This is a genomic window from Flavobacterium wongokense (assembly GCF_021608265.1).
Classification (GTDB): domain Bacteria; phylum Bacteroidota; class Bacteroidia; order Flavobacteriales; family Flavobacteriaceae; genus Flavobacterium; species Flavobacterium wongokense.
Window position 1 is genome coordinate 1 of record NZ_JAKIHP010000006.1, and the last position, 115,343, is coordinate 115,343.

General features: G+C 40.2%; 83 protein-coding genes (1 of these 83 running past the window's edge). 38 read left to right on the top strand and 45 right to left on the bottom strand.

Features of this window, described 5'->3' with window-relative positions; genetic code table 11:
- The 3 genes from L1S31_RS12835 to L1S31_RS12845 all read left to right on the top strand — a co-directional run.
- Positions 1–2,026 (top strand): T9SS type A sorting domain-containing protein (locus tag L1S31_RS12835; RefSeq protein ID WP_236465140.1); only part of this gene is annotated, 2,026 nt, incomplete at its 5' end.
- A gap of 271 nt (positions 2,027–2,297) precedes the next feature.
- Positions 2,298–10,790, top strand: a complete 8,493-nt coding sequence (locus L1S31_RS12840) for a T9SS type A sorting domain-containing protein (protein WP_236465141.1) — start codon at positions 2,298–2,300, stop codon at positions 10,788–10,790.
- Positions 10,791–11,015: 225 nt separating this feature from the next.
- Positions 11,016–16,451 (top strand): YDG domain-containing protein, encoded by a 5,436-nt coding sequence (locus tag L1S31_RS12845; RefSeq protein ID WP_236465142.1) that lies wholly within the window; start codon positions 11,016–11,018, stop codon positions 16,449–16,451.
- A gap of 66 nt (positions 16,452–16,517) precedes the next feature.
- Here L1S31_RS12845 and L1S31_RS12850 read toward each other — a convergent pair whose 3' ends face one another.
- Positions 16,518–16,898 carry an RNA-binding S4 domain-containing protein gene (locus L1S31_RS12850; RefSeq protein ID WP_236465143.1) on the bottom strand — a complete coding sequence of 127 codons (381 nt, stop codon included), beginning with the start codon at positions 16,896–16,898 and terminating at the stop codon, positions 16,518–16,520.
- Positions 16,899–16,977: 79 nt separating this feature from the next.
- On the opposite strand from L1S31_RS12850, the gene bamM reads away from it, so the two are divergent.
- Positions 16,978–17,994 (top strand): BamM family beta-barrel-assembly machinery protein, encoded by a 1,017-nt coding sequence (gene bamM / locus L1S31_RS12855; RefSeq protein ID WP_236465144.1) that lies wholly within the window; start codon positions 16,978–16,980, stop codon positions 17,992–17,994.
- Between the two features lie 55 nt (positions 17,995–18,049).
- Here the strand turns inward: bamM and L1S31_RS12860 are convergent, their stop codons facing one another.
- Both L1S31_RS12860 and L1S31_RS12865 read right to left on the bottom strand, forming a co-directional pair.
- Positions 18,050–19,003 (bottom strand): transketolase family protein, encoded by a 954-nt coding sequence (locus L1S31_RS12860; protein WP_236465145.1) that lies wholly within the window; start codon positions 19,001–19,003, stop codon positions 18,050–18,052.
- A 5-nt stretch (positions 19,004–19,008) separates the two neighbouring features.
- On the bottom strand, positions 19,009–19,860 hold the full coding sequence (locus L1S31_RS12865; protein ID WP_236465146.1) for a transketolase: 852 nt from the start codon (positions 19,858–19,860) through the stop codon (positions 19,009–19,011).
- 214 nt (positions 19,861–20,074) lie between these two features.
- On the opposite strand from L1S31_RS12865, the gene L1S31_RS12870 reads away from it, so the two are divergent.
- From L1S31_RS12870 to L1S31_RS12915, 10 genes are all read left to right on the top strand, one after another.
- Positions 20,075–20,476: a response regulator gene (locus L1S31_RS12870; RefSeq protein WP_236465147.1), complete on the top strand. Its 402-nt coding sequence runs from the start codon at positions 20,075–20,077 to the stop codon at positions 20,474–20,476.
- Positions 20,477–20,605: 129 nt separating this feature from the next.
- On the top strand, positions 20,606–21,736 hold the full coding sequence (tgt, locus tag L1S31_RS12875) for a tRNA guanosine(34) transglycosylase Tgt (RefSeq protein WP_236465148.1): 1,131 nt from the start codon (positions 20,606–20,608) through the stop codon (positions 21,734–21,736).
- A 3-nt stretch (positions 21,737–21,739) separates the two neighbouring features.
- Positions 21,740–22,825, top strand: a complete 1,086-nt coding sequence (locus L1S31_RS12880; protein ID WP_236465149.1) for an LptF/LptG family permease — start codon at positions 21,740–21,742, stop codon at positions 22,823–22,825.
- On the top strand, positions 22,812–23,693 hold the full coding sequence (locus L1S31_RS12885) for a DMT family transporter (protein ID WP_236465150.1): 882 nt from the start codon (positions 22,812–22,814) through the stop codon (positions 23,691–23,693). The genes L1S31_RS12880 and L1S31_RS12885 overlap by 14 nt, the downstream gene beginning before the upstream one ends.
- Positions 23,694–23,782: 89 nt before the next feature.
- The gene (locus L1S31_RS12890; protein ID WP_236465151.1) at positions 23,783–24,736 is read left to right on the top strand and encodes an acetyl-CoA carboxylase carboxyltransferase subunit alpha; all 954 of its coding nucleotides are present in this window, start codon (positions 23,783–23,785) and stop codon (positions 24,734–24,736) included.
- 140 nt (positions 24,737–24,876) lie between these two features.
- Complete coding sequence (gene dnaB / locus L1S31_RS12895) at positions 24,877–26,424, top strand: replicative DNA helicase (RefSeq protein ID WP_236465152.1); 1,548 nt, start codon at positions 24,877–24,879, stop codon at positions 26,422–26,424.
- Between the two features lie 85 nt (positions 26,425–26,509).
- Entirely contained in the window at positions 26,510–27,769 is a 1,260-nt protein-coding gene (locus L1S31_RS12900; protein ID WP_236465153.1) for an asparagine synthetase B, read from the top strand.
- A 6-nt stretch (positions 27,770–27,775) separates the two neighbouring features.
- A complete protein-coding gene (locus L1S31_RS12905; protein ID WP_236465154.1) occupies positions 27,776–29,782 on the top strand; it encodes a tetratricopeptide repeat-containing sensor histidine kinase in 2,007 nt (668 codons plus the stop codon).
- A 9-nt stretch (positions 29,783–29,791) separates the two neighbouring features.
- Positions 29,792–30,511 carry a LytR/AlgR family response regulator transcription factor gene (locus tag L1S31_RS12910; protein ID WP_236465155.1) on the top strand — a complete coding sequence of 240 codons (720 nt, stop codon included), beginning with the start codon at positions 29,792–29,794 and terminating at the stop codon, positions 30,509–30,511.
- 121 nt (positions 30,512–30,632) lie between these two features.
- Entirely contained in the window at positions 30,633–30,776 is a 144-nt protein-coding gene (locus L1S31_RS12915) for a hypothetical protein (protein ID WP_236465156.1), read from the top strand.
- Between the two features lie 103 nt (positions 30,777–30,879).
- On the opposite strand, the gene L1S31_RS12920 is transcribed toward L1S31_RS12915, so the two are convergent.
- The 10 genes from L1S31_RS12920 to L1S31_RS12965 all read right to left on the bottom strand — a co-directional run bounded on the left by L1S31_RS12920 (position 30,880) and on the right by L1S31_RS12965 (position 41,022).
- The gene (locus L1S31_RS12920) at positions 30,880–31,335 is read right to left on the bottom strand and encodes a DinB family protein (protein WP_236465157.1); all 456 of its coding nucleotides are present in this window, start codon (positions 31,333–31,335) and stop codon (positions 30,880–30,882) included.
- Between the two features lie 72 nt (positions 31,336–31,407).
- Positions 31,408–31,845 carry a hypothetical protein gene (locus L1S31_RS12925; protein ID WP_236465158.1) on the bottom strand — a complete coding sequence of 146 codons (438 nt, stop codon included), beginning with the start codon at positions 31,843–31,845 and terminating at the stop codon, positions 31,408–31,410.
- Between the two features lie 86 nt (positions 31,846–31,931).
- Entirely contained in the window at positions 31,932–32,390 is a 459-nt protein-coding gene (locus L1S31_RS12930) for a DinB family protein (protein ID WP_236465159.1), read from the bottom strand.
- Positions 32,390–33,847, bottom strand: a complete 1,458-nt coding sequence (locus L1S31_RS12935) for a hypothetical protein (RefSeq protein WP_236465160.1) — start codon at positions 33,845–33,847, stop codon at positions 32,390–32,392. The genes L1S31_RS12930 and L1S31_RS12935 overlap by 1 nt, the downstream gene beginning before the upstream one ends.
- Positions 33,848–33,980: 133 nt before the next feature.
- Entirely contained in the window at positions 33,981–36,596 is a 2,616-nt protein-coding gene (cphA, locus tag L1S31_RS12940; RefSeq protein WP_236465161.1) for a cyanophycin synthetase, read from the bottom strand.
- A gap of 266 nt (positions 36,597–36,862) precedes the next feature.
- Complete coding sequence (locus L1S31_RS12945) at positions 36,863–37,729, bottom strand: alpha/beta fold hydrolase (RefSeq protein ID WP_236465162.1); 867 nt, start codon at positions 37,727–37,729, stop codon at positions 36,863–36,865.
- Positions 37,730–37,762: 33 nt separating this feature from the next.
- Positions 37,763–38,542, bottom strand: a complete 780-nt coding sequence (locus L1S31_RS12950) for a zinc ribbon domain-containing protein (protein ID WP_236465163.1) — start codon at positions 38,540–38,542, stop codon at positions 37,763–37,765.
- A gap of 3 nt (positions 38,543–38,545) precedes the next feature.
- The gene (locus L1S31_RS12955) at positions 38,546–39,640 is read right to left on the bottom strand and encodes a Nif3-like dinuclear metal center hexameric protein (RefSeq protein WP_236465164.1); all 1,095 of its coding nucleotides are present in this window, start codon (positions 39,638–39,640) and stop codon (positions 38,546–38,548) included.
- 5 nt (positions 39,641–39,645) lie between these two features.
- Positions 39,646–40,449, bottom strand: a complete 804-nt coding sequence (locus tag L1S31_RS12960) for a hypothetical protein (RefSeq protein ID WP_236465165.1) — start codon at positions 40,447–40,449, stop codon at positions 39,646–39,648.
- A 3-nt stretch (positions 40,450–40,452) separates the two neighbouring features.
- Positions 40,453–41,022: a hypothetical protein gene (locus L1S31_RS12965; protein WP_236465166.1), complete on the bottom strand. Its 570-nt coding sequence runs from the start codon at positions 41,020–41,022 to the stop codon at positions 40,453–40,455.
- A 58-nt stretch (positions 41,023–41,080) separates the two neighbouring features.
- Between L1S31_RS12965 and lpxK the strand changes: the two genes are divergently transcribed.
- The gene (lpxK, locus tag L1S31_RS12970) at positions 41,081–42,097 is read left to right on the top strand and encodes a tetraacyldisaccharide 4'-kinase (protein ID WP_236465167.1); all 1,017 of its coding nucleotides are present in this window, start codon (positions 41,081–41,083) and stop codon (positions 42,095–42,097) included.
- The gene (locus L1S31_RS12975; protein ID WP_236465168.1) at positions 42,069–42,884 is read left to right on the top strand and encodes a purine-nucleoside phosphorylase; all 816 of its coding nucleotides are present in this window, start codon (positions 42,069–42,071) and stop codon (positions 42,882–42,884) included. The genes lpxK and L1S31_RS12975 overlap by 29 nt, the downstream gene beginning before the upstream one ends.
- On the opposite strand, the gene L1S31_RS12980 is transcribed toward L1S31_RS12975, so the two are convergent.
- The 7 genes from L1S31_RS12980 to L1S31_RS13010 form a co-directional block, all read right to left on the bottom strand.
- Positions 42,881–45,049 (bottom strand): tetratricopeptide repeat-containing hybrid sensor histidine kinase/response regulator, encoded by a 2,169-nt coding sequence (locus L1S31_RS12980; RefSeq protein ID WP_236465169.1) that lies wholly within the window; start codon positions 45,047–45,049, stop codon positions 42,881–42,883. The genes L1S31_RS12975 and L1S31_RS12980 overlap by 4 nt on opposite strands.
- A gap of 44 nt (positions 45,050–45,093) precedes the next feature.
- Positions 45,094–46,086 carry a type I glyceraldehyde-3-phosphate dehydrogenase gene (gap, locus tag L1S31_RS12985; RefSeq protein WP_236465170.1) on the bottom strand — a complete coding sequence of 331 codons (993 nt, stop codon included), beginning with the start codon at positions 46,084–46,086 and terminating at the stop codon, positions 45,094–45,096.
- Positions 46,087–46,116: 30 nt separating this feature from the next.
- Positions 46,117–46,986: a lipoyl synthase gene (gene lipA / locus L1S31_RS12990; RefSeq protein WP_236465171.1), complete on the bottom strand. Its 870-nt coding sequence runs from the start codon at positions 46,984–46,986 to the stop codon at positions 46,117–46,119.
- Positions 46,987–47,062: 76 nt separating this feature from the next.
- Entirely contained in the window at positions 47,063–47,908 is an 846-nt protein-coding gene (locus tag L1S31_RS12995; RefSeq protein WP_236465172.1) for a L,D-transpeptidase, read from the bottom strand.
- An 87-nt stretch (positions 47,909–47,995) separates the two neighbouring features.
- On the bottom strand, positions 47,996–50,248 hold the full coding sequence (locus tag L1S31_RS13000) for a CehA/McbA family metallohydrolase (RefSeq protein ID WP_236465173.1): 2,253 nt from the start codon (positions 50,246–50,248) through the stop codon (positions 47,996–47,998).
- Positions 50,249–50,587: 339 nt separating this feature from the next.
- On the bottom strand, positions 50,588–51,832 hold the full coding sequence (locus L1S31_RS13005) for an MFS transporter (protein ID WP_236465176.1): 1,245 nt from the start codon (positions 51,830–51,832) through the stop codon (positions 50,588–50,590).
- Between the two features lie 102 nt (positions 51,833–51,934).
- Entirely contained in the window at positions 51,935–53,083 is a 1,149-nt protein-coding gene (locus L1S31_RS13010; protein ID WP_236465177.1) for a C1 family peptidase, read from the bottom strand.
- 110 nt (positions 53,084–53,193) lie between these two features.
- Between L1S31_RS13010 and L1S31_RS13015 the strand changes: the two genes are divergently transcribed.
- From L1S31_RS13015 to L1S31_RS13030, 4 genes are all read left to right on the top strand, one after another.
- Complete coding sequence (locus L1S31_RS13015; RefSeq protein ID WP_236465179.1) at positions 53,194–54,033, top strand: 1,4-dihydroxy-2-naphthoyl-CoA synthase; 840 nt, start codon at positions 53,194–53,196, stop codon at positions 54,031–54,033.
- An 83-nt stretch (positions 54,034–54,116) separates the two neighbouring features.
- A complete protein-coding gene (gene menA, locus L1S31_RS13020) occupies positions 54,117–55,052 on the top strand; it encodes a 1,4-dihydroxy-2-naphthoate octaprenyltransferase (protein WP_236465180.1) in 936 nt (311 codons plus the stop codon).
- 33 nt (positions 55,053–55,085) lie between these two features.
- Complete coding sequence (locus L1S31_RS13025) at positions 55,086–55,763, top strand: metal-dependent hydrolase (protein WP_236465181.1); 678 nt, start codon at positions 55,086–55,088, stop codon at positions 55,761–55,763.
- 1 nt (position 55,764) lies between these two features.
- The gene (locus tag L1S31_RS13030; RefSeq protein ID WP_236465182.1) at positions 55,765–56,799 is read left to right on the top strand and encodes an o-succinylbenzoate synthase; all 1,035 of its coding nucleotides are present in this window, start codon (positions 55,765–55,767) and stop codon (positions 56,797–56,799) included.
- Positions 56,800–56,833: 34 nt separating this feature from the next.
- On the opposite strand, the gene L1S31_RS13035 is transcribed toward L1S31_RS13030, so the two are convergent.
- From L1S31_RS13035 to L1S31_RS13070, 8 genes are read right to left on the bottom strand one after another with little or no spacing between them, the layout of a single operon-like run.
- Positions 56,834–57,598: an oxygenase MpaB family protein gene (locus L1S31_RS13035; protein ID WP_236465183.1), complete on the bottom strand. Its 765-nt coding sequence runs from the start codon at positions 57,596–57,598 to the stop codon at positions 56,834–56,836.
- A gap of 10 nt (positions 57,599–57,608) precedes the next feature.
- Positions 57,609–57,986, bottom strand: coding sequence for a hypothetical protein (locus L1S31_RS13040; RefSeq protein ID WP_236465184.1), 378 nt, complete (start codon positions 57,984–57,986; stop codon positions 57,609–57,611).
- A gap of 22 nt (positions 57,987–58,008) precedes the next feature.
- Complete coding sequence (creD, locus tag L1S31_RS13045) at positions 58,009–59,364, bottom strand: cell envelope integrity protein CreD (protein ID WP_236465185.1); 1,356 nt, start codon at positions 59,362–59,364, stop codon at positions 58,009–58,011.
- A gap of 4 nt (positions 59,365–59,368) precedes the next feature.
- On the bottom strand, positions 59,369–59,695 hold the full coding sequence (locus L1S31_RS13050; RefSeq protein WP_236465186.1) for a hypothetical protein: 327 nt from the start codon (positions 59,693–59,695) through the stop codon (positions 59,369–59,371).
- Positions 59,692–60,348: a DUF1361 domain-containing protein gene (locus L1S31_RS13055; RefSeq protein WP_236465187.1), complete on the bottom strand. Its 657-nt coding sequence runs from the start codon at positions 60,346–60,348 to the stop codon at positions 59,692–59,694. Before L1S31_RS13055 ends, L1S31_RS13050 begins: the two co-directional genes overlap by 4 nt.
- 54 nt (positions 60,349–60,402) lie before the next feature.
- The gene (locus L1S31_RS13060; RefSeq protein WP_236465188.1) at positions 60,403–60,699 is read right to left on the bottom strand and encodes a winged helix-turn-helix domain-containing protein; all 297 of its coding nucleotides are present in this window, start codon (positions 60,697–60,699) and stop codon (positions 60,403–60,405) included.
- A gap of 1 nt (position 60,700) precedes the next feature.
- Complete coding sequence (locus L1S31_RS13065; protein WP_236465189.1) at positions 60,701–61,354, bottom strand: YiiX family permuted papain-like enzyme; 654 nt, start codon at positions 61,352–61,354, stop codon at positions 60,701–60,703.
- Positions 61,354–61,962 carry a hypothetical protein gene (locus L1S31_RS13070; RefSeq protein WP_236465190.1) on the bottom strand — a complete coding sequence of 203 codons (609 nt, stop codon included), beginning with the start codon at positions 61,960–61,962 and terminating at the stop codon, positions 61,354–61,356. Before L1S31_RS13070 ends, L1S31_RS13065 begins: the two co-directional genes overlap by 1 nt.
- A gap of 85 nt (positions 61,963–62,047) precedes the next feature.
- Between L1S31_RS13070 and L1S31_RS13075 the strand changes: the two genes are divergently transcribed.
- A complete protein-coding gene (locus L1S31_RS13075; RefSeq protein WP_236465191.1) occupies positions 62,048–63,418 on the top strand; it encodes a M20/M25/M40 family metallo-hydrolase in 1,371 nt (456 codons plus the stop codon).
- Between the two features lie 71 nt (positions 63,419–63,489).
- On the opposite strand, the gene L1S31_RS13080 is transcribed toward L1S31_RS13075, so the two are convergent.
- From L1S31_RS13080 to L1S31_RS13095, 4 genes are all read right to left on the bottom strand, one after another.
- Complete coding sequence (locus tag L1S31_RS13080; RefSeq protein WP_236465227.1) at positions 63,490–64,323, bottom strand: hypothetical protein; 834 nt, start codon at positions 64,321–64,323, stop codon at positions 63,490–63,492.
- A 37-nt stretch (positions 64,324–64,360) separates the two neighbouring features.
- Positions 64,361–65,179 (bottom strand): 3-deoxy-8-phosphooctulonate synthase, encoded by an 819-nt coding sequence (gene kdsA / locus L1S31_RS13085; RefSeq protein WP_236465192.1) that lies wholly within the window; start codon positions 65,177–65,179, stop codon positions 64,361–64,363.
- A gap of 67 nt (positions 65,180–65,246) precedes the next feature.
- The gene (locus tag L1S31_RS13090; RefSeq protein ID WP_236465193.1) at positions 65,247–65,705 is read right to left on the bottom strand and encodes a 2-dehydro-3-deoxyphosphooctonate aldolase; all 459 of its coding nucleotides are present in this window, start codon (positions 65,703–65,705) and stop codon (positions 65,247–65,249) included.
- Between the two features lie 40 nt (positions 65,706–65,745).
- Complete coding sequence (locus L1S31_RS13095; protein WP_236465194.1) at positions 65,746–66,228, bottom strand: DUF4199 domain-containing protein; 483 nt, start codon at positions 66,226–66,228, stop codon at positions 65,746–65,748.
- A gap of 120 nt (positions 66,229–66,348) precedes the next feature.
- Here L1S31_RS13095 and L1S31_RS13100 point away from each other — a divergent pair, with 120 nt between their 5' ends.
- Positions 66,349–66,906 (top strand): YeeE/YedE family protein, encoded by a 558-nt coding sequence (locus L1S31_RS13100; RefSeq protein ID WP_236465195.1) that lies wholly within the window; start codon positions 66,349–66,351, stop codon positions 66,904–66,906.
- 3 nt (positions 66,907–66,909) lie between these two features.
- Complete coding sequence (locus tag L1S31_RS13105) at positions 66,910–67,323, top strand: DUF6691 family protein (protein WP_236465197.1); 414 nt, start codon at positions 66,910–66,912, stop codon at positions 67,321–67,323.
- A 77-nt stretch (positions 67,324–67,400) separates the two neighbouring features.
- Here the strand turns inward: L1S31_RS13105 and L1S31_RS13110 are convergent, their stop codons facing one another.
- The 4 genes from L1S31_RS13110 to L1S31_RS13125 are packed head-to-tail and all read right to left on the bottom strand — an operon-like array spanning position 67,401 to position 80,172.
- A complete protein-coding gene (locus tag L1S31_RS13110; protein ID WP_236465198.1) occupies positions 67,401–68,099 on the bottom strand; it encodes a lysoplasmalogenase in 699 nt (232 codons plus the stop codon).
- Complete coding sequence (locus L1S31_RS13115) at positions 68,092–69,363, bottom strand: sterol desaturase family protein (RefSeq protein ID WP_236465229.1); 1,272 nt, start codon at positions 69,361–69,363, stop codon at positions 68,092–68,094. The genes L1S31_RS13110 and L1S31_RS13115 overlap by 8 nt, the downstream gene beginning before the upstream one ends.
- Before the next feature lie 45 nt (positions 69,364–69,408).
- Positions 69,409–79,689, bottom strand: a complete 10,281-nt coding sequence (locus tag L1S31_RS13120) for an FIDD domain-containing protein (RefSeq protein WP_236465199.1) — start codon at positions 79,687–79,689, stop codon at positions 69,409–69,411.
- 3 nt (positions 79,690–79,692) lie between these two features.
- Positions 79,693–80,172 carry a hypothetical protein gene (locus L1S31_RS13125; protein WP_236465200.1) on the bottom strand — a complete coding sequence of 160 codons (480 nt, stop codon included), beginning with the start codon at positions 80,170–80,172 and terminating at the stop codon, positions 79,693–79,695.
- A gap of 319 nt (positions 80,173–80,491) precedes the next feature.
- Here L1S31_RS13125 and L1S31_RS13130 point away from each other — a divergent pair, with 319 nt between their 5' ends.
- Positions 80,492–83,392, top strand: a complete 2,901-nt coding sequence (locus L1S31_RS13130; protein ID WP_236465201.1) for a T9SS type B sorting domain-containing protein — start codon at positions 80,492–80,494, stop codon at positions 83,390–83,392.
- Here the strand turns inward: L1S31_RS13130 and L1S31_RS13135 are convergent.
- Positions 83,364–83,858: a DNA-deoxyinosine glycosylase gene (locus tag L1S31_RS13135; RefSeq protein WP_236465202.1), complete on the bottom strand. Its 495-nt coding sequence runs from the start codon at positions 83,856–83,858 to the stop codon at positions 83,364–83,366. The two genes, L1S31_RS13130 and L1S31_RS13135, sit on opposite strands and share 29 nt — an antisense overlap.
- A 176-nt stretch (positions 83,859–84,034) precedes the next feature.
- Between L1S31_RS13135 and L1S31_RS13140 the strand changes: the two genes are divergently transcribed.
- The 5 genes from L1S31_RS13140 to L1S31_RS13160 all read left to right on the top strand — a co-directional run bounded on the left by L1S31_RS13140 (position 84,035) and on the right by L1S31_RS13160 (position 88,615).
- Positions 84,035–84,454, top strand: coding sequence for a response regulator (locus L1S31_RS13140; RefSeq protein WP_236465203.1), 420 nt, complete (start codon positions 84,035–84,037; stop codon positions 84,452–84,454).
- A 440-nt stretch (positions 84,455–84,894) separates the two neighbouring features.
- On the top strand, positions 84,895–86,574 hold the full coding sequence (locus L1S31_RS13145) for a sensor histidine kinase (RefSeq protein ID WP_236465204.1): 1,680 nt from the start codon (positions 84,895–84,897) through the stop codon (positions 86,572–86,574).
- Between the two features lie 24 nt (positions 86,575–86,598).
- Entirely contained in the window at positions 86,599–87,246 is a 648-nt protein-coding gene (locus L1S31_RS13150; RefSeq protein ID WP_236465205.1) for a response regulator transcription factor, read from the top strand.
- A gap of 270 nt (positions 87,247–87,516) precedes the next feature.
- Positions 87,517–88,227 (top strand): sensor histidine kinase, encoded by a 711-nt coding sequence (locus tag L1S31_RS13155; RefSeq protein ID WP_236465206.1) that lies wholly within the window; start codon positions 87,517–87,519, stop codon positions 88,225–88,227.
- A 22-nt stretch (positions 88,228–88,249) separates the two neighbouring features.
- Complete coding sequence (locus tag L1S31_RS13160; protein WP_236465207.1) at positions 88,250–88,615, top strand: YegP family protein; 366 nt, start codon at positions 88,250–88,252, stop codon at positions 88,613–88,615.
- A gap of 171 nt (positions 88,616–88,786) precedes the next feature.
- On the opposite strand, the gene L1S31_RS13165 is transcribed toward L1S31_RS13160, so the two are convergent.
- The 3 genes from L1S31_RS13165 to L1S31_RS13175 form a co-directional block, all read right to left on the bottom strand.
- Positions 88,787–89,269, bottom strand: coding sequence for a low affinity iron permease family protein (locus L1S31_RS13165; RefSeq protein WP_236465208.1), 483 nt, complete (start codon positions 89,267–89,269; stop codon positions 88,787–88,789).
- An 80-nt stretch (positions 89,270–89,349) separates the two neighbouring features.
- A complete protein-coding gene (locus L1S31_RS13170; RefSeq protein WP_236465209.1) occupies positions 89,350–89,961 on the bottom strand; it encodes an alpha-ketoglutarate-dependent dioxygenase AlkB family protein in 612 nt (203 codons plus the stop codon).
- Positions 89,948–91,345, bottom strand: a complete 1,398-nt coding sequence (locus tag L1S31_RS13175) for an exonuclease domain-containing protein (protein ID WP_236465210.1) — start codon at positions 91,343–91,345, stop codon at positions 89,948–89,950. Before L1S31_RS13175 ends, L1S31_RS13170 begins: the two co-directional genes overlap by 14 nt.
- Before the next feature lie 108 nt (positions 91,346–91,453).
- Here L1S31_RS13175 and L1S31_RS13180 point away from each other — a divergent pair, with 108 nt between their 5' ends.
- Positions 91,454–92,209 carry an XRE family transcriptional regulator gene (locus L1S31_RS13180; RefSeq protein ID WP_236465211.1) on the top strand — a complete coding sequence of 252 codons (756 nt, stop codon included), beginning with the start codon at positions 91,454–91,456 and terminating at the stop codon, positions 92,207–92,209.
- Position 92,210: 1 nt separating this feature from the next.
- Positions 92,211–92,543: a SemiSWEET family sugar transporter gene (locus L1S31_RS13185; RefSeq protein WP_236465212.1), complete on the top strand. Its 333-nt coding sequence runs from the start codon at positions 92,211–92,213 to the stop codon at positions 92,541–92,543.
- 106 nt (positions 92,544–92,649) lie between these two features.
- On the opposite strand, the gene L1S31_RS13190 is transcribed toward L1S31_RS13185, so the two are convergent.
- Positions 92,650–92,892 (bottom strand): hypothetical protein, encoded by a 243-nt coding sequence (locus L1S31_RS13190; protein ID WP_236465213.1) that lies wholly within the window; start codon positions 92,890–92,892, stop codon positions 92,650–92,652.
- Between the two features lie 174 nt (positions 92,893–93,066).
- Between L1S31_RS13190 and ku the strand changes: the two genes are divergently transcribed.
- Positions 93,067–93,840: a non-homologous end joining protein Ku gene (gene ku, locus L1S31_RS13195; RefSeq protein ID WP_236465215.1), complete on the top strand. Its 774-nt coding sequence runs from the start codon at positions 93,067–93,069 to the stop codon at positions 93,838–93,840.
- On the opposite strand, the gene ligD is transcribed toward ku, so the two are convergent.
- The 4 genes from ligD to L1S31_RS13215 all read right to left on the bottom strand — a co-directional run bounded on the left by ligD (position 93,837) and on the right by L1S31_RS13215 (position 104,052).
- Complete coding sequence (gene ligD / locus L1S31_RS13200) at positions 93,837–95,693, bottom strand: DNA ligase D (protein ID WP_236465216.1); 1,857 nt, start codon at positions 95,691–95,693, stop codon at positions 93,837–93,839. The genes ku and ligD overlap by 4 nt on opposite strands.
- A gap of 47 nt (positions 95,694–95,740) precedes the next feature.
- Complete coding sequence (locus L1S31_RS13205) at positions 95,741–96,361, bottom strand: DNA polymerase ligase N-terminal domain-containing protein (protein WP_236465217.1); 621 nt, start codon at positions 96,359–96,361, stop codon at positions 95,741–95,743.
- 81 nt (positions 96,362–96,442) lie between these two features.
- Positions 96,443–97,678 carry a response regulator gene (locus tag L1S31_RS13210; protein WP_236465218.1) on the bottom strand — a complete coding sequence of 412 codons (1,236 nt, stop codon included), beginning with the start codon at positions 97,676–97,678 and terminating at the stop codon, positions 96,443–96,445.
- A gap of 5 nt (positions 97,679–97,683) precedes the next feature.
- Complete coding sequence (locus L1S31_RS13215; RefSeq protein ID WP_236465219.1) at positions 97,684–104,052, bottom strand: HAMP domain-containing protein; 6,369 nt, start codon at positions 104,050–104,052, stop codon at positions 97,684–97,686.
- A 487-nt stretch (positions 104,053–104,539) separates the two neighbouring features.
- On the opposite strand from L1S31_RS13215, the gene L1S31_RS13220 reads away from it, so the two are divergent.
- The 6 genes from L1S31_RS13220 to L1S31_RS13245 form a co-directional block, all read left to right on the top strand.
- The gene (locus L1S31_RS13220) at positions 104,540–107,086 is read left to right on the top strand and encodes a RemA C-terminal-like gliding motility protein (protein WP_236465220.1); all 2,547 of its coding nucleotides are present in this window, start codon (positions 104,540–104,542) and stop codon (positions 107,084–107,086) included.
- Positions 107,087–107,513: 427 nt separating this feature from the next.
- Positions 107,514–108,005, top strand: coding sequence for an OmpH/Skp family outer membrane protein (locus L1S31_RS13225; protein ID WP_236465221.1), 492 nt, complete (start codon positions 107,514–107,516; stop codon positions 108,003–108,005).
- Positions 107,989–108,588 carry a hypothetical protein gene (locus tag L1S31_RS13230; RefSeq protein WP_236465222.1) on the top strand — a complete coding sequence of 200 codons (600 nt, stop codon included), beginning with the start codon at positions 107,989–107,991 and terminating at the stop codon, positions 108,586–108,588. The genes L1S31_RS13225 and L1S31_RS13230 overlap by 17 nt, the downstream gene beginning before the upstream one ends.
- Positions 108,589–108,590: 2 nt before the next feature.
- Positions 108,591–114,593 (top strand): hypothetical protein, encoded by a 6,003-nt coding sequence (locus L1S31_RS13235; RefSeq protein ID WP_236465223.1) that lies wholly within the window; start codon positions 108,591–108,593, stop codon positions 114,591–114,593.
- A 25-nt stretch (positions 114,594–114,618) separates the two neighbouring features.
- Positions 114,619–115,191, top strand: coding sequence for a hypothetical protein (locus tag L1S31_RS13240; protein WP_236465224.1), 573 nt, complete (start codon positions 114,619–114,621; stop codon positions 115,189–115,191).
- Positions 115,184–115,343, top strand: the 5' portion of a protein-coding gene (locus L1S31_RS13245) for a LolA3 family protein (RefSeq protein WP_236465226.1). Its footprint extends 554 nt past the window's final position; the window shows 160 of its 714 coding nt (coding positions 1–160); it begins with the start codon at positions 115,184–115,186; its stop codon lies off the right edge, out of view. The genes L1S31_RS13240 and L1S31_RS13245 overlap by 8 nt, the downstream gene beginning before the upstream one ends.

Genomic DNA, 115,343 nt, shown 5'->3' on the forward strand with positions numbered 1-115,343 from the left:
CGACTGTAACGATAATCAATTGCAATATTTAGATGCCGATGGTGACGGATTTGGTTCGACTACACAGGTTGCCTGTGGAGTATCAAATAATATTGACTGCAATGATAATCAAAATCAATATACCGATGCTGATGGAGACGGATTTGGAACCTTACCTTTAGTAGCTTGTGGAGTTACTAATAATTCAGACTGTAATGATGCAGCAACCTATTACACCGATAACGATGGTGACGGATTTGGAACATTGCCTAAAATAGCTTGTGGTTCTGTTACTAATGGAACTGATTGTAATGATAATGACAATAGCGTTTGGCAAAATGGCCTGTTCTATGCTGATGCTGATGGCGATGGTTATTCGGCAACACCTGGAGCAACTCAAACACTGTGTTATGGAGCGTCAGGATTTGGAGGATTCAGCTTAGCATTGCACCCTGAAACAGATTGTAACGACAGCAATGCAGCGATTTATCCTGGTGCTGCAGAAATCTGCTGGAATGGTATCCTTGAAAATTGTACGGGTACGATGTCACAAGGATGTGCTCCTGTGGTGGTTAACATGACTGCTTCTTACCACAATACCACTTTGACTTCTTTATCTCAGGCCATTCCTGCGGTTGCTTATTCTTATGGTGGATATACGAATATCAAATATCGTTTCTCTATCAAAAACGTAACAACCAATACTACAGCTCCGGATATTATCCAGACTTCACGTTATGTGACGATTCCTGCTGCCATCCATACTCATGGTGCAGCTTACGATATCAAAGTGTCTGCGGTTATCAATGAAGAGATTGTTCCGTTTGCCGGAAATACAATCAGGGTTAATGGACCAACGGTTCAGCTGATTACATTGAACACAGCCAGTTGTGGTGCAACTTTAGCATCTTTGGCTTCAACACTTACAGCAAACCAGGGATTGAATGCTACAGGTTATACTTTCCGTATCCGCCTGAATGACGCTAACCCATCACCAACGTATGCTACATCACAGTCAGCTACACGTTTCGTGGGAGCGAATACATTCACAGGATTCCCATTACAATATGGGACAAGCTATAAAGTTTCAGTTCAGTATACCTTCAATGATCCTGTAACGAGTTTACCGGTTCAATCAGGATATGGAGCAGAGTGTACGGTAAATACACCATCAATTCCGTTGACAACTATGGCTTCGCCAACATGTGGAACACAAGTTTCTACATTGAACGCGAACATTTCAGCGACAGCTGCATCGTATGCTACAGGATACCAATTCCGTATCAGATTGTTTGCAGACAACGGACCAACTCCAGCTTACACTTATAGTGCAGTTAGTGCGAGCCGTTTCTCATCGTTGACAGCCTTTGGAACATTGGCTTACAATACAGCGTATTCAATCTCTGTACAGTACAGCATCCTAAATGGTGCTACAACAGTATGGTCAGGTTATGGACCGGAGTGTAAAGTTACTACACCGTTCTTCCCAACGACTAGTTTGGTTCCATCGCAATGTGGATTGGCTACACCAACATCATTGACACAGCAATTGAACATTACACCTTATCCAGGATTCCCTCACTACAAAGTATTGTTGGAGGAAGTAAGCGGAGAAGATGTTCTTAACTCACAGGAAAGAGAGATCGTTTACTCTTACTTCAAACTGAGTGAGTTCTCAATTGCACAACCAGGTAAAAACTACCAGGTTTCTGTTGCAATCAAACAGAATGGAGTGTTCGGAGATTACTCAACAGCTTGTGACTTATTCACAGCTCCATTAGGCAAAACAATAGCTGCGGTTTCATTTAAGGCTACAGCATATCCAAACCCATTTGCGAACAACTTTATGCTTGATGTGAAATCGTCTAGCGAATCAAACGTAAATATTAAAGTTTACGATATGGTTGGAAGATTGATTGAACAAAGAAATGCAAACGTTTCAGATATGCAGAACTTAACTATTGGAAACGAGTATCCAGCAGGTGTTTACAACGTAGTTGTATCACAAGAGGATAGTGTTGAAACTGTTAGAGTGGTGAAAAGATAATTTTTTAGAAAATAATTAGAATTTTTGTAAGACCCTTGAGCAATCAAGGGTCTTTTTTTGTAAGTATATCACAGGTTTGCAAATAAATGAATTGTTTTTTTTGTAGGAAATAATATCTTAAGTTAAGAAAATGTTAACAGTTCTATGTTTTTCATCGATGAAAGAAAGCAGTTTGACTGATATTGAAGAACTGTTCAAAAAAACTTGGCATATCAATATTTTTATTGGAAACATCTTATCTATTTTTAATGTTCAATTTTAAAGAAAAGATATGTATAAACATTACGCTTCTATGGATGTGGGTAGGGATGCCCAACATGGGAAAGAAAAAACCACTGGGATGTGGTTATTTAGTTTTACGCTTTTATTCAGTATATTTTTTACTGGTGTAATGAAAGCGCAGAGTACGGCAAATTATTTGCCTACACCAACAACGGTGACAACAGGTGTAAATGCTTCGTTGGCTCTTGATATGAATGGGAATGCCGTTGATTTAACAACAGGATCGACTTCAGTTGTTGCAGCCAGTTCAGATGACACTCAGTCATCTTTGGCGAACATCGGGTTTGATTTCTATTTAATGGGAACAAGGTACACTCAGTTTTCAGGATCTGATAATGGTATCATTGGATTGGGTGCCCAACCGGGAACAGGTGTGTATACACTGCCTAACAGTGTAACTGCTACCGTTGCTACAATTGCACCATTTGGTAACGATATGAGAGTCGGAACGAATGGAATTGTGAGAAGCAAGGTGGTAGGAACAGCACCAAATCGTTGCCTTGTCGTGGAATGGAGCAATAACATGATTAGATATATAAGCACGGCTGCTGCTGGTACAGGAACTTTCCAGTTAAGATTATACGAAAGTACAGGAGTTATTGAATTTGTTTATGGAGGAATGACTACCAATGCTGCGGCTCCTACGGTATATTATGTTGGTTTTTCAACCAATTCAACTGCAAATAACATTGTAACTATAAATACTACTGGTAATGCGGCGAGTACTTCTGCAACTCCAACCAGTAATACTTATACAGCAAGTTCTACTATAACTCAGTTAAACTCAGCTTCTAACGGAAACAGAAGATACTATCGTTTTATACCGCCAACAACTTCTTCGCCTACAGGACTGAATTTTACGAGCGTTGCACAAACAACGTATACATTAAATTGGACCAATGCAGGATCAAACAGGTTAGGTACCGCTATTTATTATTCTACAGATAATGTAACCTATACTTATCTTACTACAACTACTGCTGCGGCAACTTCCCAGAATATTAATGGGATGGCACCTGCTACTACTTATTTCTGGAAATTGTATTCCTTAAGTGAAGGATATACAGGTTCAACCCCATTGGCAGGAAGCCAGGCAACCACTGCGTTGGTACCACTTACTGGAACTAAAACCATTGACAATACTCTGCCTACTTCAGGAAGTAATTATGCAAGTTTTACGGCTGCTGTAAATGATTTGAATACGAATGGTGTTGGTGCAGGAGGAGTTACATTTAATGTAACAGCTGGCCAAACATTTAGTGAGACTGTTCCAACGATAACTGCAACAGGTACATTGGCGAACCAAATCATTTTCCAGAAAAATGGAGCTGGGGCAAACCCAATATTAACTTCAACAGGTGCAGCGTCAATTGAGGCAGCTATACTTATCAATGGAGGTGATTATTTTACTTTTGACGGTATTAATATTGCAACTACAGGAACATTGCTTGAATACGGTTATTATCTGCAAAATTCAACCGCTACAAATGGTGCGCAAAATAATACATTCAAGAATTTTACGGTTACATTAAACAGGTCAAATGGAGCTTCTCTTGGAGTTTTGCAAATACAATCTTCCACAACTCCAGCGACTTCTGCTGCGGGTGCAAATTCAAACAACAAATATTATAATTTCACAATCAAAAATGCCAACTCTGGTATCCTACTTACAGGAACAGCCGGATTCCCTGATTTGAATTGCGAAATTGGAACTACTGCTTGTGCAACAAGAAACACGATTGGAGACTCAGCAACTACAGATGATATATTGTACAATGGTGCTGCTGCCGGAAATGGTTTTGGTATCAGGACTACCAACCAGGGTTCGGTAAAAGTCTTTAATAATGATGTAACTAATATTAGTACCAACGTTAATAACTCAACTGTTGATGGTATCTTTATTGATAACTCGGCGGCAACTGTTGCGGTAGGTACTAGTGAGGTTTATAATAACAAAATCAATGCAATTTCGAATACATCAACGGGTGCTAATACGAATAGTGTTGTTCGAGGAATCCGTGTAAACGGAAATGCTTTTGCAGCAACAATAACAAGGGTTTACAATAACTTTATAACGAATCTTCAGAGTGGGAATACCAATACCACTTTAACAATAAGAAGAATTATTGGTATTTCACTGCAACCTGCAGGTAGTGGTTCAGGTTCTGGTATTTATGCTGAATTTAACAGTGTAAGAATCGGAGCGGCAAACCTGACTGTTTCAAATGCATGTTTGGAAATGGGTACAGGTTCAGGACCTGCTTACAGAGTACGTAACAACATCTTGGCTAACGTTACAGCGGCTCAGACAGGTGGTGCGAAGCACTACTGCTGGGTAAGTACACAGACTGCCGGAGTTGGTAATACAGGTTCATTGTCTAATTACAATGACTTATATGTTACTGGTACAAACGGTTTTGTTGGTTTGGGTAACGCAACCGATTATGCAACGTTGACCAACTGGCAATTAGGGGTTTCCCAAGATGGAAATTCAGTTTCTACTGATCCAACTTTTACCTCTGCTACCGATTTGCACGCTTCGTCTGCAGCCTTGAATGGTGCAGCGGATCCGTCATTTGCTACAAATACAGCTTGGGCTTCTCTGGATATTGACTGTGCTTCACGTCCAACTCCTACAGATATTGGAGCCGATGAGTATAATGTGAATAGTAATGATGCTGGTGTAACGGCAATCGTAATACCAACGCTTTGTGCAGGTTCACAAACAGTTCAGGCGACAATTAAAAATTATGGTGCGGTAACTTTGACAAGTGTTAAAGTAGATTGGACTGTTAACGGAAATGCGCAAACTCAGGCTTCGCCAACAGTAAATATTGCTCCTGGAGCATCAGCAACAGTAACTATAGGAACTTTCACTTTTGTTGCGGGTACTACCTATAGTATTGTGGCTACAACTAGTTTACCTAATGGATCTGCAGATGCAAATACAGCTAACGATGGCTTCACGCAAGGAAGTATTGCAACAGGGCTTTCAGGAAGCTATACTGTAGGAGCTGGTGGTTCGTTTACAACGTTAACGGCGGCTGTTGCGGCTTATAATGCCAGAGCGATTTGCGGTCCGGTAACATTCACGCTTACCGATGCTGCTTATGGTTCGGAAACATTTCCAATCACTATCAATGCCAATGCAGGCGCGAATGCAACGAACACTTTGCTTATCAAACCAAGTACAACCGCTTCGATTACAGGATCCAATAATACAGCTATCATCTTGTTGAATGGAGCAGATTATGTAACCATCAATGGATCAACAGGCGCTACTACCAATACAATTTGTCCAGCTTCTGCGGCTTCACGCGATTTGACACTTACAAATAATAGTGCCAATGCAACAAGTGCGGTGGTTTGGTTACAGACTGCTACAGCAGATGGTGCTACCAATAATAACGTGATTAACTGTAACCTTGTGGGTTCAGGTGCGAATCAGACATTTGCCGGTATCGGTTCTGGTTCGTCTACTATGAGTACTGCAACATTGGGAACAGGTAATAACAACAACTCATTCATCAATAATAATATCAGCAAAGCTACTTTCGGTATTGTTTCTATTGGAGCTTCGGCTTCAAATAAAAACACCGGAACTGTCATCAACCAAAACGTTATGACTGCAGCTTCACCTAACCAAATCAGCCGTGGAGGTATCTTAGTTGGTTTTGAAAATGGAGTTGTAATTTCTGGCAATAACATTGCAAATCTTTCAGGTGCTTCATCTAATGATGCGCTTGCAATTTCATTGGGAATCAGTGATATGAACACTACTATTGCCGGTAACGAGGTTACTTCAGCAACAATAACTAAAAATACGATAAGTGCTATCCGTTCAGCGAGTACTTATTCAACAGGAGGAATTGTATTGGCACCGACAGCAAATTCGGGCACCAATACCATCGCGAATAACTTGTTAAATGATGTTATAGGAAATAGTACATTCGGTGATTTTAGCGCCAGCATCCTGATAGGTGGAGGTACAGCAGCTACAAATGTATACCACAATACCATTAATATGACTGCTGCCTTGACTGGTGGATCGTTTGATAATTTCGGTATTGCAATAGGTGGCACAAACCCAACAGTGAATTTAAGAAACAACATCGTTGTAAATACTGCTACCAATGGTACGGGATCTTCTTATGCATTAGGGCTTGCTTATTCAACAGTTACAAATCTGACTTCAAATTATAATGACTTTTACGTAACCGGTACAACCAAAATGGTAAGAACAGTTACACTTTCGAATACTGGAGGTACAGATTACGGAACATTGGCAACTTGGAATACGGCTTCTACAAAAGACGCCAACTCCAAAAATGTCTTACCTGCATTCGCATCTGCATCCGATGTTCGTTTAAATGCATCAAGTTCAAACAATAATGCTTTAAACGCAGCGGCTGTTTCAGGAACAGGAATTACTGATGATATAGACTGTGAGGCAAGGAACGGTTCTACTCCTGATATTGGAGCAGACGAGTTTACACCACCGGTTGTATTTGACCTTTCTGTAACAGCTCTTACGGCTCCGGCAGTTGTTAATTGCTACAGTGCTTCTGAGAATGTTACTTTCCAAATTACCAACTCGGGTAACCAGACTTGGGATTTCAGTACATTGCCAAGAACGATTTCAGCTACGGCAACCAATGGGTTACCGGCAAGCTTCGGACCTGTTGCATTAACCGGAACTTTGGCTCCAGGCGCAACAACAACTGTTACAGTTGGAACTTTTGGCGATATGAGAGTACCACAAACGTATTCATTTACGGGTACCCTTAACAACGCTAACGAATCTGGGGCAGGTTCAGGAACGGCTAACGATTCATTCTCGGCATCAAGAACAAGTTACAACCCGTCAGCGTCATTAAGTTCTAACTCACCAATTTGCTCGGGAACTTCACTTACTTTGACAGCCACCAATTCAGGAGGGTATAACAATACGCCATTTGCGGGTAATAAAACAGAGAGCCCTGCTTTAGCTATTCCGGATAATTCAACTACCGGAGCTTCTTCAACAATCGCGTTAAGCGGTGCTATAGGAAGCAATAATGCAGTTTCGGGTTCTAGTGTAATCAATGTTACCCTAAATATTGCCCACAGCTTCTTGCCAGATTTAGATATTTATCTTGTAGGTCCTGGAAACTGTGGTACATTGGAATTGTCTACAGACAATGGAGCGTCTTCTTCAGCAGCGACCAATTACTCAGGTACCGTTCTGACTACTACTGCAGGAACTAATATCAGCACCATTACAACTTCGCCAATTGGCGCAGGTCCATACACTGTTGAAGGATCACTTACAGGAGCTCCTTCTATCGGAAGTTACATCATTCCGGCAACAGCCCTTAGTGGTTGTCCGATTAACGGAAACTGGACCTTGCGTATATTTGATGATGTTAATGCAGATTCAGGAACATTATCAAGCTGGAGCTTATCTGTTGCGCCAACTGCGGCTGCATCAGGAAACTACTCGAACTCATTCTCGGGAGCTGGTACGATAGGAAGCATTTCATATAGTGGTACCAATAATACTACTGCTACGGTAAGCGTTACGAATCCTACAACTTCAACTTATTCAGTTAGCGTAACTGATGCAAGTGGTTGTTCTTCAGCGCCGGCTACTACATCAGTAACTGTAAATCCACTTCCAACATTAAATGTTAGCGGACCAATTAATCCGATTTGTGGAGCTACTACAGCTGATTTAACCAGTATAGTTACTTCTAACGGTACGGTTACCTATTTCAGTGATAATACCTATACTACTTCGGTTGGAACTCCAACTGCGGTAACTGCAGCTGGTACTTACTATGTAAGAGCTACTTCTGCTGCAGGATGTATTACTGATGGTACAGTCACAGTAAATGCTTTCAAACCGTTCCCAACATTAAATGTTAGTGGTGCTATTGATCCGGCTTGTGGAGCTACTACAGCTGATTTGACAAGTGTGGTTACTTCTAACGGTACCGTTACTTATTTCAGTGATAACACCTACACGACTTCGGTTGGAACACCAACAGCTGTAACTACAGCAGGTACTTATTACGTAAGAGCGACTTCAGCTGCAGGATGTACTACAGATGGTACGATCACAGTAAATGCTTTCAAACCATTCCCAACTTTGAATGTAAGTGGAACTATTGATCCGATTTGTGGAGCTACTACGGCTGATTTAACTAGCGTAGTTACTTCAAATGGTACGGTTACTTATTTCAGTGATAACACTTATACAACTTCAGTTGGAACACCAAGCGCAGTTACTGCTGCTGGTACTTATTATGTAAGAGCCACTTCAGCTGCAGGATGTACTACAGATGGTACAATCACAGTAAATGCTTTCAAACCGTTCCCAACATTAAATGTTAGCGGAGCTATTACTCCGGCTTGTGGAGCTACTACTGCTGATTTGACAAGTGTTGTTACTTCAAATGGAACACTTACTTATTTCAGTGATAATACCTACACGACTTCGGTTGGAACACCAACTGCGGTAACTGCTGCTGGTACTTATTATGTAAGAGCGACTTCAGCTGCAGGATGTACTACAGATGGTACGATTACAGTAAATGCTTTCAGGGCAAATCCAATTGTAACTGCTGCTGACGTAAGTGGATGCTCAGGTACGCCAATTCCTTTGTCTGGTTCGCCGGCTGGAGGTTCATTCAGCGTAACCAATCCTTATGTTGGAACAAGCAGTACTACTTATACCTATACCTATACAGCTCCAAATGGCTGTACAGTTACAAGTGCACCGGCTAATATTACCATTACTCCTCAGCCATTATGGTATTTGGATGCTGATGGTGACCATTATTATACAGGTTCAGGAATTCCTTCCTGTACTTCGCCAGGTGCAAATTATACAATGTCAGTTCTGGGTGGTGGCGATTGCGATGATGCAAGTGCTACAGTTTATCCTGGTGCTCCTGAGATTTGTTACAACAATATCCTTGAGAATTGTTCAAGCACTATGTCAGCAGGATGTGCTCCGGTTGTGGTTAACATGACTCCGTCATACCACAATACAACGTTGACATCCTTGTCTCAGGCTATACCAGCTGTGGCTTATACGTATGCGCCTTATACAAACCTTAAATATCGTTTTTCTATCAAAAACGTGACAACAGGTGTAACGGCTGCTGATATCATCCAAACATCACGTTACGTGACAATTCCGGCTTCAATCCATACTCATGGTGCAGCTTATGATATCAAAGCATCTGCAGTTATCAATGAAGAGATTGTTCCGTTTGCCGGAAATACAATCAGGGTAAATTCGCCAGCGGTTCAATTGATTACTTTGAACACAGCTACATGTGGTGCTACCTTAGCTTCATTGACATCAACGCTTACAGCCAACCAGGGATTGAATGCTACAGGTTATACTTTCCGTATCCGTTTGAATGATGCTAACCCATCACCAACGTATGCTACATCACAGTCAGCTACACGTTTCGTGAGTGCTAATTCATTCACAGGTTTCCCATTACAATATGGAACAAGCTACAAAGTTTCGGTTCAGTATACCTTTACTGATCCTGTAAGCAGCTTACCTGTTCAATCAGGATATGGAGCAGAGTGTACAGTAAATACACCATCAATTCCGTTGACAACTATGGCTTCGCCTACATGTGGTTCTCAAGTGGCTACTTTGAATGCGAATATTTCAGCGACAGCTGCATCTTATGCTACAGGATACCAATTCCGTATCAGATTGTTTGCAGATAACGGACCAACTCCAGCTTACACTTATAGTGCAGTTAGTGCGAGCCGTTTCTCATCGTTGACAGCCTTTGGAACATTGGCATACAATACAGCGTACTCAATCTCTGTACAGTACAGCATCCTAAACGGTGCTACAACAGTATGGTCGGGTTATGGACCGGAGTGTAAAGTTACTACACCGTTCTTCCCAACGACCAGTTTGGTTCCATCACAATGTGGATTGGCTACACCAACATCGTTGACACAACAGTTGAACATTACACCTTACCCAGGATTCCCTCACTACAAAGTATTGTTGGAGGAAGTTAGTGGAGAGGATGTTGTGAACTCACAGGAAAGAGAGATTACCTATTCTTACTTCAAACTGAGTGATTTCTCAATCGCGCAGCCAGGTAAAAATTACAATGTCTCTGTTGCTATCAAACTGAATGGAGTGTTCGGGGATTACTCAACAGCCTGCGACTTGTTCACAGCACCATTGGGCAAAACAATAACTGTAGTTCCATTTAAGGCTACAGCATATCCAAACCCATTTGCGAACAACTTTATGCTTGATGTGAAATCATCTAGTGAATCAAACGTAAATATTAAAGTTTACGATATGATTGGAAGATTGATTGAACAAAGAGACATAAGAGTTTCAGATATGCAGACAACAACAATAGGTAACCAATATCCATCAGGTGTTTACAACGTAGTTGTATCACAAGAGGATAGTGTTGAAACTGTTAGAGTTGTTAAAAGATAAATCTAAATCTTTTTAATAATGAAAAGCCTTCGAGAAATCGAAGGCTTTTTTGTTTTGTAAGAAATAATCTTTAAATCACATCAACTACATCGATTAAGTACGCATAAAAACGATTAAATGCATCTGCAGAATAGGTTAACAATTAGTTAATGTATTTTGAGTTTTTTTACTATTTTTATCTATATTTTTGTGTCTGTCAAATAAACAAATTAAACAATTATTATCATGGTAAAACAGTACGTTAAGCTTCTATCGCCATTATTTTCTACTTCGCGTAAAGAAGCAAAATCAGGTAAAAGATTTCTTCCTGGACTACTAATCCTATTCTTTTTGATGGGGTTGAATGCAAGTTGGGGACAATTACTGACTGATGACTTTTCAGGAACAGTTGGTTCTAACTTAACTGCGAATGGATGGGTTGCCCACAGTGGAGGAGGAACGGGGCCAATGAGTATTGCAAGTCCTGGATTGACTTATTCAGGTTATGCAGGTTCAGGTGTCGGAAATGCTACATCGGCATCAGGAAATAGCGAAGACGTTAACAAAGCATTTACATCAACCAATTCAGGAAGTGTATATTGTGCTTTTATGGTATCTACAGCCACAACGGTCAATACAACAGATTATTGCATTCACTTTTGCCAGAGTTCAGGTGCTGCTGCAGCAGGTTTTTTTGGAAGGTTCTCTATCCAAAAAGATGCGACAAATGCGGTTCGCTTTACTTTGAGTAAAGGTACTGAGACTGCTGTGAATACTCCTTATTCTTACACATTAAATACAACTTACCTAGTTGTTTTGAAATATACATTTAATGCCGGTGCTACGAATGACCAGGTATTCCTTTATGTAAACCCGGTACCTGGAGGAACAGAGCCTGTTACACCGGATCTATCTTCTTTGACTACAGGAACAGATGCTACAGCTTTAGCGGCAATTGCAATCAGACAGTTTGCAGCAACAACTTTGGCTCGTTTTGATGGTTTCCGTGTTGGAACCACATGGGCTTCGGTAACACCATCAGGAATTTCAGTTTCTGGTTCTGGATCACCAGCTTCTTTAACTACAACTTACGGAACTGCATCGACAACTACCAGTTTTAGTGTTTCAGGTACAGGCTTAACGGCTGCTACAGGTATAACAATTACACCACCAGTAGGTTTTGAGGTGGCTACAACCAGTAATTTCTCAACTACTATAGGAACAAATGCTTCTCCTTTAAATGTTGGAGGACCAGGTAATGTTAGCAGTACGACCATTCACTTAAGGTTAGCTGCAAATGCTACAGCTGGGCCACATTCGGGCAGTATAGGAATAACAAGTGCCGGAGCTTCAGCTGCAAGTGTGAATACAAATGCTACAAATACAGTTAATGCTAAAGTATTGACCATTTCAGGATTGACGGTTCAGGATAAGACTTTTGATAATACCACTACGGCAACTCTAGTAGGAACTCCGGTATTGAACGGAATAGAAAGTGTAGGTCCTGCCGTAACTTTAGGAGGAAGCCCTTCAGCTAATTTTGATACTCCTGCAGTTGGTAATAATAAACCGGTTACAGTTTTAGGATATACATTAAACGGTGCTGATTCAGGTAATTATACTTTGACACAGCCATCATTGACAGGAAACATCATATCTTCGGGATTACAGGATCAGATAATTACTTTTGGTCCTTTGACGGCTGTGACTTATGGAGTTGCTCCATTTGCATTGACTGCAACATCGGACTCAGGTTTGACAGTTTCATACTCAAGCAACAATACCGATGTAGCTACTATTTCAGGAAGTACCATTACTATTGTTGGTGCTGGTTCAGTTACGATTACAGCAACACAGGCAGGAAATGGAAGCTTCAATCCTGCAACTCCAGTACAACAGGTTTTGGTTGTAAATCAAAAAGAACTTACGGTTACAGGAGCTGTTGCAAGTGATAAAATATACAATGCAGATCCTACAACAAATATCACAGGAGGTTCTTTAGTTGGAATTATTAATTCTGACTTAGTATCACTTTCCGGAACAGGTAGCTTTGATGATGCTAATGTTGGAGATGATAAGCCTGTTACACCAGCTTTATTTTTGACAGGTGACGATAACGCCAATTACTTTTTGACACAACCAAGTGGTTTGACTGCAGATATTACGCCAAAAGAACTTACGATTACAGGAATTTCTATATCAAACAAAGAGTATGACACTACAACAGCTGCAACAATCCTTGGAACTCCGGTTTTGTTTGGTGTTGAATTCGCCGACTTTTTTAGCGTAACCTTAGGCGGAAGCGGTGTAGCTAATTTCAATGATGCATCAGTTGGTAACGGTAAACCGGTAACGGTTTCAGGATACTCATTTTCGGGTTCTTCAAATTACTACCTGACACAGCCAACAGGGCTTACAGCTAACATTACTTTAAAAACATTAACTATTGTTGGCTTAACAGCTCAAAATAAAGAATACGACAGGACCTTGGCTGCAACAGTTACCGGAACTGCTTCGTTATCGGGGATTATTCCTGGTGATGAGCCAAATGTTAGTTTATCCGGAACTCCATCAGCCAGCTTCCTTACTGCTACTGCAGGAAACGGAAAAACAGTTTCCGTAACAGGATACAGTTTATCAGGTACTGCTTTAGCTAATTATACTTTAGGAGCATTGAATTTAACTGCAAACATCACTAAAAAAGATGTTACTATTTCTGGAGCTTCCGTTGCGGATAAACTTTATGACGGAACTACCACAGCTAGTTTGTCAGGAACATTGAGCGGGCTTATTTCGCCAGATACGGCAACCCTAAATTTAATAGCCAATTTTGCTGACGCTAATGTTGGAAACAACAAACCAGTGACTTCTACAAGTACTATTACAGGAGGACAATCTGCAAATTATAATTTGGTACAACCAACCGGGCTTACAGCTTCGATTACAGCTTCTGCCTGTTCTGCAGGTAATAGCGGATTGGTAACCTGGGATTTTACAACTGCGTCTCCATCAAGTAATGCAACAACAGGACTTACGATTTCTGCTTTAGCAAGTGCCAACAATTTGGGTACTGCTACATTGATCAGCAATACCAGCGTTTCAAACAATGCAGGTGCTTCTGGAGGAAACAATGCAGGAGCGGCAGCAGTAGGAGCAGCGTTTAATTCAGGAACATCAACCTATTTTGAATTTACAATAACACCTCTTAATGGTAACAACGTAAGTTTAACAGCTATAAGCTTCGGTTCAAGAAGTACGGGAACAGGACCACAAGGATATGCGTTGAGATCGAGTTTAGATAATTATGGAAGCAATATCAATACTGCTGCCGGTACTTTTAGTGCCAACAGTACATGGGTAGGACACACTCCGGCTATAACAGCTACAACAAGTTCATCAGCGCCGGTTACTTTCAGATTGTATGGATTTGGCGGAACTGCTACTGTTCCTAACACAGTTACATGGAGAATTGATGATTTAAAATTGACTTTGGCAGTAGCACTTAACCCTGCTTTAAGCAGCCCAACTACAGCATCTGCTTGTTCTGGAGTTAACTTTGCATATACTCCTACTACCAATTATACAGGATCTACCATCACATGGACCAGAGCCGCTGTTGCAGGTATCAGCAATGCTGCTGTAACAACACCTCAGACAGGAAGTGTAAGTGAATCTTTGGTAAACACTACTAATGCACCAGTTGCGGTAGTGTATTCATTTAAAGTTACCGGAACTACATGTTATGTTACTCAGGATGTTACTGTAACTGTAAATCCTGCGCCAATTGTTACAGCTTCAGATGTTAGTGGTTGTTCAGGAACGCCAATTGCATTGTCGGGTTCTCCGGCTGGAGGTTCATTCAGCGTAACAAACCCATATGTTGGAACCAGCAGCACTACTTATACGTACACTTATACTGATGGAAACGGATGCCCTGGAACAAGTGCACCGGCAAATATTACGATTACTCCACAACCAGTATGGTATTTAGATGCTGATGGAGATCATTACTATACAGGTTCAGGAACATCTTCATGTACTTCACCAGGCGCAAATTATACTACTTCAGTATTGGGCGGTGGCGATTGCGACGATTCAAACAATACTATTTATCCTGGTGCACCAGAAATCTGCTGGAATGGTATCCTTGAGAATTGTACGGGTACTATGTCACAAGGATGTGCTCCTGTGGTGGTTAACATGACTCCGTCATACCACAATACAACTTTAGCATCTTTATCCCAGGCTATTCCTGCGGTTGCTTATTCTTATGGTGGATTCACGAATATCAAATATCGTTTCTCTATCAAAAACGTAACAACCAATACTACAGCTCCGGATATTATCCAGACTTCACGTTATGTGACGATTCCTGCTGCCATCCATACTCATGGTGCAGCTTACGATATCAAAGTGTCTGCGGTTATCAATGAAGAAATTGTTCCGTTTGCCGGAAATACAATCAGGGTAAATTCGCCTACAGTTCAATTGATTACATTAAACACATCGACCTGTGGAGCGACTTTGGCTTCTTTATCTTCGACACTTACAGCCAACCAGGCATTGAATGCTACAGGTTATACTTTCCGTATCCGTTTGAATGATGCTAACCCATCACCAACGTATGCTACATCACAGTCAGCTACACGTTTTGTGGGAGCCAATACATTCACAGGATTCCCATTACAATACGGAACAAGCTACAAAGTTTCAGTTCAGTATACATTTAACGACCCTGTAACCAGTTTGCCTGTAGATTCAGGATATGGAGCAGAGTGTACGGTAAATACACCATCAATTCCGTTGACAACTATGGCTTCGCCAACATGTGGTTCTCAAGTGGCTACATTGAATGCGAACATTGCAGCAGCTGCGGCATCTTATGCTACAGGATATCAATTCCGTATCAGATTGTTTGCAGACAACGGACCAACTCCAGCTTACACTTATAGTGCAGTTAGTGCGAGCCGTTTCTCATCGTTGACAGCCTTTGGAACATTGGCTTACAATACAGCGTATTCAATCTCTGTACAGTACAGCATCCTAAATGGTTCAACAACAGTATGGTCAGGTTATGGACCGGAGTGTAAAGTTACTACGCCGTTCTTCCCAACGACTAGTTTGGTTCCATCGCAATGTGGATTATCGACAGCAACATCGTTGACGCAACAGTTGAACATTACACCTTACCCAGGATTCCCTAACTACAAAGTATTGTTGGAGGAAGTTAGTGGAGAGGATGTAGTTACTTCACAGGAAATCATCGTTACTTATGCTCACTTTACGCTGAGCCAGTTCTCAATAGCCCAGAATAATAAAAACTATCAGGTTTCTGTTGCCATCAAACTGAATGGTGTGTTTGGTGATTACTCAACAGCTTGTGATATTAATACTCAGGGCAATGGAGAAGGAGGAGGTATTGTAAAAACAATGTTGCCATTTAAAGCTACAGCGTATCCAAACCCATTTGCGAACAACTTTATGCTTGATGTAAAATCTTCAAGCCAGTCTAACGTAACTATTAAAGTTTACGATATGGTTGGAAGATTGATTGAGCAGAGAAATGCAAGTGTTTCAGACATGCAGAATGTAACTATTGGAAACGAATATCCTACAGGAGTTTACAACGTAATCGTGTCACAGGATGACAGCGTTGAAACCGTTAGGGTTATCAAAAGATAATTTCAATCTTTAGTCAATAAACAAAAAAGCCCTCGAATACTCGAGGGCTTTTTATTTGGTTAAAAATTATTCGTCAGAACCTGTTTCCCATTCGATGTCATCCAAATCCCTTCTGTCTTTTTTGGTAGGCCTTCCGGTTCCTGTTTTGCGATAATGTTCTTTAGACAGTTTGATTAATTCCAAATGGGCAAAAGTTTCAGGAGGTGTATCGTCTTTTCGGTAAATATCAACTAATTTGGCACCAACACGATTTTCCGGAATATCCAAAACAGTAATCTGATAAGTAATCTGATCTTTTCTGAAAGTAACTTTATCCAATGGAAAAACCTCTTTTGATGGTTTTGCAATTTGACCATTAACGGTGATATGATTCTTTTTACAGGCTTCGGTTACCATGTTTCGGGTTTTGTAATAACGAACACACCATAAATATTTATCTACTCTCATTTTTTTTCCAAAATCAACGTTAAATAGTTCACAAAAATAAATCAATATTGTATCTTGCGCGCTTAAAATTCAAACAAAAATGAATAACTTTTTCAAATTTATATTGCTTTTTTCAATAGGCCTAACAATTGTTTCCTGTTCAAAAAGTGATAGTCAGACACCTTTGCGCGATTACACCGAACAGTATACAAAAGACATTACCAATATTGAAACCTTTTTGAATACCCATTATCTTGTAGTAGAGCATCATCCGGGTGAAACAGAGGATCTGGATGTTTCCTATCCTTTGATAGATGCTGGGCAGACTTCTATAATGAACCAATTGGATTATCCTATCCAAACCAGATTGGTAACTGTAAAGCAAAATGATGTTGACATCACCTATAAAATATATTATTTGAAACTAAGGGAAGGTTCTGGCCCTGATAGTAAATCACCTTGTAATGTAGACAGAGTATTGACTTCCTATAGAGGAGAATATATTTACAGCAGTACTGAAACTGTTGGCGGTACTTCTGTGACTACCATAAAATCAACGCAGTTTGAAGAATTAATCAATCCGCAAAGTTATTTCAACTTAACGGGAGTAATCAGAGGCTGGAGTGAAATATTCCCACAATTCAAAACAGGAACCTATGTTGGAAACCCTGACGGAACAGTGACTTTCGACAATTTTGGAGCAGGGGTGATGTTCATTCCTTCTGGATTAGCTTATTTTGGTGGTTCAACAGCAGGAGTTCCTGCTTATTCACCATTAATCTTCAGTATCAAATTGTATGAAGTTCAAAGAGTAGACCATGATTCAGATGGAATTGATTCCTATTTGGAAGATATTAGCAGTCCGGATAATCCGGGTGTGGCTGATGGATATGTATATTCAATGGAAGAAGGTGTTGTAAATCCTGATGATACTGATGGTGATGAAAAGCCGGATTTCCTGGATACTGATGACGACGGGGATTTCTTTACGACTGCCAGCGAAATCAAAAATCCTATCACCGGACAAGCTTATCCTTTTGCGAATATTCCAACCTGTGGAGGAACAGGGAATGGTAAGAAGAATTATTTAGATCCTAGCTGCCACGGTGCTAATTAAAACTAAAAAAAATCCCGTTCACTGAACGGGATTTTTTTTGGATAAAATAAGGAGATTATTTTCTCTTGATTACTTTTTCTACAGCTTCAACAATCGCCTGGTTGTTTAACTTGTATTTCTCCATCAATTGTTCCGGAGTTCCGCTTTCGCCAAAACTATCCTGCACCGCAACAAATTCCTGTGGTTTTGGATTGTTAAGTGCTAAAACCCTTGAAACGCTTTCGCCTAAACCTCCAAGGAAATTATGCTCTTCTGCAGTAACCACACAGCCTGTTTTTGCCACAGATTTCAAAATAGCCTCTTCGTCTAATGGCTTAATCGTATGGATGTTGATTACTTCTGCCGATATTCCTTTTGCTTCTAATTTTTCAGCAGCTATCAAAGCTTCCCAAACTAAATGGCCTGTCGCAATGATTGTAACATCTGTCCCTTCGTTCAGCATAATTGCTTTTCCAATTACAAATGGCTGGTCAGCCGGAGTAAAGTTAGGCACAACCGGACGTCCAAATCGTAAATAAGCAGGGCCATGGTGTTCTGCCAAAGCAATGGTTGCAGCTTTGGTCTGGTTGTAATCGCAGGTATTGATTACCGTCATTCCCGGAAGCATTTTCATCAAACCGATGTCTTCCAAAATTTGGTGTGTTGCTCCATCTTCTCCCAAAGTCAAGCCGGCATGCGAAGCGCAAATTTTCACATTCTTATCTGAGTAGGCAACTGACTGACGGATTTGGTCATAAACCCTTCCGGTCGAAAAGTTAGCGAAAGTTCCGGTAAACGGAATCTTTCCGCCAATGGTCAAACCGGCTGCAATTCCAATCATGTTTGCTTCTGCAATTCCAATTTGGAAAAAACGTTCCGGATGGTTCTTTTTAAAATCGTCAAATTTCAATGAACCAATCAAGTCTGCACAAAGCGCAACTACATTTTCATTTTTTTGTCCCAATTCGGTCATTCCTGCTCCGAATCCTGAACGCGTATCTTTACTTCCTGTGTTTTCGTATTTTTTCATTTTTCTTAGTAGTCAGTTTCTCCTCCAGTGTTATAGTTTTGTGCCAATCCAATTGCCAGCTGATCATCATTTGGCGCTTTTCCGTGCCAAGCGTGCGTGTGCATCATGAAATCAACGCCATGTCCCATTACCGTATGCAGCAATACACAAACCGGTTTTCCTTTTCCGGTTCTGGTTTTAGCTTCTTCCATACCTTTAATAATGGCATCAATGTCATTCCCTTCCTTGATTTCCATAACATCCCAATCAAAGGCTTCAAACTTGGCTTTTAAATTACCCATATTCAGAACTTCATCCGTTGGACCGTCAATCTGCTGCCCATTTAAGTCGATGGTAGCAATCAGGTTGTCGATTTTTTTGGCAGAAGCATACATGATGGCTTCCCAGTTTTGACCTTCCTGTAACTCTCCGTCACCGTGAAGCGAATAAATCAAATGATTGTCGTTGTTTAGTTTTTTAGCCTGAGCCGCACCAATGGCAACAGACATTCCCTGTCCCAAAGAACCCGAAGCCATTCGAACTCCAGGCAAACCTTCATGAGTAGTTGGATGTCCCTGCAAACGCGAATTCAGTTTTCTAAACGTAGCCAATTCTGAAATCGGGAAATAACCGCTTCTTGCCAAAACACTGTAGAAAACCGGAGAAATATGCCCGTTTGACAAGAAGAATAAATCTTCGCCAATTCCGTCCATATTGAAACCTGGCTTTCTATCCATCAAATGTTGGTAAAGCACTGTAAAAAATTCCGTACAGCCAAGCGAACCTCCGGGATGTCCCGAATTAACAGCATGTACCATACGAAGAATGTCTCTTCGGACTTGTGTAGAAAAATCTTGTAAATGTTGTGTGTTAGACATTTTTTGTAGTTAAAAATTAGATGTGGTCAAAAGTAATTCTAATTTTTACCAATGGCAAAAGTTTTATAAATTAGTTATTAAGTGGTTGTTAAGAAAATAAATCAGCCATGTCAGTTGTCGATATTAACACGAAATTATATAAGTATTTTGCAATATTTTGTAATTTGACCTAAAAATTATTCGTTTAACTTGACCTCATCAAAAATCTACCACCATGAAAAAGAAAAAAACAATCTACTATTTAGATGATGACCATGAAGATTTAGATTTCTTTAAGGAGATCACCGAAGAGTTGGGACATACTGTAAAAGTGTTCTCAGATGGACGAAAGATGCTGCTGGTTTTGGAAATCCAGGCTCAAAAACCGGATGTTGTTTTCCTCGACATTCACATGCCGGTATTGAATGGTGAAGAGATTTTGGAAATCATTAAAAAATCAGATGATATGAAGGACATTCCGGTAGTTATGGTGTCTGGTGCCTATCCTAAAAAGCTGCTTCAGTATTGTGCCGATTTGGGGGTTTCATGCCTGGTTAAAAGACATAATTTCCAGGAATTCAAACAAAATATCCATGAAGTACTGACCACTTTGGATGCAGCCAAAAAAGCCGGCTGATTTTAACTCCTTGTTTTTTGTCTTTCTAAACTCACATTTGTTGAGCGGATTCCTTATGTTAAATAAATCAATAACACTTAAGCCGTAACTCATAATTCTTTTATCTTTGCCGACTATTAAAAGAAGAAAATGCAATTTGATTTATTAGCTAAAGATCCTAACTCAAAAGCGCGTGCCGGTAGTATTACGATGGACCACGGCGTAATTGAGACTCCTATATTTATGCCTGTTGGTACCGTTGCTTCTGTAAAAGGAGTGCATCAGCGTGAACTTAAGGAAGAGATTAACCCGGATATCATTCTTGGAAATACCTATCATTTATACCTGCGTCCCCAAACTGAAATCCTTGAAAAGGCCGGAGGTTTGCATAAATTCATGAATTGGGATCGGAATATTTTGACCGATAGTGGAGGTTATCAGGTGTATTCACTTTCATCAAACAGGAAAATCAAGGAGGAAGGTGTAAAATTCAAATCGCATATTGATGGTTCGTTTCACTTTTTCACTCCCGAAAATGTGATGGAAATCCAGCGTACGATTGGTGCCGATATTATCATGGCTTTTGATGAATGTACTCCGTATCCGTGTGATTACAGATATGCACAACGTTCGATGCACATGACACACCGTTGGTTGGACCGATGCATCAATCATTTGGAAAAACTACCTTTTAAATATGGTTACGAACAAACACTTTTCCCGATAGTTCAGGGAAGTACCTATAAGGATTTGCGCCAGCAGTCGGCAGAATATATTGCCAATACGAACCAGCTTGGAAATGCTATTGGCGGACTTTCCGTTGGTGAGCCTGCTGAAGAAATGTACGCAATGACTGAAGTGGTTTGTGAAATCCTTCCCGAAGATAAGCCAAGATACTTAATGGGCGTAGGAACACCAATCAACATTTTAGAGAACATTGCTTTAGGGATTGATATGTTTGATTGTGTAATGCCAACCCGAAATGCCCGAAACGGAATGTTGTTTACGGCAAACGGTACCATTAACATCAAAAATAAAAAGTGGGAAGATGATTTTTCTCCAATTGATGAAATGGGTTATACTTTTGTTGACACCGAATATACCAAAGCCTATTTACGACACTTGTTTGCAGCCAATGAATATTTAGGGAAACAAATTGCAACAATTCACAATTTGGGCTTCTATATGTGGTTGGTTCGTGAAGCAAGAAAACATATCTTAGCAGGAGATTTCAGAACCTGGAAAGACATGATGGTAAAAAATATGAGCCAACGATTATAATCTATGCTTAGAATAATTGACAGATACATTCTCAAACGTTATTTAGGAACATTTATCGTGATGTTACTGATGTTCATTCCTATTGGGATTGTCATCGATGTTTCGGAAAAAGTCAATAAAATGATCGAAAATAAAGTGCCATTTAAGGAAATTGCACAATATTACCTTGACTTTACGATTTATTTCGCCAATCTGTTATTCCCGATATTTCTATTCCTGTCAGTAATTTGGTTTACATCGAAACTGGCCAATAATACCGAAATCATTGCCATATTGAGTTCGGGGATTTCCTTCACCCGATTTTTACGTCCTTACCTTATTGGCGCTACAATTGTATCGCTTTTTGCTTTAGTAATGACTATATTTTTGGTTCCCAAAGCGAGTGCCGGATTTAAAAGTTTTAGGTATACGTACCTGACCAATAGCGGACCTGAAGGCATGCGTGAAAACTCCGATGTGTTCCGCCAGATCAGCAAGGACGAATATATTTTTGTGAGTAATTACCAAAATGTTTCCAAAATGGCGTTCAATTTTTCGATGGAAAAATTCGAAGGTGATAAATTAAAATACAAACTAATCGCCAGCCGAATCAAATGGAATGCCAAGGACAGCACTTATACGTTGTACAATTACAACAAGCGAAAAGTTGGGCCCTTTGGGGATATCATTGAATCGGGTGAAGTTAAGGATACGGTTTTCAAATTTGATTTGGAAGATTTGACTCCGGTTGTTTACATAGCCGAAACCCTGCCTTTAAATGAACTCAATAAGTTCATCGAAAAGGAAACAGCGCGTGGTTCTTCGAATATCAATGTGTACCTGGTTGTGCTTTATAAAAAGTATAGCATTCCGGTTTCAGCCTTTATCTTAACGATTATTGCTGTGGCGGTTTCGTCTATGAAACGTCGTGGCGGAATGGGAGTGAACCTCGCCATCGGAATCATACTTGCATTTGCCTTTGTATTCCTCGATAAGGTTTTTGGTGTTCTTGCCGAAAAATCAACAGCACCACCATTAATTGCTGTCTGGATACCTAATATTGTCTTCGGGATTCTGGCTATTTATCTTCTGAGAAATGCCAAACGATAACCTCAAAAGTTATTTGCATCTCCATCTTATCGTATTCATTTGGGGATTTACCGCTGTTTTAGGTGCGTTGATTTCGCTTGATGCCTTGCCTTTGGTTTGGTTCCGAATGTTATTCGCAGTTGGGTTTATTGGGATTTATATCTATTTCAAAAAATTATCAATCCGGATTACGCCCAAAGTCTTTTTGCAGTTTATTTGTTCCGGATTTATCATCGCTTTGCATTGGTTTACTTTTTTCCATGCGATTAAGATTTCCAATATTTCAATCACGCTTGCATGCCTCTCAACTGGAGCTTTTTTTGCGTCTCTGTTGGAGCCGATTTTATACGGGAAGAAAATAGTGTATTACGAAGTTTTCTTCGGATTGCTTGTCATTATTGGGCTTTATATTATTTTCAATGTCGAAGGTAATTACTTTTGGGGCATGTTGACCGCTTTGTCATCAGCTTTCCTTTCTGCTTTGTTTGCTGTAATCAATAGTAAATTGGTACAAAAACACGAGGCCACGGTAATCTCATTTTACGAATTAAGTGGCGGCGTAATTTTCTTTACTTTACTATTATTGGCTACACAAAGTTTTTCAAGCGATTTCTTCATGCTTGATGCCAAAGATTTTATGTACCTGATGGTACTAAGTTCGGTTTGCACGGCGTATGCCTTTATCGCTTCAACATCAGTCATGAAATTTTTGAGTCCCTATACAGTAATGCTTACCATCAATCTGGAGCCCATTTATGGAATCATTTTAGCCGTGCTTATCTTTGAGGAAAAGGAAAAAATGAGCTTCGAATTCTACATTGGTGCTTTTGTCATTTTATTGACGGTTATTCTAAACGGCATCCTAAAATCGCGTAAAAAATTGACCTAAAGTTGTTTACAATTAATCTGTAAAAAGTGCAATTTTTCACAATTTAAAATTTTATATTTGCTATTCGATTTATACAAAATAATGACCCTATGGAATATTTAGATTTTGAACTTCCAATCAAGGAATTAGAAGATCAACTCGATAAATGCCAAATCATTGGTGCCGAATCAAATGTAGATGTTACTGCAACCTGCAAGCAAATTGAAAAGAAATTAGAGGAAACCAAAAGACAGATTTACAAAAACCTTACTGCCTGGCAGCGTGTACAATTATCACGTCATCCCAACAGACCTTATACTTTAGAGCATATTACCAACTTAACCAAAGGAACATTTTTGGAACTTTTCGGTGACCGGAATTTCAAGGATGACAAAGCAATGGTTGGTGGTTTAGGCCAAATTGACGGTCAGTCGTTTATGCTAATCGGACAACAAAAAGGAATCAATACCAAAATGCGCCAGTTGCGTAATTTCGGTATGGCAAATCCTGAAGGGTATCGTAAAGCACTGCGTTTGATGAAGATGGCTGAAAAATTCAATATTCCTGTTGTAACCCTAATTGACACTCCGGGAGCCTATCCTGGTTTGGAAGCTGAAGAGCGTGGACAGGGTGAGGCAATCGCCAGAAACATTCTGGAAATGGTTCGTTTGAAGGTGCCAATCATCTGTGTTATCATTGGTGAAGGAGCCTCTGGTGGAGCATTGGGCATTGGCGTTGGAGACCGCGTTTTGATGATGGAAAACACTTGGTATTCTGTTATTTCTCCAGAATCGTGTTCCTCAATTTTATGGAAAAGCTGGGAATATAAAGAGCAGGCTGCTGAAGCATTGAAACTGACTTCAACCGATATGAAAAAATTGAAACTGGTTGATGATATTATCCCGGAACCGCTTGGTGGAGCGCATTATGACAAAGCAACTGCCTTCAAAACTGTTGAGCAGTATATCATGAAAGCCTTTAACGAATTGAAAGATTTATCAACAGAAGAATTAGTCTCGCAAAGGATGGATAAATACAGTAAAATGGGCGAATACAAAGAATAAATTCTTACAAAATATATCTAAATCCGAAGCCCTACAGTTTCGGATTTTTTTTTGGTTGTTAACAAAAAAAAGAAACTTATAAACACAACTGTAAGATAACTTAATCCCAAAAATCTGCTAAATTAATTTACTTTCGTTCCATGGAAAACATAAGAAATATAAGCCCTATTAAAGTAGATAAAACTACCATAATAAACCTTGAAAAAGGAAAGCTGCCACCACAGGTTCTCGACTTAGAGGAAGCGGTGCTGGGCGCTATGATGATTGATAAAAAAGGGGTTGACGAAGTAATCGATATATTACAACCGGATGCTTTTTACAAAGAAGCACACAAGCATATTTTTGAAGCAATTTTTCAGTTGTTCACAGATTCTCAGCCTATTGACTTATTAACAGTTTCGGCGCAGCTTAAAAAGAACGCCAAATTGGATTTGGCTGGTGGCGATTTTTACCTGATCCAGCTTACGCAGAAAATATCTTCTTCGGCACATATTGAGTTCCATTCAAGAATCATTTTGCAAAAATATATCCAGCGAAGTTTAATCAAAATCTCTTCTGAAATCATTGAAGAGTCTTATGATGAAACTACCGATGTTTTCGATTTATTGGACAAAGCGGAATCAAAATTATACGAAGTAACGCAGGGAAACATCAAACGTAGTTCGGAAACAGCTCAGAGTTTGGTAATTCAGGCGAAAAAGAGAATCGAGGAAATTGCTAATAAGGAAGGTTTAAGCGGAATTGCAACCGGATTTGATAAACTGGATAAAGTAACTTCGGGCTGGCAGCCTTCTGATTTAATTATTATTGCGGCTCGTCCGGGTATGGGTAAAACCGCATTCGTATTGTCAATGGCACGAAATATTGCCATCGATTTCAATCAGCCGGTTGCCTTATTTTCGCTGGAGATGTCCTCAGTACAGTTAATCACGCGTTTGATTTCCTCAGAAACTGGTTTGTCATCGGAAAAATTAAGAACCGGAAAACTCGAAAAACACGAATGGGAACAGCTTTCCACCAAAGTAAAGGATTTGGAAAAAGCCCCTTTATATATTGATGATACACCATCGCTTTCCATTTTTGATTTAAGGGCAAAAGCGCGCCGGTTGTCTTCGCAACACGGAATCAAAATGATTATCGTCGATTACCTTCAGTTGATGACTGCCGGTGGAAGCAACGGAAAAGGCGGAGGAAACCGTGAGCAGGAAATCTCAACCATTTCACGTAACCTTAAAGCTTTGGCCAAGGAATTGGAAGTTCCGGTAATTGCATTGTCACAGTTGTCGCGTGCTGTTGAAACGCGTGGTTCGAGTAAACGTCCTTTGCTTTCCGACCTTCGTGAATCGGGTGCAATTGAGCAGGATGCCGATATCGTTTCGTTTATTTATCGTCCTGAATATTACAAAATTGATGAGTGGGATGATGAAGAACAAACGCCAACCGCAGGGCAGGCCGAATTTATCATCGCCAAGCACCGAAATGGTTCTTTGGAAAACATCCGACTGAAATTCATTGGAAACCTTGGTAAGTTTGATAATCTTGAAGAATACGGCAGCGCATTCGACGATTTGCCATCAAAAATGAACCACGACGACAATCCGTTCATGACCAAAAATCTGCCTTCGGCCAACGAAGCTTTTGGAAGCAATATCAATTCCAATGACGACGACAGCGATGTCCCGTTTTAAAAATATAAATCCCGCTTGTGCGGGATTTTTTTATGATTTAGTTCACAGTAAAACTGTTATCTTTGGTTTATTATTTTTTTGAAAAATGTTTAAAAAGCCACTCTATATCTTCCTTTTGCTTGTTTCCATTTCCATGAAGGCAAATTTTATTTTGCTTCCAATGGATGACACGACGCAAAAAAACCACCTGAAGGCTTACGGAATTACATATTGGGCTTTGGATAAACAATACAAAGCGAGCTGGCTTCTGAATTATCGTGGTGGCTCGTTCCTGTTGCCCGATGTTCCTGAAATTAGGAAGGAATGCCAGATTCGTGGGGTTAGTTTTGAAGTCTTATCCGACGCTGAAGAACAATCCATTTTAGCCGACATTTCGAGTCCGTCACAAAATATGGAAAGCGTAGTTTTGGAAAAAGCGCCAAAGATTGCAGTCTATTCACCTCCGGGAAAACAGCCTTGGGATGATGCCGTTACGATGGTGCTGACTTATGCAGAAATTCCGTTTAAGATAGTATATGACGAAGAAGTTTTAGGTGACCAGTTGGTGTTGTACGACTGGCTTCATTTGCATCACGAGGATTTTACCGGGCAATACGGTAAGTTTTATGGAGCCTACAGAAATGCGCCTTGGTACATTGAGCAGAAGAGGGACGCTGAGGCATTAGCCACAAAATTGGGCTTTGCCAAAGTTTCCACTGAGAAATTGGCTGTTGCCAAAAAGATCCGCGACTTTGTGATTGGCGGTGGATTCATGTTTGCGATGTGTTCTGCAACGGATAGTTTCGACATTGCTTTGTCGGCTGAAGGTGTTGATATCTGCGAGCCAATGTTTGATGGCGATGACAGCGAGGCCAATTACCAATCCAAAATCGATTACAACAAAACCTTTGCCTTCAAGAATTTTATTTTAGACAGAAAGCCTGATCATTATGAGTTTTCCGATATTGACATGACCGAAAAACGCCGTATTCCTTTTGAAAAGGATTATTTTACCTTGATGGAATTCTCGGCAAAATGGGACGTCATTCCGAGTATGTTGTGTCAAAACCACACACAATTGGTAAAAGGTTTCATGGGACAAACCACAGCCTTTGACAGCGAATTGATAAAATCAAACGTATTGGTTTTAGGGAAAAACGAACTCAACGATGAAGCGCGTTATATCCATGGGCAAAAAGGAAAAGGCTTCTTTACTTTCTACGGTGGCCACGATCCTGAGGATTACCAGCACAGGGTAGGAGATGAACCAACGGTTTTGGATCTGCATCCCAACTCTCCTGGATTCCGCTTGATATTGAACAACGTCTTATTTCCAGCAGCAAGGAAAAAACCTCAGAAAACCTAAGGGCGTATGATTAAAAAACTAATCTTTCTTCTATGGCTCTTTGGATTCTCTTTTACATATTCACAAAGTGAAAGGACCATCGACAGCCTGCAAAGCGAGATTATTAAGTTTGATCGTCAAAAGGAAAAATCAGGAAGAACCCAATTCACTTTACAGGATTCCACAAAATGCAATTTATGGATTGAGCTGGCTATGGTTTTCAACGAAACCAATCCTCAAAAAGCACTTTTAATTACCCAAAACGCACTTGATTTAAGCTCTAAAATCAACTACAGAAAAGGGATTGCACTTTCGCATAACACTTTTGGGAAAATTTACAATGGCAAAGCCGATTTCAATCTGGCCATCAAAAATATCACTCGTGCTATAAAAATCAATGCCGCAATCAACGCCGAAGAAAATTTGGCGGACAGTTATTTTACTTTGGGTCAGAGTTATTTATTCCTGAACAATTATACGCTTTCGCTCAAAAACCTAAATATTGCTCTGGGCAAGTTTCAAAAGTTGGGAAAGACTTCCAAAGAAGCCCGAATCTATAACAACATAGCCATTTTATTTGGCAAATTGGACAATCGGAAAGAGGAGCTGCGGTATTACAACAAAGCCTTGGGCAAACTCAAAAATGACAATTCCAACTATGGGCAAAACCTGAAAAATACGGTCAATACCAATATTGGAAATGTATATTCAGATTATAAAGAGTTTGAAAAATCCAATGAAATCCTGAGAGAGAACATTGATTATGTGGTAAAGCATGATAAAATCAATGGTTTGGGACTGATTTATTTGAGAATGGGCGTGAATTATATGGGTTTGAAGGATTATGGCAATTCGTTGGCCTATCTTAATAATGCACTGACGTGTTTCAATACAGTCTCCAATAAATCGGGAGAAGGAGATGCTTTGCGAACTATTGGAGAGGCATATTACACTATGGGTCAATTGGGCAAAGCCGAAGAATTTACCAAAAAAGGACTGCAGTTATCCGAACAGATTGGCGAATTGGAATCGATAAAATTTGCCTACGAAATCCTGGCTAAGATTTACAGCAAAAGAGGCGATTACCAAAAAGCTTATGAAAGCCAGGTGCAATACAAAAAGGTGAGCGACCAAATGTTTAACGAGCAAATCAGTTCCAAACTTACCCAAATCCAATTATCGCATGAATTTGAGCGAAGACAGCAAGCCAATAAGGAAAAACAGGAAAAGAAAGATGCCATACTCAAAAAAATGGCCGTCAGGGAAAAGAGGATTCGGTATATTGTGATACTTTCATTATTTGTTTTGAGCATAGTCACCTTGGGCGTTTATGTCAATTTGAAACGCTATAAAAAACAGCGTAACATTATCGAAAAACAAAAAGGGCAAATCCAAAACTCCTTACAGGAAAAGGAAACCTTATTGCGTGAAATCCATCACCGTGTAAAAAACAATCTTCAAATCATTACGAGTTTGCTGAACATGCAGTCGGAAAATATAAAGGATGCAACGGTTTTGGCCTCATTGCAGGAAGGGCAGAGCAGGGTTCAGGCAATGAGTCTGATCCATCAGAATTTATACCAGTCGGATGAAATTGACAAAGTCGATGTAGAAAATTACCTCAGGGAATTAGCCGATTACCTCACTAAAATGTTTGTCGGGAATTCCAAAAATGTGAAAGTGCGGATTCAGACTTCCAATATAAAATTTGATTTTGACACTGCAATTCCGCTAGGCTTGATTGTAAACGAACTAGTTTCCAATGCCTTTAAATATGGGTTTCAAACCAAGGAAGAAGGCAACATCTGGATTAAAATAAGAGCCCTAAACGAATTGGATTATGAACTCAAAATAGAAGATGATGGCGATGGACTGCCAAAGGATTTCAACATCAAAAACTCAAAATCACTTGGCTTGAAACTGGTTACGATTTTGAGCAAACAATTAAGAGGGAATTTTTCTGTTGCTACTAAAGAAGGAAAAACTATATTTACAGTGGCATTCAAGGATTTAAAAGTGTATCAGTCAGCTTAATATAAAATTATGGTCAAGATTTTAATAGTGGAAGACGAGTTGATTATTGCCGAAGATGTGAGCAATATGCTGACCAAAATGGGTTATGACATTGTAGGCAATGCTATGGATTATGATGAAGCGCTTTCGATTTTAGCATCGGTTACGCCCGATTTGATTTTGCTTGATGTCAACCTTCACGGAAAAAAAGACGGAATTGATTTGGCAAACACCATTAACGAAAAGTACAAAGTCCCGTTTGTTTATACGACTTCCTATTCTGATTCTGCAACCTTGCAACGCGCGAAGGCAACCAATCCGATAAATTATCTGGTGAAACCATTTAAGGAGGAACAATTGTTTACAGCGATTGAACTCGCCTTGCATAAATTAACCGAAAACGAACAGGCTGAAGAAAACAAAGACGCAGTAATTATCAAGGATGCTTTGTTTATCAAAGACAAATTCAAGTATACCAAACTCAACATCAACGATATCCTTTGGATCAAATCCGACGGAAATTACCTTGAAATCCAGACGACGCAAAAGGAAGAATTGATCCGTGCTACGCTTTCCAATTTCATTGAAAAACTCAACAGCGATATTTTTTTCAAAACGCACAAATCCTATATCGTCAATCTGGAGCATCTGACCAAATTGGAAACCCATACTGTAACCATTGCCGATAAAGCGATTCCGATTTCCAAAAATTATTACGAGGATTTGATTAAGAAGCTGAATGTGGTTTAAATAATATCACAGCCAGACTGGCTTTCGTACCAAACTTCCCACAGTTCGTCACATTTATTTTTATAAAAGCTTTATTTTCAGTTATTTTAATGGAGTGCTTACCTCATTAAACTATACGGTTATGAAAAGAAGTCTAGTCTACAGAAGCAGGTATTTATTGGAGAAAAATTTAAAATCAGTTGCGTTTTTAGCAGTCACTGCTTTGATTGTCTGCCTGGTTTATCTTATCATCCTCATTGCTGAATATACATCGGATATAGGATGATGATTTCAAGTTTAAAATTTTAGTTTTTTTGGTAAATAGGTTTGAGACTCCATTGCCAAAACGAAGAACCATCTGTTAGTAGATGGTTCTGTCTGTTTATAGCTTAGCCATTGATATCCCTGATTATTTTTAGGTGATGATTGGTATGCAGTTTCAAAAACCAAATCGTTCTCTTCAAATTCAAATCTCCAAAAAAAGGATGTGTAAAATAGGAGTTAGCAGCAAGCGTTGCCATCGCATCAATATTCCTTTTTGCAAGTTCGAGTTTTGAAGTTAAATCTTCAGCTGTTGCGATATCAATGGGTTTCACTACTTTTGGAACCCTAACTTTTCCTCTTGGAATTTTATTTGTGATTTGGATTAAAAGCCGGATCTTATTGAACTTCCATTTATAATTTTCAGGATTGGAATTTTTCAGTTCATCAATCACGCCATTAATAACCAACAAACTATGGTCAATCTGCCAGCCAATGGTAGATTGTGAAACTGTTGGATTGGACTTTTCAAGATTCGGAATATGGGATTCCAGTTCCTGGATGAGATTTTTAAGTTTGTTCATGATGGTAATGTTGCACTAAGCTAAAGTATGAAAATTAAAAACCCTTTCTGTTTCCAAAAAGGGTTTTTGTTATTAGTCATCGTGGTGTTTGTGTTTTTTATGTTTTTTTCCGTGACCGTGTTTGTGATGATGATGGTCGTTGCATTCATAAGCATAGTGATAATGGGGTTCTTCAACATATCGCCTGTATTCTACCACATGCACTTCGTTGTAGCGATAAGGATCATAACCGTTATAATTAAGCTGGATTTGTGCGGCATTTCCAAGATTAACACCTACAAAAATACTCGGCAATGCAGCACTAACAGACCAATGCCCTCCATTGAGGTACAGGTATGAACTTCGGTTCATATCGTAATACATATTATACTGTGGGAAATAGATGTGCCTTGTTTTTGCACGGTATCCGTGAGCTGGCGCCCATGGTGGTGGGCCTTGAGCCCAAGTCGATTCCGGAATTGTGAGTAACAAAAATAATGCTACAGCGGTTGTTTTGAGGATTGTTTTCATGATTGTAAAATTTGGGTTGTAACTCAGTTTACTGGTCTGCCAACCAATTTTACAAGAAATGTGCCAAAGCGGTTTTCTTTTTTACTTTATCGCGTTCCCCATTCCCACAAACCAAACTGTGTCTTTTGATCTACAGCGTGCCCCGATTGTTTTAAGGCTAGCATAATCTGTCCGCGGTGATGGCTTTCGTGCGAAATCAAATACCCCAGAAATGCCGTTGGATGGGGTTTGAATCCTTTTATTTTGCCTTCGGCAATGCCTTTTTCCAAAAGTTTGGCAATGGCTTCAGCGCTTTTATTCAATTCCAGTTCCAATATTGATTTAGTGATGATTGTTTCCTTGTCTAGTTTGTTCAATCCTTCCAATAATTCAGGAAAGGAAGCTTTAAGCCACATCATGCGAACGTTGTGTAAGTGTGCGAACTGGTCGCCAACTTTGCGTCCTTTGGAAGCCGAAATATCGTTTAAATGACTTTCGTCAATCGCATCAAGCAAATACAGGTTGATGCGATTGTTGATAAGCCAGGTATCGATGAGTTCCGTCATTAGTTACAGTTTTGATATTCTTGTGCAATCTTAACCAGGTTTTCTTCAATCTTTAAATCGAATTCATTCTTTTTAATGTCTTCCGATAACCCTTTACAAGCCTTTAAGTAATCGGCCAATTGAACGCTTAAGTTTTCGGAACTTCTGCGGTCTAACATTTGTCCTTTGGCTTCGGTAGCAATTTTGATAATGTATTTTTCAATTTCTACAGGATCGTGTAATACCATGATTTTATCTTCCTTGTGGATCATTTGGAAGAAAAAGGCATTATCAAAAGCAAAGTTTCCAATGTTCTGAATCTTTTTCATTGCTTCTCCCTTGATTGCCATTCCGTAATAAAAAGTCTCTTTGTTGTTTTCAGTAATGCAGAAATAGGCATTGCTGCTCGCTTTAAAGGTTTTGGTACGTTCCTGGTTTTTTTCATTCCTATACTTGATGCTGACTCTTTTTCCAAAGTTATCGGCAGCATCTTCGGGTAAAACCTGTCCGGTTTCGTTAAGGTCCAACATTTGGAAATAAATGCTGATAACACCATCATAACGTTTGCCGTCTCCATCAATCAGATAGCCTCTTTTATTATAGATATTGGCACTTCTTTCTTTGGCAAGAGCCACTTTAGCTGCAAGTAATTTGGCATTTTCATCGCGGATTTGATGCCCAAATGTATATCCATGGGATACAGCATCCCATAGGAATTCGTTAAGAAAGGTCGTGTTCCCTTCAGAGTACATGCTTTTTGTCACAAACTCGTAACTTTTACCGTCAAATCCTGTTATTTTAAAATTTGATCCCAAACTAACAAAGCCTAAAGACACTGCTTTATTACCATCAATATCATAAATATAGGCATAGTCACGTGCACCGCCACCAACAATGTAAGGTTCGGTAACCAAACGCCCGACAATTACCAATTTTCCTCCTTGAGTAAACGTAATGCTCTTGTCGTTTTGAATTTGAGGATTGTATCTTGATTTTATTTCCTGTACTTTTTTCTTTTGTGCATCGCCTTCGATTTTGGCTGACGCAACGGTTTTACCATATTTATCACTCAGGCTTTCGCGTTCGGTTTCAAAGAAGGTTTTTAAGGCTGCGTCATTAATCCCCGAAGCATCAAGTAAATTATATTTCACCGATAAATTGTGGGCAATGATACGTTTTACATCAAACGCCGTTATCAGCACATCATGAGGGATTTCGGTTTTTATTTTTCCATCGGCACTGGTCACTTCCAACCATTGGTAAAATTGAGTGTCATTAACAGATAAACCTTTGAAATCAACAGAAAATTTCTTTTCACCACTTAGTGTTGAGAAATCATAATGATTGCGGAATGGTTCGGTGATGATAGCAATTTCAGCTTTGTCGTAAAGGATTTTATCTTTTTTGATTTGGATTTTTTGAGCAAAGGCAAAACCGGTAAGCAGGAATGCACAAATGACGAAGTTTATTTTTTTCATTTTTTCATTTTTTAGAATGACAAATGTAGAGCATTAGATTTATATTTTTCTGATTAACAGTCGTTTTTAAGCTAATTTAAAGTTTTAGGCATAAAAAAATCCCAAACCTGTAAGTTTGGGATTTGATACTATTTTATTCTTCGCTTTCCTTGTCCAAATATTCCTGGACAATTTCAATGGCGTTGGTTACCACATCGCTTAGAGCTGTAATAAAGCTTCCGTCTTCAACTGTATCAATTGCATGCTTAATGGCCTCAACTTCTTTTTTGATGATTTCGGTTGTAACGCTTTTTCCTGATTCTTTTATCCCTTCCATAATGAGCCCGATGATTTCCTCTTCGGTTCTTCCACGCAGGTGTTTTTCCTGACGTATTATGATGTGGTCAAACATTCTTGCTGCAATCATAGCACATTCCTTGATGTCCTCATCGCGACGGTCACCAACACCGGCAATAATCCCGATTTTTTTAGTAGCCTCGACCGAACTTAGATATTCTTCAACACCTTTATATCCGGCAGGATTGTGTGCAAAGTCAATCAACACCTTAAATTTCTTGAATTCAAATACGTTCATTCTTCCTGGTGTTTGTGCCGCACTTGGAATAAATGTCTGCAATGACAAACTGATATCTTCTGTTTTGAACCCTTGTAAATAAGCTGCGAGGGTTGCAGCCAATACATTGGCAATCATGAATCGTGCTTTTCCACCCATAGTCAATGGAACATGTGTAGCTCTTTCGACCCTCATTTTCCATTCACCTTTTTTGATGGTGATGAATCCGTTTTCGTAAACTGCTACAATTTTTCCTTCTTTAGAAAACTGTTTTACTTTCGGATTATTTTCATCCATACTGAAGTATGCCACGTTACAGCTTAATTCATTGGCGATTTTCAAACACTGCTCGTCTTCAGCATTCAAAATTGCCCAGCCATCTTTTTTGACACTTTTGACAACGGTGCTTTTTACCCTTGCCAAATCATCCAATGTATGGATATCGCTTAAACCTAAATGGTCTTCCTGGATATTGGTTATGATTCCGATGTCGCAACGGCTGAAACCTAAACCTGAACGAAGGATTCCTCCACGTGCTGTTTCCAAAACCGCAAACTCAACCGTCGGGTCTTTTAGGATATATTCGGCAGAAATTGGTCCGGTTGTATCTCCTTTTTCCATCATGTGGTTTTGAACATAAATTCCGTCTGAGGTTGTGAAACCAACTTTATAGCCGTTATTTTTTACAATATGCGCCATCAATCGGGTAGTGGTGGTTTTTCCATTGGTTCCGGTAACCGCAATAATCGGAATACGACTTGGTTTTCCCGGAGGATAAAGCATGTCAATCACCGGAGCTGCTACGTTTCTTGGTAATCCTTCGGAAGGAGCGAGGTGCATACGGAATCCAGGCGCGGCATTTACTTCCAAAATACAGCCTCCATTTTCCTTAAGTGGCTGTGTTAGGTTTTCGGCCATGATATCAACACCACAAACGTCCAATCCGATTACCCTTGAAATCCTTTCGCAGAGGAAAATATTTTCCGGATGCATCATATCGGTAACATCTATCGAAGTTCCACCTGTACTCAAATTAGCAGTAGATTTAAGGTAAACCACTTCGTCTTTCTTTGGAACAGTTTCCAACGTATAATTTAATTTTTCCAATAAATCGGTGGTATCCCTGTCGACGTCAATTTGGGTAAGGACATTTTCGTGCCCATAACCACGGCGCGGATCCAAATTTGTTTCGTCGATTAATTGCTGTATCGTTTGCTTTCCGTCACCTTTGACGTGAGCCGGTTCGCGTTTTGCTGCAGCTACGAGTTTGTTATCAATTATTAAAACCCTAAAGTCATAACCCGTAATGAATTTTTCAACAATAACACGATGGCTGTATTTTTTGGCATAAGCCAAACCTTCAACCGCATCTTCCCTGGTTTTTACATTGATGGAAGCACCTTTTCCGTGGTTTCCATCCAAAGGTTTTATAACTATTGGATAACCAATTTTCCGGATTACATCATCTAAATCTTCTTCGTCAACGCAGATTCCGCCATTCGCAACCGGAATGGAATTGGCATCCAACATTTTTTTGGTTTGTTCCTTATTACAGGCAATGTCAACCGCAATGCTGCTGGTTTTGCAGGTAATTGTTGCCTGGAAACGCATTTGATTGATTCCGTAACCTAATTGTACCAATGAATTTGTTCCTAATCGAATCCATGGAATATCCCTTGCTACTGCTTCCTCAACGATGCTTCCTGTAGAAGGTCCAAGACGAACACGTTCCCTAATCTCACGCATTTTCTGGATATCGGCCTCAACATCATAATCGGTTCCGGCTATAAGTGCTTCGGCAATGGCAACGGCGCTTTCGGCAGCAAACATTCCGACATTTTCTTCGGTGTAACTAAAAACTACATTATATATTCCGGGAGTTTTGGTTTCACGGGTTCTTCCGAAACCGGTTTCCATTCCTGCGAGGGATTGAATCTCCAAAGCGATATGCTCAATCACATGCCCCATCCACGTTCCGCGTTCAACACGGGAAAAGAATCCGCCACGGACTCCTTCTGAGCAACGGTGCTCAATCATTGTGGGAAACATTGCTTCTATCCTTTCACGAAAACCGTCAATTTTATTGGTTGGAAATTGTTCCATTTCTTCCAAATCAAGACGCATTTGGATTAATTTTTTACGTTGGACACTCCAAATATTAGGACCGCGAAGTGCCTGAATCTTATCTATTTTCATGATTAGGAATAATTAGTAAAAGTAATTAGTAATGATTTTGTTAAAAATAGGAAATTTTTATTGTTGGATTGTAATTTTTTTGGAGAAATGACAAAAAAGTAAAGTTGGATTTGAAGTTGCCTTGATTTTCAGAATTTTAAGAGTGGCTTGAATAGGCCTGAAACGGGGAAAACGAATTCGCCAGCCCCGATTGGAGCTGGCTACCATGTAGCGCGGAAAGCGGGAGCATGTGCACTAAAAAGCAGAGAGTTCCTGCTCCTTAAAAATTAAATAAAATTGATTATTTGCTGATAAAGCCCTGCATCGTGCATGCTGTGCCCTAAGCCATTTGTTTCGATGTAGATGGCATTTTTCCAGGCAGAAGCATATTTTCGGCCTTCGTCAACAAGGACAACGTTGTCTTCCCTGTCGTGGGCGATGAGTGCTTTCTGGGCGAAGCTTTGAGCAAATTTGTGCCCGGCAAAATCGTCGAGGCTGATTTCAAACCTCTGGATGAAATAATCTTCGAGCCTCAGTTTGATTCTGTCATTCAGGCTCAATAGTTTTACAAAATTATTACTGACAATCTTAAAGTCGGAAGGTGCTCCGAGCAAAATGATTTTTTCGATTGCCGGGTTTGGCTCCGCCCCGTTCGGCTTCGCCTCGGGTTTATATTTATTAAGGTAAAACGAAATTGCTGCGCCGCCTACAGAATGCCCGATGAGGATTTTGGGTTGGTATTTTTTGATTACAACATTGAGGAATTCGGCATATTTTGGAGTGCTGAATTCGGAACCACCGCTCAAGCCATGCGCTGGGCCATCAATTGCGATGATTGTTTTGCCCAAAGGTTTTAAGTGATGCAGGAGTTTTTTCCAGCGCGAAGCATTGCTTTCCCAGCCATGGACCAAAAGAATGATGTCTTCGTTTCCCTTCCAAACATACGTTTGAATTACTTCCTTATTATATTCAAAGGTTTCGAGCGTGGCAGTTTGCAGGATTTTGGGTAATTCAGCCTTGTTCAGCTTTCCTTTCCTTGGGCTGGTGAAAAGCTGGTATGCTTTGCTTTTGGCACTTTCCAGGTTGATATAACTCAGCAGGTTGAGGTACATCCCAATGGATTTGGTGATAATAAAGAATTGAATTTTCTGCATAAAAAAATCCCGAATGAATCGGGATTAGATATATTATAGATTAGCAAATAAGGATTGCATTTTCTCTCTTTCTTCTTCGGCTAAAGTAGCGTCAACCAAGATTCTTCCGGAATGCTCATCGGTGATGATTTTCTTTCTTGCTGCAATTTCAACCTGAGTTTGTGGTGGAATCGTAAAGAATGAACCGGCAGAAGCGCCACGCTCAATTGATACAACCGCTAAACCATTTCGAACGCTTGAACGGATTCTTTTGTAAGCCGCCAATAATCTTTCTTCGATTTGAGCTTCATACTCAGCTGATTTTTCCATCAAGAAGTTTTCCTCTTTTTGAGTTTCCGACATGATATCGCTTAACTCCGCTTTTTTGTGTTTTAAGTGAGATGATTTTTGGTCTAATTTCTCTTTTGAATTAGCAATCACTTCTTTTTTGTGCTCAATTGAAGCTTTCAATTCCTTGATTTGTTTTTCAGCCAATTGGATTTCCAATTCCTGGAATTCCACTTCTTTGGTCAATGAATTGAATTCTCTGTTGTTACGAACATCTTTTTGTTGAGCCGTATATTTTTTTATTGCTGCCTGATGCTCTTCAATAGCGCTTTTCTTAGCTTTAATTTGCTCTTCAATTGAAACCAAATCAGATTTTAATTTATCTAAACGAGTGCTTAGACCAGTAACTTCATCTTCTAAATCTTCCACTTCCAAAGGCAGTTCACCTCGTACATTTCTGATTTCATCGATTCTGGAATCTATGATCTGTAAGTCATAGATAGCTCTTAATTTGTCTTCAACATTTAGTTCTTTTGTAGCCGCCATATTTTATAAGTACTTAACTGGATTTGTATTTTCTTCCGAAAAATTGACTGCAAAATTAGGAATTTTTTTCTTAAGAAAATCAACAATATAATTTTTTGTAAATCTTTCACTCTCAAAATGACCAATATCGGCTAAAACAATCTGATTTTCAGCTTCATAAAAGTTGTGGTACTTCAAATCGGAAGTCAAAAAAACATCGGCTTTTGCCTGGATTGCATTTTTGATGGCAAAACTTCCTGAACCGCCAAGCACAGCGACTTTCTGTATTGATTTTCCAAGCAGCGCACTATGGCGGATTCCGCCGCACTGCATTTTGTTTTTGACAAAGGCCAGGAACTCGGTTTCGCTCATTGGTTTTTCAAGTTCGCCAACCATGCCAAGGCCTATATTTTGGTGCGTATTCTGCAGATCATAAATCTCATAAGCCACTTCTTCATAAACATGGTTGGTGAATAAGGCTTTGAGGATTTTGGATTGTAGGTGTTTTTCAAAAACAACTTCAATTTTGATTTCGTTGGTTTGGGTCAATTCGCCTTTATTGCCAACGGTTGGATTGCTCTCTTCATTTCCCTGATAGGTACTGAATCCTTCCGAATTGAAACTGCAGTTTTCGTAATTGCCGATAGTTCCTGCACCAGCTTCACCTAAGGCAAGACGGACTTTCTCAGCATTTTCGGGAACGGTGTAAGTCACCAGTTTCTGAATGAAATTCTGTTTTGGAACCAGGATTTTGGTATTGATCAATCCCAAAGCATCAGAGAAAATTTTGTTCACACCATTTTTATGGTTATCCAAAGCCGTATGGACTGCATAAATGGCAATGTCATTTTTGATGGCTTTCAGAATGGAACGCTCTACATAATTCTTTCCGGTAATTTTCTTCAAACCTGAAAAAATAATAGGATGGAAGCAAACTACCAGGTTGCATTTTTTGGCAATGGCTTCGTCAATCACGCTTTCCAAAGCATCGTGGCACACCAGGATTCCGGTTGCATCTGCATTGGCATCGCCAACAAGCAGGCCTACGTTGTCAAAATCTTCAGCGTAAGCCAAAGGTGCCATTTCTTCAAGGACTGAGAGTATTTCTTTTATCTTCATAAAAATTAATCACATGGAATTCCAAACAAATCTAAGCAATATCCCCAAATCCTGTTTGCTTTTCCTTTGTTGTTAATGTTATAAATCGTTCTACCCGGAAAGCTTAGTCCGTCAGGATCATCCCTTTTTCGCGAAAAATCATCCTCATACGCAAAATAATTGGAGCCTATGTTGGCAAATACAGTTCCGGTTCCCGGTGGATTCATATAATCGGCGCCACCTTCGTTGGCTTTTTCTGCCCGTTCAATCGCTTTTTCAGCCTTACTGTAATTAGTTCCGTAAACCAAATCAACAATCGGTTTTTCAGAACAAATTAAAGGACGTCCGTATTTGTTTTTGTCATAACCAATAATTTTTACCGCCACTATATTGGAATAACACTCATGGATCGTAAAATACACTTCGCCGAGTGTTACTCTTGTAAAGCCTTTGGTTCCGTATACATAATAAGAGGATTTGAGTTTGGCCTTAATGCGCTCTTCCAATTTTTTACTCCTAAAGATATTGAATGTTCCGCTGCTGTCAATAAGGATTGAATTTATCGGCCGCAACCTGCTTTCAAAAGCAAACAGTGTATCCTCTTTTTCTACCTTATTATAGATTTTGTAAAAATGATCTTTCTCATCATATTCATTCAGTTCAAATGTAATGGCGTCAATCTCTTTCGAAATGTTGTAAACAGGAAATCCGTCAAAGTGAAAATCGTTATTGGATATTTGTTTTGGTACAGGCTTAATTTTAGCGTCCTCTTTGGAATTGCATCCAATCAGCGAAATCAGGATTATTGGTAAAAGGAGTCTTATTTTCATAAGCTAGGTCGCCCATTCGTTAAGAGTTTCCTTAACCGTCCAAACGCCGTTTACTTTTTCAAATAGGAAAAAGCAGCCATTGTTGTGCTCTATGTTTCGATAGAAGGCAATTTTCACCAACGCGAAATTATTATTGGCAAAATAAATAGGTTTGTTGACAATCATCAAGCGCTGGTTGTTTTCGCCATAACGATCGGAAACCACTTTATATTCCTCAAAGGAAAGACAGGCATTTACCTTGCTTTTCAGGTATTGGTTTTGATTGTCAAACAGGATGTTATAGGCAGCAGACCAGTCTTCATCGATGTTGATGACGATTTGCTTTTTGATTTCGTCTGCGTTCTTTTTGAGCAAATCGCTTTTCGAAATTACTTCAAGCACTTCCTCATTATTGGGTGCCTTTTTGCAAAAGAAACTCAACAACTGCAATCTTCCTTTGGCGATTACTTTTTCGTTTTTATAATATTTGGTAAAAATAATTTTCAGCAGCGCAGCATTCTCTGTTTCCTGTGCCAAAACTACCGGAGAAACCAGCAGGAATAAGAAGAGCATTTTTATGCAATAGTGTTTCATTTGTTGACTATGACCAGATAATTTTCATTCAAAGATAAAAAATCGTTACTTTCGTTTTATGAATTTGTTGCGAAAATTACTCTTTCCTTTTGCCATATTGTATGGTTTTATCACTTCCTTAAGAAATTATCTTTACGATAAAGGTATTCTAAAATCCTATTCTTTTGACATTCCGGTAATCGCTGTTGGAAATCTGAGTGTGGGTGGAACCGGAAAAACGCCACAGATTGAGTATTTAATCCGTTTGCTTTCCCCTAATTATAAGGTAGCAACCTTAAGCCGTGGTTACAAAAGGAAATCAGAAGGTTTTATCCTGGCTGATGCCAATGCCAATGCCGAAATCCTTGGCGATGAACCTTTTCAATATTTTAAAAAATTCCCGAACATCCAGGTTGCTGTAGATGCTGATCGGAAAAATGGAATCGAACAATTATTGGTACAAACTAAACCTGATATAATATTGCTTGACGATGCTTTCCAGCACCGAAAAGTCAAAGCAGGATTTTATATTTTACTAACGTCTTACAATGATTTGTTTTGCGATGACTTTATGCTTCCAACCGGAAATCTTCGCGAAAGTAGAAACGGCGCTAAAAGAGCTGATGTGATTATTGTTACCAAATGTCCGTCAGGCATTACTCATTCAGAACAGGAAACTATTAAAAAGAAAATAGGTCGAGATGTTCCCATCTTTTTCAGTTATGTCGCTTATGATGATAAAATCTACAACGATGCTGAAAGTTTGGATGTAAACGATATTAAATCAACGCCAAAACTACTACTTGCCGGAATTGCGAAACCAAAACCGTTCTTTGATTATCTGCAGTCGGGTTCGGATCATATTATTGAGTTTCCTGACCACCATCATTTCAGCGAAAGCGAAATTTTAGACATTAAAAACAAAGCCAATGACAAAATCATCATTACAACTGAAAAAGATTTTGTACGTTTGGAAGCTAAAATTTTAAAAAAGCAATTATACTATTTACCAATAAGAAGCCAAATCCTTGAAAATCAAGAGGCTTTTGACCAAACCATTTTAGATTATGTTCGAACTTGTACAAGACACGGTTAACTATATTAAAGACAAAACCAATTTTTCTCCTGAATACGGAATCATCCTTGGTTCAGGATTAGGAAACTTCACTGAAGATATCACTATCGAATTTACATTGCCTTATAGTGAAATCCCGAATTTCCCGGTGTCAACGGTTCACGGTCATAAAGGAGCCCTTATTTTTGGTGCCATAGGCGATAAGAAAGTGATGGCAATGGCTGGCCGTTTCCATTTCTATGAAGGATACGATATGAAACAGGTTACGTTTCCGGTGCGTGTGATGAAACACCTTGGTATTTCAAAATTAATCGTTTCAAATGCTTCTGGTGGCGTAAATTCTGATTATGAAGTAGGTTCGGTTGTAATCATCAAAGATCATATCAATATGTTCCCTGAACATCCATTGCGAGGAAAAAACGACGAGCGTTTTGGCCCACGTTTCCTAAACATGAACGAAGCCTACAATAAGTCGATGATTGCGAAAGCTAAAGCAATAGCGAAAGAAAATAACATTACTGTTTTTGACGGAGTATACCTTGGTTTACAAGGGCCAACATTTGAAACCTTTGCCGAATACAAAATGGTCAAAATCCTTGGCGCAGATTGCGTGGGAATGTCAACAGTTCCTGAAGTGATTGTGGCGCGGCACATGGATATTGAATGTTTTGGTTTGTCTGTCATTACCGATATGGGCGATGTGGAAACCGCAATGGAAGATGTAAGCCATGAAGAGGTTTTGAAAGCTGCCGCAAAAGCTGAGCCTCACGTTCGAAAGTTAATCAGGGAATTGATTATGCAGTTTTAAGCTAAGTTATTGGCAATAACCCTATAGAAATTTTCCGGTTCAAATGGTTTGGTGATCACATCGGTCATCCCAAACGACAACAGCATTTCCCTATTTTCATTCAGCGAAATGGCGGTTAGTGCGATGATTGGTTTTTTCTCGTCAAACTCTCGTATTTTCTGGGTGGCAATGGTTCCGTTGATTCCCGGTAAATGTACGTCCATTAGCACCAAATCAAAGCTGTTTTCCCTGCTCAGCATCTCAACCGCTTCTTCACCATTATCGATGATAAAGCATTTGATTTCTTTTTTCTCAAGCATTTTCTTGGTGACCATCTGGTTGATTTTGTTGTCTTCAACCACCAATATGCTTTTGCCTTTCAGTACTTCATCCGAGTAAAGATTCTCTTTTTCAAGTACTACTTCTTTCTTGCCGTTGAAAAGGTTTAGTTCAAAATCAAAAGTAGTTCCGCTGCCCACTTCACTTTTCAGGTTGATTTCTCCGCCCAATAAATCGACAATTTTCTTAACGATGGTCAACCCCAAACCGGTCCCGCCATATTTCCTATTGATTTCTATCGAACCTTGTGAGAAGCTTTCAAAGATGGTTTCCTGTTTGTCTTCGGGAATCCCAATTCCGGTATCGCTTACGGCAAAATTGATGCGTGTGTAATCATCACCGGTTTCCACCACTTTGGCAACAACCTTTACTTCGCCATTTTGGGTAAACTTCAAAGCGTTATTGATAAGGTTGATGAATATCTGCGAAAGCTTTGTTGGATCACCTAACAGCATTTCAGGAACGTCGTCGTGGATTTCCAATACAAACCTATTATTGTTGTTGGTGGCGATTTCGGTCATCGAATTTTTGATATCCAATAGCAATTGTTTGATGTTGAAATCGATGTATTCAATTTCGATATTATTCGATTCAATACGGTTGATTTCCAAAATCTCATTGATGAACGTCAACAGGTAATTCCCCGAAAACTTTAATGAATTTAAATAATGAAGCTGGTTTTCCTTCGGATTGTCTTCAATCAGTAAGTGCGTGATTCCGTTAATCGCATTCAAAGGCGTACGCAGCTCGTGGCTTACCGTTGATAAAAATTCGGCTCTGGCTTTTGATGCTTTTTCTGCATTGTCTTTGGCAATCTGCAATTCAAAATTCTTTTCCTTTAAGGTGTTATTCGACTGCGTTCTGATGATGTTATTCTTGTATAATGACAAACTCAAAAGCGAAAGGATAGTAATTAGCGCAATCGCCAGGATACTGATCAGCTTGGCAAACTTGTTGGTTTTCTGCTGCGCCTCATTTTCCTTAGTCATTTGATCAATTTCCTTCAAACGCTCGCTTTCCTTAAAATCGACATAATCATTGACGTCGAGTTTTTTATTGTTCAAATGGGCAATGCTGTCCTTCAGTTCCAAATGTGCCTTCAGGTAGTTGTGGGATTTTTTAAGGTCCAAAAGCTTTTCATAAGTCACACTCAATTCCAACAGGATTTTTGCCTTCTGGTCTAAATTCTTGTCTGCTGTACTCAATGTCAAAGCCCTGCTAAGATAGTTTACCGCTAAATTATTGTGATTCAGTTTTTGCTCAATGGTTCCCAATTGGTACAAAGCTTCCGCTTTGGTTTTGAATATGTCCTTCGAATCATCTTTGGAAATGATGACGTTGAATAATTTGTAGGCTTGTTCAATTTTGCCATTGTTTTTATAAAGTATCCCTTTTTGAAGATTCAGGAACTGCGAGGTGTCGATTTTGAGTACATCATAAATCGATTGTGATTTATCGAAATTGGCTTCCGCTTTTGTAAATTCTTCCAAACTCATATAACAAAGACCAATGTTGTAATAACACAAAGCATAGTCGGTCGACGGATGCAACTGGCTATAGGCATCGGCACTTTTGGTAAAGGTTTCTATGGCATCGTTCATTTTCTTCAGGTCAAAATAGGTTGTGCCTAAAGAAAATAAAGCATCGCCCTGACCTTTGATGTTGTTTTTGGCCTTGGCATAATTGTATGCCTTTTGGGAAAATGCTAGGGAAGATTTATAGTTATCCGCTTTTTTATTGAAGTTGGCCAACTGAATGAAATAGGCAGTGCTGTCAACTTTTGAAGCTGATTTTTTTTGCCCGAAAAAGACAAAAGGCATGCACATGAAAATCCAAATCCATTTCATTTGAGAGTGTCCAATAAAAGTTAGGGATGCTAAAAATAGGGAAATTATTGTTTTAACAAAACAATTAAGTCGATTATTCGGGAAGAATATCCAATTTCGTTGTCATACCAACCAACGACTTTTACCATTTTTCCAATAACAGAAGTCAGTTGCGCATCAAAAAGGCAGGAATTCCTATTACCCAGAATATCAACAGAAACGATAGGGTCTTCAGTGTAATCAAGTATTCCCTTAAGGTTTGATACAGAAGCAGTTTTAAAGGCAGCATTGATTTCAGCAATCGAAACCTCTTTCTTTACGTAGCAGGTAATGTCGGTTAACGAGCCATCAGGAACGGGAACACGAATGCCGCTTCCACCGATTTTTCCTTCCATTTCAGGGAATATCTTTGTCAGTGCCTTCGCTGCACCGGTTGTTGTCGGAACGATTGACTGGCTTGCACCACGGGCACGGCGTAAGTCTTTATGCGGCTGATCGTGTAAACTTTGGTCGGTGGTGTAGGAGTGAACCGTAGTGATATAAGCCTGCTCAATGCCGCAAAGTTCGTTGATAATCTTAATCATTGGCGCCGCATTGTTGGTCGTACAGCTCGCATTGGAAACTATATTTTCGCTTCCGTCGAGTATGTTTTCGTTTACGCCAAGCACAACGGTTTTGATTTCGGGAACTTCTGATGGAGCTGAAAGGATTACTTTTTTGGCCCCAGCCAGGATATGCTTATTGATGTCTTCAAACTTATTGTATTTACCGGTACTTTCAATTACGAAGTCGATGCCGTCCCAGTTCAGATCGCTTATTTCCCTTTCGTGGTAAAACAGATACCCTTTGCCGTCAACAATTATCGATTGGTCGTCATACGAAACCCCGTAAGGCAAAACACCGTGAATGCTGTCGTATTTTATCAGGTGTGCCATGGTCTTATTGTCGGCAATATCATTGATGGCGACAACTTCAATAGATGGATGATTGATCAGCAATCGGAAAAGATTCCTTCCGATTCTTCCAAAACCATTGATGGCAACACGAGTTTTTTTCATTTAAAATTTAGAATTCAAAATTTAGAATAATTATAAAATGTGTTTCTCAGCGTGATAGGAAGAACGCACCAAAGCACCACTTTCTACATGGCGGAACCCCATTTCCTTTCCTAGTTTTTCGTATTTTTCGAATTGTTCCGGAGTGATGAATTCTTTTACAGGCAGGTGTTTTTTACTTGGCTGCAGATATTGGCCAATGGTTACAATATCTACATTTTGCTCACGCAGGTCTTTCATCGTTTGGATAACCTCTTCCTCAGTTTCGCCAAGCCCAAGCATAATTCCCGATTTGGTCCTACGGATTCCTTTATCTTTTAAGTATTTCAAAACAGCGAGGCTTCGGTCGTATTTCGCCTGGATACGTACTTCACGGGTCAAACGGCGCACGGTTTCCACATTGTGTGAAACCACTTCCGGATTTGCTTCTACAATCCTGTCGATGATTCTTTCCACGCCCTGAAAGTCGGGAATCAAGGTTTCCAACGTGGTTTCAGGATTCATTCGGCGGATTGCCTGAACGGTTTCCAACCAAATGATGGAACCCATATCCTTCAAATCATCGCGGTCAACGCTGGTAATTACGGCATGTTTGATTTTCATGATTTTGATGGAACGCGCTACTTTCTCTGGTTCATCCCAATCTACCGTTTCGGGTCTTCCGGTTTTTACACCACAAAAACCACACGAACGCGTACAGATGTTCCCCAGTATCATAAAGGTTGCTGTTCCTTCGCCCCAGCATTCACCCATATTTGGGCAGCTTCCTGAGGTGCAAATGGTGTTGAGCTTGTATTTATCAACAAGCCCTCGAAGTTCGGTATATTTTTGTCCAATAGGAAGTTTTACCTTTAGCCATTTTGGCTTGCCTACTGGTAACGAAGTATCAATAACAGATTCCATGCATCATTTTTTTGCGATACAAAGATACAAAGGTAAATGTTAGAATGGCGTTAAGAAAGTTTGGATTTTTTAGCTTTTACTTTCCGGCGCTTTCCCGCTTTTGTTGTTCGGCTAGGATTTTAGGCAAAAAGGGTTTTACTTCTCTTTCGATGTCACTTTCAGAAAGGTTTAATGCCTTCGGTTTTTTTGCCAATTGGGACCACGGTTTTGGTGCATCAAAATCATAGCTTCCGAAAACCACAACCGGAGTACCGTTGAACTTAACTGTTTGATCATTCACCAATATCCATTGGTCAGCCCAATCGTAAAGATATTTGGCGTCGCGTTCCTGTAACCTCAAACAGGAGTGAGATGCAGGATAACCCGGCAATTCATATTGGTGGAAACCCACACCCAATTTATTGGCGATGTTAAAATTCCATCTCAAATCCCACTCATCGTTAAACGTGCTGGTGGTTTTTTCGGCTTTCCAGTTGCAGAAGAACAGGCCTGTTGGGGTTTTGTCAGCGCGTCGGCCCATGTTTGTTGGTCCGGTCCGAATCAACTCACCATATTCATAAGCGGCAAAGGTTTGTGTTGCATACGAAAAGAGGATTATTTTTTTTACATCGCTCAGCGCATCCACCTCAAACGGGAACGGCAGGTAGTAGGCCATGTCTCCGCTCAAATCTTTTGGAACTATAATAGAGTCCATTTTGACAATATTCGCCCTATCAGTTCTATTTACAGCAAGTACAATCCATATTTTGGAGCTGTCGCTTGTGGTGGCAAGAAAGCTTTTGGTTTTTTCAAAATGATAGCCAAATGATTTGGGTTTCACCCTTGTTGGTACTGTTTTTTTATGGGTTGAAGGAGTTTTATTTTCATGTTTACACGAAACAAGAGCCATAAAAAAGCTGAGGATAACAATGTATTTTTTCATAACAGTAGATTTGTTACGGTAAAATTGCCGATTTCCCAAGCCTGGTGCGTTATATAATTTTGGAGATTTGTTATGGATTAAAAAATATTATTTTCCACTTTCATTGATAAGCTGCCGGTAAATGTCTTTAGCATTTTCATAATCCTTTTTGGCGGCTTCAATTTCATTAGGGGCAATTTTTGCTTTCTTTTGCTCCCAACAGGCATCGACCGCTTTCAAACACCATTCAGCGCTTTTCTTTTCAGCCCTGATGGGTTTTTTATCAACCAAAACAAAAATAGGGTTGGAGTGTGAAGAGGGTAAAATCCGCAGGGCAACCCAACTACTTTTGTCGATATTGGTTTCAAACTTAAGGTCTGTCAATTTTCCATCGGCGGTAATTTCCTTTTTAGCTACGGCAATGCCGTTTACAATCAATTCGACAAAAACATTCCTCGATGTCCCTAAACGGGCACGTTCAATATTCCAAAAAGGTTTTTGCGCCCAGACATTGCCTTCGAGGTCGAGTTTTTTAATATTGGGATCAATTTCCTCATTAAGGTAAGCGGCCACTTTTGCTGTTACGGTTACCTTTGAAGGTTTCGACAGGTTCAATTCGCTGTTGTCTTTGCCCATCTCACTTTGGTTTACCTTAAAATCGAATATATGGCTCTTGCCTTCGGAAGTATAAGTCCGTCCCTGCTTCAATCCTTCAATCCAGCTGTCAAAGGTCAGGGTGTTGTCTAATTTTACATAACTCCTGCCATGTGCTACCTTATCATCACTCATACAGGGAAAGTCGGTCTCGCCACTTATTCTTGTCCGAAAGCCACAATTCAGTGTATGGTACCAAATGTTGAGTTCCCAACTGGGCGGAGTATCCATGGTCGATATAAAGTCAACCAGGTTCTGTGTTACCGCGACTATGTATTCATTGGCACCGATGCCGTCAAAACGCGGCATTTCATAATTGGGCAGTGAATCATTTCGAACATCCAACCCCAAGCCACTGTGTGCATACCCTGTTATGGCATTTTGGGCTTTTGCCCATCTTAGGATTGGCAGGGTATAAGTGGGCCATTCGTTCAGGCTGTTGGCATTTGGGTAATACTGGTCCTTCAAACGCAATAAAACCAAATGGCCGGCGTGGCTGCTTGGGAATCCGGAAATCTCTAAATCATACCGGAGCAGATTGTCTTTGGTGGAAAGTTTGTTGTCCTTCCCTTCGAAAAATTGCTTTTGATGGTCATAACCTGGCCCCCAGGTCAAAACACATCCTACGTTTACGCCTTCGCCCAGTATGTGCCGCATCATATCCTGAGGATCTACGCCCTGAGTGGGAGAAGTGTAATGCGAACATCCTGCGGCATGAATGTGGTGGTCGCCGCTAAACCAGCCGTATAGTGTTGGGTCAATCCATCTTTCTAAATTAGCCGAAAACGTTTGACTGGCCTTGTTTTCAACGTTTAGGATTTTGGTTCTGGAATGGTATTCTGGGCCTTTGCCATACGTTATGCTGTATTCCCCAACAGGTAGTTCAATGAATTCATTATCAGCTCTGTAAACCTGTGGCTGGAAAAAGAAATCGGGTGCCAGCCTTTTTGCCTGGCTTGGATAAATGTGTCCTTGTTTGTCTTTTATGATAAATGAAGCTGTTGTGGGTAGCTGTTTTTCGTCTTTGACTGTCAATTTTATTTTTTGTGAAGGGATGCAGGTAAAAAGGATATTTACTTCGTTCCTAAATCCAATATCCTGTGTAGATTTACCGCAGTCGAATTCAAATTTGGCCGCGCGTTTCCCCGAATCCCTGCTGTACAGCTGAACGATAAAGTATTCCGTTTCCAGCCCTGAAAGCGAAGGCTTCATAGGTTCGTTGGTGTATAAACCCAAGTCGAGCCAGCGGTCATTGATGTTTTGTCGGGTAACCACCGTTCCTTTTCCTGCACCAGCCATTCCGTAAATCCGTTCTCCGCCATCATACGTTCGTTTTGCCTGTTCGCTTTGTATGTTGAGGCCTGCTGTAATACCTGCCTTGTTTTGTATTTTTATTAAAAATGTTTTCCATCCGTTTTGGAATAAAACAGCTTTAGCATTTCCCTGCCCAACCTTAACACGGCTTTCCGCATTTATTTCAATATTAAACAAAACATAACCATCAATGATTTTTTGGATGGTTTCAACACCGGCATCGCTTTCAACAGCGGTTTTAATGGCTTTTTTATCGCCGGCTTCGAGTGGAGTTCCTGTGAATTCCAGGGCTTCAATAAGGTTGTTTACATGGAAATAAAAAGGCTGTTGGTCTTGTGCGTTGCCATTTAAAAAGCTTAGGCTTAGTAAAATAAGAAACAAAAAACGCGTCATAGCATTGATGATTTAAAAGATGGGTTGTTTTGACTGTTGATGAGCAATAAAGGTATCAAAAAAAGTCAGAACCAATCGAAGTGAAGTTTTAAAGTATGGTTTTCTCCACTTTTGCCCAGCTGTTGTTCGCAACTTCTTCGCAAAAACAGCCTCTTTTGCGAACAAAACCCGAACATCACCCGAACAACATCCGAACAACCACAATAAAAGTGGCGAAAGAAGTGTTCATTAAACGTCAATAGCGTTCATTAGCGTTCAAAACGCGTAACAAGTGTTCATTACCATTCATTAGTGTTCAATTGTTTTCCAATAAAAAAATAGGGATGGTTTTCGTAAGCCTTATTCCACGTAGTCCAGATTGGTGTCATGGGTTTCCTTAATCGTCAGCGTGGCATAAATCCCGAAACCAAAGGCAACAGCACCAATTAAAGCTGCAGAGATGATTATGGTTTGGCTCAGTTTTAAATAATCAAATGCTACAAGCATAACAGGAACACTTCCCCGTACCATATTTGGAACGCTGGTGGTTGCTGTGCTTCGCATATTGGTTCCAAACTGTTCTGCCGAAACGGTCACAAACATTGCCCAAAAACCACAACCAAGCCCAATCCAGCCACAATAGAAATAATACATATTTTCGGTTTTATTCCCGCTGAAGAGAAGCAATCCCACACCTACAAGCGTGAAAAGCAGCATATATAAAATCGTTTTCTTTCGGGAACGCAATGCATGCGAAACAAAACCACATGAGAAATCACCCACAGAGGTTGAAATGTATGTCCACATAATTGCCTTTCCGGGGTTGATGGAGCTAATTCCCATTTCGGGCGCAAATTGATTTGCCATAAAGACCAAAATCCCGATGCAGTACCAAATCGGAACGCCAATCAAAACGCATTTCAGGTATTTGACAAATAGTTTCTTGGTAGTAAAAAAAGCCAGGAAATCGCCTCTCTTGATGTTGGTATTTTCTTTGACGCTTTCAAACATGCCGCTTTCAGCAACGCTGATACGCAATACCAACAGTACTAATCCTAAAGCTCCGCCAATGATGTACGCTGTCGTCCAGCTTCCGGCCAGCTCGACTGTAAATTGGGCTACAACCGCACCTAAAACGCCAAAACCAGCTACGATGGAACATCCTATGGCGCGCAATTCCTTTGGCAAAGTTTCAGAAACCAAAGTGATTCCGGCACCAAGTTCGCCCGCCAAACCAATTCCGGCTATGAATCGAAGCAAAGCGTAGGCTGTTGCCTTGTCCATAAAGTTGATTTGGGGTAAAAAACCACAGGCAATATTGGCGAGGGAATAGACCAGAATAGAACCAAAAAGTACTGAAAGCCTTCCTTTCTTATCGCCAAAAATCCCCCAAAGAATTCCGCCGAGAACCATACCGATCATTTGGCAATTGATAATAGTAGTCCCCACTTTGTCAGCATCTAAGCCTAAATCATTTAAACTTTGAATCCTTACAATCCCAAACAGCAGTAAATCATAAATATCCACAAAATAACCAAGCGAGGCTATGATTACAGGAAAGCTGAGAAGTATCTGGATTTTTTGTCTGCCGGTAAAGTGTTCCATTTCTAAAGTTTATGGGATAAATATAGAAATAAAAACAAAAAACCTGCAAGAAATTGCTTCCTGCAGGCTGTATATTACTTTTGTCCAACGGCAGTTTTGGGTTTAAACCCTCAAGGCAGATTTGGTCTTTTTGGTCAGGCCGTCTTTGCTGAGCATTACTGAAATGGCTTTTAGTTTGACATAAGGAACGCTCATGTAAAAATAACCGTCTCTTCCTGCTTTGGTTCCCCATGAGTTTTTTACTTTGTAATACTGGTTTCCTTTTTGGTCGGCAACCTTTCCAACGATGTGCATCAGGTGGTCATCCTGGGTGTCGTAATTTTCAAATTCGGCCTGGCGGTATTCGGGTGTAATGATTTTTTCAGGCTTGATTTCGGTCAGGATTGATTTGGAATCATCAGCGTTTTCCGGAATGACTGCAATGCCTTTATCCTTTGAAAAAGTCTTCTCGCTTACGTCGGTATCCAACGCTAGTGTAAATCCTTTATCCAGCGCATTGTCAATATTTTGAATAAATTCATCTAAAGGTAAATTGTATAAACTTCCGTTAGCAAAATTATCAGGAATGCTTAGGATAAATTTAGAATAATAAGGTTCATTGGTAAACGAAGTTATCGTAACATAGTCATCAAGATTCAATTTGGTTGTTGCCAAAAACTGAGTTGGAGTCAACGGCTTTTCAGCTGCATTTGATTTTGAATTGTCAATGGTAAACTGCGGGGAAACTATCTTTCCGTCTTCATTGAATTTGCCCATGTAATTATCCAGGATGGCTGCATAATCGGCTTTCCAGTTTGGGTAATTTTTAGGGGTTTGGGCAACGGCTTTTTTGATTACGGCTTCCAGTTCGGAAACCATTTTGTCGTGGTCGAACTTTGAATCAGGGTCTGTTTTTCCGATAAAGTTTTTCTCAGGCACGACGCCATATTTTCGGGCACTGTTAATCACGTCGTGGCTTAAGCCGCCTTCACCAAATTGGGCTTTTCCCTGACGCATAACATAATTTTCCGCCTTGTCAAGATAGGTGTTGCGTACGTTGTACATTTCCGAAAGGTCAACTTTCTTTCCGGTTAGGCGGATGATTTCAGCTTCAAGGAAAGATGTGGTGGAAAAACTCCAGCAGGTACCGGTCTGGTCTTGCGAAATTACAGGCAAAGCCTCAATATCCTTAATCGTGTGGAATTCATAAGTTTGTGAAAATCCGGCAAAGCTCAATAATGTAAAGCCAAGGCATAATATCGATTTGTTCATAAGAATTTACTATTTGTTTTTGTCGGTAAGACTAAAAAATGCTTTATTTTTACGCTAAAATAGAGCAATTTATTTTTTCAAATTTTATTTTAACAAATTTTAGCATTTACATGAGTTCAATTAATTGGAAAACAGTTAAGGATTTTGAAGACATCACTTATAAAAAATGCAATGGTGTTGCGAGAATAGCCTTTAACCGCCCTGACATTCGCAACGCATTCCGTCCTAAAACAACCTCAGAATTATTACAGGCTTTTCACGATGCACAGGAAGATACTTCCATAGGCGTGGTTTTGCTTTCTGCTGAAGGCCCAAGTTCTAAGGATGGCGTTTGGTCTTTCTGCTCCGGCGGTGATCAAAAAGCCCGCGGGCACCAGGGTTATGTTGGAGATGACGGTTACCATCGATTGAATATCCTGGACGTGCAGCGCTTAATCCGTTTTATGCCAAAAGCGGTCATCTGCGTGGTTCCGGGCTGGGCTGTTGGCGGTGGGCACAGCCTTCATGTGGTTTGTGATTTGACGCTTGCCAGTAAGGAACATGCAATTTTTAAACAGACTGATGCTGATGTAACCAGCTTTGACGGTGGTTACGGTTCTGCCTATCTTGCTAAAATGGTTGGGCAGAAGAAAGCACGTGAAATCTTCTTTTTAGGCCGGAATTATTCGGCTCAGGAAGCCTTTGAAATGGGGATGGTAAATGCGGTCATTCCGCACTCAGAACTTGAAGATACCGCCTATGAATGGGCTCAGGAAATACTGGCAAAATCACCAACATCGATCAAAATGCTGAAATTTGCCATGAATCTTACGGATGACGGAATGGTAGGGCAGCAGGTTTTTGCCGGAGAAGCCACCAGGCTGGCGTATATGACCGACGAGGCCAAAGAAGGAAGAGATGCCTTTCTGGAAAAAAGAAAGCCTAATTTTGATAAAAAATGGCTGCCGTAATTTGTGGATTTGTTAATTTGGTTATTTGAATTGCAAAAACTGCATAACCGAATAACCGCATAACCGAATAAACTTAAAAAAATATGAAACACTGGATTGAAGCCGCAAGGGTTCGTACACTACCACTTTCGGTATCCGGAATTATAGTCGGAAGTTTTTATGCAATGTCACAGGCAATGTTCAACTGGAATATTGTATTCTTTGCATTGCTTACAACTTTGGGGCTGCAGATACTTTCGAATTTTGCCAATGACTATGGAGACGGAATCAAAGGCACTGATAATGAGGACAGGGTTGGGCCAAAACGTTCGATTCAAAAAGGAACGATTACACCTTCGGCAATGAAAAACGCAATGATTTTAATGTCGGTTGTCACCTTGTGTTTTGCAGGTTTACTGATTTATTACGCATTCAAGGAAAGCTATTTGCTGTATTCCTTCATTTTCTTCTTTTTAGGGATTTTAGCGGTTGCTTCAGCGATTCGCTATACTGTTGGAAAAGGCGCTTATGGGTACCGTGGTTATGGCGATGTGTTTGTATTTATTTTCTTTGGATTGGTCAGTACCTTTGGGGTTTATTTTATGTTTTCAAAACAGATAGACTGGCTGCTATTACTGCCTGCGACAGCAATTGGGTTCCTGAGTGTTGGAGTTTTAAACCTGAATAACATGCGGGATGAGGAAAGCGACAGAAAGGCCGAAAAAAATACCATTGTAGTACAGAAAGGTGGTGCCTGGGCCAAACAGTATCATTATTTCCTGATTATCTCCGCTATGGTTTTGGTCGTTTTGTTTGCAATTCTGAATGGTTTTCATTTCGACCAATATTTGTTCCTTGCGGCTTATTTTCCGCTAACATCGCATCTTTTGACGGTTCGCAGGAATAAAAATCCAAAGCTTTTGGACCCCGAATTGAAGAAACTCGCCTTAAGTACATTTTTCCTGTCTATATTGCTGGCATTGAGCCTGATATATTTTGTTTCGGATATCATTGTAAATGTTTTTCTGGGAGGAAGGTAAAAGAGTAGAATCGCTAACATAAAAAATATACAAATGAAAATCACATTCTACGGACACGCCTGTATTGGAATTGAAGTTAGTGGAAAGCACATCATTGTCGATCCTTACATTACAGCAAACCCAAAGGCCTCACATATCGATATCTATAGCCTGAAGGCAGATTATATTTTGCTTACACATGCCCATAATGACCATACTTTGGACGTTGAGGCGATTGCCACGAATACCAATGCTGTAATCGTTTCGGGCTATGAAACAGCGGCTTATTACGGAAATAAAGGCTTTCAATACCATCCAATGAATCATGGCGGAAGCTGGCAATTTGATTTTGGAAAAGTGAAATATGTTTCGGCTATCCATTCAAGTTCCTTTGCTGACGGGACTTACGGAGGAAATCCCGGTGGTTTTGTAATCGAAGGCGAGCATAAAAATATTTACATTGCCGGCGATACAGCGCTTACCATGGATATGAAACTGATTCCGATGCGGACCAAGCTCGATTTGGCTATTTTTCCAATAGGAAGTAATTTTACAATGGATGTTGAAGACGCAATAATAGCCGCAGATTTTGTGGCTTGTGACAAGATTTTAGGTTGTCATTACGATACTTTTGGCTTTATCATCGTGAACCACGAGGAAGCAATCAAAAAGTTCTTTGATGCAGGAAAAGACCTGATGCTTTTGGATATCGGAGAGAGCATTTCGCTTTAAAATGAAAGCTTCGTATTTCAAATACATACTACATTTCAAACAAGCTTCGGGAACTTCACGAGGCATTTTAACCGACAAGGAAACCTGGTTTATCATTCTGGAAAAAGAGGGAAAAAGAGGTATAGGCGAGTGCGGAATCCTTCGTGGATTGAGTGCGGATGACCGGCCTGATTATAAAGAAAAATTACTTTGGGCTTGTCAAAATATCCATCTTGGAGAGCAAAAACTTTGGGAGGAATTGATCGAATTTCCATCCATTCAATTTGGAATTGAGATGGCTTTCCTGTCGTTAAAAAGTGAAAATCCATTCGTTTTATTCCCTTCAGATTTTACAAAAAACAGCAAAAGCATTCCGATAAACGGATTGGTTTGGATGGGCGATGAGGCGTTCATGAAAGCCCAGATTGAGGACAAAATCGCGCAGGGTTTTAGCTGTATAAAAATGAAAATCGGAGCCATAGATTTTGACAAGGAAATGGAATTATTGCGCTTTATACGCGATAATTTTGATGAAAAAACTATTGAAATACGTGTTGATGCAAACGGTGCATTTGATAAAAATGAAGCTTTAGATAAAATAAATCAAATATCTGGTTTTAAATTGCATAGCATAGAGCAGCCCATTAAAAAAAACAATACTGACATGATGTCAGTATTGTGTAAAAACACGAAAATTCCTATAGCTTTGGACGAGGAGCTGATTGGAGTATTTTCAAAAGCAGAAAAGGAAAAACTGCTGCAAAAAATCAAGCCGCAATACATCGTTTTGAAGCCAAGTTTCATTGGTGGATTCCGAGGGACTTTGGAATGGATTTCGATTGCCGAAAAATTAAATATCGGTTGGTGGATTACTTCCGCTTTGGAAAGCAATGTTGGTTTGAACGCAATTGCCCAATTTACTTTCCTGCAAAATAATTTGATGCCTCAGGGTTTAGGAACGGGAAGTTTGTACACGAACAATTTTGATTGTCCCTTGACGGTTTCCAACGGAGAACTTTGGTATGATAAAAACAAGGATTGGAATTTCAGTTTATAAAAAAGCCTGTTCAAAATGAACAGGCTTTTTTGTCTTATTGCTGATGTAAATCCAGCTCTTTGATTTGGGTTTTGTACTCGGATGGAAGCAATGCGTTTTTGAGCAATCCATCCATTTTTAAAACCCTGCTGATTTTGTAAACCGGAATGGCAATCGAGAGCAATGAGAAGCTATTAAAATGCAATAGCTTTTTAACGTGTTGCGGAATTACCAACTTCTGTGCATCTATCAGGATTTTAAAGCGAATGGGTCCAAGATGCTTTCTGTATTGCCTGAAAAGATCCGAAGTGTATTTGCTTTGCTGTAAATCGGCAACCAGATGTGATTCCCTTACAGGAAGCCATTCAAGGTAAGTTGGTGGCAATTCCTTTAAACCCATTCGGGTTCCAACGCGATAGAAAACATTGTATACTTCTTCCTTCTCTTCATCGCTTAATTTCCTTTCAAGCAGTTCGTAAGCTGCTATCGAGTAATGGATCAGCATGAACAATACATCACGGTACGCCCAATCCGGAATCGAAAAACCGCGGTTTTGCTCTACAGCGCCGTGGATTTTCCGCAATGAATCAATAGAAGCATTGGCCTCATCCATAGAAGCAAAGACAATCAGCCTGGCGTAACGAACGGTAGAAAACAATCTACCCAAAGGGTCGGCAGGAAGCTTTCCGGTAAAATAAAGCCAGTCGACAGCCTTATTCAGCGCAAACTCACCGGAAGCTCCGGCAAAGATGAACAGTACAGTGTCGCCTTTGCCCCATATTTCCCTTACGATGGAATCTTTTTCAACAAATAATTGCATAGTTTTCGTTTCAGCCATGAATTTTTACCCATTCCACTGTTTCATCATTTTTTATTTTGATTACCAGTGTTTTGGTTGTAATTGGCCAGGAACCTATTCGCTCCTGGTCAATTTGGTAAAAAAAATAATTATTGTCAATCCTGTCTGGCTCACCAAGGATGCTTAGGATTTTGGCTTTACTGAGCTTTTTAATTGTGTCAGAAGCGATTAAATCATCAATCATATCATTGCGATAGGGATAATCCTTATCTTCCTTTGTTTGCCATTTTTTCCAATCAAAAGCAATCCTGCCTGTTGTTTTGGAATCCTTTTTTGCATTTTCTTCGTCATTGCTTTTGCACGCAACAGTCGATATGAGGACTATAAATATTAAAATCAGCTTTTTCATAATCACGTTATTGGTTACAAAGTTACTTACTCCAGTCTATTTTTCTTGAGAAATACATCACGGCTCCAAGAATCAGGAATAATCCGATGCTTCCAACGAGCAATGCGTAATCTTCCATTTGGATAATCACATAAATGAACGAGTACAAAACACTCAGCGCTATTCCGATGAACATTGGAAACTTCCTGTTCTTCAAAATCGAAATGGAATAGAGTGTTATCATTACCACAACCGAAGCTCCGGCAATGGTGTAGGCAAAACTAAAGGTGCTGTGCTCTGTGATGGATATCAAAAGAGTGTAAAACATAATCAGTGCAAGGCCAATCATCGAATATTGGAAAATGTGGATGTTGACCTTGCTGATGGATTGAATCAGGAAGAAAATAAGGAACGTTAAACCGATTACCAGGAAACCGTATTTGGAAGCACGCTCATTTTGCTGATATTCGTCCACTGTTTGAATTAATTTTACTCCGAAGAGGTAATCATCCAGATTAGGCAAAACATTCGCGTATTGCTGCGAAAACGTCCTGTTGATGTCCAAAACCTTCCAATCGGCATGAAAACCTTTCTTACCAACCGTTTTTGTAGTGTCGCTTGCTGCAAAAGAACCTTCAAAACTTGGAGACTCCCAATCGGAATCCACACTCACATCGGTAACTTTCCCGATTGGGATGAATTTGACGCTGTTGCTTCCGTTGTAGCTTATCGAAAAATCGAAATTTATCTTTTCGTGATTCACCAGCGTTTTATAATCAAAATTGTTGGTAGCCAAAACACTGTATTCGCTTTTGTCATTATTTTGTGGTTCGAATGAAAATTTATCGTTGTTCAGTTGTATCCTGAGTTCGCTTTTGATGCTTTTCAGGTTGGTTGTTTTTACGATGACTGAGGCTTTACTCCACTGGATGTTTTCTTCAGGAATGTTGAGTTTGGCAAAATTCGGATTGGTAAAATTCCCTTTGAAATTCATGTCTGCCTTGAAAACCACATGGTTGAAAATACCGCGTTTGAGCGATTCGTTTTTCTTGATGTTGGACGTGTTTTTCAATTCATTCGGAAAGAAATAGGCATAATTGGTCACGGCTTTCCTTTCGATGGTGGTCATTCCTGTTTTCGGATTGGTGACATTGTAGGCTTCATAAGTGCTGTAGGGAATACGCAATATCGGGCCGTAAAACTGGACATCCCTTCCCCATAAATTAGTCACTTCATCCACCATTTCTGTTTTTCGTTGGGAACGCTCGCGGATTAAATCCTGCACAAAAAAGAGCGGAATCAGCAGGACTAAGGTTAGGAATCCCACCATCAGCATTTTGGCTGTGGTTGATTGGAAGAATGATTTTGTTTCGGGTACTTGATTTTCTGAATTTTCCATGATTTTAATTGTTTTGAGTTAGAAGTGAAATATTATTTATTACGATGTGTGTGTACAAAAAGAAGATGGGAATGTTTGATAAAAGAATGAGGATGCGTATGAATAGGGTTTCCCTGTCTAAAGGCCGAATGATAAGCAGATAAATTAGATAGAGGAAAGTAATTCCGTTGACAGTCAATGCGGCCAATACAAACCAACAACCCAAGAATATTATGATTTCATTATCAGGATATGATAAATGCCAAATCAGGAATAGTGTTCCGATTACGAAAGAAGTAACGGCTAAATAAGTTGAAAACCTGCCTGGTGTTGATTGTGTTTGAGAAATCATGATGCGATGGTTTTAGTGTCAGACGATAAATATGAAATCCCATAAACGATTAGGATGAAGGTTCCAAAGAGAAAAGTGAATTCATAGGCATGGAGGCTTTCGATGCTTTTGAGGATATTGAAGAAAAGGTCAATAGGACTGCTCACTATATCCCAGCTGTTAAACCGAAGGATTCTTCCAAGGTAAACCCCGAAACTCGACAAATAGCAAAGGGTTGCAATAATCCGCCAGCATTTCTTAACGGAGTATTTCATTTCCAATAATCCGTGGATGTGAAGCATTGAGGAGATTCCGGCATAAAATCCCGCAATCGAAAAACAGGCAAGCAGCAAGGCGTCAAACAAATACTGCAAATCGCTGTTATGGTGCAGATGCACAAAATCGGTCAACAGGTAAAAGGCATTGGGAAGGAACAGCAGCCAACCCAAAAAAAGCAGGTAGAATTTATAGGTTCCCGGAACCGTTGTTTTTATTTCCGAAGAAAGAAAATAGGGGATATAGCCCAAAAAAAGGTTCCAAATCAAAAACAGCAGGTACATGTCCTGGGTTATTTTTACCCGCAATAACATCAGGGTAATTGAGAGCACACCCAAAACTATCAGATAAGGGTTCTGTTTTTTGTTGAAGAGATAAATGGAGAGGATTTTGTTCATGTTTTAATTTTTAAAAGTACTTTGTTTTTCAAAGTAAATGATTAAAAAAATAGATTAGGTTTTGGTTATTAATTTTTCAAGTGCTTCAATGTGTTCCCTGAATGCTTTTTTCCCGGACGTTGTAGCGCTATATCTTGTGTTGGGTTTTTTGCCAATGAACTGCTTTTCGATCCTAATGTATTCTTCGGTTTCCAAGGCTTTGGTATGGCTTGCAAGATTGCCATCGGTAACACCAAGCAATTCTTTGAGCATGTTGAAATCGGCACTTTCATTGACCATCAATACAGACATAATCCCAAGACGGATCCTGTGGTCAAAGGCTTTGTTGATATTTTGGATGATGGTTTTCAAATTATTTATAGGTGTCTATAACGGTTTCCAATAATGCTGAACTTTCAATTTGTGACGGAGCAACAACCTGTTCTTCCAGCGGAATCCTGTTGCCATACCTTTCGGCTAAAATGGCTTTTACTTTTGGATTGTCTAAATTGAAATTCTTTAGGCTCGCTAGTTTGCAAAGCTCAATATTAGCTCCATTTTTGTATATCTTCCAAACTAATTCCGAACAATAAATTTTATCATCGCTCCAACCAAAATACAAATCGTAATCCTTGTTGTTGAATTTGCTTCCGTAATCCTTCATTTTTTTAAGGGTAGCAGCATCCAAAACGGTTGCAGCATTTTTCAGCCTTTTGATAACAAAAGCATTCCCTTCACCATGTTTAATCCATTGTTCCAATGGAGCTGAGGACACAGGCTGTACCGCTTCATAAACATATTTTTTGCCGTTCACGATATAAATGATCCCGCAATGTGAGAATTTGGAGTTGGTTGCAATCCGTATTGCTTCGCATTGCCCGGACTGTGATGACTGAAAAATAATATCGCCGTCCTTTACATTTTCCAATGACTGGACGTTTTTTTTATTGGCAGTATCGCAGGAACTACCAATGAAACCAAAGGCACTTAACAAAATTAGGGCAAGAAATATGTGGACTTTTTTCATTAATTTCTATCGTATTTAAAATACATTACAGCTCCGTAAACGATGTGGCAGATTCCAAAACCGATTACCCAAAAATACAAACCATATCCTGAAAATTCAACCGCAATCAATCCTAAAATAATTTCTGTGATGCCTAAATAGCGTACGTCTTTCAAAGTATATTTGCTGGCATTAAGGCAGGCCAATCCGTAAAATATCAGTGTTATCGGAGCAATCAATCCATAAACTTCGTGACGCAAAAGAAGCAGGGCAAAAATTCCGCCCGTAAATAATGGAATACAAAAATTGATCAATAATCTTTTGGATGAAGCGTTCCAGATGCTTTCTCCCAATCTTTTTGCCTTTTGCCGGGTCATGATAAAGGACGTTATCAATGACAAAACCAAAACTACAAAAGCGGTTAAAACAATCAGCTTAAAGGTCCTGCCTTCAATAATAACGACATCATATTTATTTTGTTCCAAAAGCTGGCTTACAATGTACGCTCCAATCAGTGCATAAATCCCTGCCAAAATCCCGGATAAACCACTTAATGAAATAAATTGGGTTGATTGCGACATCATTTGTTTGATGTCCTGGATGTCCTTAAGATATTTTTCGTTTTCCATTTTAAAGTACTTTGAATGGCAAAGTAAATGAATAATATTTTTTCAACCAAATGTTTTTTCATTTATTTTTGAGAAAAAATACACCATGCAAAAACTAACCATTTTCCTGTTCCTATTTACTTCTGCAATCCATTCGCAAAGCAACGATAAACAAATGCTTGCCGATATTTACAAATTGTCACTGACCAATTCCCAATGCTATTCCTGGCTTGATTACCTGTCCAATAAAATAGGACAGAGGATATCAGGTTCTGTTGGTGCCGAGAAAGGAGTGGCTTACACCAAACAGCAATTGGAAACTTTAGGTTTGGACAAGGTATACCTTCAGGAAGTGATGGTGCCAAAATGGGTAAGAGGCGAAAAGGAAACGGCTTTTATCCTCGATGATAAAAACAAAACCGCAGTTCCAATTTGCGCGCTTGGAGGTTCGATTGCTACTTCGAAAAATGGACTGACTGCTGAAATAATCGAAATCCACAGTCTTAAAGAGTTGGAAACCTTAGCTCCTGAAAAGATCAAAGGGAAAATCGTTTTTTACAACCGCCCTTTTAAAGCTGATAATGTAGATGCCTTCGAATCTTATGGAGGTTGTGTAGACCAAAGGTTTTATGGCGCAGAAAAAGCTGCAAAAGCCGGAGCAATTGGAACGATTGTACGTTCAATGGGTTTCAGGCTGGATGATTTTCCGCATACAGGCATGCAGAGTTATGGTGATTTGGCAAAAGACAAATACATCCCAACAGCGGCAATCAGCACTAATGGAGCCGAATTGTTAAGCAAAAAATTAAAGGACAATCCAAAACTGAAATTCTATATGAAGCTTTCCTGCCAGTCTTATGATGATGTGCTTTCGTATAATGTTGTTGGGGAAATTACCGGTTCGGAGCATCCTGAAAAAATCATGATTGTCGGCGGCCATCTTGATTCCTGGGATTTGGCTGATGGTTCCCACGATGATGGTGCGGGAGTAGTTCAAAGCATGGAAGTTTTGGAAATATTCAAAAAGCTGAATTATAAGCCAAAAAATACCATTAGGGCAATCCTTTTCATGAATGAGGAATTTGGCGGGAAAGGAGGAAGGAAGTATGAAGAATTATCAAAGAAAAACAAGGAAAACCACATCTTCGCACTCGAAAGCGACGCAGGAGGATTTTCACCAAGAGGTTTTAATTTTGAATGCGATGCGGCGAATTTTGAAAAAGTAATGAACTGGAAACACTTATTCGAACCTTACCTAATCCATAGTTTTAAGATTGGAGGAACAGGTTCGGATATCGGTCATCTGACTTCTGCCAAAATTGTCAAGGCTGGCCTGACTCCGGATTCGCAGCGCTATTTTGATTACCATCATGCAGCTAATGACAAATTTGATGCAGTCAATAAAAGGGAATTGGAATTGGGTGCCGCAACCATGGCTTCGTTAATGTACCTATTCGACCAATATGGAATAGATTAGTCGATCTTATTAAAAGAAAAAAGCCGCCTTGTTAAAAACGAGGCGGCTTTTTTTATATGTTTTGTATTTTCTTAAATGTTGAATATTCCTCCAAAGGCAACAATCCTTTCGAGAAACCTAAAGTGTTGTGAAGCCCTATCAGCAGGATCGTGAGTAGTCCTGATATCGTTCATGTTGATATAACCTCCCTTAAGTTCGGTTTGAAGGAAGTAATGTTTGAAGAAGGTAAAATTCAAACCAACTTTAGCTGAAACACCAAATCCTGAAACATGGAAATCATCATGTCTTTCTTTCCCTAGCAGAGTAGCATTTGTTTTTGGATATAATATACCACCACCAACACCTTCTGTAATGTTCAACTGGAATACATCCGTATTTCTGATTCCAAATAATTTGGAAATGTCATCCACACGCGAAAATTCGGTGTGTACGTAATTTAGTCCGTCAGTGTGTTCAAATCTAAGGAAAGTTCCATCGCTTAGGTCGATTGTATTATTCCCTGATGGTAGATAAACCCCGGAATGCTCAGGATATGAATCGCCAACAACCCCGCCAATGTGCGCAATCTGATTTTGATTCATAACGTATTTCATATGGTCAACACCAATGGCAATGTTATAATGGTCATTTATAAAATAACCAATCCTCAAATTGGTTTGCGGAATGGTCATTCGAGCCGGGTTTACATAATCAATGCTCCAGCCTTTTGGTTTGTCACTGGCTTGGACATCATACAAGGTAAAATCGTAATCCGGGCCCTTGAAATGAATATCCGATTTGGTAAAGCTTTCGCGATTTCCACCCCAATAAATAAAGAATTTCCCTTTATTGTGCGCAGTATATTTTGAAGGATTGGTAGTGGTTTGATCCTGCGCTGTAACACTTTGCGTCAAGGCGCAAATCATAAATGAAAAGAAGAATATTTTTTTCACCGTTTAAATATTAAAATTGATTTATTGTTTTCCTGATGGCAACCAAACGGGTCATCAAACCTTCGAAGTAGTCCAAATGCAGCATATTGGCTCCATCACTTTTAGCATTTGCAGGGTCGAAATGGGTTTCAATGAAGATACCGTCAACACCAACAACAATTCCTGCTTTGGCAATCGTTTCAATCATATCAGGCCTTCCACCGGTTACACCAGCAGTTTGATTGGGTTGTTGTAATGAATGGGTAACGTCCAAAACAGTGGTTGCATATTGCTGCATCGTCGGGATTCCACGGAAATCAACAATCATATCCTGATAGCCAAACATGGTTCCCCTATCGGTAACCATTACGTTTTGGTTGTTGCAGTCCAACACTTTCTGAACGGCGTGTTTCATGCTTTCCGGACTCATGAATTGTCCTTTTTTCAAATTCACCACTTTTCCAGTATTGGCCGCAGCCACAACTAAATCAGTCTGGCGAACCAGGAAAGCCGGAATCTGCAATACATCAACATATTGGGCAGCTTTGTCTGCATCTTCGTTGGTATGGATGTCGGTAACTGTTGGAATATGGAAAGTTTCAGAAACCTTTCGAAGTATCTTTAACGCTTTTTCATCGCCAATTCCACAAAAGCTGTCAATTCTTGAACGATTCGCTTTTTTGAAAGAGCCTTTAAAAACGTAAGGTATTTGTAATTTATCGGTCACAGTGACCAATTTTTCAGCAATTCTCATTGCCATTTCTTCGCCTTCAATGGCACATGGACCGGCAAGTACAAAGAAATTTCCACTATCAGTATTCTTGATTTGTGGAATAGCATTAATATTCATAGTGCGTGTTTTTTATCGGCGCAAAGGTACTATTAATTTGCAATAATTTTAACAACAATATGTTAACTTATTTTTTTATCGAAAGACCCATTGGAACGAGCAAATAGCCTCGCTCATAAATGTTTACATATAATCTTACGGGTTTGTCCTGGCCTTCCCATCGGAGTTCGTAGACATCCAGGAAACCGGCACCCATATCTATGTTTTTTGTTGGAAACGGGCAACAGCTTTCTATTTTGGTGAAGGTTATGGTTTCACCATTTGGCCCGGCCAAAGCATTCAGGTAACGCTCAGCATTGAGATTTTCATCTTTGGCATTGATATAGAAAACATTGACCGGATAATCGGCATCGTAGCCATATTTCCGGTCTTTGGCGAATTCCGTTAAAACGAAAGTATTGTTATTGGATAATTTTGGTAGCGGTGCGTTGTTATCAACATTTTTAAGGGTGGATCTTGTACTGACGCAGGAAGAGAATAATGAAATTAGTACAATGAAAATGGTTAGTCTGGCTGTGTTCTTCATGATAAAAATATTTTTTCTTCGTTCTGCAATAATCATGCTACTATCTTTTGTTCCTTAGGAATACCGATACAATGGCTCCGGTTATAAAACCTTTAGAAAGTGCCGTAAACGAACTTTCGATGATATAGGTTTTGAGGTTGAAATAAACTTTGGCATTTGCCAATGTCATGTATTTGTGCTCTACTTTGTAGGCAATGATGGTGTCAAAAAAGTGAGGCGTAATGCTTTTGTAAATGACAAACTGCGCAAAAGGATTCAGTAATGCGATGATAAACGAAAGCACAAGCCCGCTTACAAATCCTTCCCTAAAACTCATGCTGTTGTTGTAAACGTATTTCTTTTTTTCCTTCAGTGCCAGATAGAAAAACAGGAAAGCCGGGAATACAAAAAGATTGGTGTACATTCCGTATTCTGCGATATATTCATCGTGAAGCCCGATGGTCTTTTCACCAATTGCCCAGGCCAGAGTCAGTAAAGTAAAACGAAGTGCCCATTTTATTTCTATCGAAAAGTTTTTACTCACTTTTTTATATTGTTTTTTTTGTGTTCGTGAATCTTCGATTTCATTTGGTTTTAAAATTTGGCTTCAAAAATACTTCATTTCGATAATTTAATATTGCTATTTTTGTAAAAAATCAACCTTATGGAATTTATAACCCACACTTGGCATTGGTCGGTTGCAGGTTTTCTGATTGCTGCGATTATGCTCACCCTAAATTATTTTGGGAAAGTATTCGGAATGTCGTCCAATTTACGCTCGTTATGTTCGATGACCGGAGTTGGAAAAAAGGTTCCGTTTTTTGATTGGGACTGGAAGTCGCAACGCTGGAATTTAGCCGTAGTGCTTGGCGCGATGCTTGGCGGTTATGTTGCTGTTCATTTTTTGAGCGATGCTTCGAATGTAGCTCTCAATCCTAAAACCATTGAACAATTAGCCGCAATGGGAATTGATGCACCAAACGGAAAGCTTTTACCCGATGCCTTATTTGGCAACCAAATATTTGAATCCCCAAAAATGATACTGATCCTTCTTGGAGGTGGTTTGCTGATTGGCTTTGGTTCGCGTTATGCCGGAGGTTGCACTTCGGGGCATGCGATTGCCGGAATGAGTAACCTGCAGATTCCTTCTTTGAAGGCTGTGATTGGTTTCTTTGTAGGCGGTTTGATTATGGCGCATTTTATTTTACCCTTATTATTCTAAGCTATGAAATACATTAAATATATATTAGTTGGTTTTATATTCGGAATCGTATTGACCAAAGCCGAAGCAGTTTCCTGGTACCGCATTTATGAAATGTTCCAATTCCAGTCGTTCCATATGTATGGGATTATCATGACGGCAATTGCAGTTGGTGTTATTGGAGTTCAAATCATTAAAAAGCAACAATTGAAAGACATTGAAGGCAAACCCATAGAAATACAGGATAAGGAAAAAGGCAGTGCGCGTTATTGGATTGGTGGAGTCCTTTTTGGATTAGGCTGGGCAATGGTTGGAGCGTGTCCCGGGCCAATATTCATTATGCTTGGAGCAGGTTTCATCAGTGTTGGACTGATATTGATTGGTGCCGTATTGGGAACGTTTTTATACGGTGTCTTGAAGGATAAGCTACCTCACTAAAAAAGCTATTTTACATAATCCACAACGCTTTATGTATGCACTATCTATGCTTTATCTATGGAGCATCTATGGAGTATCTATGCTTCTTCTACTGAATATTCCGGTTGTTGTTTCAGATTGAGTTTCAGAATCCCATCGGTAATGCAGAACTGTGCAATCAGGTAGGTTATCATTATCGAATAGGAAGCAGAATCCAAAGGTGAATGAAACTTATCTATTGCCAAAATACTGTCTGAAACCACAAAAAAAGCAGCACCAAGAAGTACCCTGTATTTTGCTTCGCCTTTCCAGTCGAAAGTTCCTTTCAAAGCCATTTTGAACATAATGGTAATGATCAGTGCGTAAGCGGTCACCGGAAATTTCAAGTCTCCCAGAGTCGGAATCAATACCCAAAGCATGCTTACCAGATAAATTGTGGCGCCCACAAATCCCAACCAGAACATCGGTTCCTTAAAACTGATATGAACCGATTTTTGTTTGGCAAAAAGTACGATAAACAAAATATGGGCTATCAGGAATGCTACCAATCCGAAGATGAAGAATTCTTCGCCTTTATCGGCAAACATTAAAATGCAGTCACCAATCCATGAAAATAAAAGCGCAGCCAACAGCCATTTCTTGGTTTCAAACGAATCGCTTTTTGCTACAGCATAAAACAAAAAAGGAAGCAGAAATGGTTTTAAATACCAGGTAAGCGTATCGTTTTCGGTTAAGAGGAGGATTGCATATATAAAACCAAACGCCAGGAAACCCTGTAATAATTTTTGACTATTCATAGGAAAGGGAGTTTTGCGTGTTTTTAAATTCGACCAATACAAAATAAAGGCTCATAGCCAGGGATATGGTGAAGTAAGCCATCAGCATCCAGTTGGAATAGGGCAACAATTTTGACATCCCAAACCAATCGCCATAATAATAAAGGATACCGATGGAAACGATGAACCGCAATCCTTCCCAGAAGACCGAGAATTTCCGGGTGTCCATCAATTCGGTATAACTGTAAACCGTCAGGAAAACAAAGAAGCCATACACAAAAATATTCGGCAGGCCAATGCTGGCAATATTCCCAAAAAGATAACTGATTAATCCGAGTGTGGTAAACAACTGGATTACCGACCAATATTTCAAAAGTGCCGAATGTTCATGGCCGTATTTGTCAAAACTATAGACATCCGAGATTTTATCAATAGGGTGTTTCTCATCGAAATTTTCGGGGCGCCATCCTGTTGGTTTGAACCAGATTGTGAATTTGTCTTTCCAGTTTTCGGCGTGATAGGCATCCTTAATCAACAGCCACAAATGCTGAAAGTTAATCCGAATGGGATTCCAGGTTTGCGCCGGTCTTGTGATTCCGTATACAGGTGGCACGTTATCCAGTTCTTCCTGAAAAGTGCCAAACCATTTGTCCCAAAAAATAAAAATCTGACCGTGGTTCTTATCCATATATTCGGGATTAATCGCATGATGGACACGATGATGGGAAGGCGTAACGAGGAATTTTTCAACAAATCCCAGTTTGCCGATGTATCTGGTATGGTACCAAAACTGCAGGAACAAATGTATTGGAAGTAAAATGGCAATCACTTTGGATGGAACTCCGAGAATGGCTGCGGGCAGCAATAAAAATGTGAACAGATTGACAAAGCTCGAAATGGGTTGGCGCAAGGCACAGGCCAGATTGAATTCTTCACTACTGTGGTGGATGGCGTGCTTGTTCCAGAAGAAATTGATTTGGTGTGCCCAACGATGTCCCCAATAGCCATAGAAATCAATTACAAAAAAGGCAATGATAAAGGTGAGGGCAGTGGCTTCGATATGGATGAGTGCCAGATGATTTACCATCCATTCATAGGAAATAATCGCGATGCTCAGCCCCAAGGCATCTTTGACAGCGTTGGTCATTCCGGAGCTGATACTCGAAACACTGTCCATGATTGGCGTATGATTTACACCCTTGAAATAGCCATAAGTTCTTTCGATGAAAATCAGCAAAAGGAAAAATGGCATTGCAATCAGTAAAATTTTCCCGTATTCTTCCATAACGTTGAATTTGTTCTTCAAATATAACAAATTCCGATTCCGGTTTTATCTTTTCAGCGAGAAGTGTGCCTTAAATTCCTTCATTTGTGATTGTTCCAGGAATTCAATCTTAAACCAATAATCGGTCGAAGGAAGCAGGTAGCCATTCAGTGTTCCGTCCCATCCCGGACTATCACTGCTGGTGCTGAGCTGTTTTAAAAGTTTGCCATAACGGTCAAAAATATAAAGCCTTGCATTTAATTGGTCCAGGCCTCTAACATTCCATGTATCATTAATCCCATCGCCATTTGGAGTAAAATAATGCGGATAATCAATGGTTTGGACTTCATCAATGAAAAGCGAACCACAGCTTGTAATGCCTCTGGCATCCCTTATGGTAATTTGGTGTATTCCTAGAGGAACATGCTCAAAAATATTGCTGCTCTGGAATGGGCCGTCGTCCATACTGTATTCATAAATCCCGTGACCAACCACATTTACTGTAATGATTTGATTGGCATCAAATGCATTCGTGATGGTGTAAGGCGGTGTTGAAAACTGCGGTGGACCGGATTGGGTTACAGTATAGGTGTTGGAGCGGTCCGACACGCAACCTAATAATGGTGGGTTGGTGCTTGTAGCTACAACAAAATAGCTTCCCGGTGCAACAGTTGTAATAGGATAAGTCGAGCCGTTTCCTAAAGCTACTGTTGGATTTGTTGCTTCAAACCATTCAAAAGTATAATTCGGATTGGTAATGCCGCTATCCAAGGTAACGCCACTTAGTAAAATATTGGTGCCATATTCGACACAAATTACATCCGTTGGTGCGGTAACATGAGGTTCAGCCAGCTCCTCAACGGTATTGGCAAATGGAACTATAACGAAACAACCTGTAGCGTCGTTTTCAACCCTGATGTAAATAGTATGGGTGTAGGTTTGGTAATTTACCAAATCGGTAATTGGGCTTGTTTCGTTGTTGGCATCAGCCGCTGTGTTGTAGAAAGTTACCGTAACTCCGGTCTGTGCCCCAATTATTCCATTGATATACGAACTCAAATCCAAAGCAAAGAAACCATCATTTGTGCCATCGGTATCGCAGGTTTCAAAAACAGCAGGTGCTGTTGCCGTTGGTTTCGGATTAACGGTAATGGTAAACTGGCCATTGAAATTCACACAACCTGTAACATTGTCTACAACCCTGATGTATATAATCTGCGGGTTTGAGATGTTTAGATAAGCTGTCGGATTTGCTATTGAGCCTGTTCCCGACTGCGCATTTGCAGCTGAAGTATAATAAGTAACCGTCACATTTGAAGCAGCATAGAAAGCGGCAGTTGATACTGTTAAATCAAATGTAGCCTGTCCGTCGGCATCATCATCACAATTTTGGACAACCGCAGCCGGAAGGGTAGCCGGTAATGGATTCACGGTAAGCGGTTGTTCCACCAAAACAAAACAATTATTGCCCTGATAATCCACTCTGTTATTCTCAACCCGTATCCATACGTTTTGCCCCACTAAAGCTGCATTCGGTATCAGGATTTCATTGGTACCTGCCTCGGCATCCGGCTGTGACGGATAATAATGCAGGGTAAGGGTTGGGTCACCATTGATAATCGTTGATGCATTAACTGTTAAATCAAAAACCTCCATCATATCACCGGTATTGTTTACATCACACTGAGGTGGCAATGGTGTAATTGGATTAGGATTTGGAACCGGAATCGGCAACACACGGATGTCCAAAGAAGTATAACTTCTACAACCATCCGGAGTAGTGACCATAACTCCGAGTGTCTGTACAGCAGGAATGATGTTGGTATAAGCCGTTGGATTCGGAATGGCTACACTTGAGGCCGTCACGGGATAACCCGGGTAATAGGTCACAATCATATTGGCCTGGCTACCTGTAATTTCATTGTTTTTAATCGTTAAGTCAAATTGCGTAAACTGATTGTTATCAATGGCATCGTCATCACAAACACTCAAAGGTGTCGGGATTGGAAGCACTAAAGGTGCATTGATCAATAATTCGAAAGAGCCGGTAGAGAAGCAGCCTGTGGCATTATCTTCAACACGAACCCAGATAATTTGATGGTTTGTACCTACATAATTTGTTGCCTGTATTATTGGAAAGTTTCCGGAAATGGCATCGGGTTGGGAAATGTGATAGGTTACAGTATAATCTGTTGGAGCTCCTGGCTGTATTGATAACACCGCTGCATTATTTTGGGTCAGGTTAAAAAACATTGAACCATTTTGGGGGAAGTTATCTTCGTCGCACTGAACTAAATCGGGCACGTTGAACGGAGTCATTGGCTGAGGTTTTACTTCCAATTCAATAGGAATAACGCTTCTGCATCCATTAATATTATCAACAGCCAATGCATATATGAATTGCGTAAACGGAGTGACATTGTCATAAGGACTCGATAGCGGATTATTGCCTAGTTGGGCATCATCAAAGGTTTCGTGATACGTAATCGTATAATTAGCACCCTGGAGTATGTCGTTGGTTAAACTGTTCAGATTGAAGGTTCCAAAACCATCCTGATTGTTGTCGCAAATTGAATATGCCTGTGCTGGTGGGATAGGAGTTGGTAAAGGTTCGACCCTGATATCAATGGTTGATAAAGTAAAACATCCAGTAATGTCATTTTCAATACGTATCCAAATGGTCTGTACAAACGGGTCTACATTGGTATACAAAAGCGGCAGCGGATTGACATCATTGGAAGCATCGGCCTGGCTGAAGTGAAAAGTAACATTCATACCGGTTTGTCCCAATAAAATGCTGTTGATTCTTGAACCCAAATCAAATTCTTCATGTGCCAATGGCAATGTCATATCGCACAAGCTATATTGAGGATAATTAGGCTGAGTGGCCAATGGAAGTGGGTCGACAATCAATTCTAAGGTAACGATATCTGAACATCCGGTTGCAATATCCTCAACACGAATCCAAATCGTCTGGCCTGAAGAAGGGAAATTGTTAAGGTTGATAATTGGGCTTGTTTCTGATTGGGCATCTGGTAAATCGGTATAAAATGAAATCGTATGCGTTGCCGGATTGATGGTTCCCAATACTTCTGATATAACACTTGTCAGATTAAAACTGGCAATGCCATCAGTATTGTCATCACAAACATGATAGTCGTTTGGTTCTATAGCTTCGGGAGTTGGGTCAACAATAAGCTGCATTGGAATTATAGCAAAACAACCGGTAGCGTTTGATGTTACTCGGATGTAGATGGTTTGTGTGTTAACGTCAATGTTGTCATAACTTGCAGGAGTTGGTATGGTAGTGCCTCCGATTGTTGCATCGGTTGGAGTTTCATGGAACGTAACCACATACGGATTTCCTCCTATAATTGTTGGAATCACCTGAGTCAAATCAAAAGTTCCGAACCCGTCATTGTTCGGGTCGCAATAATGAAGTGGAGATGGACTTGCAGTATTTACATTGAATAAAAGCGGTGCATTTGTAAATGCAGCTGAAGCCGAAGTACAGCCACCATTAGTCGACGTCACTGTGTATGCCGTTCCGACAACTGCACCGGATATAGTTCCACCAGTTCCGGCAGTTGGTCCTACAGGAGAAAATGTATATGAATTCGCTGTATTGTAATTGGTAATAGATGTAAATCCATCTGTAAAACAGGCTGGAGGTGTTGTGTTCAATGTTGGCACTGCCGGAGTTGGCAGCATAAGTAAATTTGTGAACGCACTAGAAGCTGTAGAAGTACAACCACCACTTGTTGCGGTTATGTTATAAGCAGTTCCAATAACTGCTCCTGTAATGGTTCCGCCAGCTCCTGCAGTCGGCCCAACAGGAGAAAATATATAAGTTATGGTAGCATTGTAATTGGTAATAGTCGTAAATCCATCTGCTACACAGGTTGGAGCAGTTGTAGAAACAGTTGGTACAGCAGGAGTTGGCAGCATAATTACATTGGTAAATGCACTGGAAGGTGCTGAAGTACAACCACCATTTGTAGCGGTTATGGTGTAAGCTGTTCCAATAACTGCCCCATTCATGGTTCCGCCAGCACCTGCAGTTGGACCGGTAGGTGAGAAAGTGTAGGTATGGGCTGCATTATAGTTTGTAATTGTTGTGAATCCGTCTGCGGCACAGGTTGGGGCTGTAGTGGAAACGGTAGGCACCGCCGGAGTTGTCAGCATAATTAAATTGGTAAACCCTGCCGATGCTGCTGAAGTGCAACCACCATTTGTTGCGGTTATCGTATAGGCTGTTCCAAGAGCAGCTCCTGTAATGGTTCCGCCAGCACCTGCAGTTGGACCAACAGGTGAGAAGGTATACGTATTGGCAGCGTTATAATTTGTAATCGTTGTGAATCCGTCTGCGGCGCAGGTTGGGGCAGTTGTAGAAACTGTCGGCACCGCCGGAGTTGTCAATCGGATTACATTGGTAAATCCTGCCGATGCTGCTGAAGTACAACCACCACTTGTTGCGGTTATTGTATAGGCTGTTCCCAAAGTTGCTCCGGTAATTGTTCCGGCAGCTCCTGCATTCGGCCCGACAGGAGAGAAAGTATACGTATTGGATGCATTATAGTTTGTAATTGTTGTGAATCCGTCAGCGGCACAGGTTGGGGCAGTTGTGGAAACTGTCGGCACCGCGGGAGTTGGCAGCATAACTAAATTGGTAAACCCTGCAGAGGCTGCTGAAGTACAGCCGCCACTTGTTGCGGTTATCGTATAGGCTGTTCCCAAAGTTGCTCCGGTAATTGTTCCGCCAGCACCTGCAGTTGGCCCAACAGGTGAGAAGGTGTAAGTATTGGCAGCATTGTAATTTGTGATGGTGGTAAATCCATCTGCTGCGCAGGTTGGTGCCGTTGTGGAAACAGTTGGTACAGCAGGAGTTGTCAATCGGATTACATTGGTAAATCCTGCCGATGCTGCTGAAGTACAACCACCATTTGTAGCGGTTATGGTGTAAGCTGTTCCAATAACTGCCCCATTAATGGTTCCGCCAGCACCTGCAGTCGGCCCAACAGGTGAGAAGGTATAGGTATTGGCAGTGTTATAATTCGTAATAGTCGTAAATCCGTCAGCGGCACAGCTTGGGGCAGTTGTAGAAACTGTCGGAACAGCAGGAGTTGTCAACATAATTAAATTGGTAAATCCTGTAGATGCTGCTGAAGTACAGCCACCACTTGTTGCGGTTATGGTATAAGCAGTTCCAATAACTGCTCCAGTAATCGTTCCACCAGTGCCTGCGGTTGGTCCTACAGGAGAGAAAGTATAGGTATTGGCCGCATTGTAATTGGTGATGGTGGTAAATCCGTCTGCGGCGCAGGTTGGAGCCGTTGTGGAAACATTTGGTACAGCCGGGGTAATCAACATTGCTCCATTTGTAAAAGGAAGCGAGGTACCTGAAGTGCATATACTTTGTGTAGCAATAACTGTATAAGCAGTCCCAATAACAGCTCCCGTAATGGTTCCGCCAGCCCCTGCAGTTGGTCCCAAAGGAGAAAAAGTATAAGTGAAAGCAGGATTGTAATTTGTGATGATTGTAAATCCATCAGCCGCGCAGGTTGGCAAATTGGTAGTGAGTAAAGGAGTTGGCAAATTTGCCAGTTGAATAAGATTTGTAAATGCGGCTGAAGATGCAGAAGTGCAACCACCATTTGTAGCAGTTATGGTATAAGCAGTTCCCAGAGTTGCTCCTGTAATGGTCCCTCCTGCGCCGACGGTCGGTCCTGCAGGCGAGAATGTATAGGTGTTGGCTGCGTTGTAATTGATGATGGTTGAAAATCCATCTGCTATGCAGGTTGGAGGCGTCGTGTTAATTGTTGGAACAGCCGGAGTTACGAGCATAATTAAATTGGTAAACCCTGCCGATGCTGCTGAAGTGCAAACACCACTTGTTGCGGTTATCGTATAGGCTGTTCCAATAACTGCTCCTGTAATGGTTCCGCCAGCTCCTGCAGTCGGCCCAAGAGGTGAGAAGGTATAGGTATTGGCTGCATTGTAATTGGTAATCGTAGTAAATCCATCTGCGGCGCAGGTTGGTGCTGTAGTGTTAGTTGTTGGTACAGCAGGAGTTGCCAGCATAATTATATTGGTAAAAGCACTGGAAACGGCTGAAGTACACCCACCACTTGTTGCGGTTATCGTATAGGCTGTTCCAATAACTGCTCCTGTAATGGCTCCACCTGGACCTGCGGTTGGTCCAACAGGTGAGAAAGTATAGGTATTGGCAGCATTATAATTGGTGATGGTTGTAAATCCGTCTGCGGTACAAGTTGGTGCGGTTGTAGAAACAGTTGGTACAGCCGGAGTTGTCAGCATAATCAAATTGGTAAAAGCGGGTGATGCTGCTGAAGTGCAACCACCACTTGTTGCAGTTATGGTGTAAGCAGTTCCGATAACTGCTCCGGTAATCGTTCCACCTGCACTGGCAGTTGGCCCCACAGGAGAAAATGTATAAGTTATGGCCGCATTGTAATTTGTAATCGTAGTAAATCCATCTGCTGCACAACTTGGGGCAGTTGTGCTGGTTATAGGTACTGGTTGAGTCGTAAGCGTAATCAAATTAGTAAATGCTACTGAAGGGGCTGAAGTACAGCTCCCACTTGTTGCGGTTACCGTATAGGCTGTTCCCAGAGTTGCCCCTGTAATGGTTCCACCAGCTCCTGCAGTTGGACCGGCAGGAGAGAAAGTGTAGGTATGGGCTGCATTGTAATTGGTGATGGTTGTGAATCCGTCAGCGGCACAGGTTGGGGCTGTAGTGGAAACGGTAGGCACCGCTGGAGTTACGAGCATAATTAAATTGGTAAAACCTGCTGATGCTGCTGAAGTGCAACCACCACTTGTTGCGGTTATAGTATAGGCTGTTCCCAAAGTTGCTCCGGTAATGGTTCCACCCGCTCCTGCAGTTGGCCCAACAGGTGAGAAGGTATAGGTATGGGCAGCATTATAATTTGTAATTGTTGTGAATCCGTCAGCGGCACAGCTTGGGGCAGTTGTGGAAACAGTTGGTACAGCCGGAGTTGTCAATCGGATTACATTGGTAAACCCAGCTGATGCTGCTGAAGTACAGGCACCACTTGTTGCGGTTATTGTATAGGCTGTTCCCAAAGTTGCTCCGGTAATGGTTCCGCCAGCTCCTGCAGTCGGCCCAAGAGGTGAGAAGGTATACGTATTGGCAGCATTATAATTTGTAATTGTTGTGAATCCGTCAGCGGCACAGGTTGGGGCAGTTGTAGAAACAGTTGGTACAGCCGGAGTTGTCAATCGGACTACATTGGTAAACCCTGCTGATGCTGCTGAAGTACAACCGCCACTTGTCGCGGTTACCGTATAAGCTGTTCCCAAAGTTGCTCCGGTAATGGTTCCGCCAACTCCTGCAGTTGGCCCAAGAGGTGAGAAGGTATACGTATTGGCAGCATTATAATTTGTAATTGTTGTGAATCCGTCAGCGGCACAGGTTGGGGCAGTTGTAGAAACTGTCGGCACCGCGGGAGTTGTCAAACGGATTACATTGGTAAACCCAGCTGATGCTACTGAAGTACAGCCGCCACTTGTTGCGGTTACCGTATAGGCAGTTCCGAGAGTTGCCCCTGTAATAGTTCCGCCAGCTCCTGCAGTCGGCCCAACAGGTGAGAAGGTATACGTATTGGCAGCGTTATAATTCGTAATAGTCGTAAATCCGTCTGCGGCGCAGGTTGGAGCCGTTGTAGAAACAGTTGGTACAGCAGGAGTTGTCAGCATAATTAAATTGGTAAACCCTGCCGATGCTGCTGAAGTACAGCCACTACTTGTTGCGGTTATTGTATAGGCTGTTCCCAAAGTTGCTCCGGTAATGGTTCCACCCGCACCTGCAGTCGGCCCAACAGGTGAGAAGGTATACGTATTGGCAGCATTATAATTTGTAATTGTTGTGAATCCGTCAGCGGCACAGCTTGGGGCAGTTGTAGAAACTGTCGGTACAGCAGGAGTTGTCAATCGGATTATATTGGTAAACCCTGTCGATGCTGCTGAAGTGCAACCACTACTTGTTGCGGTTACCGTATAAGCTGTTCCTAGAGTTGCCCCTGTAATGGTTCCGCCAGCTCCTGCAGTTGGCCCCACAGGAGAGAAAGTATAGGTATTGGCAGCATTATAATTGGTGATAGTGGTAAATCCATCTGCGGCGCAGGTTGGAGCCGTTGTGGAAATAGTTGGTATAGCCGGAGCTACACAGGCTGTAGTAGCACAAGTTCTGGTATTAGCCGCAAAACACGTTCCGGCTCCGCCAACTGGTGTTACCGTAATAGTGACATTGGTTCCTGCAGGTAAACCCGTAACAGAATAGGTCAAAACATTTCCAACATTTCCAATGTTGACAATCGGTAATGCACCAACCTGATAAGATACGGTATAAGAAGTTGCGCCGGTAACTGCCAGCCAATTATATTGTATGGATGATGAAGTTGTAATTCCGCAATTAATCGTTGGAACAAGAGGAGTAGTTACATTTACTGTTACTGTATCGGTAGCACTACATCCGACCCCGCTATTTGCAGTTAATGTATAGGTTGTGGCTACAGTAGGGCAAGCCGATGGAGATAATGTTGTAGAATTGGTCATTGTCGCTGAAGGTGACCAGGTAAAAGGGGGAAGATTGTTGTTGAATGTTATCGTCCAGTCCCTAATATCTCCAGTATCCAATGCTGCATCGTCCTGCACAAAAAGCCTCCAGTTTCCATTGACATTACATCCGTTTAAGACACTAAAAGGCTGTTCGGGTAAAAAAGTTCCTGTAAATGGATCGGTGCCCGAAGTTATTGGGGTAACTGCTGTTGGCGAGAAACAAGTATTGGCATAATCCTGGCCAATTCCTCCGTTATCTGTAGATAATTCCAAAAAAGTTCCATCAGGGCATTGCAAATAAATATCCAAATCACCATCAAAGGTATGCCTGATATTTAGACATACTGATGCAATTGATGTGGCGTTGATAGTAGTCGGTGAAATTCCGCTTACCGTTATGGGAGACAATACTCCTGTAGTACTGCCGTCAGGGATTGGGTAACTGGAGATATTGGAAAAAGCAACAGGCCCGATTGAACCCGTAGCATTTGTTGAACCATTTAAGGTAATGCAGCTTCCCGAACAAACCGTACCGCCAATACCGGCATCCACCGTTGGAATAGGGGTAACCTGAACTATTTGATTAACAATGTTTTGGCAGCCTCCCGGAACAGCGGTCACCAATAGCGATACGCTATGGCCTCCTGGTGTTGCAAAAGTATGGCTGGGATTCTCTAATTGGGAAGTAAAACCATCGCCAAAATTCCAATTATAAGTGAAGTTTCCGTTGGTTGTATTGGTAAACTGTGTTGGAGTTCCTTCACAAACTGTTGTAGCAGTAAAAGATGGATTAGGGCTGGCGAAAGTGGCTGTGGTTCCGGTAAAATTCATTGTGAATCCTGCCGTTGAGGCTGCAGTATACCTGTCAACTAAAATGGTATAGGTCTGTCCGGCGGTTACATTTAATGTTGCTTCACACTGAATACCTGCACAACCCAAACCTGTAGTTCCGGCTGCGCCTGTCGCTGGATCCCAGTTGCAAATTAATTCTGTTCCGGGACATGAGTTTGTTGTATTGTATACCGCAAAATCATAATCTATTACCGAAGTTGGTGTAATTGCAAATGCTAAAAGACCTCCTGTTGCGGCTGTAAAAGAATACCAATTTGAGGATCTTTCTCCAGGAGCACCAAAACAACTTGGAGCTTCTGTTGTAGAACCCACGCCACCAGGTCCATCAGGAACACTAATACTAGCCAGTCCACATAAGGTCTGTGCGCCGGTACAATCCTGAGTAGGTAGTGGTGGACCAACAGGCAGGGTTTGTTGTGCACAGATTCCGAAGGTTCCTGTCGTGGCGCCATTTCCATCAACGAGCAGGTAATAGGTATTTCCTATTGTCAATCCGTGTAAAATGACATCGGTATGCAATAACCCGCCACCAGTATTTATATTTTCCTGGCATCCAATCTGTGTTAAGCTTCCACAAGTGCCGCTGTAAACAGCTAACTGGGTATTTGCCAGCGTTCCACCAAAATTGGTAGAGATTTCAATATCTGCCGTTGTTGCAACGAATGAAAACCAAACCGTATGGCTCAAACTGGCAGGATTCCAGCAAGCCGGTATAGCAGGATCGCCTACAGAAGTAGCCGCAACATTTGTATATAATATAGAATTACAACTTCCATTTCCAACAGTAATTGGGGTTGCAGAACCGCATGCGTCATTAGCTGGCTGAGCATAGGCTAAGGTCGTAAAACCAACACATACTAAAAGTATGCGTATATATTTTATCCATCTTTTCATCTGCTACTGGGACTTTTTTGGTTTTCTTTTTCGCAATCCTTGCAAATAGGTTTCACGGTCAACAGGCTTATCCTTATCTATATAAATTTCTGTTGGATTTACTTTTATGTTTGTAGGTAAAGGAGTTTTGGAAAAAACAGCGTCCGATGCTCCGGCAATTATGAATGTGATTTTTTTGTTTACTGCAAATAACAATTCGCCTTTCTCCGAAAGGTCCTTGTATTTACCCATATCTATAATGATAGTGTCGCCGTCCTGGGCTTTTGCATAGGTATCCCAAATAGTTAATTTTGGGGTGGCTGAGGAGGTTCCGTTATTGCTGTCATCTCCAATTCCTGTAGTGTAGATATCGCCTTTAGTGTCGCCGTCATTAATATAATAGGTTATGGCAGTTGATTTTTCTGTAAGGAATAAAGCCAATAACACCATCACGGAATGATAGGTTTTTTGCTTTGCCGATAGTAGAAGTAAAGATTTAATCACGCTAATAGTGTTAAAAAAATGGCATTCAAATGTAATTAATAGATTGTAATAGCCAAATAAATTACTAAATATTAGAACTAATTTCAATAAATACTGATAAATAACAAGATAAAAGTAATTATTTTAACGAATATACTGTAAAATGTTTAAAGTCTTTTTTAAAATGAATTTTGAGAAAGTAAGATAGAAGTAAGAAAACTTTCCAGGCTATTTTTTTCTTTATTGGAATAAATTTTTAGTTTTACATCCTTGTAAATAAAAGGAATAGGCTTTAAACTATTCGTATCCTTTATTATTTCAAGAGTTATAAGCCATTGGTATGATGAATTTTAAAAGATACTTTTTTTTACTGATAATTGCCTTTTCCTTATCTGCCTATTCACAGAGTTCCTGTCCCAATTCTGACTTTGAATCAGGAACATTAGACGGCTGGCAAGGCCAGACAGGTGTTTGCTGCCCTATTTATACTTCTCCATCGGGAATTGTCAATGGAAGGCATACCATCATGTCGGGAACAGGTACAGATCCAAACACCTGCGATGTGGTGCATGTTGTTTCTCCCGGAGGTCTATATTCTGCCAGGGTTGGAAATGAACAGGTGGGAGGCGAAGCAGAAACGCTTTCCTATACGATTACCGTTACTCCGTCTTCGTCACTTTTTATTTATAAATACGCTGTGGTATTACAGGATCCAGGGCATGATCCAAGCGAGCAGCCCCGTTTTCAGGTTAGGGTTTTGGATGCTGCCGGAAGTTTGATTGATCCTACCTGCGGACAGTATACGGTTGTTGCAGGAGCAGGATTAGCGGGTTTTCAAACCTGTTCCAATTCTAATGGAGACATCAGGTACAGGGACTGGACTACAGTTGGATTAAATCTAAGTGCTTATATGGGGCAAACCATAACAGTGGAATTTGAAACAGGTGATTGCGATCCGGGAGCTCATTTTGGGTATGCGTATGTTGATGCTTACTGCTCGCCTTTGCAGATTGGAGCAACTTTTTGCTCGGGTTCATTTGCTGCAGAACTTACCGCGCCTATAGGATTTAGTTATTTATGGAATACCGGAGAAACTACCCAGACGATATTGGTTACCAGTCCGGCAGCAGGCCTAAATTATTCGTGTACACTAACTTCGGTTACAGGTTGCACCGTTGTTATTTCAACCGTTTTGCAGCTCGAAGATCCTACAGCCGATTTTACGATTACCAATACCTGTTATAACAATGCTGTTTTTGAGGATACTACCGTATTGTCGAATACATCGTTGTTGGATAGTTATCTTTGGGATTTTGGCGACGGAACCACTTCTACCGATCAGAATCCGGTTCATTCGTTTCCAGGTACCGGAACGTATACCGTTAAGTTTACTACTTTTAATGCCTTTGGTTGTACTACTACAGCCATCAAAAACATTACGGTTTATAATCCACCAACTGCGCAGATTGTTTATGATACCTTTCATTTTTGCACCTCAGACACAGCAGTAAAAACAGTGACCCTTACAGGTACCGATAATTATATGGGAGGTACTTTTACAGCTGATGTTCCGGGCTTAAGCCTTAACTCAGTTACAGGAGAATTTAATCCAAGCACCAGCCAACCGGGAAGTTATGTCGTAAGTTATAACATTCCATCCAATAACGGATGTGCTGTTCCTCCCGTTATAGCAGACATTGATATTTATTTAGCTCCGGTAGCTTACATAGCGTATAGCGCTCCATCGTATTGCAACTTAATTAATTGGTCCCAAAATGTCAATCTGACCGGATCAGGAATAATTACAGGAGGGACTTATACAGCTACACCGGCAGGATTATCCATCGATCCGAATACAGGGCAAATCAGGCCCGACTTAAGCTTAGGAGGAAACTATACCATTACTTATGTTGTTCCGCCAAGCGGAGGTGTTTGCAGCTCGGTAGATGCTGTTACCAATGTCACCATCATTACAGCTCCTACAGCCGTATTGCGTTACGCGACGCCATTTTGTAATACCTTGACAACCGCCCAGCCAGTTACGGTAACCGGAACAGGAATTTTTGGAACGGGCTCATTTAGTTCCTATCCGGCAGGATTATCAATAAATTCGGTTACCGGATCTATCATTCCCTCATTATCTAACCCTGGAAATTATACCGTAGAATATATTATTCCGGCTGCAGGAGGATGTTCTGCAGTTACTGTGAGCACTACTGTTTCCATAACCCCAATGCCAACAGCAGTTATCAGTTATGCCGATCCTTACTGCCGATCAATCACCACGCCCGAACCGGTTATACTTACAGGTACAGCAGCGTATCTTGGAGGGGTTTTTAGCGCGCCGACAGGAGTGGCAATCAATAGCACTACAGGTGGAATTACACCAAGTGCAAGCATTGCGGGAACGCACCCTATTTTTTACACTCCGCCGGCAACATTAGGATGCACACCAACAGCTGTTGGTACTACAGTTACAATCCTTCCGTTGCCCGAACCAATGTTGTCGAATTTAACCATTTGCGAAGACCCGAGAGGACATGTTTTCAGGCCGGCACTATTAGATACAGGTTTGAGTGATTTACTTTACAGTTGCCAGTGGTTTTTTGGTGGACAGCCTATACCGAATGTAACGTCAAATCAGTACACGACTCCCATTGCTGGTAATTATTCGGTGTTGGTTACCAATATTGCTACGGGTTGTGTGGCTCCTCAGGCAGTTTCTACTGTAAGTACTGCAGTAACGATTGAAGATTTTGCTACCCATGTGACCAATACTTTTGTCGACAACAATACCTTAACGGTAATGGCCGAAGGCGGAACAGGACCTTATCTTTATAGTGTCGATGGTTATCCTTTCCAGTCATCCAATGTATTTACACAATTGACGCAGGGAATCCATACCGTCACAATCACAGATGTTAATTATTGTACCGATGTGTCTAAGCCTGTAATGGTTTTAGGCTTTCCAAACTTTTTTACGCCTAATGGTGATGGGAATAACGATTACTGGAATATTTATTATTACGATACCCATCCAAATGCCAGGATTTATATATACGACCGTTACGGAAAAATGCTGACGATTCTAAACCCACAAAGTCCGGGTTGGGACGGAACCTATAATGGAAAGTTGATGCCGTCAACCGATTACTGGTTTTTGGTTGAATTTAAGGATTATAACGAAAAAGGCGAATTGGTTTGGCAGACTTTTAAATCGCATTTCTCGATGCTCCGATAACATTCCATTCCACTAACTTTTGTTCAAAGCTTTTACCTGCATGTGCCGGACTTGTTGATGGTAAAGTTACAAAAGCATATTCCTTGTGTAAACGGACATACTTTTTAAAAAAGGCAGCAGCCTTTTGCCCATTAAATGCAATAAGCTGAATGTTTGGATGCTCGTTCAGGAAAGTGGTAAAGTCATTTGGAACTTCCTTCATAATGGCACTGTCCAGGCTTCCTTCACGCTCACAAGCCTGCAATACATCCCAAACCGCAATTTTGTTGCGTAATAATAGTTGCTTTTTTTCATGATAATCAACAGGAAGTGGTTCGTTAAAGATTGTCGAAAGCAATTTCCAAAAATGATTCCGTGGATTGCCGTAATATTCATTTTTAGCCAAGGACTGAACTCCAGGCATAGTGCCTAAAAGCAATACTTCTGCTTCAGGATTTGACAAAGAGGAAAAGGACTGAATTTTCATGATTCAAAGTTAAATAACAAAATTGGGACAAATGCCGTGTAAGTACTTATAGTTTTTGAAAATACCTTTACATAATTCAGTGCCCATAATTTTATAAATAGAATCTGAATTTATATAACAAATCTGATGCATTAGTGTTGCAACTTTATGGTATTAAAATATATTAACTATTTGCCATGGAACTACACAAACCTTTAACAATTTTTATAGCGGATGATGATGAGGACGATAGGGAACTTCTTAAGTTTTTATTCAACCAGAATGAAAAATTTGAAGTTATTGGTTATTTTGATTCCGGAATTGAAGTAGTAAAAGAAATCCTAATCAAGAAAAATATTCCAGATATTCTACTTATAGATATGTATATGCCGCTACTCAACGGAACAGAGGTGGTAAAAAAGATAACAGAAAGTGGCGAAGCAATGGATATGCAAAAATTCGTTATTTCTACGCAGATAAATACCACCGAGCAGAATAAATACATTGATGATAGAACGGTTAAGTTCCTAAAAAAGCCTACATCACTTGCAGAAATCCATGATCTTCCCGGTATTATTCTGGAAACCCTTCACATACGAAACAATACCAAAGTATAGATTGCATTTTGGTAAATCAACCCATGTAGAATTTATTCTACAAAAAGAATTGTATTGTACTACGCTGTTTTTTTGCTAAGAATGCTACATTTGCCATGTATTACTGCGCTTTTTAGTTCTGAAAAAGAGCAGCAAATGCGAAAGGGTTTTTAAAATACTCTTTTAGAAATCACTTGATGCAATTAAAAGAAATTACCCCAAATCTCTTTTAACATTATAATGCAAAAATGTTAGTTCTGTTAATTCACGAAGTGAAGGTATTGACTGTGAGATTTATACGCTTGTAGTGATCCGTTTCAAAAGAGTTGGTAATGTTTTGTATAACCTGAGCTTCTATCAATTCTGGGGGAATATCTGCGATAATTGGGTGTTGTACTTTTGCCATTCAATAATCCAATTCGGTATCCGAGAGAAGTGATTTAGCATCAAATTTCTTTTATTTGAAACAACTAAAATTTGAGCATAGAAAAGTAGTTCACTATGCTTTATTGGTCTCAATCATACTTTTGCAAGTCATTGCTATCGTAACATGGTACAATGAAACGAAACTTTCCAAAGCTTTTGATGCAATGGCATCAACAGGGAAAATCAATCGTATCAACACTTCCTTAGTTGTAGCACAGGGTCATTTCAATAATTATATCGCAAATAAGGACGAAGCTTCCCTGCAAAATTATGCAGCCAACTTAAATGAACTCAGCGCTTTGATAGACAGCCTGCCGATTAACAGCATTGACGAAAAAACGAAAGCAGCACTTCTTCAGAAAAAACAAAAAACCCAGGCTGAAATCCTATTGGTAAAAGCCTCGATAGATTCTATCATTGAAAGCCAGGTTGCCTATCAGAATGATTTTCCAAAAGCATTTAAATTCAAGGAATTTGAAACCAAAAAATTCCTCGACGATGTCAAAACCAATTCTTATGTAAAAGTTGACAGCGCCACACGAAAAGGATTATTTTCAAGGCTTGGCGATGCCATTGCCAACCGCACCAATATCCAGAAAGAGTATGTAAATACTGTGGTAACGATGCAGTACAAAGACAAGGTTTCTACAGGAAATGTTGAGGAACAGCTGGCAAATGCGGTGTCGATTACCAATGATTATTACGAAAACGAATTTGCAAACCTGAAAAGGTCGTTTTCCAATTTGAGGAGCAATGACCTTAGGCTTACGCAGCTCAACAACGAACTATTGGCGTTGACCCAAACGATAACTTCGGATTATGGCAATTACAATCAGCTGCAGCCACAATCACTGTTGGAGGATCAATACAATACCAATAAAGCGGTACGGAGTTTCAGCATCATTTTCCTGATATTGCTCATGCTTGTGGTTTCGGTGATATTGTTCACGTTTACCAGAATGGCTTTTGATTATGAAAAAAGGCTGACACTGGCGCAGGAGAAAATCCGCCAAAGCCTCAACTTCAAAAACAGGATTACCGGAATGATCAGTCACGAAATCCGTTCGCCTTTGAGCATCATTTCGATGTACAGCAAAAAAGCAGGCAGTTCGTCAAAAGAACCCGAACTCAAAGAAACCTTTAAGTCAATTGAGTTTACCACCAATTCGCTGTTATTGCTTTCCAACCAGATATTGGAATATTCAAGGGAAGAAAACCACGAGCTTAGCTTAAAACCCAAAAAGATTTCGCTCAAAACAGAGCTCGACCAGATACTGGCGTCTATGAAAGCATTGGTGGAAACCAAAGGGAATACGCTTGAGATTTCATCAAATCTAAAGGACGAAAACACTGTTTATGCTGATGCTGCCAAGATTCATCAATTGTTTTACAACCTGATTGGGAATGCCAATAAATTTACCGAAAAAGGATTGATTAAAACAACCATCAAGCTCGAACAACTTTCAGAATATGAGATGAATCTGAAAGTCGTGATTTCGGATAATGGCATAGGAATTGCGGAAAGCGACCTGGAAAATATATTTGAATCCTACTATCAGGGAACGGTTTCAGAAAAGGTAAACGATTTAGGTGTTGGCCTCGGACTTAACATCTGCAAGGAAATAATCGAATTGTTTGACGGAGAAATAAGCATCGAAAGCAAGCCCGAAAAAGGAACCCAGGTAAAATTCAATCTGATATTGACTCAGGTATAGTATATAAGCCCTAACATTTTTAGTATGAAATCAAACAGCTATACTTTTTTAATTGCAGACGACCATAGTGTTGTCCGACAAGGCATTTCATTAGTGGTAAAGGAATTGTATCCCAATGCCATAATCCATACTGCCGGTTCTTTTAAGGAAACGCTGAAAGTAGTGGCCGAAACCAAACTCGATTTGCTGATTCTGGATATTAACTTCCCCGATGGCAACAGCATCAATATCATTCCTGAAGTAAAAACACTCCAGCCTGATATTAAAATCCTAATTTTTACGGCTTACGATGAGAGCATTTATGCCATGCGCTACCTGAATGCCGGAGTTTCGGGTTACCTGAATAAAGGCTGTACCGAAGACGAAATGAAGCACGCAGTCAAAAGCATGATTGCTACAGGAAAATATGTTACCCAAACCATAAAGGACCGAATCCTGGATTCCTATATTTCAAAAACACCTATCAACCCTTTAGAGAAACTTTCCATCAGGGAAGTGGAAGTCGCCCGACTGCTGATTAAAGGATATGGCAATCTCGAAATCTCTGAGTTGCTCCAAATTAAGAAAACCACCGTGAGTACCTTTAAAAATAGGGTTTTCGAAAAACTTGAAATCGACAATCTTGCAGCACTTATTGAATTGTTTCAGCTCTATTTTGAGGACAGCAAATAGTATCGCACTCGAGAGGTCTTGTCCTTGTGATAAGAGTGTATCGAGAATCCTTGCTGCGAACTAAAGTTCGCATACCTGAAGCCCACTGGGCTTCCTCCTTTTAATTTCAAATGTAGAAACAATTCTACAAAATCTTATTCGATGTACTACAAACAATTGATTTTGTTGATTTTATATTTGCATTGAAGTGATGGCGCAGCAATAAGGAATAATTCATACTTTTTAATGAGCAACACCAATATTCAAATAAGTTCCCAAAATGAAAGGGAGATGGAATTAATCGACAAAATAAATAAAAGCAGTGAACTCAACAATATGCTGCTGAATTTGTTTTACACGGTTTCCCATAATCTGAATGCCTATACTTCAAACATAAAAATGCTGCTGGATTTGATTGATTTGGAAGATGATCCGGCTGAAAACAGAACCAATTTGGATCATCTGCGCTCGGTGTCAAATGATTTGAATAAAACGATCACCGATTTGTCCCAAATCGTGTACGTTCAAAATAACCTGGATGTAATTAAGGAACAGCTGAACCTAAATCAGTACCTGAAGAAAATCAAGAATGTCATTGACGGTTACGCTGTTGATGACAGGCTTAGGTTTGTCAACAATGTGCCCGATGATGCTTTTGTGTATTTCAATCCGGCTTATCTGGAAAGCATATTGCTGAATTTCAGTACCAATGCCATTAAATATGCGCATCCGGAACGCTTTCCTGAGGTTGAGTTTAGCTTTTTTACCGAGATTGACGGGAGTAAGATTTTGATGATAAAGGACAATGGGCTTGGGATAGATTTGGAACGCTATGGTGATGCCTTATTTGGTTTGAACCAAACATTCCATCAGCATGAAAATGCCAACGGAATTGGGCTCTATATTACCAAATACCAGATTGAGGCCATGAAAGGAATGATTGCTGTAGAAAGTAAAGTAGGTGAAGGCACGACGTTCAAAATACATTTTAAGGATAAATAAATTATAATAATCTAATCATAATATGGGGAAATTCATAATTACAAAAAGGCTGAATGGAGAATTTCAGTTCAATTTAAAATCAAACAACGGATTGGTAATTTTGGCAAGTGAAGGGTATTCAAGCAAGGCAAATTGCGAGAACGGAATTGAATCGGTCATTCGTTTTTCCCAGGACGATTCCAATTTTGACCGAAAGGTTTCCAAAGACAGGAAGATATATTTTAACCTAAAATCGGGGAATGGCCAAATCATTGGCACGAGCCAGATGTATGGCAGCGATTTTGCCTGCGATAAAGGAATTGCATCCGTAAAGAATAATGCTGCAAATGCCAGCGTTGAAGACAAAACAAGTAACCGTTTGGCGCAAAGGGTCACGTCAGCTATTTAATAAAAAACCAACTTTATTCTTGTTTGTCCCTATAAGTTTTCTAGGTAAGTTGCCCGAAAAAATAGTTATTGTTTTGATTTAGGGTTAAATTTTTATGCTGCTTTTCAGGTTACAGGATATTGAGACTGTCCTTTACTTACCTAGTAACTTAACCTTCAGGATCCTTGAAGGTTATTTTTTTGCAGGCTTATTCGGATTGGCAATTTTCTGCTTCCTGTGATGGTCTTTCTCTGCCTCTTCAATAGAGTGTGACATATTGAGTGATTCCTCATTTTTGGTCAAAGTACTCAATTTATGGTAGTATTTTTTAATCACTTCCATTTCTTCTTCGGTCATGCTTTCAATATCCACAAGCCTGTTGCTCGAATAATCATTGGATGCCACCAATTCATTCAGCTTCAACTGAATTGCGAGCGAATCCTTGTTTTGTGCTTTCTGGATGAGGAACACCATAAGGAACGTAATGATAGTCGTGCCAGTATTGATAACAAGCTGCCAGGTTTCTGAAAAACCAAAGAAAGGCCCTGATACTGCCCAGATAAGAACAACGGAAAATGCTATAAGAAATGCTGGAGTAGAGCCTGTTGCCTTGCAAACTGCCGAAGCAAATTTTTCAAATGCACTGCTTCCTTTTTTGTTAGATTTTTTTTTCATCGGATGGTTTTTTTAGTTAATCAAAAATAGCGATGCAGAAGGGAAAACGCCTTATACAATTCATTCTTAAAATTATATAATTAATCGCGCTTAACCTGCCTGAACGTTAGGTTAATCCTGGGTAAAACGTCTCGGGTTGTCTTTGGTACCTGATGCTCCCAATAACTGTTGGTAGAGCCTGCCATCCATAAGAAGGTTCCATGAAAAAGAGGAATTTCCAACTGCGGAATGTGTTTCAGGAATTTATGCCGTAGCCGAAACATGCGTGTTTCACCAAAGGTGACTGAGGCAATGTTCATATTTTTATTGGTGCTTCCTGTTTTATCGCTGTGCCAGGAAACGCCGTCACTGCCATTGCGGTACAGATTGAGCAGCACCGCATTGAATTTGATCTGGGTTTCCGCTTCAACACGCTCACGGATGGTAAGCAAATCGGGAGTGAGTTTTTGCCTGCCATCGTTTTCGCCATCTTCAAACCAGGAAACCATTCTGGGAGCTGTAACGATTTTGTCGTACATCGGCATGTCGTATTCGCGCCAGCTGGTTTGATTCAGAAAAACTGTGTAATAATAATCAGATTCCTCTTTGCTGAAAAAGTTGTCAATCAGTAATAAGTCCGCATCCGGAACCTCAAATATCTTTTTTCCCCTGTTGCCCGGAGCGAATAGTGCGATGTCTTCAAAGAGTGTCATAATTGCTGATTTCCAGTTGTTTTTTTAAAAGAAGTTTCCCAGGGTATTTTTTGACGTAAGCATGTATCAACTGCATGATGTAATGATTGCTCCGGTAAGGCGTAACAAAATCCTTAACATCTGAAGCTTCGGTAAACCCAACATCCGAAGCGATATAACCCATTCCGTAAAAATGCCCGTTTTCCACCCAGATGCAGCTGCGTTCGTCCTGAGTCCTTCCTTTATCGATAATGGCAAAACTTGGCCTGTTGTTTAGTAAAAATTCAAGCGCATTTTCAATTTGGCTGTTGTGTCGTTCCACTTCGGGAAGATTGCCCGAATCAGGAACAGTGAGGAATTCACCTTCATTGGTTATGCCGTAATTGCAAAACCGGTTATCAATTTCAAACTTTTCTGAAAGTTCGCGCAGTAATTGGATTCCTTCGTATAAACTGCCAAATGATTCGAGGAATGCCTGGAATTTACCCAGCTTTCCAATTGCCAGGTAGCGATAGCCGTTACGGGCTTCATATTCGTAAAGTCCGTATTTGGGTTCAAACCGTTTTAAGGCACGATTGTGCGCTGGCCAAAATTTCTTTATTTCAGAACATTCCAGCAAAAGGGCTATTAATTCGGTAGCACAGATTTCAAAGGAAATACCATAAATATCCCTGAGGAAATTTTGCCTTTGTGGCGTAATGCTATTCCCGCTGAAATGAGAGGCAACGCGCTTTTTTAAATTGACTGCCTTGCCCACGTAAACAACCTTCCTTTCCTGATTATGAAAATAATACACGCCTGGTTTATCGGGTAACTGTGCAAAATCATCCGGAGGAAGGTTAGGAGGAAGGCGCTGGTCCTGCGCTGTTTTTTTAATCATTGTTGCCATGATTCCTTCGGTGTCCCATTCAAGTAATTTGGAAAACAAAATTGCCGTTGCAGCTGCATCTCCACCAGCGCGGTGCCTGTTTTCAATGTCAATATCCAAAGAATGGCAAAGATTTCCCAGGCTGTAAGAACTTAGCCCGGGTTTTATTTTTCGGGTTGCCCGAACGGTACACAGCTTTCTTGCCGTCCATTTAAAACCGCTTTCCTGAAGCTGATGCCTGATAAAAGAGTAATCAAAGTTTACATTATGCGCGACGAAAATCCGGTCGGTAAGCATTTGCAAAACTTTTTCGGAGATGTCGTCAAAAATAGGTGCGCCACTTACCATTTCGTTGGTAATCCCTGTCAAGGCAAAAATTGCAGCAGGAATTTCCTTTTGCGGATTGACAAGTGTTTCCCAACTTTCAATCACTTTTGAACCGTCATGGATTATAATGGCGATCTCGGTAATCCGGCTGTGAGAGGCATTGCCACCAGTGGTTTCAATGTCTACGATTGCATATTCCTGCTTTTTCATCAGATGAATGGAAAATTATTTAATTGTGGATTAAATATCTATCGCAAAATTAGGACGTTAAATCCCAAAAATCATTACATTTGAGGTGATTTAAAATCCCTTTAACATATGTTGTACATTTCTGACAATCTTAAATGGCTGAGAAGCAGGCGGAATTTATCGCAACAGGAAGTAGCTGACGGAATGAGGTTGGCACTCGACCGATACAAAAAATATGAGTATGGTACCAATGTGCCTCCGGCCGATATCCTTTTGATAATTTCACGATATTTCCATATCAGTATCGATTTGCTCCTGACGATTGATTTGAGGAAAATATCAATTGACAACTTATTGCAATTGGAAGACAATCGAATTGTTTTGCCCATTGCAGTTGATGCAAACGGTGATAACCTTATTGAAATTGTTACGCATAAAGCCAGGGCAGGATATCTTACAGGTTATGCCGATGCTGAATTTATAGAAAGTCTGCAGCACATCTCTTTACCTTTTTTAGGTCCCGGAAAAATGAGGGCTTTTCCAATTGGTGGCGATTCGATGCCACCGCATACCGATACCAGTTTTATCGTTGGGAAATATGTTGAGAATCTTGGCGAAATAAAAAAAGACAAGACCTACATCCTGATTACTTCGAGTGAAGGAATTACTTATAAACGATTGAGTAGTAAAAATGCGGATTCGATTATCGTTGAACCCGATAACATCATTTATAATCCTTACGAAATCAAGCTTTCCGATATTTTGGAAATTTGGGAATATGTGGCCCATATTGGCAGGGACGACAGTAAACCTTCGGATTCCAACGATATCAAAAGTATGTTTATCGATTTGAAAAAGGAAATCCGTCAGATTCAGAAAGATTGATATGGAAGCAATAGAAATAACGGGTTATTTGGCTGCAGCCTTGACTACAGCTGCTAATATTCCACAGACTTATATTATAATCAAGGAAAAATCCACCGCTCATGTTTCGGTTACAACCTACAGCCTGTTGCTTTTAGGAACCGCGTTGTGGGTAGTTTATGGAATTGTGCAAATGGATTGGCCGATTATTATTGCGAATAGCATTTCGGCACTAACGAGTCTTATTATACTGATTTTGAATTTTACATCACAACGAACCATCAACAAAATCCATAAATCAGTATTGCCTCAAAGCATAAAGGATGAAGTAAAGAAAACTAAAGCCAAAAAATAAAAAAAGAGCCTGCTCCGTATAAACTTTGCAGGCTCCAATCTAACCAAACGATATTAATTCCGTGCGAAAGCCCGAAACTAATAGTGCTCAGCAGTTAGATAGTTTTTTAAAACTGATATCTTTCATCATATTCAGAATCGAAATCAAATGATTCCTGATCCTCATCTGTGGCATTTTCGTCTTCTTCATCGTCTTCCTGATACGGACTCAACTTTTCATTGTTGATTTCCATTTCTGAACTTTTAGGCCCGTCAGGATATTTATTTATATGGCTGTCAAAATAGGAGAGTAGCTGTGTTGGGGAGTTATGGGCTTCTCTTCCATAAGCTCCATTATTTTTATTTTCCATAATGGCTTTACTTTATATTCCAAAGTTACTTATTGAATAGCTGGAAATCCTTACACGATTTAGAGTCGGTGTTATATAATTCGCACTATTGGAATCTTATAAACAATGATTTACATTTTATAAAACGAATGCATCAGATTCGACGAAATTTGTATATACCAGAAATAAGATATCATGAGATCAATATGGACAGGTTCAATTAGCTTCGGATTAATAAACATTCCGGTAAAATTATTTTCGGCAGTCGAGGAGAGTTCGCTCGATATGGACATGCTCGACAAAAAAGACCACGCCCACATCAAATTCAAAAGAGTCAATGAAAATACGGGAAAGGAAGTAGACTATGCCAATATTGTCAAAGGCTATAAAATCGATGAAAAATATGTGATTCTCGAAGATGCCGATTTTGAAGCAGCAGATGCTGTCAAAACCAAAACAATTGACATCCTGAATTTTGCTGTAGAAAAGGAAATTGACAGCATTTACTACGAACAACCTTATTATCTAGAACCTGATAAAGGCGCTATGAATGCCTATGCTTTGCTCAGGGATGCGCTTCAGTCTTCCAAAAAAGTCGCTGTAACCAGTTTTGTACTCCGAAACAAGGAAGGACTTGCGATATTAAAACCCTATAAGAATGTCATTGTGCTTAACCGCATTCGTTGGGAACAGGAAATCAGGGAAACTTCTGAATTGAAACTACCACCATTATCCAAAACCAAAGCCAAGGAAATGGATATGGCCAGTAAACTAATAGAGCAGCTCACAGAGAAATTTGACATTGGGCAATACAAGGATGAATATTCTGCCAAGCTTTTGAAAATCATTCGCGATAAAGCCAAAGGCAAAAAACAGGTAACGCCTAAACTCAAAGTAGTCCACAAACAAAGCGATGATTTAATGAGCATGCTCAAAGCCAGCCTTGAAACCAAAAAGAAAACTTCCTAAACTGCTGATTCGAGCTTTTTCAAAATACTTTTTAGATTCACGCCTTTGCCCAAAACGGGTTTCCATAAATCTCCTTTTTCCTTAAAACGTTCCATAACATTATGTATGGTAAATAATGAAGGTGATAACGACTCATTTACCTCTTCCCATTCCAAAGGTGTTGAAACGGTTGCTCCGGGTTTTGGCCTAACCGAATAAGGCGCAGCCAAAGTCTGTCCGGTTCGGTTTTGTAAAAAATCGATGTAGATTTTATGGTTCCTTTTTTTGATTGTGCGTTCGATGCTTGTGATTTCAGGAATTCGGGAATGTACTTCGCGTGCGATTAGTTCGGCAAAAAGTTTTACAGTATCATAACTGTATTTCCCTCCAAGCGGAACATAAACATGCAGTCCGGTTGCACCTGATGTCTTACAACAGCAATCGGCGCCGAGTTCATCCAATACCTCTTTTACCGTTAGAGCCGTCTTTACAACTTTGGCAAAATCTTCCTTTTCGGGATCGATGTCAATCACCATCCAATCAGGATTTTCTATATTCTTCACCGTCGAATTCCATGGGTTGATGTCTATGCAACCCAAATTTGCCATATAAAGCAGGGTTGCCTTATCATTGCAAATCAGATAATCAATATTGGCGTCATTGGAATCCGAGTGGATGCTGGCCGTTTTCAACCAGGACGGAACTTTATCCAAATCCAAATCTTTTTGATAAAAACTCGGACCATTAATGCCATTCGGAAAACGATTCATCGATTGCGGACGGTTTTTGAGATAGGGCAGGATAAGATCCGCGATTTCTTTATAATAATCCACAATGTCTCCTTTTGTAATTCCGTCTTCAGGAAAATAAACCTTGTTTTGATTGGTCAGATGGAGGGTAGTTTTTCCGACCTTTACATCATAATCATTTTCCCTTGTTTTTTGTTGAGGTTTCTGTTTCATCGTTTCAATTATTGGGGTAAATGTAACTTCCTTTGCCGATTTATCAGCTCTTAAACCGAGAAATACAGGATGCCTGAGGTGCTTGTCCTGCGTCCATTCGGTAAATTTTACCTGTGCTACAAATTTTGGTTTGATCCATTGTATGCTGTCACGAAGCGGGACTTTTTCCGAAAGAGGTGATTCACTTATAAAATGAGGTTTGAATTTTTGATACAAATCCTTTAATGTTGCTTCAGTAAAACCTGAGCCGCATTTGCCTATGAATTTCAATTCCTTTTCTTCGTATTGGGCAAGTAATAAAGCTCCGAAATAGCTTCTGCTTTTTTGAGGTTCTGTGGTTCCAATGATAATGGCTTCCTCCTGTTGGGTGATTTTTATTTTGAGCCAATTGTTGCTGCGTTGGCCTACAGCGTATGCGCTATCCGATTTTTTGGCAATGATGCCTTCGCCTTTGTTTTTCGTTGCCAATTCAAAGAAGGCTTTTCCTGTACCAATTTTATGTTCCGAATAAGACACGTTTGGGAGTTTCTGGTTCCTGAGTAAAAGTTCCAGAAGTTCCTTTCTTTGAAGTACAGATAAGTTTGTAAGGTCGTTGCCATCGAGTTCCAGGATATCAAAAACATAATATTTCAGGCTTCCTTTTCCTGTTTTTATATAATTCTGAAGCAATTGGAAGTCCGATTTTCCTGTGGCATTTTCAACGACGACTTCACCATCAAGGACTGCGTTGTGAGGTAAATTTTTAAGCGATTCAGCTATAGGTTTGAAATTGTCGGTAAATGAAAGTTGGTTCCTGCTGAAGAGTTCGACTTTATCCTGATTGATTACGGCAATTGTCCTGTAACCGTCGTATTTGGTTTCAAAAATCCAATCATCAGAATCAAAAGGTTTTTCTGTGGTATTGGCCAACATTGGTTTGATAAACGAAGCCTGGCTGATTTGATCGGAAGTCGGTTTGCTCAGTTTTTTTGGAGCTTTTTTTTTTCGTTCGCGGCCTTGTTTTGAGCCGATTTCTTTTCTAAAGTTTCCAAAGTCACTTTGGTAATCACCGATTTGTTTTTCTTCAAAACATCAGCAGTAGTTGCGTATTTGTCTTCTTTTTTCATCAGCAGCCAGGCATTTTCATCCTTGCCTCTCAACTTTACCAATGAAAATTCGCCTTTGAGTTTTTTCCCTTTCATTATAAAACTGATGTGTCCTTTATGAAGATCGGCTTTGAGTTTGTTTTCGGCGCTTCCTTTATATTCAGAGGATGGGAGATAAGTTCCGTTATCCCAAACAATGACATTTCCGGCACCATAATTTCCTTCCGGAATTGTGCCTTCAAAATCTTTATAGCTGTAAGGATGGTCTTCGACCATCATAGCGAGTCGTTTAATTTCAGGGTCTAATGAAGGTCCTTTCGGCACAGCCCAGCTTTTGAGGACACCATCCATTTCAAGGCGGAAATCATAGTGAAGATGGGATGCAGCATGTTTCTGAACTACAAAAATCAGTTGGTTTTCCGATTTTCCAATTTTGCCTTCAGGTTCTGAAGTGTGCTTAAAATTGCGTTTTTCATTATAGCGTGAAAGTGACATGCCTTTGATTTTAAATTCCGTACTAAGTTATTTTCAAAACCGCAAAAATGTGTTATACGATTAATTCGGGATCTTATAAAATTACGCCGGTATATAAATGTCGAATTTTGCGCCATTCATAGGACGTCCTTGAGCCGTAATGCTTCCGTTGTGGTTTTCCACTATTTTTTTTACAATGGCCAATCCAATTCCGGTTCCTTCATAAGTATCGCGATTGTGTAATTTTTGGAAAACACCAAATATTTTTTCGTTGTGCTCGGGTTCAAACCCAATGCCGTTATCCTCAAAACTAATGTGGCAGTATTCCATTTCGGGGTCTAATTTTTCCTTTATAACTTCGGCTGGTGTCGCAATACTGCTTTTTATCTGAATGTGCAATGGTATATCCGGCCTCGAAAACTTGAGTGAATTATTGACCAGGTTTGTTATTAGCTGTGTAAATTGAAAAGGGATAATTCTCATTGGTCCATGAAGTTCGGCTGTGACTGCTGCTTTCTTTTCGTGGATATTTTCGTGTAGGGCTTCCTGAACATCATTGATGATGGTATTGAGGTCAATGTTTTCAAACTTCCGATCGACAATGTTGGTGCGGGAAAAGGTTAACAGGCTGTCAATAAGTTCCCGCATTCTATTGGTTGAATAAAGGATTCTTTCAAATTTTGCCTTTCCGTTATCCGATAAATTTGGCGCTTCCTTCGAAAGGATCAAGTCAACAAAGGTTTGTATTTTCCTGAGAGGTTCCTGTAAATCGTGGCTTGAGATGTAAGTGAATGCCTGAAGCTCATTGTTTTTGTTTTCTAACTCGGCTGCATGCTTTTCAATGGCTGTATATTGCTTTGAGAGTTCTTCGTTGGCTTTCAGGATAATCGAATTGAGTGCAGCAGTTTCTTCTTCCTTATAACGCAGTTCCCGGTTTTTCTTATACAATTCGGCAAAAACCATCACTTTAGCCTTCAATATTTCTGAAGATATGGGTTTAATCATATAATCAACAGCACCCGACTGATATCCTTTAAAGATGCATTCCGAAGTATTCATATTGGCGGTTAAGAAAATGATGGGGACATTTTTAAGCTTATCGCTTTCACGTATCATTTCGGCGGTTTCAAAACCATCCATAAGCGGCATTTGTACGTCCATCAGGATAATTGCAAAATCCTGGTTCTTTAAAAGGATGCGAAGCGCATCTTTGCCCGATGACGCTTCGACAAACTCATAACCCTGATTGGCAAGGATGACCTGAAGGGATAGTAGGTTTTCCTTCTTGTCGTCAACAAGTAAAATTTTAACTAGGTTATTTTCGATTAGGGTTTCCATACAAATTATTTAAGCCATACGCGCATTAAGGAAGATAATTGGTCCACATTTACAGGTTTGGTGATATAATCTGAAGCTCCAGATTCGATGCACCGCTGCCTGTCGCCTTTCATGGCTTTTGCCGTTACTGCAATAATCGTCAGATCTTTGTGTTTTTCATTTTTACGGATGTTTTTCATGGTTTCATAACCATCCATTTCTGGCATCATGATATCCATCAGTACAATGTCTATGGTTTTTTCCTTGTCAAGGATGTCAATGGCTTCCTGGCCGCTTTCCGCACTTATGACTTCTAATCCATAACGTTCCAAAGCGGTTGTCAGGGCAAATAAATTTCGCACATCGTCATCTACAAGCAATACTTTTTTACCCGAAAGCACGTCCTCTTTCATATAGAAGGATTCAATCCTGTCCTGCATTTCCGTTGGTAATTCCTTATGGACACGATGCATGAAGAGTGCCGTCTGGTCTACCAATTCATCAAGCGAAGTCGCTGTTTTTGGAATGATTCTGTGGGCAAACCGGTTCAGTTTCTGAGCCTGTTTTTTAGTAACATCGCCAGCCGAATGGATGATAATGGCCGTTTCCTGTCCTGTGATATTATTTTCAAGATCATCGATAATATCCAGGCCGGAAGCATCAGGCAGTTTCAAGTCGAGTATGATGCAGTCAAATGAATTTTCCTTGAGCAGTGCAACAGCTTCCTGTGCCGTTTTGGCCGAAAACACCACAAGATCTTTGCCTTGAACCGCTTCAATAATGCGGTTGAGATCCATTTCATTGTCATCAACAACCAAAAGGTTTTTGATTTTCTTGTTTTTAAAATCATGTATATCGTTGAACAGATAATTAAGCGAATCGTTCTTAACCGGTTTGAGCAGGAAGTTGCGCGCACCACGTCTGAGTCCTTTGTTCCTCTCATCTTCACCCGAAATAATGTATACCGGAATATGGCGAAGCGTAAAATCGGTTTTTAATCGGTCCAAAATTTTCCAGCCACTGGTATCAGGCATGTTGAGATCCATGGTTATGGCATGTGGATGGAACTGATTTATAAAATCAATCACATCATTTCCTTTGGTGGTGACGATTGCCTTAATTCCATTAAGATGTGCCTGGTCGAGCATGATTTTGGCAAACGTCAGATTGTCTTCGGCTATCAGCAATACCTTGTCATCGGGTTTGATGTCTGTTCGGTCGTCGCCGACTTCATCCACAAAAAACAAATCGATATCCGATCTGTTAAAGTTGGAAGAAGGTAACGATTTTAAGCCACTTTTTATCTTAACTGAAGTTCCTTCTTCTGTGGTTTCAACATCTTCTACCTGGGAAACGTGGACAAATTTTAAAGGAAGGAATAACGTAAATTTACTTCCTACATTGGTTTCACTTTCTAGCTCGATGCTTCCGCCTAATAAATCTGAAAGACCACGGCTGATGGACAATCCCAAACCGGTTCCTCCGTATTTACGGCTCGTTGAACCTTCTGCCTGTTGGAATGCTTCAAAAATGATGTTTTGTTTTTCTCTGGAAATCCCAATCCCCGTATCCGAAATTTCGAAAGCTACTACAGCGTCGGCACTGTCAAGGCTGAGATTTTTGGTTTTCCAATTATTATTAGCTCTGTAAATTTTCAGCTTAACTTCACCTTTTTCAGTGAATTTAAACGAATTGGACAATAGGTTTTTAAGGATTTGATTCAGCCTTTGCGAATCGGTTTCCATCATTTCAGGAAGGGAGTCATCCATATTGATGTTGAAGCGCAAATGTTTTGCTTCGGAAATAGGGTTGAAGGTAGCTTCCACAAAACGTTTGATTTCTGCAAAACTGATTGGGTTGTAGTCCACAGAAATATAACCCGATTCGATTTTGGACAAGTCAAGGATGTCATTAATCAGGTTGATCAAGTCATCTCCACAAGAATTGATGGTTTTGGCAAATTCAATCTGTTTTTCGGATAGGTTTCCGTCACGATTGGCAATAAGCTCGTTGGCCAAAATCTGCAAACTGTTCAGTGGAGTTCGGAGCTCATGCGACATATTTGCAAGGAATTCCGATTTGTATTTGGATGTTAAAGTCAGCTGGTCGGCTTTTTCTTCAAGGGCTTTCCTGGCGACCTCGACCTCCTGGTTTTTCAATTCCACTTCTTCTTTTTGGTTAGCTAGTAATATTGCTTTTTCCTCAAGCTCTTCGTTGGTATTTTTCAATACTTCCTGTTGGCTTTTCAGCTCACCAGCAAGCGATTGTGACTGTACCAAAAGTTCTTCTGTCCTCGAATTGGATTGGATGGTATTCAATACGATACCAATACTTTCGGTCAAACCTTCAAGGAAGTCCAAGTGGATTTCGCTAAAGGTATCCAACGATGCCAGTTCAATTACGGCTTTTAACTGCCCTTCAAAAAGTACCGGTAAAATGATTACGTCACGTGGCTGGGCATCTCCAAGACCCGAATTGATTTTGATATAATCTTTTGGTACGTTACTCAAAATAATCCTTTCTTTTTCAAGGGCTACCTGACCTATAAGGCCTTCACCCATGGAATATTGGGTTGGTGCGTTTTTCCTTTTGACATAAGCATAGGAAGCGATAAGGTTTAATTTGGAATCGAGGAATTTTTCATCTTCCTGGAGGATGTAGAAAAGACCGTGTTGTGCTGTTACCACGGTAGCAAGCTCTGATAGGATTTTTTTGGTTACCGAATTCAACTCTTTTTGCCCTTGGAGCATTTGGGTAAATTTCGCCAAATTCGATTTTAGCCAATCCTGCTCCTGGTTACGGATGGTAGTTGCTTTCAGGTTGAAAATCATCTGGTTGATGGTATCCTTCAAGGCTTCAACTTCTCCTTTCGCAGCTACACCAATGGTTCGCGTAAGGTCACCCTGGCTAACTGCAGAAGTTACTTCGGCAATCGCACGTACCTGAGTGGTAAGGTTTTCTGCAAGTTGGTTTACATTTTCCGTTAGGTTTTTCCATGTTCCGGATGCACCAGGAACATTTGCCTGGCCACCCAGTTTTCCTTCGGCTCCAACCTCACGTGCCACAGTAGTTACCTGATCAGAGAAGGTTGCCAGCGTGTCAATCATCTCGTTGATGGTATCGGTCAATTGGGCTACTTCGCCTTTGGCCTCAATCGATAGTTTTTGTTTCAGGTTTCCTTTCGCCACCGATGTTACTACTTTTGCAATACCACGTACCTGTCCTGTTAGGTTGGATGCCATTACGTTAACCGAATCCGTTAAGTCTTTCCAGGTTCCGGCAACACCTTTTACTTCCGATTGACCACCGAGTTTTCCTTCGGTACCAACCTCACGAGCCACACGGGTTACCTCGGATGCAAAGGAGTTCAGCTGTTCCACCATTGTGTTGATGGTATTTTTCAAATCGAGGATTTCGCCTTTTACGTCTACCGTAATTTTTTTGGATAAATCCCCTTTAGCCACCGCGGTGGTTACATCGGCAATATTACGCACCTGAGCTGTAAGGTTACCTGCCATTTGGTTCACCGAATCCGTTAAATCTTTCCACGTTCCTGCAACACCGGGTACATAAGCCTGGCCGCCTAGTTTTCCTTCAGAACCTACCTCACGTGAAACACGGGTTACCTCTGAGGCAAAGGCACGAAGCTGATCCACCATTGTATTTACAGTTTCCTTAAGTTGAAGGATTTCCCCACGAACGTCGGCAGTAATTTTTTTGGACATATCCCCATTTGCTACCGCAATGGTTACCTCTGCGATGTTACGAACCTGAGTCGTAAGGTTACCTGCCATCTGGTTCACCGAATCGGTCAAATCCTTCCAGGTTCCGGCAACTCCGGGAACGTTTGCCTGTCCACCAAGTTTTCCTTCTGTACCAACCTCACGCGCCACACGCGTCACCTCTGATGCGAACTCACGAAGCTGGTCCACCATCGTATTCAGCGTTTCTTTCAGCTGGAGGATTTCCCCGCGAACGTCAACGGTAATTTTTCGGGACATGTCTCCATTTGCCACGGCAATCGCCACATCGGCAATGTTACGAACCTGAGCGGTAAGGTTACCAGCCATTTGATTTACGGAATCCGTTAAATCCTTCCAGGTTCCTGCAACACCCGGTACATTCGCCTGGCCTCCCAATTTTCCTTCGGTACCCACTTCACGGGAAACACGCGTTACCTCAGAAGCGAAGCCACGCAGCTGATCCACCATCGTGTTAATTGTATTTTTAAGTTCAAGGATTTCCCCTTTAACGTCTACTGTAATCTGTAAGGACAAATCGCCTTTTGCTACTGCTGTTGTGACCTCGGCGATATTACGTACCTGACCGGTAAGATTGGATGCCATCTGGTTCACCGAATCGGTCAAGTCTTTCCAGGTACCACCAACACCTTTTACCTGTGCCTGACCTCCAAGTTTACCCTCGGTTCCAACCTCTCTTGCCACACGGGTTACCTCGGATGCGAAGGAATTCAGCTGGCCCACCATGGTGTTGATTGTATTTTTAAGCTCGAGGATTTCACCTTTTGTGTCAACGGTAATCTGACGCGATAAATCTCCTTTGGCTACCGCTGTCGTTACCTCGGCGATGTTACGAACCTGTCCGGTTAAGTTGGATGCCATTTGATTTACCGAATCGGTTAAATCCTTCCAGGTTCCACCGACACCTTTTACTTTTGCCTGTCCACCGAGTTTTCCTTCGGTACCAACTTCAAGCGCCACACGGGTTACCTCAGAAGAGAACGAGTTCAGCTGATCCACCATCGTGTTGATAGTCTTTTTGAGCTCGAGGATTTCCCCTTCGGCTACAGCCGTAATTTTTTTAGAAAGGTCGCCATTCGCCACTGCTGTGGTTACTTCGGCAATGTTACGTACCTGACCAGTAAGGTTGGATGCCATTTGGTTCACCGAATCGGTTAAGTCTTTCCAGGTTCCACCAACACCTTTTACTTTTGCCTGGCCACCGAGTTTTCCTTCAGAACCAACTTCACGCGCCACACGCGTTACCTCGGAACCGAATGAGTTCAGCTGATCCACCATCGTGTTGATGGTATTTTTAAGTTCGAGGATTTCACCCGCCACGTTTACTGTAATTTTTTTGGATAAATCCCCTTTTGCCACCGCTGTAGTTACTTCGGCAATGTTACGCACCTGCCCGGTTAGGTTGGATGCCATTTGATTTACGGAATCGGTCAAATCTTTCCAAACACCACCAACTCCACGAACCCTTGCCTGTCCACCGAGTTTACCTTCCGAACCTACCTCACGGGATACACGCGTTACCTCGGAAGAGAAGGAATTCAGCTGATCCACCATCGTGTTGATCGTATTTTTAAGTTCAAGAATTTCTCCCTTAACGTCTACTGTAATTTTTTTGGATAAGTCACCTCTTGCTACCGCTGTGGTTACATCGGCAATGTTACGCACCTGTCCGGTTAGGTTACTCGCCATTTGGTTTACCGAATCGGTCAAGTCTTTCCAGGTTCCCCCGACACCTTTTACCTGTGCCTGTCCGCCTAATTTTCCTTCAGTACCAACCTCACGAGCCACACGCGTTACCTCAGAAGAGAACGAGTTTAACTGATCCACCATGGTATTGATGGTATTCTTAAGTTCCTGGATTTCACCTTTTACGTCAACTGTGATTTTTTTGGACAAATCCCCTTTGGCTACCGCAGTAGTTACATCGGCAATGTTACGCACCTGACCGGTTAGATTGGATGCCATTTTATTTACCGAATCAGTCAAATCTTTCCAAACACCACCAACACCACGTACTTTTGCCTGGCCTCCAAGTTTACCTTCGGTACCAACTTCACGCGCCACACGGGTTACCTCCATCGAAAACAGGTTAAGCTGTTTCACCATTCCGTTTACCTCTTTGGCAATCCTTAAGAATTCACCTTGTAGCGGGTTACCTTCAATTGATAAAGGCATTTCCTGAGACAGGTTTCCTTTTGCCACCGATGTAATTACGTGTGCAATTTCAATAGTAGGGTGAACCAGATCCGAGATAAGGGTATTTACAGAATCGACGCAGGAACTCCAGGAACCACGCGCCCCATCAAGAGCAACCCTGTTGGTAAGCTTACCTTGTTTACCGATGCTTTTCCCAACTTTTTGAAATTCAAAAACCATCCGTTCGTTAAGATCGATGATTTCGTTTAGGGTATCGCAAATTGATCTTTTGATTCCGTTTTGGTCTGTGGGAAATCGTTGGGAAAAATTCCCGTTTTTTACTTTGAGTAGGATTTTTAAAAACTCTGCATCTGTCAGAATCGATTCTTCCGACTGTATTTTTTTGCTTCTTGATTTGGTCTCGACTGCAACTACAGGCAGTGCTACAAGAGCTTTCGCAGATGTTTTGGTTTTTGTTGGTTTAGTAGTTTTTTTCATATGCTCAATTCGTTGGTGTTTGGTTAGGAAATATCGAAAATGAACTGATTATTGGCAGGAAATGACAGAACGGATATAATGTTTTTTAATCGGATAAAAAAATCGCCCCCTTAGCAACAATGAGGCGATTTTTGTATAGATAAGCAATGTTATTTGTTAGGACCAAAAAAACATTTTTGGTGATAGCTTCTTCTCTTGACAAATGCATTGTTATTTTATACAAACAAAAGTGATATTATATATCTTTTAAAGTGTTATAAAATTTTAGCAAAATGTTATAGAATTTCCACCTTTAACATTTTTAAGAATGAAATAGCAGATGAATTTACAACTTGATTTTCAATAGGGTTACCACTTTATTATGCAGGGCAATGTGTTGTTAAAAGACTTTTTTGGTAGTACACCGAGAATATTTTACAAGGCATCGATTATGGTGTAATTTTGAAGACCCAATTATCTGATGCGACCTACGTAAATAGATAAAATTATGAAAGCCTTTTTACTGTCATTGATTGCAGTTTTTCTTCTGTCAATAGACTCTCAAGCACAATGTACCATTACCGGAACAACTGTTAATACCAGTACACTAACATGTAGCTCATTCAGTGGGTGCAGTATTGTATATGTTGGTGATGGTACTAATCCAACTTCACTTAATATGAATGCGGATTTAAACTTAAGCTGCTTAGGCTCAATACAGCTTGTAGTACGAAATAATGCTTCAATTGATTTTTCTCCGGGGAACAACAGACTGACTCTTGGAGATGGTTCGGCAATTGTCATCAACACAGGAGGAAATCTTGTTGGAGGTTCCTGTAATGCTTCGGAACGTATTTATATTGGAACCAATTTATTAGCAAGTTGTAATGGTGGAGCAGGAGCTGATTTAAGTTTTAGCGAACTTATAAATTTTGGAGGAACTGGAAGTTTGGCTTCCAATTCGCCGGTATGTACCGGAAATACCTTAAATCTCCTGGCAACACCGCCGCCAAATGGAACTTATACTTATTCCTTTTTAGGAAGCGGACTTCCTGGAGCAGGAACGACTTATTCAAGTACTCCAAGTTATACTTTAACCGCGCCAGGCAGTGCGGGTTCGTATGTCTATCAGGTAAAAATGAAATCTTCACTTGCAGGAAATCCAATAATCATTGCTGAAATAACGGTAGTTGTCAATTCCGGACTTGCAACTTCAACACCAGTTACTACTCTAACCCAGCCAAACTGTAGTGTTTCAACAGGAACAATTACCATTACATCGCCAACCGGAGCAGGCATGAAATACAGCATTAACGGCTTAACTTATACGAATACGACCGGAATTTTTACAGGAGTAGCTATTGGAACTTACAGCGTAACTGCCAAAAATTCTTCGGGTTGTATTTCGCCCGCCGCCAGTGTTACAATTGCGCAACAAACAGATACCTGGAATGGTTCAGTTTGGTCAACAGGTTCACCACCTACAAGCTCTGAAAAAATAGTTTTTTCAGGGAATTTTTCATCAACAGCGAATCTTACAGGCTGTTCGTGTTTGGTAAGTGCAGGAAATGTGGTAATCAATGCTGGACATACTTTATCAATAACAAATGATGTTAAAGTTACTTCAGGATCGTTAACTTTTGAAGATACTGCCAGTTTAGTTCAAACAAATGATGCTTCAGTAAATTCAGGAAACATTACTTATAAAAGAAAAACTACGCCCTTAAAACAATACGATTACACTTATTGGTCATCTCCAGTTGCTGCAGCTACCTTAAGTCAATTATCAACCAATTCACTTATGTATAATTTTAGCCCAACGATCAATAATTGGGTCTATCAAACAGGAGGTGTAACGATGGTGCAGGGAGTTGGTTATATAGGAAGAGCGCCAAGTAATTTAACCTATAGTCCAACGCAGATTGTTGAGACCAGTTTTGTAGGTGTTCCGGGTAATGGAGTCATTACTACACCAATCCTTAAAAGTGCAGGAACCTACAATCTAGTTGGAAACCCTTATCCGTCTGCGATAGATGTTGATTTGTTTATTACAGCAAACACCGCATCAACCAATGGAACAGTTTATTTCTGGACTCATAATACTGCGATTACAAATTTGCAATATACTACCAACGATTATGCAAAATACAATCTTACCGGAGCAGTAAGGACGTCTACTTCAGCTATGTCAGGAGGGGCTTTGCCAACAGGGAAAATAGCTGCAGGCCAGGGTTTCTTTATTGAAGCAAAGACAAGTTTAGCCAATGGGACTTATTCTGCGACATTCAATAATTCGATGAGGATTTCCGGAAATAATACCCAGTTTTTCAAAACCTCTCAGCCAACAATCGCTTCGAACACGATTTCTGAGGGATTGGAAAGGCACCGTATTTGGTTGTCATTGAATGGGAATGAATCGTCAGGAGCTTACAACCAAATGTTGATAGGATACATCCAAAACGCTACCAATGATTTTGATTCATTGTTCGATGGGAAAACACTTCCTGTTGGTAATCCGGTTTCACTTTATACTATGGTTGGGGATCTTGATTTATCAATCCAGGGTAAAAGCTTACCTTTTAACACCTCAGACATTATCCCATTAGGCTATAATACCTTAATTGATGGAGAACTCACAATCAATTTGGATGATTTTGATGGGGTATTCAATGATCAGGACATCTACGTGCTTGATAGAGCTGACAATACATTCCATAATTTAAAAGAATCACCCTATACTTTTGTAACGGTCGTAGGTGCTTTTGAAAACCGATTGGAACTACGATTTGACAACCAGGCTTTAGGCACATCAAATCCAGTCAATGATACTAATGTTAAAATTATTGGTGGAGATCATCAACTGCAGGTAATATCTTCGGCAGTTGCCATTAAGAATGTAGAAGTTTATGATATTTTAGGAAAGTTACTGTTTAGCCAAAATGGTTTAAATACCAATTTCTTCAAAACAGCATTAAATGTTTCTCCTCAGGTTTTATTGGTGAAAGTAACATTGGAAGACCAGCAAACCATTACCAGAAAAACGATATCCCACTGATTTTACTAGCGTTTTCTCACTATAAAAAAAATCGTCCCATAGCAACAATGGGACGATTTTGTATTAGTAGCTGCAATGATATTTGTTAGGACCAAAATTATTTTTTTGGTGAGATAACTTCTTCTCTTGACAAACACATTGTCATTGTGTATGACAAAAATGCTTCTTTATGATTTGAAAATTGTTACAGAATTTTAATTAAATGTTATATAATTCCCATTAATGAAAAAAAAAGACATTCGTTTTAGGCATATTTCACTTACAATAATTCGCAAAATGTCAATAACTTTTTACTAGAAATTTTATAAAATAAGTCTTACTACCAGAGTTTTCGGCACTTGTTAAAATTTTACAAAAAAATTACAAACACAGCTTTCTTTTGTAAGAATAAATTTTTAGATTTATAAAAAAAATATACGACGCCAAAATGCCAAAATCTCTTTTTTATTCTTTCGCCTTAATATTAATAACTTCCACAATTACATTTTTTATTTGTTATAAAATGATGCCTGCATCGACGGTTTATGTTGATAGCGAAAAATTGTTTACGGAGTTCAAAATGACAAAAGAGTTAAAGAAGGCAGGTGAGCATCAGCTTCAACTCAAAACGGCTAAATTAGATTCCTTGCAATTGCAGGTTAGAATGACGCAAGACGAAAAGACACGGGCGCTCATCATGCAGGAGTTTATAAAGCAGCAACAGGAAATCGACGCATTCCAACAAGAATTTACCGCACTTAATTCGAAAAATATCTGGGCAAGGATAGCAACTTATTCTGCGGACTATGCAGAAGCGAAAGGCTATGATTTCATACTCAATTCCAATAATAATCAAACCGTATTAGCCGGTTCTAAAAAGAAAGATATAACAGGGCAATTGTTGAACTACATCAATAAAAAATATGAGGGGTTTCAATAGTTGTTTTTTTATTTTATTGGGTTTTGTCCTTTTTTCCTGTAAGAATGATAAAGATGCCAAAACCAAAGATGATTCTGCCATTCGTTACAGGTATTACAACCTTCAGAACAGAGGATGGAAATCATTGACACATTCGCAAAAAGTCGATAATATAAATTTCACCGCAACAGAAGTTCCTATTGTCTATTATTTATTGAAAGATAATAAGGATGATGATTTGATAAAGGTTGATTCCTTATATGAAGAAAATAAACGAGACCGTATCGTTGAATTCGAATTTCAGGATCAGGATGAAGAAGATTTATTGCTTGAGAAATTCACAAATCTTGATTATCAGAAAGGGGTAGAATATATGTCATTTACAATTCAGGATGATTTTTCTGTAGTGACCTCAAAAAAGGATACGATACCGTGTTCAGGAGTCATATTTGAAAGGAATTTTAAAATAGCTCCCTATCATAAATTAATGCTGTTTTTTTCAGGCATAAACCCGAATGATAAAATTCAATTAATATATAAGGATAACCTTTTCAGGAAAGGAACCCTAAAATTCAGATTTAAAGAACCCATTTTAAACCTCTAGTCATGATTAAAAAAATTAGAACCAGCAAAATTAGTAAAGTAGTTGCCTGCTATTTAGTTTTAATGATGTTTTTGGAATTAACCCAGCCAATGGTAATGTTTGCCTTAACTGAAGGACCGGCGCAGCCAGAGTTTAATTCTTTTACACCTATTGGAACTTCTGATATAGTGGATTTGGCAAGTGGAGATTTCAACTACAACATTCCGATTATGGATGTAGGAGGTTATCCGATAAACTTGGCTTATACCTCTGGAGTAACCATGGATCAGGAAGCATCATGGGTTGGTTTGGGTTGGAATCTAAATATAGGACAGATTAACAGGAATGTCAGGGGTTTACCAGATGATTTTAAGGGAGACGAAATTGAGACAGAAAACAATTTAAAGCCAAATGTTACGGTATCTACAACAGCTTATGTTAATCCGCAAGCCTGGGGATTGCTTGACAATACAATTCAAATAGGTGCAGGATTAGAGATTAAATATAACAATTATACTGGTCTGGCTGCTAATCCAACAATTGGCGCATCTTTCAATTTAAGTAAAAATGTATCATTGGGGGTTTCGTTATCGAGCTCAGATGATATGGGTGCCACAATCAGTCCAAGTGTTACAATGAGCTCTTTTTTATGCAGTGCCAGAAAAATGGGAAGTACCATTAATGGATCTTTGACTGCTGGGATATCTTATAATAGCCGCCAGGGATTGCAAAGTTTCAACTTGTCTTCCAATCTTAGAGCAAACCATGGTTGGAAAGGAGCAGATCTTGGAAAAACAGGATTTAATATTGGAGGGGGAAGTGCCAATTTTTCTTTTAATGACGCCACTTTTACTCCAACAAAAAGAGTAGCGTTTGATAACAATCAGTTTACATTCTCTTTTTCGGCAGGGCCAAGTATTTTTGGGGTACAGGCTGAAGTCAGTTTGAGTGCTTCAGCAACGATTCAAAAAATCAAGGATGAATTTAAAAGAGAGAAAGCATATGGTTATGAAAATACCGAACTGGCATCAGAATTTGATTTGTTGGATTTTAACCGCGAAAATGAATTAGGATCCATTTCAAAACATACCAATGTATTGCCGGTTACCAACTATACTTATGATGTGTTGTCAGTACAAAGCCAGGGATTAAACGGAACCATACGTCCATATAGAGGACAAATTGGTTATGTTTTCGATTCTTATGTTGCTGATGAATCATCGAGCACAACAATGTCAGCTGAGATTGAAGCAGGTTGGGGTTTTCATTATGGAGCCAGCATTAAAAATACAAGTTCAATAAACTATACCAGTGGATGGAAAACAATAGCAACACCTTATTTTAAAGAGAAGCCATCAGGCAGCATTGGATATGAAAGGGTATACTATAAGTCACTTGGAGAACTAAGGGTTGACCCGGAGTATAATCCAACAACACCGACGCTTTTCTCGCAGATTGTTAGCGATGACATGCCGGTTACCTTAAAACTAATGGATAATAATGCCTTGAATAAGTATTCAAAAAAGGTAATTACAGGATACGATTCGGATTTGGCTCCAATGGCTTCATTCAATACTTCGAACCTAAGAAGGACAAACCGCGAAAAACGTAATACTGCAATACAAAAAATCACTAAAAGAGAAGCTCTTGATTATCATTTGGATAATGGCTTTGTGAAAGTCAATCCTAATGCCTTAAACCATCACACCGCAGGATTTTTAATTACTGATGAGAAGGGAAACAGGAATGTTTTTGGAGAGACTGCTTATAACATTGAGAAAAAAGAGGTAACGTTTGCTACCGACGCATCGGCCAATGATATTGATTGTGTAAGAGGTATTGTAAAATATGCCGGAAGTGAAAACGGAGGTGGCAATTCTGCTGGAGCGGATCATTATTTTAACAGTGTTAAGACAAAAAATTATGCGCATACCTATTTGATATCATCAATACTTTCTCCGGATTACCAGGATTTAAATGGTGATGGACCTTCAGATGATGATTCAGGAAGCTACACGAAATTTACTTACACCACTTCAGGAGATTTGGGTTATTCAAATAACTACAAATGGAGGGTTCCTTACGGTCACATGGAAGCTTCTTACAACGAAGGACTGAAAACAGCTAGCAAAGATCAAAAGGGAAGTTATCTTTATGGTGTTAAGGAAATCAAATACATAAAAAGGATTGAAACAAAAACCCATGTTGCACTTATTGACCTGGAAGAGCGTTTAGATGGATATGGAACCATCAATGAAGACGGAGGATTGAATACCGGAGATAAAACCTATTGCATTAAAAGTATCAGGCTGTATGCAAAAAGGCCAGGTGTAACAATCCCAGATGACATCTCACCTTCATCTTCAATCAAGCCAATCAAAACTGCCCATTTCGAATATGACTATTCATTGTGTACCGGTATTGAGAACAATTCCGGAGCTTCAAGGATTGTAAATGGACAGGAAACTAACTTTAGAGGTAAGCTTACCTTAAAAAAGGTCTACTTCACTTATAAAGGTTCGAATATGGGTAAATATGTGCCTTATGAATTTGTTTACGGACATAATAAGACCTATAATCCAAAAAATTATGACATTTGGGGTAATTACAAAGTAAATCCAAGAGAAACAGGAGGCTGCCAGGCACTTTCTTCACAAGATTTCCCATATGTACAGCAGACCAATAAAACCGATCAGGATGAAACTGCTGCAGCATGGTCATTAGAAGAAGTTAAACTTCCATCTGGAAGTAAAATAAGATTGACATTGGAGTCCGATGACTATCAATATGTCCAGAATAAAAAGGCGATGCAGATGTTCAAAGTCTTAGGTGTTACCGATAATATCAACGGCACTGTTGACCAAAGCCTATATACAGGTGGAGGAGAAGCTAAATTTGTTGTAGTTAAAGTAGATGAAGATAGATTGCCATCAGGCATAACGTCAAGCGAAATCTTAAGGCGATGTACCGAAGGATTAGCCAATACTCCGGTTTATTTCGACTTTTTATTAAACATGACTTCGGGTAAATACGATCATGTGGTAGGCTATTTCGAAATGGATGGACCTGCCCAAATCAAAGAAGTTTCGGGTGAACATCATATATACATTCCAATGCGTTACACCAGCAAGGAAGGAGGAGGAGCTTCTGCAACGGCTAACCCAATTTCAGTTGCAGGTTGGTTTTTTGGAAGGCAAAATCTGCATAGACAGGTTTATGGTTTGGCAGAACCAGGTGATGGTCTTCCAAATCCCCTGACGTTGGCAACAAGTTTGATAAGCAATATCGATGAAATGATCCATATTTTTACTGGTCCAAACCAAAGGTTAAAAGGATTTGGATGTGCCAATAATTTCATTGCCGATAAATCATGGATAAGATTAAATGAACCTACAGGTACAAAACTTGGAGGAGGATTAAGGGTTAAAAAGCTGGAAATGTTTGACGGTTGGGATGAAATGTTAGGGGTGGATCATGACCAGAGATATGAAAAGAAATATGGGCAGGAATATTCGTATACGCTTGGCGACAATGAATCATCTGGTTCGAGCGGTGTTGCTACCTATGAGCCAAATATGTCAAAAGAAAATCCTTTGGTTCAGCCATTTTACCATGGCACTGAAAAGCTATCTGCTCAGACTTATACAGAGAAACCTTTTGGAGCATGCTTCTATCCTAGTCCAACTATAACCTATAGTAAGGTAAGGGTTAAAAATATTACTGCCGCCGATGACGATGCAGGAAGTGGTCCTGATGTAAGGAAAACCCGTTCAGGAACTGTCATAACCTATCATTTCACAAGTTATGATTTCCCAACTAAAACAGACTTTACCGATTTGAGTAAGAGTAAATCGCAGGTCAATAATGAGCCGGCAATGCTTCCAAATATTCTGTTAGGTATGTTTGGTTTGAGTCTGGATGTGCGCAATGAGTTAACCCTTACACAAGGATTCCAGATCGAGACAAATGACATGAATGGTAAAGTGAAAAAGCAGGAGGTTTATGATGACAAAAATAATCTCATTTCCTATACCGAAAATAGATATAGTACTAAGAATGGTGATTTGTCTTCATTAAACAATGTCATGTCGGTAATAAATCCGGATGGTAATGTAGCCCAAAAAGCAATAGGGGTCAACTATGATGTTGTAAATGATATGAGGTATAATTACAATTATTCCAACACATCGGGTGTGAACGGAAATCTCGAAATCATACCAATATTTGTACCACCACCAGTATTTATATGGATTCTATACGTGCCAACAGCCTTCTTTGATGACGAATCACATTATCAGATATTCAGGTCGGCAGTTACCACCAAAGTAATCCAAAAGTCGGGTATACTTACGGAAAAAATCGTTTATGACCTCGGCTCACAGGTGTCTACCAAAAATATAGCTTGGGATTCCCAAACGGGACAGGTACTATTAACGCAAACTGTAAATGAATTTGATGATTCGTATTACAACTTGAATATTCCTGCATATTGGTATCATAACCGAATGGGAATGGCTACCCATAATACAGACATCAGAGGGACATTGTCTCCACAAGGCGGGACTACACAACTTGCTCCGGTTCCTTACTTTAAGGTTGATCAGCAGGCTGCTAACCTGGATACTACTTTCGAACTGGGTGATGAGCTGTATATTACGAGTTCAGAAGGAACACAGAGAGTTTGGGTTTTTGGATTCAATGCTAACAAAACAGGATTATTGTTAATGGATTCATCCGGAGAATATGTGGATATGTGTGGAACCCACCTTCCACATAATTATACCTTTAGGTTATTGCGATCAGGATACAGGAATAATCAAATGGCTCCAATGGCAACAATCACTTCAATGGTTAACCCTATAGCTACCGGAAAGTTAAAAGACTTCCTGGCAACAAGTGCAAATGATACAAGGATCATTAACGCAAGTGCAATCGAATATGATGATTTTTGGATGCCACAGAATGAAAGAAGTGCAGCTCTTTATCCAAACAATATTCCTGGTCAGGATCCACAATCGGTTACTTTCCCTAGTAGGCTGCGTTTCAATCCATTTTATCAAAATTATAAAGGAAACTGGAGGGCTGTTAAGTCGCTTACTTATTTAACAGGAAGAAAATCGTTAACTACAGCGGCAGCAGGTAATCCAAGATATAATGGTTTCTTCAGCGCATTTTCACCATTCTATAACCTAAGCAGTGGCAAATGGATTAAAAATGGAAATGGTTGGACTTCTGTAAGTGAGATTACCAAATTCAGCCAGTACGGACCTGAAGTTGAAAACAGGGATGCTATGGGTAAATTTAGTAGTGCACAGTATGGCTATTCCTATACAATTCCTTTTGCGGTGGCAAAAAATGCTGAATATAAAAAGTTCGGATTTGATAACTTTGAAGATTATCCAAATGGGTATCCGAGTGGTTCACACTTTGAATTTGAAACTGATAATAAAGACAGAAAGATTACATCCGATCACGCACATACCGGTAAAAACAGTATGTACGTTGCTCCTAATAGCAAGGCAGAACTTAAAAAACCGCTTTTCCCAGCATCAGTAAGGGCCAGGACGGTAAATTGCCTTATAAGGCTCCCATGTCCGCTTATCCATCAAAACAACGGAACTGAGGAATCATTGTGTTGGAATTTAGCGGGACAATTAGGTTTTGATTTAATCATTAAACACATCAACTGGACTCTTGCTGATGGCTCTCCGATGTTGTTCGAATCAACAAGTGATTATAAATACCGATATGGAAACGGTCCTATTGTTACTGCCAATGCACAGCATTGGAATGGTGGAGCTGAGACCTTCCAACTTTGTTTTTGGCCAAGTGATGGGAACGGAAATTATACATTCTATTTCAAGCTCCACTATATAGGCGGAACTGTCCAGGATGTTACGGTTCCTTTCACAGTTACTCCAGGCTCAACCTGGGGAGATGATGGCCCTTATTACACTGTTACTCTAGGTGATATAACTACAGAGCCTGATTGTGGCCCACCACAGGAACCAGTGCAGGAAGACTAAGTTTAATCAGTAAAATATAAAAATTATGAAATCAATTTTTTTGTTAACGGCATTATTCTTTAGTGGATTTGCATTTTCACAGGAACCCGATATGTCAAGTTATATAGAGGGATCGTTTATGCCCGATGCGGGTGAGTATATAGTTAATGGCTGGGTAAAGGAATTGTTGGAAAACCAACAAGTCATTTCTTATGAGAATACCAAAATTAACATCATACTCCTTGATGCCACTGGTACACCGGTCAACACATATACTTTTACCCCAACAGGTAATATTATTGATGGATGGCAAAAAATAGATGGTATCATTACCATTTTACCAACACATAGTTATATGTCGATTGAACTCCTGAATCAAAGCGAGTGGATTCCGGCATGTTTTGATGATGTTAGGTTTTTTCCAATTGATGGTAATATGAAAGGTTTTGTCTACGATCCTGATGACCTTAAGATCATGTCCGAATTGGACGAAAACAATTATGCCTCATTCTATGAATATGATCAAGAAGGAGGATTAGTCAGGGTTAAGAAAGAAACCGAAAAAGGAATATTCACAATAAAGGAATCAAGATCAAGTACAAAAAAGACAAATGAGTAATAACAGGAAAATCTTTATGGCGGTATTTTGTTTACTAAGCATTGCCATAAATGCACAAAACAGTGATAGAAAAAGAATCACTGATTTGTTTGACAAAGCACAAAAACTTTTTGACTTGAAGAATTATTATCTGGAATCAGACTATAAATTGT

Coding starts and splice junctions, on each gene's coding strand:
- dnaB (WP_236465152.1), top strand. CDS start 24,877: ATGGAAAACATAAGAAATATAAGCCCTATTAAAGTAGATAAAACTACC.
- L1S31_RS12880 (WP_236465149.1), top strand. CDS start 21,740: ATGCTTAGAATAATTGACAGATACATTCTCAAACGTTATTTAGGAACA.
- L1S31_RS12915 (WP_236465156.1), top strand. CDS start 30,633: ATGAAAAGAAGTCTAGTCTACAGAAGCAGGTATTTATTGGAGAAAAAT.
- L1S31_RS13130 (WP_236465201.1), top strand. CDS start 80,492: ATGATGAATTTTAAAAGATACTTTTTTTTACTGATAATTGCCTTTTCC.
- L1S31_RS12965 (WP_236465166.1), bottom strand. CDS start 41,022: ATGAAACACTATTGCATAAAAATGCTCTTCTTATTCCTGCTGGTTTCT.
- L1S31_RS13065 (WP_236465189.1), bottom strand. CDS start 61,354: ATGAAAAAAGTCCACATATTTCTTGCCCTAATTTTGTTAAGTGCCTTT.
- L1S31_RS12945 (WP_236465162.1), bottom strand. CDS start 37,729: ATGCAGAAAATTCAATTCTTTATTATCACCAAATCCATTGGGATGTAC.
- L1S31_RS13160 (WP_236465207.1), top strand. CDS start 88,250: ATGGGGAAATTCATAATTACAAAAAGGCTGAATGGAGAATTTCAGTTC.
- L1S31_RS13240 (WP_236465224.1), top strand. CDS start 114,619: ATGAAATCAATTTTTTTGTTAACGGCATTATTCTTTAGTGGATTTGCA.
- L1S31_RS12995 (WP_236465172.1), bottom strand. CDS start 47,908: ATGAAAAAATACATTGTTATCCTCAGCTTTTTTATGGCTCTTGTTTCG.
- cphA (WP_236465161.1), bottom strand. CDS start 36,596: ATGAAAATAGATAAGATTCAGGCACTTCGCGGTCCTAATATTTGGAGT.
- L1S31_RS12860 (WP_236465145.1), bottom strand. CDS start 19,003: ATGAAAAAATACGAAAACACAGGAAGTAAAGATACGCGTTCAGGATTC.
- L1S31_RS12960 (WP_236465165.1), bottom strand. CDS start 40,449: ATGAAAATAAGACTCCTTTTACCAATAATCCTGATTTCGCTGATTGGA.
- L1S31_RS13155 (WP_236465206.1), top strand. CDS start 87,517: ATGGAATTAATCGACAAAATAAATAAAAGCAGTGAACTCAACAATATG.
- L1S31_RS12900 (WP_236465153.1), top strand. CDS start 26,510: ATGTTTAAAAAGCCACTCTATATCTTCCTTTTGCTTGTTTCCATTTCC.
- L1S31_RS12885 (WP_236465150.1), top strand. CDS start 22,812: ATGCCAAACGATAACCTCAAAAGTTATTTGCATCTCCATCTTATCGTA.
- menA (WP_236465180.1), top strand. CDS start 54,117: ATGAAACACTGGATTGAAGCCGCAAGGGTTCGTACACTACCACTTTCG.
- L1S31_RS13230 (WP_236465222.1), top strand. CDS start 107,989: ATGAGGGGTTTCAATAGTTGTTTTTTTATTTTATTGGGTTTTGTCCTT.
- creD (WP_236465185.1), bottom strand. CDS start 59,364: ATGGAAAATTCAGAAAATCAAGTACCCGAAACAAAATCATTCTTCCAA.
- L1S31_RS12975 (WP_236465168.1), top strand. CDS start 42,069: ATGTTCGAACTTGTACAAGACACGGTTAACTATATTAAAGACAAAACC.
- L1S31_RS13150 (WP_236465205.1), top strand. CDS start 86,599: ATGAAATCAAACAGCTATACTTTTTTAATTGCAGACGACCATAGTGTT.
- L1S31_RS13050 (WP_236465186.1), bottom strand. CDS start 59,695: ATGATTTCTCAAACACAATCAACACCAGGCAGGTTTTCAACTTATTTA.
- L1S31_RS13080 (WP_236465227.1), bottom strand. CDS start 64,323: ATGATTTGCGCCTTGACGCAAAGTGTTACAGCGCAGGATCAAACCACT.
- L1S31_RS12920 (WP_236465157.1), bottom strand. CDS start 31,335: ATGAACAAACTTAAAAATCTCATCCAGGAACTGGAATCCCATATTCCG.
- L1S31_RS13215 (WP_236465219.1), bottom strand. CDS start 104,052: ATGAAAAAAACTACTAAACCAACAAAAACCAAAACATCTGCGAAAGCT.
- lpxK (WP_236465167.1), top strand. CDS start 41,081: ATGAATTTGTTGCGAAAATTACTCTTTCCTTTTGCCATATTGTATGGT.
- L1S31_RS12850 (WP_236465143.1), bottom strand. CDS start 16,898: ATGAGAGTAGATAAATATTTATGGTGTGTTCGTTATTACAAAACCCGA.
- L1S31_RS12840 (WP_236465141.1), top strand. CDS start 2,298: ATGTATAAACATTACGCTTCTATGGATGTGGGTAGGGATGCCCAACAT.
- L1S31_RS13180 (WP_236465211.1), top strand. CDS start 91,454: ATGTTGTACATTTCTGACAATCTTAAATGGCTGAGAAGCAGGCGGAAT.
- L1S31_RS12865 (WP_236465146.1), bottom strand. CDS start 19,860: ATGTCTAACACACAACATTTACAAGATTTTTCTACACAAGTCCGAAGA.
- L1S31_RS13140 (WP_236465203.1), top strand. CDS start 84,035: ATGGAACTACACAAACCTTTAACAATTTTTATAGCGGATGATGATGAG.
- ligD (WP_236465216.1), bottom strand. CDS start 95,693: ATGTTGGCCAATACCACAGAAAAACCTTTTGATTCTGATGATTGGATT.
- L1S31_RS13075 (WP_236465191.1), top strand. CDS start 62,048: ATGCAAAAACTAACCATTTTCCTGTTCCTATTTACTTCTGCAATCCAT.
- L1S31_RS13205 (WP_236465217.1), bottom strand. CDS start 96,361: ATGTCACTTTCACGCTATAATGAAAAACGCAATTTTAAGCACACTTCA.
- L1S31_RS13105 (WP_236465197.1), top strand. CDS start 66,910: ATGAAATACATTAAATATATATTAGTTGGTTTTATATTCGGAATCGTA.
- L1S31_RS13040 (WP_236465184.1), bottom strand. CDS start 57,986: ATGAAAAAGCTGATTTTAATATTTATAGTCCTCATATCGACTGTTGCG.
- L1S31_RS13025 (WP_236465181.1), top strand. CDS start 55,086: ATGAAAATCACATTCTACGGACACGCCTGTATTGGAATTGAAGTTAGT.
- L1S31_RS12870 (WP_236465147.1), top strand. CDS start 20,075: ATGAAAAAGAAAAAAACAATCTACTATTTAGATGATGACCATGAAGAT.
- L1S31_RS13165 (WP_236465208.1), bottom strand. CDS start 89,269: ATGAAAAAAAAATCTAACAAAAAAGGAAGCAGTGCATTTGAAAAATTT.
- L1S31_RS12845 (WP_236465142.1), top strand. CDS start 11,016: ATGGTAAAACAGTACGTTAAGCTTCTATCGCCATTATTTTCTACTTCG.
- L1S31_RS13090 (WP_236465193.1), bottom strand. CDS start 65,705: ATGAAGAACACAGCCAGACTAACCATTTTCATTGTACTAATTTCATTA.
- L1S31_RS13070 (WP_236465190.1), bottom strand. CDS start 61,962: ATGGAAAACGAAAAATATCTTAAGGACATCCAGGACATCAAACAAATG.
- L1S31_RS13100 (WP_236465195.1), top strand. CDS start 66,349: ATGGAATTTATAACCCACACTTGGCATTGGTCGGTTGCAGGTTTTCTG.
- L1S31_RS13135 (WP_236465202.1), bottom strand. CDS start 83,858: ATGAAAATTCAGTCCTTTTCCTCTTTGTCAAATCCTGAAGCAGAAGTA.
- L1S31_RS13170 (WP_236465209.1), bottom strand. CDS start 89,961: ATGACACTCTTTGAAGACATCGCACTATTCGCTCCGGGCAACAGGGGA.
- L1S31_RS13210 (WP_236465218.1), bottom strand. CDS start 97,678: ATGGAAACCCTAATCGAAAATAACCTAGTTAAAATTTTACTTGTTGAC.
- L1S31_RS12930 (WP_236465159.1), bottom strand. CDS start 32,390: ATGACGGAACTCATCGATACCTGGCTTATCAACAATCGCATCAACCTG.
- L1S31_RS12910 (WP_236465155.1), top strand. CDS start 29,792: ATGGTCAAGATTTTAATAGTGGAAGACGAGTTGATTATTGCCGAAGAT.
- L1S31_RS13115 (WP_236465229.1), bottom strand. CDS start 69,363: ATGGAAGAATACGGGAAAATTTTACTGATTGCAATGCCATTTTTCCTT.
- L1S31_RS12955 (WP_236465164.1), bottom strand. CDS start 39,640: ATGAAGATAAAAGAAATACTCTCAGTCCTTGAAGAAATGGCACCTTTG.
- L1S31_RS13120 (WP_236465199.1), bottom strand. CDS start 79,689: ATGAAAAGATGGATAAAATATATACGCATACTTTTAGTATGTGTTGGT.
- L1S31_RS12980 (WP_236465169.1), bottom strand. CDS start 45,049: ATGAAATGGATTTGGATTTTCATGTGCATGCCTTTTGTCTTTTTCGGG.
- L1S31_RS12925 (WP_236465158.1), bottom strand. CDS start 31,845: ATGAAAACAATCCTCAAAACAACCGCTGTAGCATTATTTTTGTTACTC.
- gap (WP_236465170.1), bottom strand. CDS start 46,086: ATGAAAAAAACTCGTGTTGCCATCAATGGTTTTGGAAGAATCGGAAGG.
- L1S31_RS13225 (WP_236465221.1), top strand. CDS start 107,514: ATGCCAAAATCTCTTTTTTATTCTTTCGCCTTAATATTAATAACTTCC.
- L1S31_RS13030 (WP_236465182.1), top strand. CDS start 55,765: ATGAAAGCTTCGTATTTCAAATACATACTACATTTCAAACAAGCTTCG.
- L1S31_RS13015 (WP_236465179.1), top strand. CDS start 53,194: ATGAGTTCAATTAATTGGAAAACAGTTAAGGATTTTGAAGACATCACT.
- L1S31_RS13035 (WP_236465183.1), bottom strand. CDS start 57,598: ATGCAATTATTTGTTGAAAAAGATTCCATCGTAAGGGAAATATGGGGC.
- L1S31_RS12935 (WP_236465160.1), bottom strand. CDS start 33,847: ATGAAAAAAATAAACTTCGTCATTTGTGCATTCCTGCTTACCGGTTTT.
- L1S31_RS13220 (WP_236465220.1), top strand. CDS start 104,540: ATGAAAGCCTTTTTACTGTCATTGATTGCAGTTTTTCTTCTGTCAATA.
- L1S31_RS12890 (WP_236465151.1), top strand. CDS start 23,783: ATGGAATATTTAGATTTTGAACTTCCAATCAAGGAATTAGAAGATCAA.
- L1S31_RS13190 (WP_236465213.1), bottom strand. CDS start 92,892: ATGGAAAATAAAAATAATGGAGCTTATGGAAGAGAAGCCCATAACTCC.
- L1S31_RS13185 (WP_236465212.1), top strand. CDS start 92,211: ATGGAAGCAATAGAAATAACGGGTTATTTGGCTGCAGCCTTGACTACA.
- kdsA (WP_236465192.1), bottom strand. CDS start 65,179: ATGAATATTAATGCTATTCCACAAATCAAGAATACTGATAGTGGAAAT.
- ku (WP_236465215.1), top strand. CDS start 93,067: ATGAGATCAATATGGACAGGTTCAATTAGCTTCGGATTAATAAACATT.
- L1S31_RS13055 (WP_236465187.1), bottom strand. CDS start 60,348: ATGAACAAAATCCTCTCCATTTATCTCTTCAACAAAAAACAGAACCCT.
- L1S31_RS13175 (WP_236465210.1), bottom strand. CDS start 91,345: ATGAAAAAGCAGGAATATGCAATCGTAGACATTGAAACCACTGGTGGC.
- L1S31_RS12950 (WP_236465163.1), bottom strand. CDS start 38,542: ATGGCGGCTACAAAAGAACTAAATGTTGAAGACAAATTAAGAGCTATC.
- L1S31_RS13110 (WP_236465198.1), bottom strand. CDS start 68,099: ATGAATAGTCAAAAATTATTACAGGGTTTCCTGGCGTTTGGTTTTATA.
- lipA (WP_236465171.1), bottom strand. CDS start 46,986: ATGGAATCTGTTATTGATACTTCGTTACCAGTAGGCAAGCCAAAATGG.
- bamM (WP_236465144.1), top strand. CDS start 16,978: ATGAATAACTTTTTCAAATTTATATTGCTTTTTTCAATAGGCCTAACA.
- tgt (WP_236465148.1), top strand. CDS start 20,606: ATGCAATTTGATTTATTAGCTAAAGATCCTAACTCAAAAGCGCGTGCC.
- L1S31_RS13235 (WP_236465223.1), top strand. CDS start 108,591: ATGATTAAAAAAATTAGAACCAGCAAAATTAGTAAAGTAGTTGCCTGC.
- L1S31_RS13005 (WP_236465176.1), bottom strand. CDS start 51,832: ATGGAACACTTTACCGGCAGACAAAAAATCCAGATACTTCTCAGCTTT.
- L1S31_RS12905 (WP_236465154.1), top strand. CDS start 27,776: ATGATTAAAAAACTAATCTTTCTTCTATGGCTCTTTGGATTCTCTTTT.
- L1S31_RS13010 (WP_236465177.1), bottom strand. CDS start 53,083: ATGAACAAATCGATATTATGCCTTGGCTTTACATTATTGAGCTTTGCC.
- L1S31_RS13000 (WP_236465173.1), bottom strand. CDS start 50,248: ATGACGCGTTTTTTGTTTCTTATTTTACTAAGCCTAAGCTTTTTAAAT.